Here is a 111,196-nt window from a genome sequence, read left to right on the forward strand (position 1 = left end):
GCCCGTGCGCGCGGCCGAGAACACCGAACTGTATCAGCTGATTGACGTCGAGGCGGACCGCCTGTCGTTCCGCGCCTTTACGGCGACGGGCGGGCTGTACGACGCCTTCACGCTGGAGCGGCAGGCGGACGGCACGAAACGGCTGGTCGAGACCCAGGACAGCCTGCTGGCTCTGCGTCGTTGCGACGGCGCGGCGGGGCCGGACGACCGCCCCTGCACGGCGGAAATCAAGGACTGAGGACGGGCGCGAGGCCTGTCCGCTGTCGCGTTCTTCTTGCCGTAGGGGAGGGATTCGCCTACCCCTCGCGGCTTGATTCAACGGATGACGGACGATCCCGGATGAGCCTCGCGCTTCTCTTTCCCGGTCAGGGCAGCCAGTCGGTCGGCATGGGCGTCGCCCTGTCGGACGCCTTCGCCAGCGCGCGCGAGGTCTTCGCCGAGGTGGACGACGCCCTGAACCAGAAGCTGTTCGAGCTGATGCGCGAAGGGCCGGAAGATCAACTGACCCTGACCGAGAACGCCCAGCCGGCCCTGATGGCCGTGTCGGTCGCCACGGCGCGGGTGCTGAAGGTCGAGTTCGGCGTCGACGTGGCGCGCGCCGCCTTCGTCGCCGGTCACTCCCTGGGCGAGTATTCGGCCCTGGCTGCGGCGGGCGCGATCAGCCTGTCGGACACCGCCCGCTTGCTGAAGCTGCGCGGTCAGGCCATGCAGCGCGCCGTGCCGGTGGGCAAGGGCGCGATGGCCTCGCTGATCGGCCCCAAGACCGATCTGGCGCTGGCTGAAGAGGCGGCCAAGGCCGGTTCGGCGGCGGGCGTCTGCGTCGTCGCCAACGACAACAACAAGGGCAACGTCGTCATCTCCGGCGACAAGGCCGCCGTGGATCTGGCCATCGAAAAGGCCAAGGAACTGGGCGCGCGCGCCATTCCGCTGAACGTTTCAGCGCCCTTCCACTGCCCGCTGATGCAGCCTGCCGCCGACGAGATGGCCGCCGCTTTGGCTGATGCGAAAATCATCGCCCCGGCCGTGCCGGTGGTCGCCAACGTCACCGCCCGCCCGGAAACCGACGCCGAGGTCATCCGCCGCCTGCTGGTCGAGCAGGTCACGGGCCGCGTGCGCTGGCGCGAGAGCATGGAGTGGATGGCGAGCGAAGGCGGCGTGACCCGCTTCGTCGAGGTCGGCTCGGGCAAGGTGCTGACCGGCATGGCCAAGCGCATCGCCCCCGACGCCGAGGCCCTGGCGCTGAACACGGCCGAGGAGCTGGAAGCGTTCGCGAAAAGCCTTTGATCCTTCTCCCCTTGCGGGAGAAGGTGGCTGGCGCAATCAGACGGATGAGGGGTCGCTGCGACCTCTCAAGATTGAAGACACGGCAGGGGTCGGCACGACCCCTCATCCGGCCCTGACGGGCCACCTTCTCCCGCAAGGGGAGAAGGAAGAGGAGAGACAGAGATGTTCAACCTTACCGGCAAGACCGCCCTCGTGACCGGCGCCACCGGCGGCATCGGCGGGGCCATCGCCCGCGCCCTGCACGCGCAAGGGGCCACTGTCGTCCTGTCCGGCACGCGCGAAGCCGTGCTGGCCGATCTGGCCAAGGAACTGGGCGAGCGGGCCCACTTCGCCACGGCGAACCTTTCGGATCCGGAGTCGGTCGACAATCTGGTGAACGCGGCCGAGACGGCGGCGGGCGCGCCGCTGGACATCCTGGTCGCCAATGCGGGCATCACCAAGGACGGCCTGCTGATGCGGATGAAGGATGAGGACTTCCAGTCGGTCATCCAGATCAACCTCGAGAGCTATTTCCGCCTGACCCGCGCGGCGGTGAAGGGGATGATGAAGCGCCGTTCGGGCCGCATCATCGGCATCACCTCGGTGGTCGGCGTCACCGGCAACCCCGGCCAGACCAACTATTCCGCCTCCAAGGCCGGGATGATCGGCTTCTCCAAGTCGCTGGCCCAGGAAGTCGGTTCGCGCGGGATCACGGTCAACTGCATCGCGCCGGGCTTCATCGCCTCGCCGATGACCGACGTGCTGAACGATCAGCAGCGCGAGGCCATCCTGTCGAAGATTCCGGCCGGACGTCTGGGCGCCGGCGACGAAATCGCCTCGGCCGCCGTCTATCTGTCGTCGGATGAAGCGGCCTACGTCACCGGCCAGACGCTGCACGTCAATGGCGGCATGGCGATGATCTGAACCCGTTGCGCGGCGCCATCACGACGCGCAACAGACTATTTCCACGCCGTCACCCTGTGCTAAAGGGCACGGACGTCTTTCGGGGGTGAGTCTCATTGAGGCTTGATCCCGACAGGCAGCCGTGACACGGCGAAACAACCCAAGACCCGCCTTCACGGCGATTTCAAACAGGCAGAGAGACACTCATGTCCGACACCCTCGAACGCGTCCGCAAGATCGTGATCGACCACCTGGACGCCGATCCGGACAAGGTCACCGAGAAGGCTTCCTTCATCGACGACCTGGGCGCCGACTCGCTCGACAACGTCGAACTGGTCATGGCCTTCGAAGAAGAATTCGACGTCGAAATCCCGGATGACGCCGCAGAGCACATCCAGACCGTCGGCGACGCGGTGAAGTTCATCGACGAGAAGCTGGCCGCCTGATCCGGCTGCGATTCGTCGCACTTACCAGCTGATGGCCGCCGTGACGGACCCCTAGCGGGACCGTCCGGCGGCCATTAGTGTTTCTGGCTACGATTCTGACCAAGAAGGAGCGCGAACCATGCGCCGCGTCGTCATCACGGGCCTTGGCCTGGTCACGCCTCTGGGCACGGGCGTCGAGCATGTCTGGAAGGGCATTCTGGACGGTCGCTCGGGCATCCGTCCGATCACCGCCTTCGACACCGAAGGCTACGGCTGCACCATCGCGGGCGAAGTCCCTAGCGTCGACGGACGCGGCGGCGGCGAGGCCGGTCAGCCGGGCGTCTTCGATCCCGATCAGGTGATGTCGGCCAAGGACCGCAAGCGCGTCGACGACTTCATCCTGTACGCCATCGCGGCGGCGGACGAGGCGCTGGCCGACGCCAACTGGAAGCCGGAATCGGAAGAGGATAAGGAAGCCACCGGCGTCATGGTCGGCTCCGGCATCGGCGGTCTGGGCCCCATCGCCGACACGGCCATCGTGCTGAAGGAACAGGGCGTTCGTCGCGTCAGCCCCTTCTTCATTCCCTCGGCCCTGATCAACCTGGCCTCGGGCCAGATCTCGATCCGCCACGGCCTGAAGGGCCCGAACCACTCGGTCGTCACCGCCTGCGCCACCGGCGCCCACGCCATCGGCGATGCGGCCCGGATGATCGCCCTGGGCGACGCCGACGTCATGGTGGCGGGCGGCGCCGAAAGCTCGGTCGTGCCGATCGGCATCGCGGGCTTCCTGGCCTGCAAGGCGCTGTGCACCGCCTATAACGACACGCCGGAGAAGGCCTCGCGCCCCTATGACCGCGGCCATGCGGGCTTCGTCATGGGCGAGGGCGCCGGGATCATGGTTCTGGAAGAATACGAACACGCCAAGGCGCGCGGGGCCAAGATCTACGCCGAGGTCGTCGGTTACGGCATGAGCGGCGACGCCTATCACATCACCGCCCCGTCGGAAGACGGCGACGGCGGCCTGCGGGCCATGAAGGCGGCGCTGAAGCGCGCCGGGATGCAGCCGTCGGACCTCGACTACGTCAACACCCACGGCACCTCGACCATGGCCGACTGGATCGAGCTGAAGGCGGTCGAGCGTCTGGTCGGCGACCACGCCAAGGATCTGGCCGTGTCGTCCACCAAGTCGATGACGGGTCACCTGCTGGGCGCCGCCGGGGCGATCGAGAGCATCTTCTCGGTCCTGGCCATCCGCGATCAGATGGCGCCGCCGACCATCAACCTGGACGACCCGGAGATGGAGACGCCGATCGACCTGATCCCCCACAAGGGTAAGGCCAAGAAGATCGACGTGGCGATGTCCAACAGCTTCGGCTTCGGCGGCACCAATGCGGCCGTGATCTTCAAGAAGGTCGACTGACTTGGCCAAGGCTCCGCCCCCCCGCACCCCCAAGGTTCGCATTCCCAAGTCGCGCGTTCCGAAAAAGGGCGGCGGGGGCGGAGGCTCTCGTTTCGGCCTCGACGTCGGCCTGATCACCGCCGCCGGGACGCTGGGCCTGTTTCTGGTCGCCGCGCTAGTGGCGTTCTGGGCCATCTACTGGGGACCGGGGCCGAAGGCGGCGGAAGGGGAGACGACCATCGTCACCCTGCCGTCCGGGGCGGGCGTTCCGGCCATCGCGGCCAATCTGAAATCGGCGGGCGTGATCCGCTCGACCGACCTGTTCCGAGCCGCGATCAGCCTGACGGGCGCCGACCGCAAGATCCGCGCGGGCGAATATGAGGTGCCGTCGGGCGCCTCTCTGGCGACGGTGGTGGGCCTGCTGGTCGACGGCAAGGCGGTGCGCCACTACGTGACCCTGCCCGAGGGCTGGTCCAGCGCCCAGGCGGTCGACATCCTGATGAAGCAGCCGGTCCTGACCGGCGAGGTCGAGGTTCCGCCCGAGGGCAGCCTCTGGCCGGAAACCTATGAGGTCACGCGCGGCGAGACCCGCGCCGCCGTCGTCGCCCGGATGCAGCGCGCCGCCAAGACCAAGCTGGAGACCCTGTGGGCCGCCCGCTCGCCTTCCACGGTCGTCACGACGCCGGCAGAGGCCGTCATCCTGGCCTCCATCGTCGAGAAGGAGACGGGCATCGCCTCCGAACGGCCCGAGGTGGCGGCTGTCTTCACCAACCGCCTGCGCCTGGGGATGCGGCTGGAGAGCGACCCGACCATCGTCTACGGCGTGACCAAGGGGCGGCCGCTGGGGCGCGGCATCCTGTTGTCCGAGCTGCGCAATCCGACGCCGTGGAACACCTATCTGATCGACGGCCTGCCGCCGACGCCCATCGCCAATCCGGGCGAGGAGGCGATCAAGGCCGTGCTGAACCCGCCGCGCTCGGAATACGTCTTCTTCGTCGCCGACGGCACGGGCGGCCACGTCTTCGCCCGCACCTATCAGGAGCACCTGCTGAACGTGGCCCGCTGGCGCGAGATCGAGCGCCGCAAGGCGGGGCTGGTGGCGGGTGAGAGCGCGCCGGAAACCTCGCCGGCGCCCATGACGGATGAAGCCTCCGGCCCGGCGATCGCCATTCCGCCGGGCGCCAAGGTCATTCGCGTGCCGACGGAGGCCGGACGATGAGCCAGATTTCAGGCCAAATTTCGGGCATGACCGGCTTCGGCCGGGCGGACGGCGGGCTGGACGGCTGGACCTGGACGGTCGAGGCGCGCTCGGTCAACGGGCGCTCGCTGGAGACGCGCTATCGCGGTCCGCATGGCTTCGACAACCTTGAGCGGCTGGCCAAGGCGGCGGCTCAGGCGCGGCTGAACCGGGGGCAGGTGACGCTGGGCCTGCAGACCAAGCGCGCCGAGGGGAGCGAGCCCGCGCCGCGCGTCAATGAGGCGGTGCTGGCGACCTATCTGCGGCTGGCGAACCAGTTGGCGGAGGAGGGGGCGACCCCGCCTTCGGCCGACGGCCTGCTGGCCCTGCGCGGCGTCATCGAGGTCGCGGAAGAGGACGAGGACGCCGAGGCCCGTGCGGCTCTGGAATTGGCCATGGCCGCCACGGTTGAACAGGCGCTGGACGCGCTGAAGGCGTCGCGTCAGCGCGAGGGCGAGCAGCTGACGCCGGTGATCCACGACTTCGTCGGGACCATCGAGGCTCTGGTCGCTCGCGCTGAGCTTGAGGTGTCGGCTCAGGTCGAGGCCATCCGCGAACGCTTTACTCGTCGTATCAGCGAACTGGCGCCCGATGCGCCCGGTCTGGACGAGCGCGTCTTCCTCGAGGCCGCGGCGCTGGCGACCAAGGCCGATGTACGCGAGGAGCTGGATCGGCTGACGGCCCACGTCGCCTCGGCCCGTGCACTGTTGCAGCAACCCCCCGCCGGTCGAAAACTCGACTTCCTGATGCAGGAATTCATGCGCGAGGCGAACACCCTCTGCTCGAAATCCGCTACGACCGCGCTCACCGGAATCGGCCTGGAGTTGAAGGCCGTCGTCGAGCAGCTTCGAGAACAAGTTCAGAATGTCGAATAACCGCACCCCCCGCCGTGGCGTCCTGCTGATCGTGGCCAGTCCGTCGGGGGCCGGAAAGACCTCGCTGTGCCGCCGTCTGATGGCCGACCACAAGGGGCTGGAGCTGTCGGTCTCCATGACCACCCGCGACATCCGTCCGGGCGAGGTGGACGGGCGCGACTACAACTTCGTCAGCAAGGAGCAATTTCAGCGCCTGATCGACGCCGACGCCTTCCTGGAATGGGCCGACGTGCACGGGAATCGCTACGGCAGTCCGGCGGCGCCGGTCGAGCGGGCGCTGGCGGAAGGCCGCGACGTCCTGTTCGACATCGACTGGCAGGGCGCCCGCGACGTGGCCGCCAAATGCCCCGGCGACGCCGTGCGGGTCTTCATCCTGCCGCCCAGCCTTGAGGAGCTTCGCCGCCGTCTGGTGACGCGCTCGCAAGACGCCGAGGACGTGATCGAGCGCCGCGTCGCCAACGCCAAGGGCGAGATCGAGCACTGCGACGACTTCGACTATGTGCTGGTCAACGAGGACTTCGACCGATCCTACGCCGAACTGGCCCACATCTATCACGCCGAGCGCAGCCGCCGTCACCGCAACCTGTGGGTTGATGGCTACAAGCAGGCCCTGCTGAAGGAAGTGGTCTGACGCCCATGAACGACGCCGAGCACCGCCGCTGGCTGGCTCAGGCCGTCGACCTGGCGCTGGAGAACGTCAGGGCGGGCGGTCGGCCGTTTGGGGCGGTGCTGGTCAAGGATGGCGTCCTGATCGCCAGCGGCGTCAACCGGATGCTGGCGACCAACGATCCCAGCTCCCACGCCGAGATGGAGGCCCTGCGTCAGGCTGGGCCGGCGCTGGGCGGCGTCGATCTGTCGGGCGCGATCCTCTACGCCCGCGGCCACCCGTGTCCCATGTGCCTGGCGGCGGCGGTGATGACGCGGGTCAGCGCCGTCTACTACGCCTTCAGCAATGCGGACGCCGAGCCCTACGGTTTCTCCAGCGCGGCGACCTATCAGGCGCTGGGCGTGACGCTGGACCCGCCGCCGCTGCCGCTGACGCAACTGGACGCGCCCGGTCGGACGGCGGCTGATCTCTACGGCGACTAGCGGAAGGTCACGCGCACGCCCGGCTTGACCTTGGACGCCAACTGTTCGGCGTCCCAGTTGGTCAGGCGCACGCAGCCGCTGGAGAAGGTCTTGCCGACCTTGGACGGGTCCGGCGTGCCGTGGATGCCGTAGGTGTCGCGCGACAGGTCGATCCACACCGAGCCGACCGGATTGTTCGGTCCCGGCGGCACGATGACCTTGCGGTCGCCCCGGTCATAGCTGACGCGGTCCGGGTCGTAGGTGTAGTTCGGCTCGGGCGCGACGCCGACGACGGTCAGATCGCCCGAAGGCGCCGGGCGCGTCGAACTGCCGATGGTGGCCGGATAGAAGGCCAGAAGCCTGTCCGCCGCGTCATAGACCCGCACCGACCGCTCGGCCTTGTCGACGACGATATGGGCCACGTCGCCCGTCAGCTCGGTCTGGGCCACGGCGGCAACGACGATGGTCTGGCCCGCCTTGCCGAAGTCAACGCCGGGGTTGAGCGCCTGCAGCAGGCCCTCGGTCATGTGGAACTTCTCGGCCAGCATCTCCAGCGGCGTGGCGTAGCCGACGGTCTGGAGCTTGGCCATGTCGGTCAGATCGGCCGGAACCTGGCCGATGAAGGGACCGGCCAGGTCGGCGTCGGCGATCGTATAGTCGGTCAGGACGCGGCCGTCGTCGCCGGCGGTCAGGCGACGGAACACCTCTGCGTCCAGCACCCCGTCCTGAGGCAGTCCGGCGGACTTTTCGAAGGCGGCGATCGCCTGGCGCGTGTTGTCGCCGCCCAAGCCGTCGATCACGCCCGGCGAGAAGTTGGCGCGGTCCAGCAGGATCTGGGCGCGCGCCGTCGCCGCGTCGGGCCGTGCGGGTTGACCCTCGACGGGGGCGGCGACGCTCTCGAACACGGCGGCCTCGACCGCCTCGCGGGTCAGGGGCGAGGCTGCGGTTTCGGCGACCGAGGGCTGTTCGGGCCTCGGGGTCTCAGCAGGCGATCCGCAGGCCGCGAGCATGGCCAGGGTGAAGGGCAGGACTGAGACGGCGAGACGCGATTTCGACATGAAAGCTCCGAAGGATCCGGGGCTTGTCGAACGCTCTTAGGCTGTCCGCTGTTCCTGCATTTCCTCGGTGCGGGCGGCGAAGAAGGTCTTCATGCGGGCCAGGGCGTCCTCGATCTCGGGCGTCGAGACGGCGAAGCTGAAGCGGATGAAGCGGTGGCCGTTCACGGGGTCGAAGTCGACGCCCGGCGCCGTGGCCACGCCCGTCTCGCGCACCAGCTTCTCGCAGAAGGCCATGCTGTCGTTCGTCAGGTGGCCGATGTCGGCATAGATGTAGAAGGCGCCGTCCGGCGGGGCGATCGAGCGCAGGCCCATGGCGGGCAGGGCTTCCAGCATCCGCTCGCGGTTGGCGCGATAGACGTCGATGTTGGCTTCCAGCTCTTCTTCGCAATCCATGGCGGCCAGGCCGGCGAACTGGCTGAGCGTCGGCGGCGTCAGGAACATGTTGCCCATGCGCGCGCGGGCCTGCTGGACCTCTTCTTCTGGCAGGATCAGCCAGCCCAGACGCCAGCCCGCCATGCTCCAGTATTTGGAGAAGCTGTTGACGATCATGGCCTTGTCGTCGAACTGCAGCATGCAGGGCGTGTCATGGCCGTAGGTGATGCCGTGATAGATCTCGTCCGAGATGATGCTGATGTTGCGCTCGCGGCAGACCTCGACGATGGCCTTCAGCTCGTCCTCGGCGATGACGGTGCCAGTCGGATTGGCGGGGCTGGCGATGATGACGCCCTGCGGCGCCGGGTCCAGTTCGCGCAGCGCCTTGGCCGTCAGCTGGAAGCGCACGTCGGGGCCGCAGTCGATCTCCTGCGGGACGATGTGCAGGGCCTTCATCGTGTTGCGATAGGCGACATAGCCGGGGCGAGCGATAGCCACGCGGTCGCCGGGAGCAAAGCGCATGTTCAGCGCCACCACCAGGGCGGGAGAGGCGCCGGCGGTCATGATGACGCGCTCGGGATCGATGACGACGCCGTAGCGGTCCTTGTACAGCTTGGCCACGCGGGCGCGCAGGTTGGGGCTTTCCCAATAGCCGCCGGCTTCGGCGTCGACCACGCGGTGGGCCTCGGCGATGGCGCGGCTGGGGGCTCCGGTCGAGGGCTGGCCGAACTCCATATGGATGACCGACTGGCCCTGCGCCTTCATCTCATGGGCGATGCGGCTGATGGCGATGGCGCGGAAGGGTTCGATTTCTACTGTCATGTCAAAGCGTCGGCCAATCTGAGGAAGCCCGCCACGTCGATGGTTTCGGCGCGGGCGTCGGGTTCGATTCCAGCGGCTTCGCACAGGGCGGCGCCGCCAAGTTGTTTCAGGCTGGAGCGCAGCATCTTGCGACGCTGGCCGAAGGCGGCCGCCGTGACCCGTTCCAGCCGCTTCAGGCGGTCGGGGGCGGGGCGCTCGGCCAAGGGTATCAGATGCACCACGGCCGAGGCCACCTTGGGCGGCGGGGTGAAGGCGGCGGCGGGCAGATGCATGACGATGCGCGCTTCGGCCACGGCCTGACTGATGACGGCCAGACGGCCATAGGCGTCCTCGCCGGGTTGGGCCACCACGCGCTCGGCGACTTCTTTCTGGAACATCAGGGTTAGGGCGCAAGGGCTCCACGGACCCGTCAGCCATTTGATCAGCAGCGGCGTGCCGACGTTGTAGGGCAGGTTGGAGACGAGGTGCGCGGGGCCCTCGACGAGTTCGGCTTCCTTCACCTTCAGGGCGTCGGCCTCGACGATGGTCAGGCGACCAGAGCCGTCGTCCAGTTCGGACAGCAGGGGGATGAAGCGCGGATCTTTTTCGACCAGCACCACCTTGCCGGCGTCGCTTTCCAGCAGGGCGCGCGTCAGGCCGCCGGGGCCGGGGCCTACCTCGATGACGGCGCGGCCGTCGAACGGCCCGGCGTAGCGGACGATCTTCCGCGTGACGTTCAGGTCCAGCAGAAAGTGCTGGCCGAAGCTCTTCTTGGCCGACAGGCCGTGGGCGTCGAGCGTTTCACGCAGGGAGGGCAGATGATCGGTCACGAGGCCTGTTAGCGCGCCGCGCGGGCGGACGCCATCTCAGAAGCCAGGCGGACGGCGGCGATGAAGCTGTCGGCGCGGGCGACGCCCTTGCCGGCGATGTCGAAACCGGTGCCGTGGTCGGGCGAGGTGCGGACGATGGGCAGGCCGAGGGTGGCGTTGACCCCGCCCCAGAAGTCCAGCGTCTTCACCGGGATCAGAGCCTGGTCGTGATAGAGGCAGACGACAGCGTCGTAGCGCGCCCGTGCTTCCTCGTGGAACAGGGTGTCGGCGGGCAGGGGATCGGTGATGTTCAGTCCCTCGGCGCGCAGGGCCTCGGCGGCGGGACGCAGCACCGTCACCTCCTGCAGGCCGATGGCGCCGCCTTCGCCCGCGTGGGGGTTCAGGGCGGCCAGGGCCAGGCGCGGGGCGCTGATGCCGAAGTCGCGCTTCATCGATTCGTGGACGACGCGGGCGACGCGGGCGACGCGCTCGCCCGTCACCAGTTCGGGCAGCTGGTCGATCGGCACATGGATGGTGACGAGGCAGGCCCGCAGGTTCTGGGCCGTCAGCATCATCACCGGGCCGCGTGTGCCGCTGAAGGGGACGTCGGCGGTCAGTTCGGCGATGAACTCAGTGTGGCCGGGAAAGCGGAAGCCTGAGGCGTACATGGGCGCCTTGGCGATCGGCGCCGTCACCAGGCCGCAGCCTTCGCCCGACAGCACCAGATCGACGCCGCGCTCGATCCAGTCGGCGACGGCGACGGCGTTGGCGGGCTCAGGCTGACCCGCCGTTACGGGGGCGGGCGCCGGATGGTGCAGGACGGGGATGGCGCGGCCGAAGACGCCGGCGGCGTCCGCGGGGCTGAGGACGGCCTCGACCGGCTGGCCCTGCGCCTTCAGAACAGCGGCGTCGCCGACCACGACGAAGGGCGCGACCGGCGCCAGGGGGCCGGGCGCGGAGCTCAGCACCGACCAGGCGCGCGCGATGATCTCCGGCCCCACCCCGGCGGGGTCGCCCATCGTGACGATGAGCGGCCGGATCACCGTCATTGCTTGATTTCGATCAGGGCGTCGGCCCGCAGGTCGCGCAGATAGCGGCGGCCCAGCATGGCGTAGTTCTGGTTCTGCAGGCGGGCTTCGACCTGTTGCGCCGAGGGGGCGTCGGGACCGCCCAGGCGGCGATCGCAGACGGCCAGCAGGTGCACGCCCAGCGGGGTGCGGACCGCCGTGCTGACTGAGCCGACCTCGGCCGAGCGGGCGACCTGCTGGAACTGCGGCAACAGGTCCGCGACGTCGCTCTCGCCCAGATCGGCGCCCAGCAAGCCCGGTTCCGAACGCGCGCGGGTCAGGATGTTGTCGCAGGTCAGCTGGCCGCGCAGGGCCTCAAGGCGCTGGGTCGCGGCGGCAACCTGGGCCTCATCGGCGTTTTCCGGCAGCTCGACCATGACCTGCTTCATCTTGACCATGCTGGTCGAGGCGCCCGAGCGCTTGTCGCGCATGTAGAGGATGTAGACGCCGCCATCGACGGGGATGGGGTTCGACAGCTGGCCGGGCTCCAGCGTGTCCATGACGGACTGCAGGGCGGGCTGGACTGTGCCTTGGACCACCCAGCCGGCGTCGCCGCCGCGGGCGGCCGAGGGGGCGGCCGAGAACTGGCGCGCCACGGCCATGAAGGGCGCGCCCTGGATCATCTGCTGCACCAGTTGGCGCGCGCCGTTCATGGCCTCCTGCATGCCGCCGACGCGGGCGGCCTCCAGGTAGATTTCACCGATCAGATACTGAGGCTTGGTCGCCGATTCGGTCATCTGGCGCATGGTCTGCTCGACCTGGCTCTTGCCGACGCGGGCGCGGTCGCGGAAACGGCCGCCGACCAGTTCGCGCCAGCCGATCTCGGTGCGCATCTGCTCGCGGAAGGCGGGGATGCTGATCCCGCCCTGTTCCAGGAAGTTGATGTAGCTGGCTGGCGTCGTGCCCGCCTGACGGGCCATGTCGGCGATTTCCTGATCGATTTCGGCGTCGCCGATCTTGAGCTGTTCGAACTTGGCCAGTTCGGCGGCCTGAAGGTGCTGGTCGATCAGGTCGTTCAGCGCCTGCTGCTGGATGGCGCCGATGTTTTCTTCGGTCGGCTGGACCTGGGTCATGGCCATCAGAACCAGCATCCGCTGACGCAGGTCGAAGCCGGTGATGATGCGGTCGTTGACCGTCGCGATGATGCCGTCGGACAGGCGGAACTGCGGCGCAGGGGCCGTGCGCTGGGGCGCTTCCTCGGCGGCGGGGTTCAGCGCGCCGGCGGCCGGAGTTTGAGGCGCGGCCTGCGCAGGAGCGGGAGACGCCGGAGTCTGAGCCGAGGAAGGCTCCACGGCCGCCACGACCATAAGGGCGGCCAGGGCGGCTCCCGTAGAGTAACGCATCAAACCCATCGTCAGTCCTGATTCCCTAAAGCGGTCCCGAGCCGGTCGGCGGCGATCGCCACGCCGCAGCGCCGGGGCGCAAGCTCCCCTACGCCGCAATGCGCGCCCTGCCTACCGCATATCATTGCGATCATAGCCTGAAGCCCCAAAAGTGGCGAGGTTAAGACGGATGTAAACGCCTTCCGCCGGGCCGGTCGGCCGGACGCGCGTGTTATCGCGCCGCCAGCCCAGCTCAATGCGGAAGCAGTCGTCGTCGTACAGCAGGCCGACCTCCGACCGGGTGACGATGTCGCGTTGCATGTCGGCGATCCCCGTCACCGCCACGCCCCAGTTGCCGTAGATGAACTGGTGACCGGAGAGCTGGACGAACTCGTAGTTGCGGTTTTCGGGGCCGTCCAAGGGGTTCGAGCTGTCCACGATGTAGCTTACGCTGGCCAGGTTTCGGCGTCCCCAGCGGCCGTCGACGGTCGCTTCGGCCCGACGAACTTGGCCATTGCCGTCGATGGTGGCGTGGAACCAGCCGCGCATGCGATCCGAGGGATTGAATGACCCCTGAACCACCCAGTCCGACGTCCGGCTGGCCAGACCCGAGGGGTCATAAAGGCGCGTCGGATCGTCCGGGATCGGCGTCAGGTATTCGTCCTGGTCGTCTGCGCGCATGCTGCGGCCGATGAACAGGCTGGCCGAGCGCACCTCGTCCCAGTGCAAGGTCGCGCGCGCGCCCGCCGTGAAGCGCAAGCCGCCCTCCAGCAGGTCGTAGCCGGGGAATCGATCCATGCGGAACAGGGACAGGTGGTCCAGCTCCGTGATCTGGCTGTCCTCGTTCGGAATGCGTCGATCCAGGTCCGCCTTGTTGGAGATCGACAACTGGGCCATCGGCTCAAGGATCAGATCGGACGAGGCGCTGAGGCGGCGGTACAGGGGATAGCTGACGTCGACCCCGGCGCTGGCGCGCGCGCGCGCGTAGGTCTCGTTTTCGACGCCCATGGCGGGCGGCAGGTCGGCCACCGAATAGACGTCGGCGCGCAGGTCGACGAACGGCTCCCAGCGCACGCCGATGGGCGAGATCATCGCGCGGCGCCATTCTGCCTGGCCGGTGACGCGGCGGCTGTCGACGCCGGGCAGGCCGTCGGTCGGGCCGCCGGGAATCAGTTCGGGCGCCAGGGTGGGGAAGCCGACATAGGCGTCGCGGGTCAGGGCGACGGCGGAGCCGCGCAGACGCAGGCGGCCGCCGAAGACGGGGCCTTCCGGCTCCCATCGCGCCTCGATCAGGGGCGCCACCAGCGGCAGGGTGTTGTCGTCCTCGAAGACGTTCAGGGCCGGGGTGACGGGGTCGAACTGCGCCACCCGCAGGCTTTGCATGGTGAAGGCGGCGACCGACAGATAGGAGCGCTGGGTCTGACGCTCGGCGTAGATCTGGCTGATCAGACGGCGGCTGTCGCCGTAATACAGGCCGTTGTCCTGATAGGCGTCGCGCACGTCATAGCGGTCGAACAGCGTCTTGTCCGAGACGCGCTCGGCCGTGAAGCCCCAGCGCCACGGGCCGTCAGGGTCGAAGGCGCCGTGTGCCAGCAGATAGCTGCGCGCAGTCTTGTCGCCGAAGCGGACGTTGCTCTCCGCGTCGCCGTCGCCGTCCAGGTCGAAGTCGCCGAAGCTGCGGCCGTAGGTGGCGCCGCCGCGCGCCACGATCATGCCGTCCGTGAATCGCTTGCGCCATTGCAGGTTCAGCAGAGGCTCGACCCTGGTGTTGAACTGCGGGCTGATCAGAACGTCCTCGGACGGCGAGATGACGTGCAGATAGGGAAGTTCGAGCGAGACGCCCCGTCCGGCCTGATAGTCGCCCCAGGGGACCAGAAAACCCGACGCCCGATCTACGCTGGGGTCGGGGTGCGAGAAGGCGGGCAGGTAGAAAATCGGCACGCCGCCCAGGCGGAACACCACGTCGCGATACAGGATCGCGCGCAGCTCTTCGTTCTGCACCGCCTTGGAGGCCTGGATGGAGACGCTGGGCGTCTTGGCCGCGCCGTCCACGGTGCAGATGGGGCAGGGGGTGAAGATGACGTTGTTCAGCTCACTGACCGTTTCGGAACGGCGCACGGCGGTGGCGGCCATCAGGCTGGAGCCGTTCGACAGGCGCGTGGCCAGGTCGACGGCCACGCCCGTCTTGAAATCAGAATCCAGTTCGATGCGTTCGGCGTGAACGACCGAGCCGTCCGGCGCCGTCAGTTCAGCGTCGCCCGAGGCCGTGGCGACCTGGCTTTGCAGGTCATAGGTGACGTCCTTGGCGCGCAGGCTGTGGTCCTGGAAACGCGCCATGACCCGATCCTCGGCCGACCCCTGGGCCGAGACGACGTCGCCTTCGCGTTGGGCGGAATCGGCGTCCATGTAGACGGCGTCAGGCGTCAGACCGTCTGCGCCCGGCGTCTGAGCGGCCGTTTGCGGCGCCGCCTGAACGGCGGGGGCCGGAGCCGGCGCCTGGGCCTGGGCGGCGTAGGCCAGTCCTGGCGCAGACAGGGGCGCGCCTATGACCAACGCCGCGCCGGTCAACAGCCGAAGGCGCAGGGCTCCCATGCGGGGGAGACGGCGATGGGTCATGCGGTGTCCACTCATTACCGGCCGGGCGGAAACCGCTCGATTAGCCGTCTTCGGTATAGAACAGCAAGGTAAAGGCGGCGAGAGCAGTCAATATAGGCGGCAGCCAGGCGGCGATGATCGGCGGCACGACCTCGGCCGAACCCATGGCTGAGGAGAACTGATTGAGGAAGAAGAAGGCGAAGCCCAGCACTACGGCCGCCACCGTCATCCGCGCCAGATCGCCCAGGCGCATCAGCCGCAGCGAGAAGGCCGCCGCCAGAATGGACATGGCGCCGAAGATCAGCGGCGTGGCCAGAAGCTGTTGCAGCCGCAGCTGGTAAGCGGTCGAGGCGAAGCCGGCGTCCTCGATCCTGCGAATCTGATTGGGCAGGGACCAGAAGGGCGTCGACTGCGGCCTGGCGAAGCGCTGGAAGGCCTCTTCGTCGGCCAGGTTGGACGGCAGGTCCAAGGTGGCGTAGCGCACCGCCCGCTGCCCCGTCTGCGCGCCCGAGGCGTCGGTCAGGCGCCAGCGCCCGGCGTTGAGGGTCGCCGTGGCGGCGTCCACCCGCTCGGTGAAGACGCGACGGCCGCTTGAAGTCGTGGTGTAGATGAAGAAGGTCGCGTCTAGCAGTCGCCCGCTGGCCTGCTCCTGGCGGCCTCCGCGAATGATCATCTGACGGTTGGCGTCGCCTTCGCGCAGCCAGACCGCCTGGCCCGATTCGCTGCCGGGAACCGAGCCGGAGATGCGCGCGCGCTCGCGCTGCCAGACGGCGTCGCCCGCCGCCGCCATCGGGCCCAGCACCGTGACCGTCAGCACGCCCAGCGCCACCGCCGCGCCTGCCGCCGGCAGGACGAAGCGCCAGGCCGAAACGCCCGCCGCCCGCATGGCGATCAGCTCGCTGCGCCGGTTCAGGCTGACGAAGGCGCCCAGCGTGCCGAACAGGAAGACGAAGGGCAGAAGTTGCACGATCACCGACGGCGACTTGACCATGACCAGGCTCAGGATGCGCCCGCCCGACAGTTCGCCGGATGAGTTCAGCCCGCGCGAGACCTCGACGAAGTCGATCAGCATGACCAGGGCGGCGATGACGGCCAGCGCCACGCCCAGCGACTTCATCTGCTGGATCAGCACATAGCGTTCGATGCGGCCAAGACGGAGCCTCATGCGAACCTCGCCTTCAGGCGTTCCAGCGGCGCCCAGGTGCGGCGACGGCGCGGCTTCAGCGCGCGGAACAGGATGCGCAAGGCCAGGAAGGTGGCGGCCAGCGGCACGACGTATTGCAGGATGTTGAGCGCGCCGTTCCAGGCGCTGCCGGCCACCAGGCCGTAGCCGATGACGCGCAGGATCAGGAAGGCGCCCGCGGCCCTGGCGATGCGTCCGGCGTAGCCGCTGCGGCTGAAGGCGCCGCCCAGGATGGCCGCCAGGGCAAAGGCCATGGCTGCCAGGGCGTAGAGAGGCGAAGCCAAGCGCGAATGGCCCTCGGCCGCCAGCTCGCCGCGCGTTCCGGCGGTCTCCAGCAGGGCGGGTGTCGGGTCGAACAGGTCCGTCAGCCACAGGTCCGACGGCTTGAAGCGGATGCGCTCGGAGGTCTTGGCGTAGGGCGACAGGTCGAACACCTGCTGGTCGAACGAGAGCTGGTTCAGCACCTCGCGCGAGGAATAGCGCTGCATCGAGCCGTTCTGCATGGTCAGCACCGGCAGGCCGTCGACGCGGCCGAAACGGGCCGTCTCGGCGTCCCAGGTCGTGACCGTCTTGCCGTTGTCCAGGTAGACGAAGAGGTTCTTCATCAGGCCGTTCTGCTCGATCTGCTGGACGTAGACGGTCAGGCCGTCCGGACCCTGGACGAAGCGGCCTTCCTCGACCAGCAGGGCGGCCAGGTCGGTGCGGATGGCGAACGCCTGGCGGCGACCCTCGCGCTGGGCCCAGGGCTGGACGAAGACGTTCACCAGCAGGGAGATGACCGTGACGATCAGGGCGATCTGCAGGGCGGGCCGGATCAGGGCCCAGCGGCTGACGCCGGCGGCGTAGGCGGCGGTCAGCTCCTGCTCGCGCTGCAGCCGCGTCAGGGCGATCAGGGCGCCCACGAACAGGCCGATGGGCAGGATGACGGCGATCAGTTGCGGCAGGGCCAGCAAGGTCAATTTGACCATGACCCAGACGCTCTGGCCGCGCTCGACGATGACCTCCAATTGATCAAGGCTCTGACTCAGCAGGCCTATCCCGGCCAGCGCCGCGACCGCCGCCACGATGGGCAGGCCGATCTGGCGGAAAAGGTACCTCTGAATCAGGGTCATGCGGCGGGTAAGGTCGTATAATCGGCTGCGAGCGTGTTGCAGCCCAGGGCGATGCGAGCCATGTAATACACATCCGGCCGCCCCGACGAAACCGTCGCCGCGACCATGGCAAATTCAAGCGTGACCGGGGCATGATTTCTCGGTTTGGAGTCAGTTTATGAAAATCGAATTCGTCGCTTCGTCGGGTGCAGCCGAAATTCTCGCCTTGCTGGTTCATGAAGGGCGGGCGCTGGCTGGGACCGGACCGGCGCTGGATCAGGCCGCCTCGGGCGCCCTGGTTAAGGCGATGAAGAACAGCCGCTTCAACGGCGCCGCCAGCAGCAGCCTGAACGTCGCGGCTCCGGCCGGGATCGACGCGAACGCCGTCCTGCTGGTCGGCGCGGGCGCGGCGGACAAGCTGGACGATCTGGCGGTCGAAACCGCGGCTGCGGCCGCTTATCAGGCGACCAAGCTGTCGGGCGCCGAAGTCCTGACTATCGACGTGTCGCACCTGTCGCCGGAACTGGCCGCCCGCGCCGGATTCGCCGTGCGGCTGGCCGCCTATCGCTTCGCCAAATACCTGACCAAGCAGAAGGCCGATAAGATCCCGTCGGTGACGACCGTGCGCGTCGTGACCTCGGACGTGAAGGCCGCAGAGGCCGCCTTCCAGCCGTTGTCGGCTGTGGCCGACGCCGTGCTGTTCGCGCGCGACCTGGTGTCGGAGCCCGCCAACATCCTGTACCCGGCCGAGTTCGCGCGCCGCGTGAAGGAGCTGGAGGCCCTGGGCGCCAAGGTCGAGATCCTGGGCGAAGCCGAGATGCAGAAGCTGGGCATGGGCTCGCTGCTCGGCGTCGGGCAGGGCTCGGTGCGTGAAAGCCAACTGGCCGTCATCCAGTGGAACGGCGGCAAGGAAGGCGAGGCCCCCATCGCTTTCGTCGGCAAGGGCGTCTGCTTCGACACCGGCGGCATCAGCCTGAAGCCCGCCGACGGCATGGAGGAGATGAAGTGGGACATGGGCGGCGCCGCCGCCGTGGCCGGCCTCATGCACGCCCTGGTCGGCCGCAAGGCCAAGGTGAACGTCGTCGGCGTTCTGGGCCTGGTCGAGAATATGCCGGACGGGAACGCCCAGCGTCCGGGCGACGTCGTCACCTCCATGTCGGGCCAGACCATCGAGGTGCTGAACACCGACGCCGAAGGCCGCCTCGTGCTGGCCGACGCGCTCTGGTACACGCAGGACCGCTTCAAGCCGAAGTTCATGATCGACCTGGCCACCCTGACGGGCGCCATCATCATCTCGCTGGGCCTGGAATACGCGGGCGTCTTCACCAACAGCGACGAACTGGCCGCCAACATCGCCGACGCCGGTCCGAAGGTGGGCGAGAAGTCCTGGCGCATGCCTATCCCGGCGGAATACGACCGCCACATCGACAGCCCGATCGCCGATGTGAAGAACATGGGCAATGGCCGCGCCGGCGGCTCGATCACCGCCGCCCTGTTCCTGCAACGCTTCACCAACGGCACGCCGTGGGCGCACATCGACATCGCCTCGACCGCCTGGGTGAAGGACTCCAAGAACCCGACCGTGCCGGACGGCGCCGTGGGCTATGGCGTGCGTCTGCTCGACCGCATGGTCGCCGACCACTACGAAGGCTGACCTCAGTTCAGGAAGGTAGGGCCGGGTGTCTGACGCCAAGCCGGAAATCTGGTTCTACCACCTGGAGCGGTCGACGCTGGATCAGGTGCTGCCGACCCTGCTGGAGCGCACGCTTCAGCGGGGATGGCGCGCTCTGATCCGGGGCGCGACCTCGCACCGGCTCGACGACATCGACGAGCTGTTGTGGACCTATCGCGACGACAGTTTCCTGCCGCACGGACGGGCTGACGGCGGACACGCTGCGCGCCAGCCTGTGCTCCTGTCCGAATCGGGCGAGAATCTGAATGGCGCTCAGGCGCTGTTCATCGTCGATGATTCAGAGCTTGGGGCCACGCAGGAGTTCGCACGTTGCTTCATCATTTTCGACGGTCGGGACGAGCAGGCGCTGAACCATGCGCGCGGGCGCTGGCGGACGCTGAAGGCGGACGGCGCCGACCTGGCCTACTGGAAACAATCGGACGAGGGCCGCTGGGAAAAAGCGGCCTGATCCTGGGCGTCGGCCTGGTCGCCCTGTCGGCGTGCGCCTCGCCGCCGCCTGCGCGACACGCCGGCCAGCCGACGGCGCCGGTGCGGACGCCGGTCTCTTCCACTGAACGGCCCTATCTGTCCGAACCGGGCGTCCGCAGCATCGACGGCGACATGTGCAAGGCCGGCGAGCTTCAGTGGCTGGTCGGGAAACCGCGCAGCCAGATTCCCGTTCCGGTGGATGTGGTGAACCGTCGCGTCGCCTGCACGACCTGTCCCGTAACCGAAGACTATTCGCCTTACCGCTTGAATATTTTCTATAATCAGCAGACGGGCCTGGTCGAACAGGTTCGCTGCGGCTGATCGAAAAGGACGCCGCCATGAAGACGATTCTGACTCTGAGCGCCGCTGCGGGCTTCCTCGCCCTGGCCGCCTGCGCCCCGACCCAGGGCGGCGGCGCGACGCCTGCGCCCGGCGGCGAGGCGACCCCCGTCGCCTGCAAGGCCAGCGACTATCAGGAGTATGTGGGCCGCAATCGCTCGACCATTCCGACCGCGCCGCAAGGCCGCATCTTCCGCGTCCTGTGCAGCAGCTGCGCGGCGACCATGGACTATCGCGAGAACCGCGTGACCTTCACCTACGACGACAAGACCAACCTAGTGACGCGCGTCAGCTGCGGCTGAGTTCAAACAATATCCGCTCACCCCGGTGGAGGCCGGGTGAGCGGGGGGCTTATCGCTCCAGGCCGTAGAGGGCGTCGGCGACGTCCTCTACCTTCTGGCGCACCACGGTCTCCGCGTCGCGCAGGCCGCGGTTGTAGAACAGGCGGCCGATGTCGCGGCCGATGAACTCCACCAGCATCTCGGCGGGCAACTGGCCGACCTCCACCTCCATCTCGTCGCGCAGGTAGGCGCGCAGACGGGCGGACGCCTCCTGCATCTCGTCCTTGGTCAGCAGGGGCGGCGTCTTGCTCATCAGGACACCTCGGCCAGGGCTTCTTCGGCGGCGATCCAGTCGACTTCGGCCTGATCCAGGTCGGTCTGGGCCTTGGCGCGGGCGCGGGTCAGGCCTTCCAGCTTCTTCGGATCATTGACGGCGGCGTTGGCCAGATCGTCGTCCAGACGCGCCAGGTCGGCGGTCAGCTGGGCCATCTTCTCTTCCGCCTTCTTCACCGCATGGCGGAGCGTGGACGGAGACGGCCCCTTCTTCTTTTCGGCCTTGGGCGTGGGCGTGGGCGCGGGAGCGGGAGCCTCGGCCACAGCTTCCTCATGCTTGACCTGGCTGGGCTTCATCCCCGCCTGCTTGGCGCGGTCCAGGACGAACTTCTGATAGTCGTCCATGTCGCCGTCGAACGGCTTCACCGACCCGTCGGCGGCCAGCCACAGGCGGTCGGCCACCAGCTCCATCAGCGAACGGTCGTGGGTGATCAGGATGACCGCGCCCGTATATTCGTTCAGCGCGTCCAGCAGGGCGCGGCGGCTGTCGATGTCTAGGTGGTTGGTCGGTTCGTCCAGGATCAGGATGTGCGGCGCATCCATCGCCACCAGGTTCAGCAGCAGGCGCGCTCGTTCGCCGCCCGACAGGGACGCCACGGTGGTCTCCTGCTTCTCGAAGGGCAGGCCGAACTGGGCCAGGCGGCTGCGGCGGCTGCTCTCCGAGGCGTCCGGCATGGCGCGGCGGATGATCTCCAGCGGCGTGTCGGTCGGGTCCATCGCTTCGATCTGGTGCTGGTGGAACCAGCCCACGCGCATCTTGCCGTCACGGTGGAACTCGCCCGTCTCGACGGTCAGGGCCTTGGCGATCAGCTTGGCGAAGGTCGACTTGCCCGCCCCGTTGACGCCCAGCAGGCCGATCCGGTCGTCCAGATCCATCCGCAGGTTCAGGTTCTTCAGGATCGGCTTGCCCGGCTCATAGCCGACGTTGGCCTTCTCCAGCCGGATCAGCGGCGGGGGCAGGGGGCGCTCCGGCGAGGGCAGGCTGAAGGGGGCGACGCGCTCTTCGGGCGGCAGTTCGATGCGCTGCATCTTCTCCAGCCGCTTGACGCGCGACTGGGCCTGCGTCGCCTTGGACGCCTTGGCCTTGAAGCGGTCGATGAACTTCTGCAGGTGAGCGCGTTCGGCGTCCTGCTTGGCCTGGGTCGACGCCATCAGGCGCAGCTTCTCGGCGCGCGTCTTTTCGAAGGTGTCGTAGTTGCCGGTGTAGAGGTCCAGCTTGCGGTTCGACAGCTGCAGGATGTGGGTGCAGACGCCGTTCAGCAGCTCGCGGTCGTGGCTGATGATCAGGGCCGTGTGCGGATAGCGTTTCAGCCGCTGCTCCAGCCACAGGGCGCCTTCCAGATCGAGGTAGTTGGTCGGTTCGTCCAGCAGCAGCATGTCCGGCTCGGCGAACAGAGCGGCGGCCAGGGCCACGCGCATCCGCCAGCCGCCCGAGAACTCGGCCATCGGGCGTAGGATGTCGTCATGGCTGAAGCCCAGGCCGGCCAGGATTTCGGACGCGCGGGCGGGGGCGCTGTCGGCGTCGATCTCGATCAGGCGGCCCCAGATCTCGCCCATTTCCTCGGGCTCGGCGGTTTCCAGCCGGGTCAGCAGGTCGTGACGCTCGACGTCGGCTTCCAGGATGGTGTCCAGCACGCTGACGGGCGTCGCGGGGTGTTCCTGATCGACCGAGCCAATGCGCGCGGTCTTGGGCAGGGAGATTTCGTCGCCATTGGCGGCCAGTTCGCCCAGGATCAGCTTGAACAGGGTCGACTTGCCGATGCCGTTGCGGCCGACCAGGCCGACCTTGGACCCCGGCGGCAGGCTGACGGAGGCGTCGTCCAGGAACTCGCGGCCCCAGGCGTTGTAGGTCAGGTTTTTGATCTGCAGCATGGGAACCGGAAAGAAAAAGGCTTACGCGCGGGGATATTGGAAAGATGTGCGGCGCTCGCTATAAGCCGCCGACCCTCAAACTCCCAAACAAGAAGTCACTCCCATGACCGAACGTACGTTCTCGATCATCAAGCCGGACGCCACCCGCCGTAACCTGACGGGCGCCATCAACGCCGTGATCGAAGGCGCCGGCCTGCGCATCGTCGGCCAACGCCGCGTCAAGCTGACCGAAGCCCAAGCCAAGAAGTTCTACGAAGTGCACGCCGAGCGTCCCTTCTACGGCGAACTGGTCTCGCAGATGATCGCCGAGCCGGTCGTCGTCCAGGTGCTGGAAGGCGACAACGCCGTCGCCAAATACCGCGAAGTCATGGGCGCCACCAACCCGAACGACGCCGCTGAAGGCACCATCCGCAAGCTGTTCGCCCTGTCGATCGGCGAGAACTCGGTCCACGGTTCGGACTCGCTGGAGAACGCCGGCATCGAGATCGCCCAGTTCTTCACGGACGCCGACATCGTCGGCTAAGGGCCTTTCCTGAGGGGCCGCGATCGTCGACCCTTCGGGATATCCCGACCGGACGCGGCCTGTTTTTCTGAGCCGCGGTCAAAAGGCTTCTCCTTTTCGACCCGACGCGGCCTGATCGTTTGCGGCCAAGCTGTGTGACAATTCGGCCCGCCCTCGGAACCGGGGGCGGGCCGTTTCGTTCTCATGGTCACGCTGTCTCTCGAAGAAGAACAAGGATGACCGCCATGAAGACGATGCTGAAACTCGCCCCAGTGATCGGCCTGACGGCTCTGCTGGCCGCTTGCGGCACGACCACGGAACAACGCGCCGCCACGGGCGCCCTGGGCGGCGCGGTCGCCGGTCAGGCGATCGGCGGCAACACCGGCGCGACGGTCGCCGGCGGCGTCATCGGCGCCGTTGCAGGCGCCGCCACCACGCCGAAGAAGCCGCACGAATAAGCCTTTCGCCGCAAGGGGGAAACAAAAAGGGCGTCGGCCGCGAAGCCGACGCCCTTTCCTTTTGTCCGTCGCCGGACGCGCCGCTTACCAGATGCGGGCGCGCTTTTCGGGGGCGATGTATTCCGCCTGATCCGGGGTGACGCCGAAGGCGGCGTACCAGGCGTCGATGTTGCGCGGCGTGGTGGCGGCGCGCGCCATGCCCGGCGAGTGCGGGTCGGTGGTCAACTGCTCTTTCAGAGCCTCTTCGCGCGACTTCTCGCGCCACACCTGGGCCCAGCCCAGGAAGACGCGCTGTTCGCCGGTCAGACCGTCGATCACCGGGGCCGGCTGGCCGTTCAGGCTGCGCTTATAGGCGTCCAGCGCCATCAGCAGGCCGCCCAGGTCGGCGATGTTCTCGCCCATGGTCAGGTCGCCGTTGATGTGCGTGCCCGGCACCGGCTCCTCGGCGGCGTAGATGGCGCCCAGCGTCTTGGCGCGCTCCTCGAAGCGGGCGGCGTCTTCGGGCGTCCACCAGTCGCGCAGCACGCCGTTGGCGTCGGTCTTGCGGCCCTGATCGTCGAAGCCGTGGGTGATCTCGTGGCCGATCACGGCGCCGATGCCGCCGTAGTTGACCGCCGGATCGGCGTTCGGATCGAAGAAGGGCGCCTGCAGGATGGCGGCCGGGAAGACGATCTCGTTGCGCGGCGGGTTGTAATAGGCGTTCACCGTCTGGGGCGTCATGCCCCATTCCAGCGGATCGACCGGCTGGCCGATCTTGCTGCGGTTCCAGGCCCAGTCGAAGGCGGAGGCGCGCTCGACGTTGCCGTAGAGGTCGCCCGCCGTCAGCTCCAGCCCGTCATAGCTGCGCCATTTCTCGGGATAGCCGATCTTCACGCCGAACTTGGACATCTTCAGCAGGGCCTGCTCGCGCGTGGCCTCGCTCATCCAGTCCAGGGCCTTCAGACGCTCGGTCATGGCGGCGCTGAGGTTGGCGACCAGAGTCTCCATCTGCGTCTTGGACGAAGCCGGGAAGTGCAGGCGGACGTATTCCTGACCCAGAACCTCGCCCAGCTGGCCGTCGACCAGGGCGACGCCGCGGTTCCAGCGCGGACGGTTCTCGGGCTGGCCGCGCAGGGTCTTGCCGCGGAACTCGAAGCGCGAGTCGACGAAGGCGTCGGACAGATAGGGGCTGGCCTGATCGACGGTCTGGAAGGCCTGCCAGGCCTTCAGCGTCTCGATCGGGGTGTCGGCGAACACCTGGGCGATGCCGGGGATGGCGGTGTTCTCCATCAGCACCAGGGTCGGCACGCTTTCGACCTTGGAGGCCTGCAGGAAGGCGGCCCAGTCGAAGCCCGGCGCGAAGGTCGACAGTTGCGCGGCCGGGGTCGGGTTGTAAATCTTGTCGATCTGGCGGCGCTCGACCGTGGTCCAGTGCTTCTCGGCCACCTTGGTCTCGAAGGCCAGGATGTCGGCGGCGGTCTGGGCCGGGTTGCTCCAGCCGGCGGCGGTCAGGGCGCGCGTGACATACCCGACATAGGCTTCGCGCTGCGTGGCGAAGTCAGGCTTCAGATAATAGTCGCGGTCCGGCAGGCCCAGGCCGCCCTGGCCCAGATAGGCCGAGTTGACGTTGGGGTCTTGCAAGTCCTCGAACACGGCCACCCCGAACAGGGAGCCGCCGAAGCCTTCGTGGCTGGCGCCCATCAGGCGAGCCATGTCGCTGTGGTTCGCGACGGCGCGGATGGCGGCCAGGTCGGCGGCCATGGGCTGGGCGCCCAGCTGGTTCACGCGGGCCTCGTCCATGAAGCTGGCGTACAGGGCGCCGACCTTGCGGGCGTTGTCGTTGACCGGGTTGGCGGCGCTGGCCTCGATGATGGCGCGAAGCTGGGCCTGCGAGTTCTCATACAGGACGTCGAACGGGCCGAAGCGGGCCTTGTCGGCCGGAATTTCGGTGTCGCGCAGATAGACGCCGTTGGCGTAGGCGTTGAAGTCGTCGCCCGGCTTCACCGTCAGGTCGCGGCCGTCCAGGTCGAAGCCCCAGGGCTTGATCTCGGGCGTGGTCGAAGCGGTCGCCGAGGCGTGGGCGTGTTGGGCGAAGGTCGGCTGAGCCGAGAAGGCGAGGGCGAGCGCCATGGCGGCGGCGCTCATCAGGCGGGTTTTCATCATCGGGTCTTTCCCAGTGGTGCAGACGTGCGCGATTACGCCATCAGGGCGGCGCATTCGTGCTTGCGAGCAACCTGCGCTCGCCTGCGACCGGCTGTCGCATTAAAAATCGTTAAGTATTACGAGCGGCGGACGAAATCGGCGAGCGCCTGGGGATAAAGGCCGTGCTCCGCCGCCTTGACCCGTTCGGCCAGAATGTCGGGCGTGTCGCCCGGCAGGATCGGCACGCGCACCTGGCCCAGGATCGGGCCTTCATCGACGCCCTCGGTGACGATGTGGACGGTGCAGCCCGCCTCAAGGTCTCCGGCCTCTATGGCGCGGGCGTGGGTGTTCAGGCCGGGATAGAGCGGCAATAGCGACGGGTGGATGTTCAGCATCCGGTCCGCCCACTTGCCGACCAGCCACGGGGTCAGCAGGCGCATGTATCCGGCCAGGGCCACGACCTGGACGCCGCGCTCGACCAGCAGGGCGTCGAGGGCGCGCTCGTGCGCCTCGCGGTCCTTGCCGAAGGGCTTGTGCTCGACCGTCAACGCCTCGACGCCTGCCGCCTCGGCCTTGGTCAGGCCGCCCGCGCCCGCGATGTTGGAGACGACGACCACGACTTCATACGGCGCGTCCGCCGCCTGACCCACTGCGATCAGGCTGGCCATGTTCGAGCCGGTTCCCGAGATCAGGACGGCGACGCGGGTTTTGGCGACGGACATGGGCGGCTCACGCGTTGAAAAAGGCGCGACTGCCATGCGGCCCCGACGGCGACTTAGCAAGAGGGACTTCAAGGCGAAAGGGAGGGCGCAGCGCCGCCGAACGAATATCGACCAACTGATGCAAACTCCGTTGCTTCTTCGGAAACGGCGGCGCTAGCGTCGATCCGCCGGAGAGTCCGGCATCCTAGGGGGGAGTATCCTATATGCGTCGTCTGTTGACCGCCGCCTGCGCTGCGGCCCTGTTGGCCGCGCCGACCGTTTCCATGGCTCAGGAAGCCGCGTCCAGCGGCGGTTCGGGTCCGATCCGCTCGGCGGCCGAACGTCTGCGCAACGCCAACGCCGAACAGATCGAGAAGAACTGGGCCCGCGCCAGCGCCGACGAACAGACGGTGACGACCAGCCACTCGATCACCGCCCACGGCCGCGCCATGCGCTACAAGGCCACGGCCGGCACCCTGACGGTCCGCAACGACGCGGGAATGCCGACGGCCAGCCTCTTCTATGTGGCCTATACGCTGGACGGCCAGCCGGTCGGCCGTCGCCCGATCACCTATATGTTCAACGGCGGGCCGGGTTCGCCGACGGTGTGGCTGCACATGGGCGCCTTCGGCCCGATGCGGGTCCAGACCGACGCTCCGGTGGTCGAGCGTCCGGGGCCGTTCAACCTGGCGCCCAACGACATGACCCTGCTGGACAAGACCGACCTGGTCTTCATCGACATGGTCGGCGCCGGCTATTCGCGCCCGCTGGGCGAGACGCCGGGTTCGGCCTTCTGGGGCGTGGATCAGGACGCGGACACCTTCGCCCGCGCCATCATGCGCTACACGACCAAGTTCGACCGCTGGTCCAGCCCGAAATACGTTCTGGGCGAAAGCTACGGCACCTTGCGCGCGGGCGCCTTGGTGCATCAGTTGGAAAGCCGCGGCATGTCGCTGAACGGCGTGGTGCTGCTGTCGTCGATCATGAACTACGGCGTGCGCCAGCCGGGCTATCCGCAGAACTTCGTCACCCTGCTGCCGACCTATGCGGCGACGGCCTGGTATCACAACAAGATCCCGAACAAGCCCAGCCTGGAAGAACACGTCCAGCGCGCCCGCGAATTCGCCATCGGCCCGTACTCGGCCGCCCTGTCGAAGGGGCATCTGATCTCGGACGCCGAGCGCGCCCAGATCGCCCAGCAGATGAGCGCCCTGATCGGCATTTCGCCCGAGGTTCTGGATCAGGCCAATCTGCGCCTTGAGCTGAGCCCGTTCCGCAAGGAGCTGCTGCGCGACCGTCGCCAGACGGTCGGCCGCCTGGACACCCGCTACCTGGGCATCGACGCCAATGCGGTCGGCGGCTCGCCCGAGGAAGACCCCTCCAGCAGCGCCATCACCGGCGCCTATTTCAGCATCTTCCGCGACTATGTGGCCACGACGCTGAACTATCGCACCGACATGGACTATCGTCAGTCGGCGCGCGGCCTGCCGGGCTTTGACTGGGACTGGAGCCACCGCCCGCCGGTCGGCGGCCCGCAGACCACGCCGAACACGGCGGTCGACCTGGCCACGACCATCCGCCGCAATCCGCACCTGAAGGTGCTGGCGCTGAACGGCTATTACGACGCCGCCACGCCCTTCTTCAGCACGGAGTACGACCTGGCCCAGATGATGCTGGAGCCGCACCTGCGCGGGAACCTGGAGTTCACCTACTATGAAGGCGGCCACATGATGTACACGGCCCGCCCGGCGCTGGAGCAGCTCTACACCGACATGGCCAAGTTCTACGACGAGACGCAGAACGGCGGCCTGCGCTAAGGATACCTCTCTCCGCTCATCCCGGCGGACGCCGGGATCCAGTCCTTTGGCCTTAGGCTCGGCGCCTGAGGTTCTCACTGGGCCCCGGCGTCCGCCGGGGTGAGCGGTAGAGAAATGCGGGCGCAGAAAAAAGGCCCCAGTCGCTGACCGGGGCCTTAGTCTTATCCGAAGCGGCGACCCCTTACGCCGCCTGAAGCTGTCCGCAGACGAACGCCGTCTCGCCCGCGTTCAGCAGGGCAGCCAGCACCGGCTCGACGTTCTCCGGCGCGACGATCAGGATGAAGCCCACGCCGCAGTTGAAGGTGCGGCGCATTTCGTGATCCGAAACGCCGCCCGTCTCGCCCAACCACTGGAAGACGGCGGGCATCGGCCAGGCGTCCCAGTCGAAGCTGGCTTCCAGGCCCTCGGCGATGCAGCGCGGCGGGTTCTCGATCAGGCCGCCGCCCGTGATATGGGCCGCGCCCTTGATCAGGTCCGCCTTCATCAGCGGCAGGACCGGCTTCACATAGATGCGGGTCGGCTCCATCAGGGCCTGGGCCAGGGTCTGGTCCTTGGCGAAGGGGGCGTCGTCGCCCCAGGCCAGGCCGGACTTCTCGACCACCTTGCGGATCAGCGAATAGCCGTTCGAGTGCGGACCCGAGGAGGCCAGGCCGATGATGACGTCGCCCGGCTTCTGCTGATCCAGATAGGGCAGCACCTTGCCGCGCTCGACCGCGCCGACCGAGAAGCCTGCCAGGTCGTAGTCGCCGCCCGAATACATGCCCGGCATTTCGGCCGTCTCGCCGCCGACCAGGGCGCTGCCCGACTGGCGGCAGCCCTCGGCGATGCCGGCGACGACGCGGCGCGCGGCGTCCACGTCCAGCTTGCCCGTGGCGTAGTAGTCCAGGAACATCAGCGGCTCGGCGCCCTGGGCCAGCAGGTCGTTGACGCACATGGCGACCAGATCGACGCCCACGCCGTCGTGACGGCCGGTCTCGATAGCGATCTTCAGCTTGGTGCCGACGCCGTCCGTGGTGGTGACGATCAGCGGGTCTTCAAAACCGGCGGCCTTGAGGTCGAACAGGGCGCCGAAACCGCCCAGCGAGGCCTCTGCGCCGGGGCGGCGCGTGGATTTGGCCAGGGGCTTGATCGCGTCGACCAGCTGTTCTCCGGCGTCGATGTCCACGCCTGCATCGGCGTAGGTCAGACCGTTTTTCAGGGCCTCGGGGGTGTCGCTCATCGGTCACGGCTCGAAATCGGGGGCGAAAATTTGTCGCGGCGCTCTTGCCACGACGGCGTCGCGCGGGGCTATAGCATCGGAATGACGCCAATCACCACCAATGACGCGCTGATCGCCTTCTGCGAGCGTTTGGCCAAGGCCCCGTACATCACCGTTGATACGGAATTTATGCGGGAAACGACCTACTGGCCCAAGCTGTGCCTGATTCAGGCGGCGGCTTCGCCGACGGACGCCGCCATCATCGATCCGATGGCGGAGGGGCTGGATCTGGAGCCTTTCCTCGACATCCTGCGGGACGAATCGATTCTGAAGGTCTTCCACGCGGCCCGGCAGGACGTGGAGATTTTCAACAAGCTGGGCGCCATGCCGCGCCCGCTGTTCGACACCCAGGTCGCCGCCATGGCCGCCGGTTTCGGCGATCAGGTCAGCTATGAGGCTCTGGTCCGTCAGATGCTGCGTCAGGAGCTGGACAAGGGCAGCCGCTTCACCGACTGGGCGCGTCGCCCGCTGTCGGACGCGCAGCTGACTTATGCCCTGGGCGACGTGACGCACCTGTCGGCCCTTTATCCCAAGCTGCGCGACCGGCTGCAGAAGGAGGGCCGTCTGGACTGGGTCATGTCGGAAATGGGCGCGGTCACGGACCCGGCCCTCTACGACACCTCGCCCGAGAACGCCTGGAAGCGGCTGAAGCCCAAGAAGTTCAACGCCAAATATCTGGCCGCCTTCGTCGCTGTCGCCGTCTGGCGCGAGCGCGCGGCCCAGGAGCGCGATCAACCGCGCGGCCGCATCCTGAAGGACGAGGCCATCGACGAGATCGCCGTCCAGGCGCCGACCGACCCCGACGCCTTCAACCGCCTGCGTTCGGTGCCCAAGGGCTTCGGCGGCTCGCGCCTGGGGCTGGAGCTGGCGGCCGAGCTGAAGCGCGTCCTGGCCGACCCGGAAGCCCATGCGCCCAAGCTGGAGCGCCCGGCCAACAACCAGCCCGCGCCGCCCTCGGTGGTGGAACTGCTGAAGGTGCTGCTGAAGGCCAAGAGCGACAACGCGGGCGTGGCGGCCAAGCTGATCGCCACCGTGTCGGACCTGGAGAAGATCGCGCTGAACGACAACGCCGACGTCGAGGCCATGAAGGGCTGGCGCCGTCAGCTGTTCGGCGAGGACGCGCTGAAGCTCAAGAAGGGCGAGATCGCCCTGGTGCTGAACGGCGCCCGCGTCGAAGTGGTCGAGATCGAGGGCTGATCAACCCTCTCCCATCGGGAGAGGGTTTTTAGATTTTCAACGCCAGATCCATCGCTTCGGCCAGGGCCTTGGCCCGGCGTTTGGTCTGTTCGCCCAGCAGCATGTCGGCGTAGCCCGTGGCGGCCGTCACCCGCAGGGCGCCTTTCTCGACCGTGGCCGTGGCGTTGGCCAGAAGCTGCGGCGAACGGCCCGACAGGTCGCAGGCCAGCCGCATGGCCAGCCCCAGGGCGCGGGCGCGCTTCTGGCCTTTTTCCGACAGCAGGCGGTTGACGGTGTCCGGCGCGGGCGTGCGCGCCTCGCCGCCATAGCGGGCGTTCATCGCCACCGCCATGAAGGCGCGCTCGGCGTGGGTCTGGCCGGGAATGGGCGACCACAGCACCTGATCGAACACCAGGTTGGTGCGGTGGTCCGGGTGCAGCCGCGCGCCCAGATCGGCCAGGCGGCAGACCGAAGACGTCAGCAGGGCGTCGCGTTCCTCGCCGAACACCTCGGGCAGGGCCGAGGCGACCGATTGCAGCCAGCCGTCCAGCGCGCGGGGCAGGGCGGGGTCCACGCCCTGGCGCCCGCCCCAGGCGGAACACCCCGCCAGCAGGGGATCGACCGCCCGCATGGCCGGCTCCATGCCGTGATACAGCAGCCCCTCACGCACGCCCCAGGCCGAGAAGTTGACGGAGGTCAGCGCCAGCCGTTCGATCAGTCCCTCCAGCACCAGGGCGGCATAGGGCAGGGTCTCGGCGCGGCGCTTGGAAAGGCCGGGCAGCTTTTCAAGCGAGGCGCGGGACTGACGCGCGACCAGTCGGGCCATGTCGCGGGCGTCGGCGGCGCTCATGGCGTATTGGTGGACGATGCGGATCGGGTGATCGGCCATGGCCATGTGCATCTGGGCCAGGCTGCGCCAGGCGCCGCCGACGGCGTAGAGCGTCGGGGTCGCGTAATCGTCTTCGATCGGCTCCAGCCGCTTGGCGATGCGGCCGCGCAGGCGATCGGCGTCGAAGCCCTTGGCGTCCAGCAGGGCGAAGGGCCCCAGCGGCAGGGTCACGCCCTTGCCGCGCGGACCGTCGCCGATCCGCGTCAGCTCCAGACTGGCGCCGCCCATGTCGGCGGCCACGCCGCGCGCGCCGGGATCGCCCGCCAGCACGCCCAGCGCTGAATATTTCGCCTCTTCCTCGCCGCTCAGGACGCGGATGCGCAGCCCCGTCTCGGCGGCCACGCGCTCGCAGAACAGGGGGCCGTCCTCGGCCTCGCGCACGGCGGCGGTGGCGGCGACCAGCACCTGGTCCGGCTGGACGCCCTCGATCACGGCGGCGAAGCGGCGCAGCGCCGTCATGGCCATGACCACGCCCGGTTCAGACAGGCGTCGGGTCGCGGCCAGATCGCGGCCCAGACCCGCCAGAACCTTTTCGTTGAACATGGTCCAGACGGCGCGGCCTTCCAGCCGATACAGCACCAGGCGCACCGAGTTGGAGCCGATGTCGATGACGGCGATCTGTTTGGACTCGTATTCGCGCTCGGGGCTCATCAGCGGCGCTTCCGCGGCTTGAGGCCCGGATAGGACAGGGCGCCGGGCAGGGTCTTCACCTTGCGGCCGCGTCCCGACAGGCTGGGGTTGGTCATGAAGTATTTGTGCGCCGAGAAGGGCCGCTCCGACCCGCTGGGGGTCACCCGGCGATAGGAGCCGTCGGGCTCCAGCACCCAGCTCTGGGCGTCGTCCTTCAGATTGGCGACCATGATCTGGTCCAGCACCTGATCGTGGACGGTGGCGTTCAGGATCGGCGTCATCAACTCGACCCGGCGGTCCAGGTTGCGCGGCATCCAGTCGGCCGAGGAGATGTAGAGCCGCGCCCGGTTGCTGGGCAGGTCGTGCCCGTTGGCGAAGGCGACGATGCGGCTGTGCTCCAGGAATCGGCCGACGATCGACTTAACCCGGATATTCTCCGACAGGCCCGGCACGCCGGGACGCAGGCAGCAGATGCCCCGGATGACCAGTTCGATGCGTACGCCCTGCTGGCTGGCGCGATACAGGGCGTCGATGATCTCCGGGTCGACCAGGGCGTTCATCTTGGCCCAGATGGCGGCGGGCTTGCCCTTGGCGGCGGCGGCCATCTCCTTGCCGATCATCTCGATCAGGCTGGACTTCATGTTCAGCGGCGAGACGACCAGGGCTTCCAGTTCATCCGGCGTCGCGTAGCCGGTGATGTAGTTGAACACCCGCGTCGCATCGCGACCCAGCGCCGGGTCGCAGGTGAACAGGCTCAGGTCCGTGTAGATCTTGGCCGTGACCGGGTGATAGTTGCCGGTGCCGAAGTGGCAGTAGGTGCGAAGGCTGTCGCCCTCGCGTCGGACGACGACGCTCATCTTGGCGTGCGTCTTGTACTCGACGAAGCCGAAGACGACGTGGACGCCCGCCCGCTCCATCTGGCGCGCCCAGCGCAGGTTGGCTTCTTCGTCGAAGCGGGCCTTCAGTTCGACCAGGGCGGTGACGTTCTTGCCGTTCTCGGCCGCCTCGATCAGGGCGGCGACGATAGGGCTGTCCTTGGACGTGCGATAGAGCGTCTGCTTGATGGCGATGACGTTGGGATCGCGCGCGGCCTGACGCAGGAACTGGACCACCACATCGAAGCTCTCAAACGGGTGGTGGATCAGCATGTCCTTCTCGCGCACGGCCGCGAAGATGTCGCCGCCGTTGTCGCGCACCCGCTCGGGGTAGCGCGGCTCATAGCCCTTGAACTTCAGGTCGGGGTGGCCGCCGGGGATCAGTTCGGACAGTTGCGCCAGGCCCAGCATGCCGTCGACCAGCACCACGTCCTGCGGCTGGGCGTGAAGCTGGCCGATGATGAAGTCGCGCAGGTCGTCGGGCATGTCCGCCTGGATCTTGATGCGGACGACCGAGCCCATTCGGCGCTGCTTCAGCGCCTCTTCGAACTCCATCACTAGGTCTTCGGCCTCTTCCTCGATCTCGATGTCGGAATCGCGGATCAGGCGGAACAGGCCCTTTTCCAGGATCTCGCAGCCCGGGAACATGTGGTCGATGAACAGCAGCAGCAGGTTTTCCAGCGAGACGTAGCGCGTGCGTCCCGGCGTCGAGCGCCCGTCTGTCGCCAGCGCCCAGAAACGCCGCACCTGGGTCGGCACCGGCACCAGGGCGTAAAGGACGCGGTTGTCGCTGTTGCGCTGCAGCTTTAGCGCCAGCGAGAAGCCCAGGTTCGGCAGGAAGGGGAAGGGATGCGCCGGGTCGATCGCCATCGGCGTCAGCACGGCGAACAGCTGATTCAGGAACTCCGGCTCCAGCCGTTCGCGCTCTGTCTTGGTGATGCGGGCGCGTTCGACGATCTCAATGCCGGCAGCGGCCATCTCCTTGCGCAGGACGCGCCACTGACGCTGCTGTTCGGCCATCAGGCCGCCCGCCGCCGCATTGACCTGTTCGAGCTGCTGGGCCGGCGTCAGGCCGTCAGGCGAGACGACGCGCACCCGCTCACGCACCTGACCCTTCAGACCGGCGACGCGGGTCATGAAGAACTCGTCCAGGTTGTTGGCCGAGATGGACAGGAAGCGCACCCGCTCCAGCAGGGGGTGACCCTCGTTCGCGGCCTCTTCCAGCACCCGGCCGTTGAAGGCCAGCCAAGACAGCTCGCGGTTGATGAACCGCTTGGGCGAGGCCATCAACGCCTCGGACAGCTCCAGCTGCGGGGCGCGCGAGGAAGGGACTTCCTCGCCGGTGGTGTCGACGGCGATAGGCGCGAGATCAGTCATGATTCCGTTGTCGCTCGCGCCTGTGACGGCTGCAACCGTGATGTTCTGAGACAGGCTCATTGACGCAGGGACAGTACAGCCGAACCTTGTTAGGCAAGGAGCATGAGAACGCCTGTCCGTTTCGGAGCATGTCCATCTTGCCGTCGGCGCTTACCGCTGAGCCGCGCCCTATCGCAATTTCGTCCGAGACCCTTTGATTGCCGAGGTTGCGGGGCTCGCATTATCCGGTCGTCGAGCATGAGTTGGCTGGGCGTCAGTCTGTTTGTGGCGCTGTTCGTCGCCCGGATGGTCGTAGACCGAAGCAGTGCAGCTTTCGGCTTTTTGGTTTTGGGTGCGGCGGCGCTGTTGGTGTTGATACCAATCCTCTTCACCCCAGTGGCTTTAGCTGCAGAAGAGGTTGCGCCTCAAGATTCTGCGATATCACCGCCATCCAGCACCTGACGGGCCAGCACGCGCGTCACCGGGCGGTGCAGGGCGTCCAGGCGGTCGACCACGGCCTCGGCGGCGTCGGCCGAGCGGTCGATGCGGCGGACCAGATAGTCGATCAGTTCATCGGCCGGGGTGATGTTCCGGCTGACGAAGGCGCGGCGCAGCATGGCGGCGAAGACCACGTCGTCGGGCGCCTCTATCCCCACGGTGCGGATGGCGTTCAGGCGCGAACGCAGGTCGGGCAGGTCCGTGGCCCAGGCGCCTGGCGGATCGCGCGACACCAGCAGCAGGGCGCCGCCGCCCGACTGGGTCAGGTTGATCAGGTGGAACAGGCTCTCGTCGTCCGCGTCCTGGGCCCGGTCCAGCAGGACGGGGCGGCCCTCAAGCTCCAGCGGATCGACCAGGGCGGCCTCGGCGCCGTGCAGGGCGATGGCGCCGGTGCGCTCGACCCAGGCGGCGGCCAAGTGGCTCTTGCCGCAACCTGCCGGGCCGAACAGGGCCAGGATGGCGCCGGGCGTTTCCGGCCAGGCGGCCAGGGCGGCCACGCCCGCCGCGTTCGCTTCCGAGATCGCCAGGTCGGAGGCGCGTTGCGGCGTCTCCTGCTGCAGCGGCAGGCGCAGTTGACGGATTTCGGCGGCCGAGGCGTTCATGATGACCGGACCCTAGCCGGGCCGGGACGCGGGCGTCTCTGTTGATAGGGCGGGATCACGGGGACAACCTGCGCGCCGCTGTGGATGGCGCATCCTGTTCGATTCAGGCGTCAGCCTTGACTTTCGGGGGCGATGATGGGCCTTTCCCCGCTCCTAATTCACGCTGTTCGACAGCCGTTTTCAGACGAAATCCGATCATGCACGCCTATCGCACCCACACCTGCGGCGCCCTCCGTTCGACGGATGCCGGCGCGAACGTTCGTCTGTCGGGCTGGATTCACCGCAAGCGCGACCACGGCGGCCTGCTGTTCATCGACCTGCGCGACCACTACGGCCTGACTCAGCTGGTCCTGCACCCCGAAACGCCGGGCTTCGAGGTGGTCGAGCGCCTGCGCGCCGAGAGCGTGATCAAGGTCGACGGCGAAGTCGTCCTGCGCGAAGGCTCGACCGTCAACACCAACCTGCCGACCGGCGAGGTCGAGGTGCGCGTCCTGTCGGTGGAAGTGCTGTCGGAAGCCGCCGAACTGCCGATGCCGGTCTTCGGCGAGCAGGAATATCCGGAAGAGATTCGCCTGAGCAACCGCTTCCTCGACCTGCGTCGCGAGCGTCTGCACAAGAACATCGTCCTGCGTTCGCGCGTGATCCAGTCGATCCGCACGCGCATGGTGGCGCAGGGCTTCCTCGAGTATCAGACGCCGATCCTGACGGCCTCGTCGCCGGAAGGCGCGCGCGATTTCCTGGTGCCGAGCCGGATGCACCCGGGCAAGTTCTACGCCCTGCCGCAGGCCCCGCAGCAGTTCAAGCAGCTGCTGATGGTCTCGGGCTTCGACCGCTATTTCCAGATCGCGCCCTGCTTCCGCGATGAAGACCTGCGCGCCGACCGTTCGCTGGAGTTCTACCAGCTCGACGTGGAAATGAGCTTCGTGACCCAGGAAGACGTCTTCCAGGCGATCGAGCCGCTGATGCACGGCCTGTTCACCGAGTTCGGCGAAGGCAAGCCGGTGTCGCCGATCGACGGCGTCCACACCTTCACCAACGACTTCGGTCAGACGATGGAGCACAAGGGCTTCGAGCGCCTGACGTTCGAACAGTCGATGAAGTGGTACGGTTCGGACAAGCCGGACCTGCGTAACCCGATCAAGATGCAGGACGTGTCTGACCACTTCCGCGAGGGCGGTTTCGGCCTGTTCGCCAAGATTCTGGGCGCCGACGAGAAGAACGCCGTCTGGGCCATCCCGGCGCCGACCGGCGGCAGCCGCGCCTTCTGCGACCGCATGAACTCCTGGGCGCAGGGCGAGGGTCAGCCGGGCCTGGGCTACATCTTCTGGTCGGACGATCAGCAGTCGTGGGGCGGCCCCATCGCCAAGAACCTGGGTCAGGAGCCGACGCAGGCCCTGATGACCTCGCTGGGTCTGGGCAAGGGCGACGCCGCCTTCTTCACCGCCGGTCTGCCGTCGGTTTTCGCCAAGTTCGCCGGTCTGGCCCGCACCCGCGTCGGCACGGAGCTGAAGCTGGTCGACGAGGACCAGTTCAAGTTCTGCTGGATCGTCGACTTCCCCATGTTCGAATGGTCGGAAGAAGAGAAGAAGGTCGACTTCAGCCACAACCCCTTCTCGATGCCGCAGGGCGGCATGGAGGCGCTGGAGACGCAGGATCCGCTGACCATCCGCGCCTATCAGTACGACATCGTCTGCAACGGCTATGAGCTGTGCTCGGGCGCGATCCGGAACCACAAGGCCGAGATCATGCTGAAGGCCTTCGACATCGCCGGCTATGACGCCTCGGTGGTCGAAGAGCAGTTCGGCGGCATGCTGAACGCCTTCCGCTACGGCGCGCCGCCGCACGGCGGTCTGGCGCCGGGCATCGACCGCATCGTCATGCTGCTGGCGGGCGAACAGGCTATCCGCGAGGTCATCGCCTTCCCGCTGAACCAGCAGGGACAGGATTTGCTGATGAGCGCCCCGGCCGAGGTCGAGGAGCGTCAGCTGAAGGAGCTGTCGATCCGCACCCAGCTGCCGATCAAGGTCTGATCGGAGCCATAGGGCTGAATTGGAAAAGGGAGGGGGCGACCCCTCCTTTTTTGCGTCCGGTCCTCAGTTGCCCGAGGTGATGACCAAGTTGCGCTGGCGCGGCGGAATCGGGGGGACGGGCGGCGTCGGCGGTGCGGGCGGGGTACGGATGACGCGGACGCCGCCGCGGCAGTTGCGGGCCGTTAGGCCGCCCGGCAGGCGGGTCGAGGCGTCGCCGCAGGCCTCTTCGACCTGATCGGCCGTCAGGCCGCGTGCCCGGGAGAGGTCCAGTCCGCGAATGTCGGTGCGGCGCAGGGAGGCGTCGCGGAAGTCGGTGCGATTGAAGCTGCCGCCGGACAGGCGCGCGTTGTCCAGGTCCGCGTTGCGGAAGGAGGCGTTGTCGAAATTGCCGCCTGACAGGTTGGAGGCCTTGACGTCGGCGCTTGTGAAGTCTGCGCCGCTGGCGTTCACATTGGCCAGGGTGGCGCCGAAGATCTCGGCTTCGTTCAGGCGGGCGCGGACCAGGACGGCGCTGTTCATATTGACGCCCTGAAGCTCGGCGCCGGTCAGATTGGCGCCGGTTAGGTTGGCCCGGATCAGGACCGCGCCGGTGGCCTCTGCGCCCATCAGCTGGGCGCCGCTCATATTGGCGTTGGTGAAGGTGGAGCCGACCATTTCGATGCCGCGCATGTCGGCCCGACTGAAGTCGGCGCCGACGAAGTTCGAGCCGACCAGTTCGGCGCCGCGCAGATTGGCCCCGACCAGGGTGGCGTAGGCGAAGTTGGCGCCGGTCAGCGTCGCGCCGGACAGGTCGCGGCCCGACAACTCGCAACGGGTGCAGCTTCCCCCCAGGGAGACCATGCGCGCGACGTCGCGGTCCTGGGGCCAAGTCGTGTCCACGGCGCCGGCCAGGGCTGGGGCGGCCGTCGTCAGTCCCATAAGGGCTGAGGCGGCGAGGGCCAGGCGGCGCAGGGGTGAAATGGAGCGTTTCATCACCCCTCCTGAATGCGCCTTAGTGCGTAAATACCCTACTTAAATCGTGGTAACGAAGGCGACGTTCAACAGGCGGGAATGCGCAGGCCTGAAGGCAAAACCGTGTTCTGATCGCCGCAGGCCTGATTGAGCTGCGACTGGGTCAGGCCGCGCGCGCGCGACATCTCGGCGCCCGACAGATTGGTCCCGTGCAGCTTGGCTCCGGTGAAGGTCGCGCCTTCCAGATAGGTTCCGACGAAGCTGGCGTTGGTCAGGTCCGCCCCGGTGAAGTTCGAGCTGGACAGCACCGCGCCGTATGCCTCGACGTCGCGCAGGTCCGAGCGGCTGAAGTTGGTGCGGTTCATCACCGACAGGCTGATGTCCGCCTGACGGATGCGCGCGCCGGACAGGTTCAGGCCCGTGCGCTCCAGGCCCGAGAAGTCGCCCTGGAACAGGTTGCAGCCGGGGCAGGAGGCGCCGCGACGCACCTGGCTGATCTGAGAGGCGTTCTGCGCCGAGGCGGGCAGGGCCGTCAGCGTCAGGCCGACGGCGGCGAGAAGGGCGATGGCGGGACGGATCATGCGGATGGCTCCAGGCTTTGCGCCTGTTGCAGCAAGAAGCGGGCCGCCGTTTCGGGACAGTGCGTCCCGTTTCAACCTTGAACTTGGGGAGTCGCGCCGCAGGCGCCGCATACGGGCGTCCCGTTCCGGTCCGTCAGCATCAAGTCGCCGCACTCGGGACAGGGGCCGGCCTGCACGGGCGGCGTGGTGCGCGGCGACGGCTCCTTCCGGCCGAAGGGGGCGACGATCAGATTGTCAGGCGCCGCGCCTCGGGCGAAGCCCTTGGAGATGAAGCGGGCGGCGGGCACGGGCTGGGGCGCGTCGGTCGGGGCGCCGTCCATGCCGTCCAGATTGGCGGCCTCGGGCGTGACCTGCGCCAGTTCGCGACGGTCCAGATAAGAGACGCCCAGTTCGCGGAACACATAGTCGAGGATGGAGGTCGCCGAGCGGATGGAGTCATTGCCTGTGACCCGCCCCGACGGCTCGAACCGGGTGAAGACGAAGGCGTCCACGAACTCATCCAGCGGCACGCCGTATTGCAGGCCGATGGAGATGGCGATGGCGAAGTTGTTCATCATCGAGCGGAAGGCGGCGCCTTCCTTGTGCATGTCGATGAAGATCTCGCCCAGTTCGCCGTCTTCGTATTCGCCGGTATGGATATAGACCTTGTGGCCGCCGACCGAGGCCTTCTGGATATAGCCCTTGCGGCGATCGGGCAGGCGGCGGCGGGTGCGGTCGCGCTCGACCACCTTCTCGACCACGCGCTCGACGGTCTGGGGCGCGGCTTGCGGCGGGGCCTCGGCGCGGCGGGGGGCCTCCACCTCGGGCAGGGTCAGGCGGAAGCTGAGCGGGGCTTCTGCGCGACGCAAGGCCACGGCGCGGCGATCGTCACGCGCGCCGTCGGCGATGGCGCGGCCGATCTGCATGGCGTCGGCGCGCCAGTCCAACAGGCGGGGGCGAGCGTCGGGCGCGTCGCTGAACGGCTCGATCGTCTGGCGCAGCGCCGCCTCCAGATCGGCGCCCGACGTCGCCAATAGGGCCGTCAGCGACGGCGGCGCCTGATCCCAGTCCGACAGGTCCGGTCGACCGAAGACATAGGCGGTCGCGGCTTCGATCTCTTCGGCCGTGAAGCCCAGGCGGGGCAGCAGGGCGCCCTCGTCCGGCGTCAGCCCCAGTACGTCGCCGATGAAGCCTGCGTCCAGCACCGGCGGAGCGAAGGCGGGGCCGAAGTCTTCGACCAGGGCCAGGGCGCGCTCGATGGCCTCCAGCTCCAGATCGGTGAAGCCCAGTTCTCGCAGGCGTCCGTGGCTTACGCCCGGCGCCTCGGCCAGGGTGCGGCGGCCGAACAGATGGCGCTCCGCCGCCTCGACGTCGCCGCCCGCCGCGACGATGGCGGCGGCCAGGGCGGGCCTCAGTCGCCGGGCGATTTCGTCGTCGGCGGTCTGGAACACATCCGTCGCGCTGAACGGCGACAGGCCCAGCCGCAGGCCCAGCTCAGCCTCGTCGACGAACAGGCTGATCACGGCGTTGCGTCGTCCGTTCTGCTCCAGTGGGGCGGCGTCGCGTCCTTGCGCGTGAAGCGCGGCGATGACGTCATCTTTGGCGGTCGCCCATTCAGGGCAGGGCGCCAGTCGGGCCGCCAGATCGCAGGAGGTCTGGGACGCCATCTCAGCGACGCGGCGTCCGAGAGCGGCCGTCTGCGCGGCAGGGTCGGTTCCGTCCTGGCCGACCGCCCAATCCGCCAGACCGCCGAGGCCCAGGGCGATGGGCCGCGCAGCCTGCGCCTCGGCCTGGCTCGTCTGGTCCAGTTCGATGTCCAGCGCCGTGGTCCATAGGGCGACCAGGGCGTCCAGGGATGCGTCGAAGTCCGCTCCGGCCAGCGCCGCCAGGGCGGGCAGGTTCAGGATCGCTCGCGCGCCCGTCTGGGCGGCGGCCATGGCCTCGGCGTCGGAGGGCGAAAAGACGACCACGACCGGGCCTTCCTGCACGGCCTCGGCCACGGCGGCGGTTCGGGGATCGCCCGACGCGGTGGTGTCGCGCGCCGCCAGAACGGGCAGGGCGGCGGGATGTTCGGCGGCCTCGATCGTGAGATCGGCGGGCTCGCCCTGAATGGCGCGCAGGATGTCGGCGTCGGCGGCGCCGCAGCGGCGCGCCGCCACGGCCGCGCGGGCCAGGGCCGGGTTGGCGGCGGGATCGGCGCAGGCTTCGCGCGGGCCTTCGCAACGGGAGACGGCGTCGGCGACCTCGCCCAGCGCCTTGGCCAGGGCTTCGGTCGCGCGCGAGGACAGGCGACGCCCGCGCCAGGCGGCGGCCTGGGCCGACAGGGCCTGCGTCGCATCCGGTTCGGACAGGTCGATCAGCGGCAGGAAGCCGTTCATCGTCGGCAAGGCGGGGGCGGCGAGGCCCAGCAGCACGGACGCTGCGAGTTCAGCAGCGAATCGCTCGGCCTCGGCCGTCGTAGCCAGGGCGCCGCTTTCACTCCCCTCGGACGCCAGTCGCGCGGCCCAACCGTGGATGGCGTCGTCGAGGGCATGGGGGGGCGACGGCGCCTGGCTTTCAGCCCAGTCCAGCCAGGCTTCGACGGGGACATCGGTCCACCCGGCGGGCGCTGTGACCGGCGTCAGGGCGCGACCGCGCTCGATCTCGCGGGGCTCGAAAGCGAGCGTCGCGGCGAGAGGAGCAAAGTGAGCCTTGAAGCGCATTCCACGTCTCCACGCATGTCGTCTGAACCAGCTTACCGACAGATCTGATGGGCGTTCAACGTATGTTGTGGTTCGTGCGGGGGTTGCCCACAAGATGTTGAGGCGTTTCGCGTGCGCTCCATGCTGGACGTAGGGCGTCGCGGTTTCTATGATCGGTCTGCGCCGCCGGACCTTCCCTGGGCGGTGGATTCGAGTGAGTTCGACGACGTGCTGAGCAAGATCTTCACCTGGTGGAACGGCGCCACGATCGGCACCCTGTTCACCGTCGGCAAACGCGGCCAACTGGTCGGCACGGACGAGTTCGGCAACCGCTATTACGAATCCCGCGACGGCGTCAGCTATGACGGCCGCAAGCGCCGCTGGGTCATCTATGACGGCTACGCCGAGGCGACCAAGGTGCCGCCGGAATGGCAGGGCTGGCTGCGCTACACCTATGACGAGACCCCGGCCGAGCGCCCGCTGCCGCGCCAGGCGTGGGAAAAGGATCACCTGCCGAATCTGACGGGCACGCCCATGGCGCGCCGTCCGCAAGGCTCGCTGGCCGCTTTGGGCCAACGCCCGGCCGCCACCGGCGACTATCAGGCCTGGAGCCCGGAATGACCCTTCGCCATGTCCTGCTGGCCGGGGTGGTCGTCGCGGGACTGGCGATCTCGGGCGTCGGCGTGGCCAGCGCCCTGATGGACCTGCCGCAGGACGCGACGCCGGCTCCGGCCGATCCGATCGGCGACCTGCTGCGCGACACCGGCCGAACGCCGCTGCAGCCCGTCCAGCCGCAGACTCCGCCCGCCAACGGCGGCCAGTCCCCGGCGACGAATCCGGCGGCGCCGACCGCGCCCGCGCAACCGGGCGTCCCGACCGTCGCGGTCCAGGGACAGGAAGTCGCCGTTCAGGAAGAAGTCCCGGAAGACCTGACCGCCGAAGAGGAAGAGGCCGCGCCCGCGCCCGCCGCTCCGACCACGCCGCCGGGCGTGCGTCAGCGCCGTCGCATCGCCGTCATCCAGGCGGTCGACAAGACCACGGCCGAGACCATGCGGTTCGAGGTCGAGGTCGGCGGTCGCCCTGTGCGCTTCGGCAAGACCCTGCTGTTTAAGGCCCGCGCCTGCGAGGTCTCCGCTTCGGATGAAATGACCGAGGACGCCATCGCCTATATGGAGGTCGGGGTTCAGCCGCGCGGCCTGGCGGCGCCGACCGAGGCGCGTCAGGTGTTCAAGGGCTGGATGTTCGCCTCGTCGCCCAGCGTCAGCGGGCTGCAGCATCCGGTCTATGACGCTTGGGTGGTCGGCTGTAAGGCGTAAGCCACGGCTTCGGCGCCGCTCATCGGCGCCATGAGGGCGGCGTCGTCCGGCGTCGCCTGCAAGGCCCAGGGCAGCATCCGCAGATAGGCTTCCTGCGGCGTCTCCACGGCGCCGAACTGGCTGAGGTGGTCGGTCAGGAACTGCGCGTCCAGCAGGCGCCAGCCGCCCTTTCTGAGCCGTGCGACCAGATGGACCAGGGCGACCTTGGAGGCGTCCGTCGCGCGGCTGAACATGCTCTCGCCGAAAAAGGCGCCGCCCAGCGTCACGCCGTAAAGGCCGCCGACCAGCGTCTCGTCTCGCCAGCACTCGATGCTGTGGGCGAAGCCGCGCTGATGCAGTTCGATGTAGAGACGACGGATCGGGGCGTTGATCCAGGTGTCCTCGCGTCCCGGCGCGGGCGCGGCGCAGGCGTCCAGCACGGCGGCGAAGGCCGTGTTCACCCGCACCTGAAACGGCTCGCCTCGCACGGTGCGGCGCAGGCGTGACGGAATGTGGAAGCGATCCAGCGGTATGACGCCCCGCTGGTCCGGCTCGACCAGGAAGACGCGCGGATCATCGTGCGCCTCGGCCATGGGGAAGACCCCCCGCGCGTAGCAGGCGAGCAGCGCTTCCGGTCCGAAGACGTCGGAAGGGCCGCTCGCGCTGAAGCCCGGCTCGTCCAAGAGAGGCGCCTTAGGCCTTGGCCTTTTGCGCCGCCGCCCATTTCTCCAGCCAGTGGATGTCGTAGTCGCCCGACAGGATGTCCGGCTCCTGCAACAGCTTCTGGAACAGGGGGATGGTGGTGTCGACGCCGCTGATGACCGTCTCGCCCAACGAACGCTTCAGACGGGCCAGCGCCTCTTCGCGATCGCGGCCGTGGACGATCAGCTTGCCGATCAGGCTGTCGTAATAGGGCGGGATCGAATAGCCGGCGTAGATGGCGCTATCCAGACGCACGCCCAGGCCGCCGGGTGCATGGAACTCGGTGATCGTGCCCGGCGACGGGGTGAAGGTCTCCGAGTTCTCGGCGTTGATCCGCACCTCGATGGCGTGGCCCTTGAACTCGATGTCCTCCTGGGTGAACGACAGAGGCAGGCCCGCGGCGATACGGATCTGTTCGCGCACCAGATCGACGCCCGTGATCATCTCCGTGACCGGGTGCTCGACCTGCAGGCGGGTGTTCATCTCGATGAAGAAGAACTCGCCATCCTCCCACAGGAACTCGATGGTCCCGGCGCCCAGGTAGCCGATGGCGGCGATGGCCTTGTTGACCGTCTCGCCGATCTTGGCGCGACCCTCGGCCGACAGGGCGGGCGAGGGGGCCTCTTCCAGCACCTTCTGGTGGCGGCGTTGCAGCGAGCAGTCGCGTTCGCCCAGGTGGACGACGTTGCCGTGGCTGTCGGCGATGACCTGGATCTCGATGTGGCGCGGCTTCTGGAGGTAGCGCTCCATGTAGACGGCGCCGTTGCCGAATGCGGCAAGGGCCTCGGACTGGGCGGTCTGCACGGCCTCGACCAGGTCGTCGGCCGTCATCGCCACCTTCATGCCGCGCCCGCCGCCGCCGGCGGCCGCCTTGACGATCAGGGGGAAGCCGATGGTCTTGGACGCCTCGATGGCCTGTTCGACCGTCTCGACTTCGCCGTCAGAGCCGGGAACGACGGGGATGCCTGCGTCCTTGACGGTCTGCTTGGCGGTGATCTTGTCGCCCATGACCCGGATATGCTCGGGCTTGGGGCCGATGAAGGCCAGGCCGTGGGCCTCGACGATCTCGGCGAAGCGGGCGTTCTCCGACAGGAAGCCGTAGCCGGGGTGGATCGCCTGGGCGCCGGTGATTTCCGCCGCCGCGATGATCGAGGGGATGTTCAGATAGGACTTGGCCGCCGGCGCGGGGCCGATGCAGACGCTCTCGTCGGCCAGGCGCACCCACATGGCGCCGCGGTCGGCTTCGGAATGCACGGCGACGGTGGAGATGCCCATCTCCTTGCACGCGCGGTGGATGCGAAGCGCGATCTCGCCGCGGTTGGCGATCAAAACCTTGGTGAACATGGGGCTCAGGCTTCCAGCACGACCAGGGCTTCGCCGAACTCGACCGGCTGGGCGTCGCCCACCAGGATTTCAGCCACCACGCCGTCGCGCGGCGACTGGATCGGGTTCATGGTCTTCATGGCTTCGACGATGACCAGGGTCTGACCCTTCTTCACCTTGTCGCCGACCTTGATGAAGGGATCGGCGCCCGGCGCGGGCTGCAGATAGGCGGTGCCGACCATCGGCGACTTCACCTCTTCGCCGGCGCGGGCGACGATGGTGGCCGGGTCCGACGGCATGGAGAGCGGCGCGGCGGCGGCCGGCGCGGCGTGGGCGATCGGAGCCGGGGCGGCGGCGTACTGGATCGGGGCGGCGGCGACGGTGACTTCGCGCTTCACTTTGATCTTCAGATCGCCGCGCTCGACTTCGATCTCGGTCAGATCGGTGTCGTTCAGGATGTCGGCCAGGCTGCGGACCAGGTCGGCGTCGATGTTCTTGTTCTTGTCGTCGGACATGGGGGTCTCTTCTACTTGATCTTCAGACGGCGCGCGGCGGTCAGCCCTTGGCCCCGGCGCGGCGCGCCAGGTCCAGAGCGGCCCGGACGGCCAATTCATAGCTGCGGGGGCCGAAGCCGGCGATCACGCCGGTCGCGGCCAGGGACACATAGGAGTGATGCCGAAACGCCTCGCGCGCGGCGGGGTTCGACAGGTGGCACTCGACCACGGGGATGCTCAGCGTCTTCAGCGCGTCCAGCAGGGCCACCGAGGTGTGGGTGAAGGCGGCCGGATTGATGACCAGGGCGTCGGCCTCAAGGCGGGCCTCCTGGATCCAGTCGACCAGCTGGCCTTCATGATTCGACTGACGGAACACCACGCGGGCGCCCTCGGCCGCCGCCTCGCACATAGCCTGAACGTCGGCCAGCGTCTCGCGGCCATAGATATCCGGCTCCCGAACCCCCAGCAGGTTCAGGTTCGGCCCGTTCAGGACATACAGGGTGAGAGTTTCGGGCATTCGCTCGCAAAACAGGCGCGCCGCCGCGCGGAATCGAGCGCGCGTTGTAGCCTAGGTGGCGCGCGGCGCAAAGCGGGCGGGCAAAAAGGGTGACGTAGGGGGAGGTTGGGGCCGCTGGCTGGGGACAACTGCGGGAGATGACCCGCGCGGGGCTCGTGCAGGAACCCGTGAAGAGAGGTTGACGGCGAGATTAATTACAACATATTGCGCAATATATTTCATTATGGGGTCTGGAAGTGATTTATCGAGTTTTCCTCTCGTTGCTGAGCGTCGCTGTCCTGGCGCCGGTTTCGGTTGATGCGCAGACCCTGGATCATAAGGCGCAGCGCGAAGTCGTGGCTCGCCTCGAGACGGCGTTGCAGCAGAACTATGTTTTCCCTGACCGAATTCCGGTCATATCCGCTGAGCTGGACAGGCGGATTCAATCGGAGCCGATGGAAGCCGATCGCTTCGCCGCGAGCCTTGCTCAAGGTCTAGTCAAGGCGAGCGAGGATCTGCACTTTTCGGTGGCCTTCGATCCCGACGAGGTCGCGGCTGACCGTCGAGCCAAGGCGAGCGGCGAGACGACGACACAGGCCCAACGCGACAGAGAACGTGCAGCGAATTTCGGGTTTCGCGAGGCGCGGCGGCTGGACGGCGATCTGGCCTATGTGCGGTTCGATTTCTTCGCCGACCCGCAATATGCTCAGGAGACGGCGTCGGCGGCCATGCGTTTCGCCGACGGGGCCAAGGGGCTGATCTTCGACCTGCGTTATAACAACGGCGGCGTCCTGGAGATGGCGCAGTTCCTGATGAGCTACCTCTATCCGGCGGGCAAGGACCAGGAATTCTTCGACTACAACTACAATGACAAGGGGGCGCAGGTGGTGCGGAGCCAGTGGAGTCTGCCCGCCGTGCCCGGCTGGCGGTCGGGGGGTATCCCCGTGGTGGTTCTGACCGGTTCGACGTCCTTCTCTGCGGCCGAATGGATGGCGTTTTCGCTGCAGCGCCTGGGCCGGGCGACTGTCATCGGCGAACAGACCTCTGGGGGCGCGCATCCGGTCACCCGTGTGCCGATTGATGATCGCTTCATGCTGCAGGTTCCGTTCGGCCTGATCCGGGATCCGGTCGACGGTAAGGATTTCGAGGGCGTCGGCGTGACCCCTGACCTGGCGGTTCCGGCTCCGGAGGCCCTGTTGGCGGCGCAGAAGTTCCTGCTGCAGAGCCGGGCTGATGCTGGCGATGCAGAGGCCAAATGGGCCTTGGTTCCGATTGAAACTGCGCTAACCGGCCAAGCTGCAAGCGCGGCTGAGATGGATGCCGCAGTCGGAGCCTATGAGGGTCGAACCCTGGCGCGCACCGCCAACGGTCTGGCCTATCATTGGCGGGATCGCTTCGTTTTGGCTCTTGAGCCGATCGGGAAAGATCTGTTTGCGGTCCAGGGAACGGATGACTACCGCTTCCGTCTGGTGCACGAGAATGGCCGTGTGAGCGGTTTGGAGCGAGTGTGGAAGTCCGGCAAGCGGGAAACCTATCGTCGCCTGGACTGAGGAAGCGTTGGACGAATGATCGAGTTGGATCGCACCTTTCTGGGCCGGCTGAGCGAACAGCTCAGCGAACTGATCGAGCAGCAGTCGGCCGAGGTGTTCAAGCGCGCGGGCATTGTCATCCCGGTGAAGTCCTCGTCCTTGCTGGGCGCCATTGCGACGCTCGGCCCGGTCTCTGTCGCCGATCTGGTGCGGGCGCTGGACCGTTCGCACCAGCTCATTCAGCAGAAGATACCCAAGCTTCTGGCCCTGGATCTGGTCAGCCGCCGTCCCGATCCCAACGACCTGCGCATCAACTTGATCGAGATCACTGACAGGGGGCGCGAACAATTGGCCTTGCTGGACCGGCTGACGCCCGAGTTTGAACGCGCCTATGCCGAAATGGAGCAGGAGGCCGGCCCGGTGTTCGACACAGTAGCGCGCGCGATCCGCTCGCTTAAGGCCCGCTCCTTGAACGATCGCATAATCGTCTGAAAGGCGTTCTGCGCTGATTGATGCTCGTCGTGCGCAAACGCGCTATAGCTCCGGCGTCAGCGGCGGGCCCGAAAGAAGGGCGCGCTTGCGATCGGTGCTTATGCTGCTCGGAAAGATGTGATGCGTATCGAAGTCAACGGCGAGGCGCGGGACACCGCCGCCACGACCATTCTGGGACTGGTTCAGGAACTGTCGCTGGATCCGAAGAAGGTGGCGGTCGAGCGCAATCTGGAGATCGTGCCGCGCTCGCTGCACGGCGAGACGGCGCTGGCCGAGGGCGACAAGATCGAACTGGTGCAGTTCGTCGGCGGGGGCTGAGCAGTAGAAGCGTGGGGCCGATCAAATCCCGCAACGCCGCTTCCCCCCGGCGGCGGGCGGCGCTAGGTCAGGGGCATGACTGACACCGCCCCCCGCACCGACAGCTGGACCGTCGCCGGCCGCACCTTCAACTCGCGCCTGATCGTGGGCACCGGCAAGTATCGCGACTACGCCCAGAACGCGGCGGCGGCCGAGGCTTCGGGCTCCGAGATGGTCACCGTGGCCGTGCGCCGGGTGAACCTGACCGATCCGAACCAGCCGGTGCTGACGGACTTCATCGACCCGAAGAAATACACCTATCTGCCCAATACGGCGGGCTGCTTCACCGGCGAAGACGCCGTGCGGACCCTGCGTCTGGCGCGCGAGGCGGGCGGCTGGACCCTGGTCAAGCTGGAGGTTCTGGCGGACCCCAAGACCCTGTTCCCCGACATGGAGGAGACCCTGCGGTCGCTGAAGCTGCTGACCGCCGAGGGCTTTGAGGTCATGGTCTATTGCACCGACGACCCCGTCTATGCGCGCAAGCTGGAGGACGCGGGCGCCGTGGCCATCATGCCGCTGGGCGCGCCGATCGGTTCGGGGCTGGGGGTGCAGAACCCGATCAACATTCGCCTGATCGTCGAGCAGTCCAAGGTGCCGGTGCTGGTCGACGCGGGCGTGGGCACGGCCTCGGACGCCGCCATCGCCATGGAACTGGGCTGCGACGGCGTGCTGATGAACACCGCCATCGCCGAGGCGCGCGATCCCCTGCTGATGGCCAGCGCCATGAAGCACGCGGTCATCGCCGGGCGTGAATCCTACCTGGCGGGGCGGATGAAGAAGCGGTTCTACGCCGACCCGTCCTCGCCGCTGGCGGGGCTGATCTGAGAAGGCTTGGGGGCTGACCGGAAGGTCAGCCCTTTTTCTTGGCCGCTTCGATCAGGGCGCCGACCTCGCGCGGGTCGATGCCGGGGCTGGCGACGCCGTTGATGAAGAAGGTCGGCGTGCCCTGTAGGCCGAGCGCAGCGGCGGCGGCATGAATGTCGGTGACGTGGCGCGTCATTTCGGGGGCTGAGATGGCGGCGTTCGCCCTGGCCATGTCGACGCCGTTGTCGGCCAGGATGCGGTCGATGGAGGCGCGGTCCAACGCCCGTTCCGCCATCAGGGCGTCATAGACGGCTAGATACTTGCCTTGTTGATGCGCGGCCAGGGCGGCGCGGGCGGCGTATTGCGAGGAGACGTCCTCGCCCCGGTCCAGAATCGGCCAGTCCTTGAAGACGAAGCGCACGTCGGGATGGGCGGCCATCAGGGCGCGATACTCCGGCGCCACGGCCTTGCAGCCGGGGCAGCGGAAGTCGAAGAATTCGATCACCGTCACCTTGGCGTTGGCCGGGCCGAAGGCCGGATCGCGCGCATCGGCGGCCAGCAGGGCCGGATTGGCGGCCGCGGCGGCGTTGATGGTCTGAACGCGCGATTGGGATTCCATCGTCTCGCGCGCGGCCAGGACTTCGTCCAGCACCTGAGGGTTGCTGATCAGATAGTCGCGCACCTTGCCGCCGAAACCGCCGCTCAGATAGGGCGCGGCCGACAGCGCCAGGGCGACCGCCGACATGGCCACGGCGGCGCCGCCCAAAACGGTTCCCGACAGGGCGAAGCGGCCCTTGGCGGCGGCGGGCGGCGTCACGGCGGGCTGGTCGGTTTCAGGGCCGGGTTCGCGGGCGTCGTCGGTCATCAAGGTCTCGTCAGGCGCAAAAAGAGGGAAGGCGGAGTCGGCGTCAGGCGCCGGGCGGAATGACGCCGGAGCGGCTGCGCTGTTCATTGCGGCGCTCGGCGTCGGTGATGTCTTTTTCGGTCGCGCCCGAGGCCAGGACGATGTCGGTGGCCCGGCGCCATTCGATGGAGCTGCGGTCCAGCATGTCGCGGGCGCGCATGGCGAACTGGGCGGCCTGATCCGGGCGACGCAGGGCGAACCAGTATTCGGCCGACGCCAGGCGGGCCTCGCCCTCCTTGCCCTGACTGGCGTAGGCCTGGGACAGCAGGCGCCAGCCCATGGTGTTCTCCGGCTCTAGGGCCAGGGCGCGCTTCAACTGGTTCTCGGCTTCGGTCAGTTTGGAGGCGTCGCTGGTCTCGATCAGGGCGTGAGCCAGGTTGATGCGCAGCAGGGGGGCGTCCGGCTTCAGCTCAACCGATTTCTCATGCGCGCCCAGGGCCTCGGCCGGACGGCCTTCCTCGAACAGGATCTGGCCCTTCAGCTCCCAGAAATAAGGGTTCTCGGGCTGTTCGGCCAACAGGACGTCGACCGCGTCCAGCGCCTTCTGCGTCTGGCCGTCGCGATACCAGGCGATGGCGCGGGCGTAGCGGGCGGGCAGGGTGACGTCGCTGGACGGATAGTCGCGCAAGGTGGCGTTGGGCGCGTCCATGAAGGCGCGGATCTTGGCCACGACCAGGGCGTGCTGGGCCATGCGCGCGTCGCTGTCGCGCTTGTCGTAGTGGGAGGCGGCCTCGACCGGGCGGCGCAGGGCTTCGATCCGCTGCGAGGACAGAGGGTGGCTGCGGAAATAGGGATAGCGACGCTGATCCGAGAAGATTTCCTGGGCGCGGAAGTTCTCAAAGAACTCGACCATGCCGCGTCCGGATTCCCCGGCGCGTTCCAGGGCGCGGGCGCCGGTGATGTCGGCCTCGCCCTCCTGGCTCTGCATGTAACGCAGGGCGCCGAGCGTGCCGAAATACTGGCTGGAGGCCAGCAGGGCCGCGCCCGCGTCCGGCGCGCCGGCGATCGCGGCCAGGGCGCCCAGCGCCATGGTCATGATCATCGGCTGCATCCCGGCGTTCTGGGCGCCGTCGCGCAGGGTGTGGCGGTTCTTGATGTGGCCCGCCTCGTGGGCGATCACGCCCAGGAGCTGATTGGGGCTCTTGGTCCGCAGGATCAGGCCGGTGTTCAACCCCATGATCCGCCCGCGCGTGGCGAAGGCGTTCAGGTCGTTGTCGTTGACCAGCAGGATCTCGACCTCGTTCGGGTCCAGCCCCATGGCGTCGAGCACGGGCTCGGACCACTCATGGATGATGCCCTCGATCTCGGTGTCCCGGATCAGGCTCTGCGCCTGGGCCGCGGCGGCCGAGGCCAGCACCGCGAGGGCGCCGACGCCGGCGGCCAGATAGCGCCGAAAGCGGGTTGCGGCGGGGGGCGTCCTGGTCATGACGATCTCCAGAGCGATAGTCTTCCCCGCAGCTTCCAGCTTAATCGTGTCCGATCAACGGCGCCACCAACCGCGCTTGGGCTTGGCGGGGGGCGCGCCGATCTGGTTCGGATCGTCGGCGATGATGGCCGCGATGTCGACCTCGGCCGTCGGCGCCGGGGCTGGCTCGGCCAGGACGACAGCCTCTTCGACCACGCTCTCGGCGACGGCCGGGATCTCGCCCAGAGCCTCTTCGAGGGCTTCTTCGATCGCCTGTTCGACGCGGGCGGCCACGGCGGGCGGCACGTCCAGTTCGGCGGGGACGGGCTGGTCGGCTTCGACCGGCGCGGCCTCAACCTCAGCCTCAACCGGGGCGGCTGCCGTCGCTTCTTCCACGGCGGCGGCGCTGACCTTGCGGCGCACGCGGCGGCGCTTGGGCGCTTCGGCCTGTTCGACGGCCGGAGCGGCCTCGGCGGCGGGCTCCTCGGTCGCTTCGCCTTCGATCACCACGGCGATCGGCGTGTCGGGCGAGCCGACGGGCGGCAGGCCTTCATTGGCGGCGCGGTCTTCGACCTTGGTTTCGTGGGTCAGTTCGCCCTGACCGCGACCCCGGCCGCGGCCGCGACGACGGCGCGAGCGGCCGTTGCGGCCTTCTTCCGAAGCGGAGACCTGGTCCAGGCTGACGTCCTGAGCCGTATCCTCGCCGGCGGCCTCGGACCTGCGCTCGTCCTTGCGTTCGGGACGAGGGGAGACCGGGTTGATCGGGTCGAACCAGACGTAAGGATCCTGCAGCGACGGCGTGCGGCCGCGCACCCAGGCGTAGACGTCGCGTTCGCCTTCCTCACGCATCCGGCGACCGCCGCGACGGCCCCGGCGGCGGCGGCCGCCCCGGCTGTCGTCGTCATCGTCGGAAGCGGCGGCTTCGGTTTCTTCGTCACGGCGACCGCCGCGACGGCGACGGCGGCGTCCGCCGCGGCTGTCGTCGTCCTGTTCGGAGCGGGCGCGGGCCTCGTCGTCGTCGTCGTCCTCGCGGTCGAGATCGGCCTCGTCTTCGTCGTCGCCGAAGTCGTCTTCGTCCTCGGCGTCTTCGTCCTCGTCGTCATAGGCGCTGTCGTCGAAGCCGTCGTCCAGGTCGGCCAGGTCGATGTGGCTTTCGGGAGCGACAAAGTCCTCGTTCGTTTCGGTGCGCTCGATCGAGTGCTCGCCCTGGGCCAGGCTGTCGTCGATCTGGATGATGACGTTCAGGCCGCGCTCTTCCAGCAGGAACTGCAGATAGGCGCGCTTGTGGTTCAGGATATACAGCGCCACGGCGGTCGAGACGCGCAGGTTCACCGAACCCGCGCCGTTCTTGCCGGCCTCGATGTCGACGGCGCGCAGGGTGGTCAGGGCCGCCGATTCGGCCGAACGGACCCGCCCGGCGCCCTGGCAGCATTCGCAGACCTCGGTCGCGCCTTCGATCACGCCCAGGCGGCGACGCTGACGGCTGATCTCCATCAGGCCGAAGCCCGAGATGCGGCCCATCTGGATGCGGGCGCGGTCCTTGGCCAGGGCGTCCTTGAGGGCCTTCTCAACCGCGCGGTTGTTCTTGCCCTCGTCCATGTCGATGAAGTCGATGACGATCAGACCGGCCAGGTCGCGCAGGCGCAGCTGGCGGGCGGCCTCGACGGCGGCTTCCAGGTTGGTCTTGGTCGCCGTGGCCTCGACGTTGCGCTCCTTGGTGGCGCGGCCGGAGTTCACGTCGATGGCGACCAGGGCTTCGGTCTGGTTGATGACCAGATAGCCGCCCGACTTCAGCGGCACGACCGGCTGGTGAATCTGGGTCAGCACCTCTTCGATGCCGTTCGCCGCGAACAGCGGGCGCGAGCCCTGGTAGAGGTGGATCTTCTTGGCCTGCGACGGCATCAGCACGCGCATGAAGTCGCGGGCCTGCTTGAAGCCCTCGACGCCCTCGACCTGAATGCCGTCGAAGTCTTTGTCGTACATGTCGCGCACGGCGCGGCGGACCAGGTTCTCTTCCTCGTGGATCATCGCCGGCGCGTTGGAGCGCAGGGTCAGTTCGCGAATCGTCTCCCACAGGCGCAGCAGATATTCATAGTCGCGCTTGATCTCGGCCCGCGTGCGCTTGGCGCCCGCCGTGCGGATGATCAGGCCCATGCCCTGCGGCACCTTCAGCGCGGCGGCGGCGGACTTCAGCCGGCGACGGTCCGAGGTGTTGGTGATCTTGCGCGAGATGCCGCCGCCCTTGCCGGTGTTCGGCATCAGCACGCAGTAGCGGCCGGCCAGCGACAGCCAGGTGGTCAGGGCCGCGCCCTTGGCGCCGCGCTCGTCCTTGACGACCTGCACCAGCAGGATCTGGCGGCGCTTGATGACGTCCTGGATCTTGTAGCGACGCATCAGGCGACGCTTCAGGCGTTCCTCGTCGGCCAGCTTGCCGTCGGAATCGGCGTCGTCGGATTCACGGCCCAGGTCGTCTTCGTCCGCGTCGTCGTGCGCTTCGGCCATGATGGCTTCGCGGTCGGCGACGGGGATCTGATAGTAATCCGGGTGGATTTCGTTGAAGGCCAGGAAGCCGTGGCGGTTTCCGCCGTACTCGACGAAGGCCGCCTGCAGGCTGGGCTCTACGCGGGTGACCTTGGCGAGATAGATGTTCCCGCGAAGCTGACGGCGGGCGCGGGATTCGAAATCGAATTCCTCAACCTGGCGGCCGTCCACGATCGCGACGCGGGTTTCTTCCGCGTGCGCCGCGTCTATCAACATGGTTTTTGACATTGAAGGTCTCTCTCAGGCGCGCCAGGCCGTGCGCCGCGAACGCAGTCGCGGGAATAGGGGCGGCTCGCCGAATGGAAATGGGGGCCAGGGCGCGCGTCATCCCCTCGCTAAAAGCGAGAGCGGCATGGTCTTGCCGTTCGGGAGCGCAGGCGGGTCGGCCCATAAGGTTGTCGGTCCTGGGCCCGGACGCGCCGATCAAGGCCGCATCCCGAACCCGTATCTTCGGATCGACGGCCAGGCCGCGCGATCCTCGGAATTGGTGAAAAGTTCAACGCCGCGAGGAGGGCGCGCCTGATCCCGACACAGTGCCGGGCGGCGCGATCGTTCGCATGCGGAACCGATAATAGGCAGATGTTGCGGAAAATAAAAGAACCGCGCGCCGGTAAGAGGTCTTAACGAAATCCTTAAACCCTGGGCTCATCCTGGCTTCTAAACTGCAGGGCGATTTCCCTCTGATGTTGGGTCGGTGGCGTGACAATCTGAGCCGTTGGGGCGTGCGCGAATGGTCGATGACCGGCCTTGCGTTCGTCGTCATCTGCCTTGTCGCGTTCACGGCGACGCGCGGTCTGGCCTTAGGTCCGGACGGCGAAATCGTGCGTCTGCGTTTCGGCGGCGACGCCCAGCGGACCCGCGTGGTGCTGGATCTGGGCCGCTCGACGCGCGGTCAGGTGATCGAGGACGGTTCGGCCGGGCGGGTCATCCTGTCCCTGGCGGGCGTCAATCCTGCGCGCGGTCTGGAAGGCAGCGGCTCGGGCCTGGTGCGCGGCTATGAGGTCAGCGCGGCCTCGGGCGCATCGCGCGTGCGGCTGGACCTGGCGCGCGGCGCCGAGATCGAGCGCCGCTTCCTGCTGCCGCCCGGCGATGGGGTGGACCACTATCGCTATGTCATCGACCTGAAGGCCACGGGCGCCGCCGCTGCGGTTCCGGTCGCCGCGCCGCGCCGAGAACAGGCTCGCGCCGAAAAGCCCCTGATTGTCATCGACGCCGGCCACGGCGGCCGCGATCCCGGCGCCCAGGGCCAGCATGTTCAGGAAAAGGCCGTCACCCTGGCCGCCGCCCGCGAACTCAAGACGGCGCTGGAGCGCACCGGCCGCTATCGCGTGCGCCTGACCCGCGACGGCGACGTCTATGTGGTGCACGGCCGCCGGGTGCAGATCGCGCGTGACGCGGGCGCCGACCTGTTCATCTCCCTGCACGCCGACGCCGGTTCGGACCCGGCTTTGCGCGGCGCTAGCGTCTATACCCTGTCGGAACAGGGCGCCGGTCGCGCCGTGCGCGAGTTCACCAAGGGCGATGACTGGCAGCGCGACCTGCGCCTGCCGGGGCGCGACCCCTCGGTTGACCGCATCCTGCTGGACATGACCCAGCGCGCCACACAGAACCGCTCGGCCCAGTTCGCGCGGGTGCTGCTGACCCACCTGGAAGGCGCGGACCATCCGCTGCTGCGCCGCAGTCACCGCGATGCGGGTCTGGCCGTGCTGCTGGCGCCGGACGTTCCCGCCATCCTGCTGGAGATGGGCTTCATCACTAATCCGGAGGATGAGCGCGTCCTGAGCGATGAACGCGCCCGTCGCCGCCTGATGCGCTCGGTCGCCGAGGGCATCGACCGCTATTTCCGCGAGCCGGCCGCCCCGGTGATGGTCGCCGGGGACATCGCCGGCGGCTGAGGTTTCAAGTTTCCAGGGCCGCCTTCGCGCGCTTGAAGATGTCCTCGAACATTCCCGCCGTCAGCCGCCCCGTGTTCGTGTTCAGTCGCGAGCAGTGATAGCTGTTGATCAGCGTATAGGGGCCGACCTGGCCCTCGACGCCATGCCCGGCGGGAATGGCTGAGCCGGGATAGCCCAGCGTCCGCAGGATGCTGCGCCGGGACACGTCGCCCAGGGTCACGATCACCTTCAGCCGGGGCAGGGCGGCCAGCCGATCCACCAGGAAGGGGCGGCAGGTGTTCTCTTCCGTCGCCGTCGGCTTGTTCTGCGGCGGGGCGCAGCGCACGGCGTTGGTGATCATACAGTCGACCAGCGTCAGGTCGTCATGGCCATCAGGATCGTAAGATCCCTTCGCGAACCCCGTCTTCTTCAACGTGTCGTACAGCAGCCAGCCCGCGTGGTCCCCGGTGAAGGGGCGGCCCGTGCGGTTGGCGCCGGTGCGGCCCGGCGCCAGGCCTGCGATCAGCAGGCGCGCGTTCGGATCGCCGAACGAGGGCGCAGGACCGTTCCACCAGTCCGGGTTCTGACGCGCGTTCTCGGCGCGATAGGCGACTAGGCGCGGGCACAGGGGGCAGTCGCGCGCCGGTTCCGGGGTCAACGCTGCGCTCACGCGCGATCGCTCCGGTCCAGGGTGCGGGCTACGCCCTGATTCATCGCGGCCTTGGGCTTGCCGACCTGGTTCATGATGTCGGCCAGATCGACGAAGGCGTCGGCCTGACGACGCAGGTCGTCGGCGATCTGGGGCGGCTGGCTCTTGACGGTCGAGACGACGGTGACGCGCACGCCCTTGGCCTGCAGGGCCTGCACCACGCGGCGGAAGTCGCCGTCGCCCGAGAACAGCACCGCCTGATCCAGGCGCGGCGCCAGCTCCAGCATGTCGACGGCGATCTCCATGTCCATATTGCCCTTGGTGCGGCTGTGGCCCTGGGCGTCGGTGAAGCGCTTGACCGGCTTGGTCACGACGGTGAAGCCGTTGTAGTCGAGCCAGTCGACCAGCGGCCGCACGGGCGAGAATTCTTCGCCCTCGACGATGGCCGTGTAATAATAGGCGCGGATCAACCGGCCTTCGCCGACGAACCAGGTGGACAGCTTCTTGAAGTCGAGATCGCAGTTCAGGGCGCGTGCGGCCGAATAGAGGTTGGCGCCGTCGATGAACAGGGCGATGCGGTCATCGGGATGGTCGGTCATGAACGAAAATGAGTCCGTCGATATGGTCGAGAAAATGAACGCCCCGACCGACGCCGCAGGAGAATCCTGGGGCGAGACCGATCTGGACGCGGCAGTCATCGTCGCACTGGGCTGCAATGACAAGGGCGATTGGTCGTCCTGTGTCGAGGCGCTGGAGGCGGCGCTGGCCCGGTTCCGCGCCGAGGGGGTGGATGTGCTGGCCCGTTCGTCCTGGTGGTCGTCCCAGGCCTGGCCTGATCCGAGCGACCCGCCCTTCCTGAACGGGGTGGCCGTGGTCAGCACCGCCCAGGACGCCTCAACCCTGATGCGGACCCTGGGGCGGGTCGAGGATCTGTTCGGCCGGGTGCGGACGGCGCGCAATGCGCCGCGCACGCTGGATCTGGATCTGATCGCCTATGGGCGGCTCAGCGGCGATCTGAACGGGCTGATTCTGCCGCATCCGCGCGCGGCCGACCGGCTGTTCGTCATGGGGCCGCTGGCTGAGGTGGCGCCGGAGTGGACGCATCCGGTTTGCGGCCGTCGTGCGTGCGATCTGGCGGCGGCGGCCACGATCGGCGAGGATGCTCGACCCCTGCCGAGGGGTTGACGCCGGGCGGTCTGTCGGGCGAGGGGAGGCGCAACTGACGCCGATCCGCCCCAATGCCGCCTTCGCGGCGTTGCACAATCGGCTTTCAACCTTTATTTTGTGCGGTTCTCCCTGCCGCCAGAGGAAATTCATGGCCCGCGTCACTGTCGAAGACTGCATCGAAAAGGTGCCGAACCGCTTTGGTCTGGTTCTGCTGGCCGGTCACCGCGCCCGCAACATCGCCAACGGCGCGCCGCTGACGCTGGACCGCGACAACGACAAGAACCCGGTCGTCGCCCTGCGCGAACTAGCCGAGGACACCGTCACCCCGGACGAACTGCGCGAGAACATCATCACCACCCTGCAACGGGTCGATGAGCGGACCGAGGCCGAGGATGAAGCCGAAGTCGTGGCCCTGCTGGCCGAGCCGCAGCACATGAACATGGCCGAAGCCGAACTGATCCGCGCGCTGCAGAGCGACCGCGACGGGGGCCAGGAGGAACGCTACTGACGGCAGAGCCTGTCACCGGCGTCACCTCCTCAACGGCGCGGCCCCTGGCGGACTCGCCGATGGACCAACCCGCGAATCTGCAAGACAAGTCGGCGTCGTCCCCTGCCGGGGCGGCGCCGAAGTCGTCTGAAGGCCCTGCATTGTCTGATACCAAGCGCGCACCGATCATGCGCCAGTTCGAACTGATCGAGGCGGTCAAGGCCTATGATCCGACTGCCGACGAGGCGCTGCTGAACCGCGCCTATGTCTATGCGATGAAGATGCACGGCTCGCAGCTGCGGGCCTCGGGCGATCCCTATTTCGCCCATCCGATCCAGGTCGCGGGCATCCTGACCGACTATCGGCTGGACACGGCGACCATCGTCACGGCCCTGCTGCACGATGTGGTCGAGGACACCTCGGCCACGCGCGAGGACATCGCCGAGATGTTCGGCGAAGAGGTCGCCGTCCTGGTCGAGGGCGTGACCAAGCTGTCGCGGCTGGAGCTTCAGGCCGAGCACACGCGTCAAGCCGAGAACCTGCGCAAGTTCATTCTGGCCATTTCGCGCGACGTGCGGGTGCTGCTGGTCAAGCTGGCGGACCGCCTGCACAACATGCGCACCCTTCACTTCGTGAAGCCGGAGAAGCGCGAGCGCATCAGCCGCGAGACGCTGGAAGTCTACGCCCCCCTGGGCCGTTCGATCGGCATCCACTCCATCGCCGCCGAGCTGGAGGAGCTGGCGTTCGAGCATCTGAACGCCACGGCGCGCGTCGCCATCAAGCGCCGCCTGGAGGCGCTGAAGCTGGAGAACGGCAGCGCCATCGAGGCCGTCTCGCCCGAGATCGAGCGGGTGCTGTCCGAGGCGGGCCTGACCGCGCGGGTCAAGGGCCGTGAGAAGACGCCCTATTCCATCTGGCGCAAGCTGCAGCGCAAGACGGTCGGCTTTTCGTCCCTGTCGGACATCTACGGCTTCCGCGTCATCGTGGAGAGCGAGGACGACTGTTATCGCGCCCTGGGCGTCATCCATCGCGCCTGGCCGATGGTGCCGGAGCGGTTCAAGGATTTCATCTCGACGCCGAAGTCGAACAACTACCGCTCGCTGCACACCACGGTCGTCGGGCCGGGCGGCCTGCGCATCGAGATGCAGATTCGCACCGAGATCATGGACCGTGTGGCCGAGGACGGGGTGGCGGCGCACTGGGCCTATAAGAACCAGTCCTACGGCTTCGACCGTGAGGCGATGGAGGCGGATGGCGGCCGCGATCCCCTGCTGAACCTGCGCCATCTGGTTCAGGTGATCGAACACGGGGAGGGGGGCGAGGACTGGGTCGAGCACGCCAAGCTCGAAATGTATCTGGATCAGGTCTTCGTCTTCACGCCCAAGGGGACGCTGATCACCCTGCCGCGCGGCGGGATGCCGCTGGACTTTGCCTACGCTGTCCACACCGAGGTCGGGGACACCGCCGTCGGGGTCAAGATCAACGGCGAGCTGAAGCCCATGCGCACCGCGCTACAGAACGGCGACGTGGTTGAGATCATCCGCGGGACCAAGCGCGAGGTGCCGACCGACTGGCGCAGCCTGACGGTCACGGGCCGCGCCCGCTCGGCCATCCGCCGCCATATCCGCACCTCGGAGCGCGAAGAGTTCGTGCGCCTGGGCAAGACGACGCTGGAGCAGACGCTGGAGCGGGCGGGCAAGTCGCTGGCCGACGTCAAGCTGACGGAGGTGCTGAAGACCTTCGCCATGCCGTCGGAAGAGGACATGTTCGACGCCATCGGCCGGGGCCGTCTGACGGCCACGCGCGTGGCCGAGACCCTGTTCCCGGCGCTGAAGGGCCAGTTGAAGGCCGGGCCGGAGCGCAAGCGCATCGGCGAGGAATCGCCGCGCCTGTTCGTGCGCGGCGGCGGTCTGACGCCGGGCGTCAGCATCCATTTCGGCCAGTGTTGTTCGCCGGTGCCGGGCGACCGCATCGTCGGCATTCTTGAGCCGGACAAGGGCCTGACCGTCCACACCATCGACTGTCAGACCCTGGCCGATTTCGCCGATGACGACTCCGTCTGGCAGGATCTGCAATGGACGCCGCAGGCCGAGCGCAGCGCCGTCGGCGCGGTGAAGCTGCACGCCACCCTGACCAATGCGCGCGGCGTGCTGGGGCAGGTGGCCTCCATCATCGGCGAGGCGGGCGGAAACATCCTGAATCTGTCGATGGCGCACCGGCAGCACGACTTCTACGACGTCGACATCGACGTGGAGGTCGAGGACGCCCGCCACGCCACCATGATCATTGCGGCGCTGAGGGCAAATCCCTACGTCGATACGGTTGATCGCGCGCGGGGCTGAGCCGACGCTGACGCCATCAGTTTTCTCAAAGGTCGAAATGTCCCCCGAACAACAGAAGCTCGCCAACGAGGCCCAGATGGCCTCGCCCTCCTATCGTCTGGCCGCCCTGGATCAGGACTTTCTGCTGGGCGAGTCGATGCGCGGCGTGCGCTTCCTGATGGAGTATGAAAAGGCCGAGCAGGCGCTGAAGGCCTGGGGCGTGCGCTCGACCATCGTGGTCTTCGGCAGCGCCCGCGTCGGCGTGAACGGCGACGGCCGCCACGCCTATTGGTACGAGCAGGCGCGTCAGTTCGGCCGCATCGCCTCCGAACGCGGCGGCGCCTTCCGCGGCGAGCCGGGCGAGGTGCGCGACAACGTCATCGCCACGGGCGGCGGGCCGGGCATCATGCAGGCCGCCAACCAGGGCGCGCACGAGGCCGGGGCGCCGTCCATCGGTTTCAACGTCACCCTGCCGCACGAGCAGTTCCCGAACCCCTGGTCGACGCCGGAGCTGACGTTCCAGTTCCACTACTTCGCCATGCGCAAGATGCACCTGGCCATGCGGGCCAACGCCTTGGTGGTCTTCCCCGGCGGTTTCGGCACTCTGGACGAATTGTTCGAGATCCTGACCCTGCGCCAGACGGACAAGGCCCCGCCCATCCCCATCGTCCTGTTCGACGAGGCCTATTGGCGTTCGGTCATCAACTTCGACACCCTGATCGAGCACGGCATGGTCAAGGCGTCGGACATGAAGCTGTTCGCCTTCGCCGATGACGCCGAGACGGTGTGGGCTAAGCTGCTGGAAGGCGGCCTGAAGCCCAACTGCGACATCAAATAGGGCGCGGGTTGAGGGCGGCCGCTGCAGGGTCTAAGGACGGCCTTCATGAACACTGAAGACGTCCTCAACGAATTCCGCGACGCCGGCGCCCTGCGCGAAGGCCATTTCGTCCTCTCGTCCGGCCTGCACAGCCCGGTCTTCCTGCAGAAGAACCTGGTCTTCATGGACGGCGCCCGCTGCGAGCGCCTGTGCAAGGCGTTGGCGGAAAAGATCGTCGCGACGGTCGGGCCTGTCGATGCGGCGATCTCGCCCGCCGTCGGCGGCATCATCCCCGGCTATGAGACGGCCAAGCACCTGAACGTCCGCTCTATGTACGTCGAGCGCGAGGGCGGCGAGTTCAAACTGCGTCGCGGCTTCTCGGTCGAGCCGGGCGAGAAGATCGTCATGGTCGAAGACATCGTCACCACGGGTCTGTCGTCGCGCGAATGCATCGCCGCGATCCAGAAGGCGGGCGGCGAAGTCGTCGCCGCCGCCTGCATCGTCGACCGTTCGGGCGGAAAGGTCGATGTGGGCGTGCCCCTGATCGCCCTGGCCTCAATGGAGGTGCCCGCCTATCCGGCCGACGCCCTGCCGCCGGAACTGGCCGCCCTGCCGGTCGAGGATCCGGGCAGCCGTCGCCTGCGAAGTAGAGAAGAGAGAACGGGATGAAGCGTCAGCGGGTTCGTCTGGGCGTCAATATCGACCACGTCGCCACGGTCCGTAACGCGCGCGGCGGCGCTCATCCCGATCCGGCTCGCGCGGCCGAGGCGGCGCTGGCGGCGGGGGCTGACGGCATCACCGCCCACCTGCGCGAAGATCGCCGTCACATCACCGACGCCGACATCGACGTGCTGACGGCTCTGTGCCGCCGCGCGGACAAGCCGCTGAACTTCGAGATGGCGGTGACGGAGGAGATGCTGGCCATCGCCCTGCGCCACCGGCCGCACGCCGCCTGCCTGGTGCCCGAGCGGCGCGAGGAAGTGACGACCGAGGGCGGTCTGGCCGTCGCCGGTCATGAGGCCCGCATCGCCCCGGTGGTGAAGGCCCTGTCGGATGCCGGTATCCGCGTCAGCCTGTTCATCGAACCGTCCGAGGACCAGGTCGAGGCCGCCGCCGCGGTCGGCGCCCAGGTGGTCGAGTTTCACACCGGCCGCTATTGCCACCTGACCGACCCGGCTCAGCGCGCGGTCGAGTTCGACCGTCTGGCCGCCGCCGCCGCCCAGGCCGACATTCTGGGGCTGGAGGTTCATGCGGGCCACGGTCTCGACTACGCCACGGCAGGCGATGTGCTGGCCATTCGCGAGATCGTCGAGCTGAACATCGGCCACTTCCTGATCGGCGAGGCGGTCTTCGTCGGCCTAGACGCCGCCATCCGCCGGATGCGCGCGGCGATGGACGAGGCGTCATCGTGATTATCGGCGTCGGCGCCGACCTGTCGGACATCCGTCGCATCCAGGCGTCGCTGGACCGCTTCGGCGACCGTTTCAAGCAACGCGTCTTCACCGAGCTTGAGCGCACCCGTTCGGACCGCAAGGCCGACCCGGCGTGGAGCTACGCCAAGCGGTTCGCCGCCAAGGAAGCCTGCGCCAAGGCCCTGGGCACCGGCATGCGGTCTGACGTCTACTGGCGCGACATGGGGGTGGTGAATCTGCCGTCCGGCCAGCCGACCCTGGCCCTGACCGGCCACGCGGCCGAGCATCTGGCTCGCCTGACCCCGCCGGGACATGAGGCGCGCATCCACCTGACCCTCAGCGACGAACACCCCTACGCCCTGGCCTTCGTGGTGATCGAAGCCCTGCCCAAGGCCTGACGCCGCGGCGAAGGTTGCGGTTCCTTCATCATCCAGAGTCTTGCTCGCGACGGGTTCAGCGACTACGCCTCGACCTTCAAACCCCGCGTTCGGCGGGGGATTCGAGCAGACGATGAGCGACGACCCCAAGGCGAACGGCGGAGCAGCCGACCCAGCCCTCGATCCGGCTGACCAACGGCCGATCTGGAGCGACGACGGCGACGCCCCCTTCGACATGGGGGACGACCCCGAAGCCCTCGACAGCGAGACCCCGATCTATGCGCCCCGGCGCGCCAGGAAGGCCAAGCGAGTGAAGAAAGAAAAGTCCGCGAGCAACGAAACGGTCGAGATCATCAAGACCGTCGTTTTCGCCCTGCTGATCGCGCTGGTGCTGCGGGTGCTGCTGTTCCAGCCCTTCACCATCCCGTCGGCCTCGATGGAGCCGAACCTGTATGAAGGCGACTACATCGTCGTGTCGAAGTGGTCGTACGGCTATTCCAAGCACTCGATCCCGTTCAGCCCGCCGGTGTTCAACGGCCGCATCCTGGGCAAGGCGCCGGAGCGCGGCGACATCGCAGTGTTCAAGCTGCCGCGCGACAACAAGACGGACTATATCAAGCGCGTGATCGGCCTGCCGGGCGACAAGGTGCAGATGATCGCCAACAAGCTCTACATCAACGGCGCGCCGGTTCAGGACGTGGTGGTCAGCCGCGCCCAGATGGCCGACATGTTCGGCCCGCGCGCCGTGACCCAGCTGCGCGAGACCCTGCCGGGCGGCCGCACCTTCATGACGCAGGACTTCGGCCCCGGCGGCGATCTGGACGACACCCCGCTGTATGAGGTTCCGGCCGGTCACTACTTCATGATGGGCGACAACCGCGACAATTCGATCGACAGCCGCGTCGAGATGTCGGCCGGCGTGGGCATGGTCCCGGCTGAGAATCTGGTCGGCAAGGCCGAGATCATCATGTTCTCGTGGACGCCGGGCGCCTCGCTGTTCAACCCGGTCAGCTGGTTCGCCAATGTGCGCTTCAGCCGGTTCTTCAAGATCCTCGACTGATGGCCGGCGGACGCACGAATGTGCGCGCCGAGGCCGTGGCGGCCCTGCGCCAGCGCCTGGGGCATGACTTTGAGGACGCCTCCCTGCTGGAGCGCGCCCTGACGCACTCCAGCGTGGGCGAAGGGGCGGGCCCGCAGGTTCCCGCCGACAATGAGCGGCTGGAGTTCCTAGGCGACCGGGTGTTGGGCCTGCTGGTCGCGGATCGACTCGTGCGCGACTATCCGTCAGCGGACGAGGGGCAGCTGTCCGCCCGTCTGCACGCCCTGGTGGACAAGAGCGCCTGCGCCCGCGTGGGCGAACGGCTGGGCGTGGGCGACGCGCTTCGCCTGTCGCCCGGCGAGACCAAGACGGGCGGCCGCAGAAAGGCCGGAGTCATCGCTGATGCTGTGGAAGCGATCCTGGCGGCCGTCTATCGCGATGGCGGCCTGATGGCCGCTCAGGCCGTGTTCGAGCGCGCCTGGGCCGAAGAATTGGCCGCGCCTCCGAGTGCGGCGGTGACTAACCCCAAGTCCGCCCTGCAGGAATGGGCGCAAGGCCAGGGCCGACCGCTGCCGACCTATGAAGTGGTCCAGCGTACCGGCTCGGATCACGCGCCGACCTTCACGGTCGAGGCGACGGTGACGGGCTATGAACCAGCCCGCGCCCAGGGACGTTCGCGACAGGAGGCGGAAAAGGCCGCCGCCATCGCCCTATTGAAACGAGAAGACGTAATTTGACCGAGACCACCGAAACCACCGAGATCACCGGCCAGCGTGCGGGCTTCGCCGCCATCATCGGCGCGCCCAATGCGGGCAAATCGACGCTGGTGAACCGGTTGACCGGCTCCAAGGTCTCCATCGTCACCCAGAAGGTCCAGACCACGCGCTTCCCCGTGCGCGGCATCGCCATCAAGGGCGACGCCCAGATCGTGCTGGTGGACACGCCCGGCATCTTCACGCCGCGCCGCCGTCTGGATCGCGCCATGGTCGCCTCGGCCTGGGGCGGGGCGCAGGACGCGGACGTGGTCGTCCACCTCATCGACGCCCAGTCGCACATCGACGCTGAAGGTCGCGAGGGCACCGCCGCCGACCGCCGCTCGGCCGAGGACACCGAGACCATCATCGCCAATCTGAAGGCGACCGACACCAAGGTCATCCTGGCGCTGAACAAGATCGACGGCATGCGCCGCGACACCCTGTTGGCCCTGTCGCAGCGCCTGTTCGAGACGGGCGTCTATTCCGAGGTCTTCATGATCTCGGCGCTCAGCGGCGACGGCGTGGACGATCTGAAGACGCGCCTAGCCCTGGCCATGCCCGAGGGGCCGTGGCTCTACCCCGAGGACCAGTCGGCGGACGTGCCGCTGCGCGTCCTGGCCGCTGAGATCACGCGCGAGAAGGTCTATCTGCGCGTGCACGAGGAGCTGCCCTATTCGGCGGCGGTCGAGACGACGTCGTTCGAGGACAAGGCGGACGGTTCGGCCCGCATCGAACAGACCATCTATGTCGAGCGCGAAAGCCAGCGCCCGATCGTTCTGGGCAAGGGCGGCCAGACCCTGAAATGGATCGGCCAGAAGGCGCGTGAAGAGCTGATCGAGATCCTGGATCGGCCCGTTCACCTGTTTTTGACCGTCAAAGTCGATCCCAAATGGCAAGACTCAAAGGCATTGTACGCCCAGTTCGGCCTGGAGTTTGACGTCTAGTCTCGTGTTCATCGTTCCCAAGACCGCGGGCGGAAGGCCCTGGTTCCTCGGTTCCCTCGTCGCCGCCGGCCTGATCTCGGCCGGGGCGGGCGCGTGGTTCGTGAAGGCTGTCGCGCCGGAAACCCAGGCGGCCGCCGTCTATCGGACAGACCTGCCCAAGCGTCCGCCGGTCGAGGTGGTCGAGGCCCTGCCGCAGTTGAAGGAACGTCTGGACCAGCTGGCGGCCAGCAAGCAGTTCACCGGCGCCGTCCTGGTGGCCAGGGGCGATCAGGTTCTGTTCCGCCAGGTCTACGGCAAGGCGAACTATGAGCAGGATACGCCCTTCGCTCTGGACACTCGTTTCCGCCTGGCCTCGGTGTCTAAGCAGTTCACCGCCGTGGCCGTTCTGAAGCTTCAGGACGAGGGCAAGCTGTCGGTCGACGATCCCGTCTGCAAATGGATCGAGCCGTGTCCCGACGCCTGGCGGCCGCTGCGTATCCATCACCTGCTGTCGCACACCTCGGGCATTCCGGACGTGATGGCGCAAGCCGAGTGGGGCCGTATCCGCGTCACCCACCGCACGTCGCAGGAACTGACCGAGACTTCGGCCCGCTATGGCCTGCAGTTCGAGCCGGGGACGAAGGTCCGCTACAACAACGCCGCCTTCAACCTGGCGGCCGAGATCGTGTCAAAGGCCAGCGGCCAGCCGTTCGAGACTTATATGGAGCAGGCGATCCTCAAGCCCCTGGGGATGAAGGACACCGGCTCGGACGTGAATGACGACGCCCAGGGGCTGGCCATGGGCTACGGCCTGTTTCCGGCCGGCTTGACGCCGCAGCCCATCGCCAACGTCAGCGTCGTGGCAGGCGCCGGGGCGCTGTATTCGACGCTGGACGATATGCTGGCCTGGAACCGGTCTCTGCATCAGGGCCACGTCCTGAGCGACAAGGCCTATGCTGACCTGATCGCCGACCATGCGCCGGACGACATGCCGGAGCGACGCGGGCCGCATCGGGCCTATGGGTACGGCATTTACGTCAGCGCCCTGGGCGAGCGGACCTCATCGCCGTTCAGCGATCGCCAAATCTACCACACCGGCAGCTGGGCGGGTTTCCGCAACCTGGTGTCCTATCAGCCCGATCAGGACGTGACGGTGGTGGTGCTGTCGAACAACTATCACCTGCGCGACCTGGTGCTGCTCATCAACCAGCAGGCCATGGCCGAGGCTCTCGGCCGCCCGTTCCCCGCCGCGCTCAGCCGCTGAGGCTTAGACGCAGGAAGCTCATCAGGCGCGGGTCGTCGCAGTGAGTTACGTTGATCCGCATGAAGCGGCTGGCCGTCTGTGAGGGACTGAATACGTCGCCGGGCGCCAGGACGATGTCCTCTTTCAGCGCGGCGCAAGCCAATTCGGCGGAATCGATCTCGCCTGGCAGTCGGCACCAAAGATTGAAGCCGCCGCGCGGCTCGATCCAGGGTTCGACGCCGATGGATCTCAGGCGGGCGATCACCTCGCGGCGCTTGCGCGCCAGGCGTCGATGAACCTCGTCCAGATGCTTGCGATAGCCGCCCCCGGCCAGGACGTGGGCGATGGCTTCGGCCGCCACGGGACTGGCGCCGACAAAACCCGTCGCCACCTGAAGATCGGCCAAGTCCGAAATCCGGTCGACGCGCGCCGCGATGTAGCCGCAGCGCAGGGAGGCCGACAGCGTCTTGGAGAAGCTGCCGATGCGGATGACCCGGTTCAGCCCGTCCAGCGCCGCCAGACGGGTGGTGGGCTCGGGCTCCAGATCGGCGAAAAGATCGTCCTCGATGATGGTGAGGTCATGCGCGGCGGCCAGATTCAGCAGGCGGTGCGCCGTCTGGGGCGCGATGCCGGCGCCGGTCGGGTTCTGAAGCCCGGCGTTGGTCAAATAGAGCCGGGGCGACGCCTGTTTCAGTACGGCCTCGAACCGTTCGACGTCAGGGCCCGTGGGCGTGTAGGGGACGCCGACGACCTGGACCTGATGCGCGCGCAGCAGGGCGCGAAAGTTGAAGTAGCAGGGATCGTCCACCACCACCGTATCGCCGGGCCGCAGCAGATAGCGGCACGTCAGATCGACGGCATGGGTGCCGGAGGCGGTCAGCAGCACCTGATCCTGGCCGAGTTGCAGCCCCTCGGTCGCCAGACGACCCAGCAGGATGCGGCGCAGCGCCCTCGAGCCGAGCACGCCGCCATAGTCGGTCAGGAGGGCGTCGTCCGCCCGCGCGACGGCGCGCAGGGCCTTGCGCAGCGCCTCGCTCGGCATCCAGTCCGCAGGCAGCCAGCCGCAGCCGGGCTTGAGGGTCTCCGGCGGCGCCTCCAGCGACTGGCGCGACACCCAGAAGGGGTCGACGGCGCGGTCGTGCAGGCTGGGATCGACTGCAAAACTGAGCGGGGGCAGGGCGGCGCCCGAGACATAGAAGCCTGATCCCGGCCGGGCGCGGATCAACCCCTCGGCCGCCAGCCGGTCATAGGCCTCGACGACGGTCGAAGGCGAAACCGCCATGGTCTCGGCGAAACGCCGGATCGACGGCAGGCGGTCGCCGGGGGCCAGGCTGCGCCCGGCGATACGCGCGCGAATGGCCTCCATGACCTTTGTGGTGCGTGTGCTGCGTGACAACCGTGTCGGCTCCATAACCCATACAGTTTGGCAGAAGCGTATCGATCTGTGGCTGCCTTCGCCAGCGCCGGGAGTCCAATCAGGCGGCGAAGAGGGAGACGGAATGGACACGGCGAAACAGAAGCGCATCGACGGCCTGATCTGCGGGCTTCTGGGGGTCGTGATCTTCAGCGGTTCGCTGCCCGCGACGCGGGTGGCGGTAGCCGACCTGTCGCCGCTGTTCCTGACGGGCGCGCGGGCCGTCATCGCGGCGGCGCTGGCGGGGCTGGTGCTGTTGGCCACGCGGCAGGCGCGGCCGGATCGACGCGATCTGATGTCGCTGGCGGTGATCGCGGTCGGGGTGGTGGTCGGTTTTCCCCTGCTGTCGGCTCTGGCGCTGCAGCACATGACCTCGGCCCGGTCGATCGTCTTCATCGGCCTGTTGCCGCTGTCCACGGCCATCTTCGGCGTCATGAGAGGCGGGGAGCGGCCGCGCCCGCTGTTCTGGCTGTTCTCGGGTCTGGGCAGCGCCACAGTGATCGGCTTCGCCTTCAGCAGCCACGGCGACGGATCATGGACCAGCGACCTGCTGATGCTGGCCTCCATCATCATCTGCGGCCTGGGCTATGCCGAGGGCGGCATACTGGCGCGGCGTTTGGGCGGCTGGCAGGTCATCTGCTGGGCGCTGGTGCTGTCGGCGCCGATCATGCTGGTGGTGGCGGCGTTGGACCTGCCCGCCGACTGGAGCGCGATCGGCGTCCCGGCGTGGACCGGACTGGCCTATGTCTCGGTCTTCTCGATGCTGATCGGTTTCATCTTCTGGTATCGCGGCCTGGCGATGGGCGGCATCGCCAGCGTGGGGCAGCTTCAACTGCTCCAGCCCTTCTTCGCCCTGGCGCTGGCGGGTCTGGTGCTGCACGAGGCCGTGCCGTGGACCATGGTCGCGGCGGCCGCCCTGACCGTGGCCAGCGTCGCCGTGGCCCGCCGCTATGCCTGAGCCGGGCGGGTCAGGCCTTCATCGACCCCGTTTCGATGAAGCGTTGGTGCCACGACAGCGCCTCGGTTAGCAGGTGGGGCGATTGCAGGCCGTAGGAGCCTTTCAGCGCGCGGGCGTAGTAATCCTTCAGCGCGTCGCGATAGTCGGGGTGGGCGCAGTTGGCGATGATGACCTGGGCGCGCTGCTTGGGCGACAGGCCGCGCAGGTCGGCCAGGCCCTGTTCGGTGACGATGACCTGAACGTCCTGGGTGATGTGGTCGACGTGGCTGGCCATGGGGACGATGGCCGAGATCTTGCCGCCCTTGGCCGTCGACGGGGTGACGAAGCAGGAGATATAGGCGTTGCGCGCAAAGTCGCCCGAGCCGCCGATGCCGTTCTGGATGCGCGAGCCCATGACGTGGGTCGAGTTGACGTTGCCGTAGATGTCGGCCTCGATCAGGCCGTTCATGGCGATGCAACCGAGGCGGCGGATGATCTCCGGGTGGTTCGAGATTTCCTGCGGGCGCAGGATGATCTTGCCGCGGAACTGCTCCATGCGGCTGTTCAGGTCGGCGGCGGCCTCAGGGCTGAGCGAGAAGGCGGTGGCCGAGGCGACGGTCAGCTTGCCAGAGTCCAGGAGGTCCAGCATCCCGTCCTGCAGCACCTCCGTATAGGCGGTCAGGTTCTCGAACGGGCTGTCAGCCAGACCGGCCAGCACGGCGTTGGCGACATTGCCCACGCCCGATTGCAGCGGCAGCAGATGGGCGGGCAGGCGGCCCAGCTTCACTTCGTGCTGCAGGAACTCGATCAGATGCCCGGCGATGGCCGTGGCGTTGCCGTCCGGCGCGGCGAAGGGCAGGTTGCGGTCGGGGCTGTCCGTCTCGACGATGGCGGCGATCTTGGACGGATCGACGCGGAAGACCGTCTCGCCGATCAGGTCGGTCGGCTTGGTCAGCGGAATCGGCACGCGCGCAGGCGGCAGGGCGGTGCCGTAATAGATGTCGTGCATCCCCTCCAGCGCCGCATTCTGCCAGCTGTTGACCTCAAGGATGATCCGGTCGGCGCGGTCCAGCCATGTCTTGTTGTTGCCGATGGACGACGAGGGGATCAGCGCCCCGTCCTCACGGATGCCCGAGACCTCGACCACTGCCGTCTCCAGCGGTCCGAGGAAGCCCTGCCAGGCCACCGGCGCCACCTGCGACAGATGCATGTCCAGATATTCCATCTCGCCCTTGTTGATCTTCTCGCGGGCGATGGGGTCGGAGTTGTAGGGCAGGCGGAACTCGATGCCGTCCGCCTTGGCCAGGGCGCCGTCCAGTTCCGGCCCGGTGGAGGCGCCGGTCCAGACCTTCAGCTTGAACGGATTGCCAGCTGCGTGCTCGGCCTCGATCCGCTCGGCCAGGGCCATGGGCACGACCTTGGGATAGCCCGAGCCGGTGAAGCCGCTCATGCCCACGGTCGAGTTGGCCGGGATCAGGGCGGCGGCGTCCTGTGCGGACATGATCTTCGATTTGAGGGCGGCGTTACGGACGCGGGACATCGCAAACCTGACGACTGGAGCCGGGGAGGGCTCATGGAACGACGCGGACATAGGCGCCGCATCACCCTGATTCCAATACGGCTTTGGTCGTAACAGTTCGTGATCACAATGGCGTTAGCCGCCGGGTTTCCAGTCCGCCGTAGGGTTGGTGTTGACCATCCAGGGGATGCCGAACCGGTCGGTGAAGCTGCCGAAACCGGGAGACCAGAAGGTTTCGGCGAAGGGCATCGACACCTTGCCGCCTTCGGACAGGGCGTCGAAGACCTGCCGCGCCTTGGTGAGCTCGTCGGTGTGATACGACACGTCGAAGCCGTTCTTGGGCTTGTCGATGTTCGGCGCGAACTCGGGCGGCATGTCGGCCCCCATGATCGCCTGATCCCCGACCTCCAGCCAGCCGTGCATCAGCCAGTCCTTGTATTTGGGATCGACCGGCATGTCGGGCGGGCCGTCGCCGTACGGAAAGGCGGCCGTGACCTTGCCCCCCAGCACGCGGGCGTAGAACTCCAGCGCTTCGCGGCACTGACCCTGAAAGCTGAGGCTGGTGACGATCTTCATGGGATCCTCCTTTGGATGGAGGCGAAACGCGCCAGGCGGACGAACGGCTCCAAGCCCTTCTCCCCTTGCGGGAGAAGGTGGCCCGGCAGGGCCGGATGAGGGGTCTCCCCGCGCCTGGAGCTTGATGAGTTTTTTGTCGTTGCATGACCCCTCATCCGTCAGGCTTCGCCTGCCACCTTCTCCCGCAAGGGGAGAAGGACAACGCTTTCGTCTGCGCGGGAACAGGACTAGAACAAAGCCATGATCACCGCCGCCCTGATGATGCTTCAACTGTCCGCCGCGCCCGCAGAGACCGCACCGGTCGAGCGCACGCTGGACGCCATGCACGCCGCCGCCTCGGTCGCAGACGGGGAAGCCTATTTCGCGACCTTCACGCCGGACGCCCGCTTCATCGGCACGGATGCGGCCGAGCGCTGGACCCTGCCGGAGTTCCGCGCCTACGCCACGCCCTACTTCTCGCAAGGCAAGGGCTGGACCTATCGCCCGACAGCGCGGACCGTGACCATCGCCCCGATCGACTGCCGCTGCGTCGCCTGGTTCGACGAGGTGCTGGACAACGACGCCTATGGGACCACGCGCGGTTCGGGCGTGCTGCGTCTGACCGACGAGGGCTGGAAGATCGAACAATACGTCCTCAGCTTCGCCGTACCGAACGACAAGGCGCGCGCCGTCGTCGACGCCATCAAGGCCGACTGATGGAGGTTCAGGACGACGCCTTCGTGCTGTCGGCGCGGGCGCATGGCGATACGGGGGCGGTGGTCGATCTGCTGACCGAGCGGCACGGTCGCCGCGCCGCCTATGTCGCGGGCGGGGCGTCGCGGAGGATGCGGCCCTTTCTTCAGCCCGGCGCGCGGGTCGTGGCCGATCTGCGGTCGCGGACGTCGGATCAGTTGGGCTCGGCGCGGCTGGAGCCTGTGGGCGAAGGCCCGGCCGCCCTGTTCGACGACCCGTTGGCCCTGACCGGCCTCAGCGCCGCCGCGGCGGTCGCTCAGGGCGCCCTGCCGGAGCGGGAGCCGCATCCCGGCGCCTTCTACGCCTTCGAGGCGCTGATGGGCGCGTTCGCCGTGCCCGAGGTCTGGCCCGCCATCTTCGTGCGGTTCGAGGCTGGGTTGCTGGAGGATTTGGGCTTCGGTCTCGACCTGTCGCGGTGCGCCTCAACGGGGTCGATGGACGACCTGGTCTGGGTCAGCCCCCGCACCGGCCGCGCCGTCAGCCGCGAGGCGGGCGCGCCCTATGCCGACAAGCTGCTGGCCCTGCCGCCCTTCATGCTGGGCGCGCAGGCGGGGCTGGGCGAGGGCGACGTGAAGGCGGGGCTGGAACTGACGGGACACTTCCTGGAGCAGTTCGTCTTCCACGCCCTGAACCGGCCCCTGCCGCCCGCGCGGGTCTGGATGATCGACAAACTGGGCGAAGCGGGGCGGCTGTAACTGCCTCACGCCCGCTCATCCCGGCGATGGGCTAGAGGCGGGACAGCCCCGCAATCGCCTCGCGTGTTTCCCTTTCCAACACCGCGACCAGTTCAGCGGCAGGCAGGGCGCGGCCCAACGGCGCAGCTTGCCCGGCCCATTGCGGAGCATAGCCGTTGTCGCCCTTGGCCTTGGCCGCCGCGTTCAGCGCCTTGCCGAGGTCGTAGGCATACGGATAGGCGGCGATCTTCGTCTCATCGGCGCGGCGCATGAAGGCGTTCTCCACCCCGCGCGCCGGGCGGCCGGAGATGGCGGCGCTGACCCGCGTGCGCCCGGCCTCAACACCAGACAGAACTGCCCGATAGGCCGCATCCGCCGCCGACTCCGGGCAGGCGGCGAAGGCTGTGCCCATCTGCGCCCCGGCCGCGCCCAGCGCCAGCGCCGCCGCGATTCCGGCGCCGTCCATGATCCCGCCCGCCGCGATGACCGGAACCGGCAGGTCGCGCGCCAGCAGGCGCGTCAGCGGCAGGGTGGCGAAGCGCGGATCATCGGCCGGGTCGAAGACGCCGCGATGGCCGCCCGCCTCGACCCCCTGGGCGATCACCATGTCGAACCCGGCGGCGACGGCGGCGCGGCCTTCCTCGGGCGTGGTGGCGCTGGCGATCAGGACGCAGCCCGCCGCCTTCAGCGCCGCGATCTGATCGGCGCGCGGCAGGCCGAAATGGACGCTCACCACGGCGGGCCTTTCCTCGACCAGCACGGCCAGTTTGGCGTCGTCGGTCAGGAAGCTCTGATAGATGTCGTTGAGGCGTTCGGGCGGCGCGGCGTCGAACTCGCTGAAGATCGGGCGCAGGCTGTCGATCCATGCCGCATCGCGCGCCGGATCAGCCGCAACCGGCGCATGGCAGAACAGATTGACGTTGAACGGCCGGTCGGTCAGCGCCTTCACCGCGCGGATAGCCTTGCGGCTCGCCTCGGCGTCGATGGCCCCCAGCGCAATGGAGCCCAGCGCCCCCGTGTTCGACACGGCGGCGGCCAGTTCGGCGGTCGAGGTTCCGGCCATCGGCGCCTGAATCAGGGGGAAGGACAGGCCGAAGCGGCCGGTCAGGGCGGTCTTCATCGAAGCTCCTTCACGCGTTTCTGCACAGATAGGCGCTGACAATCCCGGCGTCAGGCCCCGGCTGCGCTAGACTTTCCTCGTCCGATCATTGATTCGAAGCCGTATGACCATCCACACCCCGACGCCCGAAGGCGGCCGCATCGTTGAAGAACCGATGGGCGATGCGCTGTCGCGCCGCTATCTGGCCTACGCTCTGTCGACCATCACCAACCGGGCGCTACCCGACGTGCGTGACGGCTTCAAGCCCGTGCACCGGCGCATCATGTACGCCATGCATCAGATGCGGCTGAACCCGCAGGCGGCCGCACGCAAATGCGCCAAGGTCGTCGGCGAGGTCATGGGCGGCTATCACCCGCACGGCGACGCCTCGATTTATGAGGCGCTGGTCCGTCTGGCCCAGGATTTCGCCCAGCGTTACCCGCTGGTCGACGGCCAGGGGAACTTCGGCAACATCGACGGCGATAGCGCGGCGGCCATGCGCTACACCGAGTGCAAGCTGACGCCCGCCGCTGTCCTGTTGCTGGACGGCATCGATCAGGACGCGGTCGACTTCCGCCCCACCTATGACGATCAGGACGAAGAGCCGGTGGTCCTGCCGGCGGGCTTCCCCAATCTTCTGGCCAACGGCTCGTCGGGCATCGCCGTGGGCATGGCGACCTCGATCCCGCCGCACAACGTGGGCGAACTGATCGACGCCTGCCACCTGCTGCTGGAGCGGCCGGGCGCCACGACAGAGGACCTGGTCAAGATCGTGCCGGGGCCGGACTTCCCCACCGGCGGCGTCTCGGTCGAGGGCCATGCGTCCATGCTGGACGCCTATGAGACGGGCCGAGGCGGGGTGCGCCTGCGCGCCGCCTGGGACACCGAGGATCTGGGCCGGGGCGTCTGGCGCATCGTCATCACCGAGATTCCCTATCAGGTGCAGAAGTCCAAGCTGATCGAACAGCTGGCCGACCTGATCGAGAACAAGAAGGCGCCGCTGCTGGCCGACGTGCGCGATGAGTCGGCCGAGGACATCCGCCTGATCCTGGAGCCCAAGTCCCGGACGGTAGAACCTGAAGTCCTTATGGAAAGCCTGTTCAAGCTTTCCGATCTGGAGACGCGCTTCCCCATCAACATGAACGTGCTGGACGCCACCGGCACGCCGCGCGTCATGGGGCTGAAGGACTGCCTGCGGGCCTTCCTGGATCACCGCCGCGTGGTGCTGAACCGCCGCAGCCAGTGGCGCATCGCCCGCGTCGAAAAGCGCCTGCACCTGTTGGAAGGCCTGCGCATCGTCTTCCTGAATCTGGACGAGGTCATCCGCATCGTCCGCGAGGAAGAACAGCCCAAGGCGGCGCTGATCGCGACCTTCGGACTGAGCGAGCTTCAGGCCGACTTCATTCTCGACACCCGTCTGCGTCAGCTGGCCCGTCTCGAAGAGATGACGATCGAGAAGGAATTCAATGAGCTGTCGGAAGAACTTGCGGCGTTGCAGGCGCTGACGTCCTCCGAGGCCAAGCAGTGGAAGGCCATCGGCAAGGAACTGGAGGCCGTGCGCAAGGCCTTGGTCTCGCCGCGCCGGACCGTGATCGGCGACGCGGTCGACGCCTCGGCCTTCGTGGCGCCGGAAGCCTTCATTCCGCGCGAAGCGATCACCGTCATCCTGTCGGACCGCGGCTGGATCCGCGCCGCCAAGGGCAAGGTCGACGACCCTTCCGAACTGAAGTTCAAGGAAGGCGACAAGCTGGGCTTCCTGGCGCCCGCCTATACGACGGACAAGCTGCTGATCGGGGCGTCGGACGGGCGCATCTTCACCATCGGCGCCGACAAGCTGGCCTCCGGGCGCGGCCACGGCGAACCGTTACGGCTGATGATCGACCTGGACGAGAAGGCCGAGATCATCAACGTCGTGGCGCATGAACCCGATGCGAAGCTGCTGATCGCGTCAAAGGCTGGCTATGGCTTCGTCGCGCCCGAGAACGACCTTCTGGCCCAGAAGCGCGGCGGCAAGCAGGTGTTGAACGGCGAGATGCTGGCCATGTTGCGCATCCCCAGTCAGCCGCAGGCCGACCACGTCGCCGTCATCGGCGAGAACATCAAGACGCTGATCTTCCCCCTGGCCGAGTTGCCCGAAATGGGCCGGGGCAAGGGCGTGAAGCTGCAGAACTACAAGCAGGGCGGCCTGGCCGACGTGACGGTGTTCAACGCCGAACAGGGGCCGGAATGGGCCGACGGCGGCGGTCGTCGCCGCAACTGGCCCGATTGGAAGGACTGGCTGGGCAAGCGCGCCGGGGCCGGTCGCCAAGGCCCGCGCGGTCTACGCAAGTTCCGCTAGGACCGCCTTTCTCCCAGGGGGAGAAGGGTGACGGCGAATTCATTGGGTGTGAAGACGGGGCTCCCCCATATTCACGCCTGATCTTTCGGAGGAGGCTCAATGATCACCTGGATCATCATCGGCGTCATCGTCGTCATTCTGCTGTTCGTCGTGGTCGGCGCGTACAACAGGCTGGTGAAGCTGGATCAGGCGGCGAATCAGTCGTTCGCGGACATCGACGTGCAGCTGAAACAGCGCCAGGACTTGATTCCCAATCTGGTCGAGACGGTGAAGGGCTACGCCACGCATGAGCGCGGCACCCTGGACGCCGTGACCCAGGCGCGCGCCGCCGCTGCGGGCGCTCGCACCATCGACGAGAAGGTGCAGGCCGAGAATATGCTGACCGCGACCCTGGGCCGCCTGTTCGCCGTGTCCGAGGCCTATCCGGACCTGAAGGCCAACGCCAACTTCCAGCAGCTGCAGATGGACCTGTCGGACATCGAGAACAAGCTGGCGGCCGCGCGCCGCTTCTTCAACAACGCGGTCAGCGAGTTCAACGCCGTGCGCCGCCAGTTCCCGACCGTCCTGTTCGCCGGGATGTTCGGCTTCGGCGCGGACAAGCCCTTCTTCGACGTGGGCGAGGGCGAACGCGCCGCCCTGAACGCCGCCCCGCCGACGGTGAAGTTCTAAGCCCCAATGGCGGTTTTCGGTCAGGCCGTCGGCCTCAAGACCCACATCTGGCGGAACAATACCCGGTCGGCGATCCTGATGGCCGGGTTCCCGGTGCTGCTGGTCGGCATATTGTTCGGCGTCCAGGTGCTGATGATGGGCTTCGGCCTGCTGCCCAACTCGGGCGGCGACCTGGGGCAGGATCTGGCGCTGGCGGCGTCCATGCTGGGCTGGACCGTGCCCTTCGCCGCCATTGCGGCGGCGATCTGGTTCGTCATCGCCTATTTCGGCAATCAGATGATGATCGACGTCATGACCGGGGCTCGAAAGGTCGAGCGCCGGGTCGAGCCGGACCTCTATAATCTGCTGGAGAACCTGGCGATCTCGCGCGGGATGAAGACGCCCGCCTTGCGCATCATCGAAAGCCCGTCGTTGAACGCCTATGCGTCCGGCCTGCATGAGGGGAGCTACAGCGTCACCGTCACGCGCGGCCTGATGCAGACCCTGAACCGCGACGAGATGGAGTGCGTCCTGGCGCACGAACTGACCCACGTCATCAATAAGGACGTGCGGACCATGGTGATCGCCTCGATCTTCGCGGGGATCATCAGCTTGGTGGCCGAACTGGTGTTCCGCAGCCTGTTCTACATGCGCGGCGGGCGAGGGCGGAACAACAAGAACGCCATGCCCTTGATCCTGATCGGCCTGGCCATCGGCGTGATCGGCTTCGGCCTGGCCGCCGTCATCCGCATGACCCTGTCGCGGACGCGGGAATATGTGGCCGACGCGGGGGCGGTGGAGCTGACCAAGAACCCCGACGCCATGATCTCGGCCCTGCGTAAGGTGTCGGGCCAGTCGAAGCTTGAGGCGCCGGACGAACTGCGCGGCATGTTCCTGGACAATACGGCGGAGAAGACGGGGTTCTCGGGCCTGTTCGCCACCCATCCGCCGATCGAGAAGCGGATTGCGGCGCTGGTGCAGTTCGCCGGCGGCCGAGACGACGGGCCGTGGGGCGGAGCGCCGCAAGCGGCGGGCACGGCGGTCCCGACGACGTAGCTCCTTCTCCCCTTGTGGGAGAAGGATTTAGAGCAGCCGCTCCCAGCCCCAGGGGCGCAATGCCTCCAGAGGGCGGAACTCGGCCTTGTAGTCCATCTTGGGCGAACCCTGGACCCAGTAGCCGAGGTAGACATAGGGCAGCCCGACGGTCTCGGCCTGATGCAGGTGGTCCAGTATGGCGAAGCGGCCCAGGCTGCGGCGCTCCAGGTCCGGGTCGAAGAAGCTGTAGACCATCGACAGGCCGTCATGCAGCAGGTCGGTCAGGCAGACGCCGACCAGACGGCCGGGGCCGTCGTCCTCGCTGGGCAGGCGGTATTCGATCAGATGGGTGCGGACGGCCGTGTCCTCGACCATCGACACATAGTCCAGCCAGCCCATGTCGGTCATGCCGCCGCCGGGATGGCGGGCGGTCAAATAGCGGCGCAGCAGGTCGAACTGCTCCATCGTCGCCTCGGCCTCGACCAGATCGCGCGACAGATCGGCGTTGCGCGCCAGGATGCGGCGGCGCGAGCGCGAGAGTTCGAAATCCGCCACCGGAATCCGCACCGAGACGCAGGCGATGCAGGCCTCGCAGGCCGGACGGTAGGCGATGTTCTGGCTGCGGCGGAACCCGGCCTGGGTCAGGGCGTCGTTGACGTCGGCGCCGTCGCTGAACGGCAGGTTGGCGAAGACCTTGCGCTCGAACTGACCCGGCAGATAAGGGCAGGGCGCGCTAGCGGTCATGAAGAAGCGGAGCTGGCGCGAGAAGAAGTGCTGAGTCACGGCTGTCGCTCCGTAACGGCGTCAGCGCCCGCACAGGGGCCGGATGAATAGACGCGGCTCATGTCCTGATTTGGCGCGCAACCGGCCGTTTTCGCAAGTCTTCTTCGCGTCCTACAGGCTGGTGTCCGTGGGCAGGACCGGCGCTTCGCGCAGCAAGACGATGGCGATGCGGCGGTTTCCGGCCAGCGACGGGTCGTCGGGATACAGCGGGTCGGACCCCGCCTTGCCCGCGACGGAATAGACCCGGTCGCTGCTCACGCCCGCGCTTTGCAACGTCAGGCGCGAGGCGTCGGCGCGCGCCGAGGACAGGGGCCAGTCGCCGGGGCTGCTGGCGCGGCTGGAGCCGGCGACGGCGCTGGTGTGGCCGGTGATGGTGATGCGGTTGGGCAGTTGGTTGATCACCTTGGCCACGGCGCGCAGCAGCAGCTGGGCGCGCGGATTGGGACGCGAGGATCCGTTCTCGAACATCGAGCGGCCTTCCTGGTCGACCAGCTGGATGCGTAGACCCTCGGGCGTCTGGTCGATGATCAGCTGTTTCGACAGTTCGGCCAGTTCCGGCATGGACTGCATCGCCTGGCGCAGGGATTCGGCGGCGCTGGCGAAGTCGGCGGCTTCGCGCCGGGCGATCTCGGCGCGCAGGGCGGCTTCGCTGGCCGAGGCCAGGTTGGAGTTCTGGCCCGCTTCCTGCGGGGCGTCGGGGGCCTCGGGCGCCAGTTGTTCGATCACGGCGTTGGAGCCCGCGCCCTTGGCTCCTTCGGAATCGCCAAGCGACGTGCCGCCCAGGATGCCGCCGGAGCCCGAGGTCGAGGCCGAGACGTTGGCCGGGGCGAAATATTCGGCGATGCCGCGCTTCTGCTCCGGATCGGTCGTGTTGATCAGCCACATCAGCAGGAAGAAGGCCATCATGGCCGTGACGAAGTCGGCGTAGGCCACCTTCCACGCGCCGCCGTGGTGGCCGTGTCCGGCAACCTTCTTCACCTTCTTGATCAGGATCGGGCGATCGTTCAGCGCCATGGGGCGGGTCCGTCTTAACCGTGTTCGTTCGCCCTAAATCCCATGCGGGGCTTAAGAAGCGGTTGCGGTGAGATGCGACGGCGCGCCGCGCCCTTGCCGATGCGGGCTTCACGGCCTAGCTGAGGGCCATGTCCGACGCGTCCGCTTCCCCTGCCGCCGATTTCGACCCTCGCGCCTATCGCCGGGCGCTGGGCGGGTTTGCGACCGGGGTATGCGTGGTCACGGCCCATACGGTCGACGGGCCTCTGGGGATAACGGTGAACAGCTTCACCTCCGTCTCGCTGGATCCGCCGCTGGTGCTGTGGTGCATGGACATCAAGTCCGACCGCCATGACGCCTTCGCCGGGGCGGACCGGTTCGCCGTCCATATGCTGCCGGTCGAGGACCAGGCCATGTCCGACCGCTTCGCCTGGGGTGTTTGCCGCCTGTCGGACGACGAGTTCGCGGTGGACGACCCCGAGCCGCCGCGTCTGCTGAACGCGGTGACGCGCCTGACCTGCCGGACGCACGACCGCATCGTCATGGGCGATCACTTGGTCATCGTCGGCCGGGTCGAGGCGTTCGACACCCGGCCGGGCGATGCGCTGACCTATTTCCGGGGGAAGTACGGCAAGGCCGCCGATCCAACGGCCTGATCCTTCTCCCACAAGGGGAGAAGGGCAAGATCAGCCCATCATCCGCGCGGCTTGCGGCGCGAAGTAGCTGATGACGCCGGACGCCCCCGCGCGCTTGAAGGCGTGCAGGCTTTCCAGGATGGCGCGGTCCGGATCCAGCCAGCCGTTGGCGAAGGCGGCCTGCATCATCGCGTACTCGCCAGACACCTGATAGGCGAAGGTCGGAACCTTGAACGTCTGCGACACCAGCCGGACGATATCCAGATAGGGCAGGCCCGGCTTGACGATCAGGGCGTCGGCGCCTTCCGACAGGTCCATCGCCACCTCGCGCAGGGCCTCTTCGGCGTTGGCGAAATCCATCTGATAGGTCTTCTTGTCGCCGGTCAGCGACTTGGACGAGCCGACCGCGTCGCGATACGGGCCGTAGAAGGCCGAGGCGTATTTGGCCGCATAGCTGATGATCAGCGTGTCGCTCAGGCCGTTGGCCTCCAGCGCCTCGCGGATGGCCTGGACCCGGCCGTCCATCATGTCGGACGGCGCCACGGCGTCGGCGCCCGCGTGGGCGTGGATGAAGGCCTGTTCGGCCAGCCGTTCCAGCGTCGGATCGTTGACGATTCGGCCGTCTTCCAGAACCCCGTCGTGGCCGTGGTCGGTGTAGCAGTCCAGCGCCACATCGGTCATGACGCCGATCTCGGGCGCTGCGTCCTTGATGGCGCGGATGCAGTCGGGGATCAGGCCGTCCGGGTCGGTGGCGGCGGCGCCCACATTGTCCTTCAGCCCGTCGTTCACATTGGGGAACAAGGCGACCATCGGAATGCCCAGATCGCGCGCCTCGACGGCGGCCTTGGCGGCTTCCTTGGGCGACAGGCGGAAGACGCCCGGCATGGAGGCGACCGGCTGGCGGTCCTCGGCGCCGTCATGGACGATCAGCGGCCAGATCAGATCGGCCGGCGTCAGGGTCGTCTCGGCGACCAGACGGCGCACCCACGGCTGCGAACGCAGGCGACGCGGGCGGGCGTAGGGAAAGGCGGCGGGCTGGAAGGGCATGGTCATGCGCGCGGCTTAAAACAAAGCGCGGGGAGAGGCAAAAGACGAACTGTCCACCCGTGCCATCCCTCGGCGGGGACGGGGTGACGCGCGCTCCGCCAGCGTTTAGAAGCGCCCCGAACGCCCCGTCAGAGGGCAGGCTGCAATGCGGGAGCTTTCATGGACTTCGCCCTCACCGACGATCAACGCGCCATTCAGGACGCGGCCCGCGCCTTCGCCGAGGCCGAACTGGCTCCGCACTCGGCCCGCTGGGACGAAGACAAGCATTTCCCGGTCGACGTGCTGAAGGCCGCCGCTGAGATGGGCTTCGCCGGCATCTATACGGGCGAGGAACACGGCGGCATGGGTCTGGGCCGGGTCGAGGCGGCGGTGATCTTTGAGGAGCTGTCGCGCGGGGACGTGGCGACGGCGGCCTTCATCTCGATCCACAACATGGCGACGTGGATGATCGACACCTTCGGTTCGGACGAACTGCGGGCGCGCTTCGTGCCGTCGCTGGTCGGGATGGAGAAGATCGCCAGCTACTGCCTGACCGAGCCGGGCTCGGGCTCGGACGCGGCGGCGCTGCGGACGACGGCGGTGCGTGACGGCGACCATTATGTGCTGAACGGCGCCAAGGCCTTTATTTCCGGCGCCGGGACGTCGGACATCTATGTCGTCATGGTCCGCACGGGCGGCGAGGGGCCCAAGGGCATCTCGACCATCGTGGTCGAGGCGGGCACGCCTGGCCTGTCCTTCGGGGCCAATGAGAAGAAGATGGGCTGGAACGCCCAGCCGACCGCCGTGGTCAGCTTCGACGACTGCCGGGTGCCGGTCGCCAATCTGGTGGGCGAGGAGGGCGCGGGCTTCAAATACGCCATGGCCGGTCTGGACGGCGGGCGCCTGAACATCGCCGCCTGCTCGCTGGGCGGGGCGCGTCTGGCGCTGGAGACGGCCCAGGAATACGTCGCCGGCCGCAAGCAGTTCGGCCAGGCCATCGGCCAGTTCCAGAACACCCAGTTCGAGCTGGCGGACATGGCGACGGACCTTGAGGCCGCCCGCCTGATGGTGCTGCGCGGCGCCTGGACCATCGATACCGGCCACCCGGAAAAGACCAAATGGTGCGCCATGGCCAAGCGCCTGACGACCGACGCCTGTTTCCAGATCGCCGATCAGGCGCTGCAACTGCACGGCGGCTACGGCTATCTGAAGGACTACCCGCTGGAGCGGATCGTGCGCGACCTGCGCGTTCATCGGATCCTGGAAGGCACGAACGAGATCATGCGCGTGATCGTGGCGCGCGAGCTGGCGCGGGGATGACGGCCGAGCCCGTCGAGGCGTTCGCAGAGCCCGCCATGGCGGTGGCTCCGACCAATGCAGCGGCGGCTGGCCGCGATCGCGAGGCGCTATGGGCCGTCTGGCGGCGTTTAACGACGGAGTTCCGCTTCGTGCGTCTGGTCCGCCATCTCGTCGGCTCCCGGTCGGGCTGGGGCCTGTATGAGGTAGATGTCGTCTCGACGCTGAAGGCCACGCCGATGGGCGTCAGCGCGGGAGCGATACTGGCTGATCTGGATGCGTCCCAGCTGACGGCTCTGGCGGGGATCGCTCGGATCAATGCGGCGCGGAATGACGCCCTGTGGAAGATGGCGGCGCTGTTCTATGTCTCGGGTCCGGTGACGGCGATCTTGGCTGGTTTCCAGGTCGCGCCAGAGTTCACGCGCATGATCATGGTCGGGGGCGGGTTCGGCTTTGCCTTGATCATCGTCGGCGTGTCGGCCAGCCTGCTTGGCTATTATACGATCAACTGGCGGGCGGGGCAGGTGGCGGCCCTGATCGAGCTGGAGTTGATCGAACGTGGACAGGCCCTCGCCGTCCCGGATCATTCAACCGCTGAATAGTCGCTCGTCGCGGCGCTCCGCCCTGGAGGAAGTCTTGTCTGAATCTGAAGTCATCACCCGCATCGAAAATGGTGTCGGCCGCATCACCCTGAACCGGCCCAAGGCGATCCACGCCCTGAACCGGGCCATGTGCGAGTCGATGATCGAGGCCCTGCTGGCCTGGCGCGGGGACGACGCGGTTCGGTCGGTGTTGATCGACCATGCGGGCGAGCGCGGCTTCTGCGCGGGCGGCGACATCCGCATGATCGCCGAGAGCGGGGCAGGGGATGCGTCCGAGGCCAAGGCCTTCTTCAAGGCCGAGTATCAGCTGAACCATCTGATGTTCGTCTATCCCAAGCCGATCACGGCGGTGGTCGACGGCATCGTCATGGGCGGCGGCGTGGGCATCAGCGAGCCCGCCGACGTCCGTATCGCCACCGAGCGCACCACCTACGCCATGCCGGAGACGGGCATCGGCCTGTTCCCCGATGTGGGCGGCGGCTGGTTCCTGCCGCGCCTGCCGGGGCAGACGGGCGTCTGGCTCGCCCTGACCGGCGCGCGGCTGAAGGCGGCGGATACGGTGGCGCTGGGCATTCATACCCATTTCGTCGCGTCCGAGGCTGTTGAGAGCCTGAAGACTGAACTGCTGGCCGCGTCCGCCGATCCGAAGGCGGTCGCCGATCGCGCCGCCGGGGACGCCGGACCGTCGCCGCTGGCGCCGCACCGTGAGGCCATCGACCGCCTGTTCGCCTTCGATACGGTGGAAGAGATCGTCGCCGCCCTTCAAGCCGACGGTTCGGAGTGGGCGCAGAAGCAGCTCGACATCCTGAAGACCAAGTCGCCGCAGTCGCTGAAGGTGTCGTTGCGCCAGATCCGCACCGGGGCGACGCTGACCGACTTCGCCGACAACATGGCGATGGAATACGCCCTGGGCGGGCGCGTGGTTCAGACGCATGACTTCCAGGAAGGCGTACGCGCCGTCATCATCGACAAGGACAACGCCCCTCAGTGGTCGCCTGCCGAGCTTTCTTCGGTTTCGGGCGCCCAGATCGAGGCCCTGTTCGCACCCTTGCCCGCCGATGAGGCATGGAAACCGCTGACCGGCTGATTTCGCGCAAGCTTCATTGTTCCGGACGGGGGAAAAGCCTATCTTGCCGGCATGAGTAAGCGCTGGACCCCCGAATCCTGGAGAAACAAGCCCGTCCTGCACATGCCGACGGACTATCCGGACGCCGCCGAATTGGCGCGCGTCGAAGACGAGCTGCGCGCGATGCCGCCCCTCGTCTTTGCGGGCGAGGCGCGCAAGCTTACCGATCACCTTGCCCAGGTCGAGGCGGGCAACGCCTTCCTGCTGCAAGGCGGCGACTGCGCCGAGAGCTTCAAGGAGTTCTCGACCGACAACATCCGCGACACCTTCCGCTTGATCCTGCAGATGGCGGTGGTGCTGACCTTCGCCGGCCGCAAGCCGGTGGTGAAGGTCGGCCGTATCGCCGGTCAGTTCGCCAAGCCGCGCTCGTCCCCGGTCGAGGAGATCGGCGGGGTCGAACTGCCGTCCTATCGCGGCGACATCATCAACGGCATGGGCTTCACGCCGGAAGAGCGCACGCCCGATCCGCAGCGCCTGATCCGCGCCTATAACCAGTCGGCCTCGACGCTGAACCTGCTGCGCGCCTTCGCGGGCGGGGGGTACGCCGACCTGTACAACATCCACCGCTGGACGCTGGGCTTCGCCGACGACGGCGCGGGCGCGGCCTATCGCGAGCTGGCCGACAAGATCACCGAGGCCCTGGCCTTCATGGAGGCGGTCGGCGTCACGCCCGAGACCCATCCCGACCTGTCGCGCGTCGAGGTCTTCACCAGCCACGAAGCCCTGCTGCTGAACGTCGAGAGCGCCCTGACCCGTCTGGACGGCTCGACCGGCGAATGGTTCGACACCTCGGCTCACATGCTGTGGATCGGCGAGCGCACGCGCCAGCTGGACGGCGCCCACATCGAGTTCATGCGCGGCATCTCCAACCCCATCGGGGTCAAGTGCGGGCCGACCATGACGGCGGACGACCTGCTGCCGCTGATCGACGCCCTGAACCCGAACAATATTCCGGGCCGCCTGACGCTGATCGGCCGCTTCGGCCACGACAAGGTGGGCGACCGCCTGCCGGGTCTGATGCGGGCGGTAAAAGCGGCGGGCAAGCGCGTCATCTGGTCGATCGACCCGATGCACGGCAATACGCTGAAAGCCGGCAACGGCTACAAGACCCGGCCCTTCGACCGCGTCATGGGCGAGGTCCGCACCTTCATCGACGTGGCGGAGGCCGAGGGCGTCCACCCGGGCGGCGTCCACCTGGAGATGACCGGCCAGAACGTCACCGAATGCATCGGCGGCGCCCAGGCGGTCACGGAAGACGACCTGTCGAGCCGTTACCACACCCACTGCGACCCGCGCCTCAACGCGGATCAGGCGCTGGAGCTGGCCTTCCTGGTCGCCGAGCGCCTCAAGGCCGGGCGGCATGCCCGGTCCGAGGCCGCATGACGGCAGAAGACGAAACGCCCGGCCGCGTCGCCTATCAGGGCGCGCCGGGCGCCTTCAGCCATGAAGCCTGCCTGGACCTGCGCCCGTGGGACGAGGCCGTCGGCTTCGAGACCTTTCAAGGCGCCATTGACGCTGTCCTGAGCGGCGACTGCCATTGCGCTCTGATCCCGGTCGAGAACTCGACCGTGGGCGTAGTCGAGCCTGCCGCCACCCTGGTGCGGCAGGCGGGACTGGTCGCGGTCAGCGACGCCTGGCGGCCGATCCGTCTGGCCCTGCTGGGCGTGCCCGAAGCGCGCCTGTCGGACGTGAAGACGGCCGAGAGCCATCCTGTCGCCCTGCAGCAGTGCTCCAAGGCCCTGAACGAGATGAAGATCGCGGCGGTCGAGGCGTTCGACACCGGGGGCGCCGCCGCCGCCGTGGCCGAGGCGGACGACGTGACCCGCGCCGCCGTGGCGCCGGCCCGCGCGGCCGAGGTCTATGGGTTGGTGGTTCTGCGCAACGATTTGCAGGATTTCAGCGACAACCGGACCCGTTTTGTCCTGTTCACGGCCCCTCAGGCTTGACCGCGCATAAAGTTTGCGGCTTTAAGGTTCGGTCGGATCGACCCTGATCCAGAAACCGGACCGGATTCATGTCCTCGCTGCGCGCACAAATGACCCTTGAAACCACCTCGCGCGCGGTGGCCGGCTTTTATTTTGGCTACGGCTATTACGGCTTTCGATACGCCGGCTGAGGCGTCGGGCTTCTAACCAACCCTGACTGTCTCACTGGCGACCGCTTCTCCCCAAGCGGCCATACTGCGCGTCCCTGCCTGATCTCTATCGGCGGACGCGGCTTCCCTATCGAAAATCCTATGCCGAAAGCCATCTCCCATGTCGCAATCCGCCATCCAGCAAGTCTGGCCCGCTGAAACCGTTGAATTGAGCGCCGAACAGAAGGCGCTGGCCGCCCTGCGCGCCGAAATCGACAGCCTGGACGATCAGATCCTCGAACTGTTCGAGCGCCGCCTGGCCGTCGCCGCCCAGGTGGGCAAGGCCAAGGACGCCCCCACCGGCCCCCACACCAAGCTGCGCCCCGACCGCGAACAGGCCGTCCAGGCGCGCCTGCTGAAGCAGTGCGACTCTGAGAACCGCGAGGCGGTCGAGCATCTGTGGCGCGAGATCGTCGGCTGGGGCCTTGCGCGCCAGGGGCGTCTGCAGGTCCAGGTCTGGGCCCCCATCGACCCGGCCAAGGCCGTGGACGGCGCCCGTCTGCGCTTCGGCGCCGCCGCCGACATCAAGCTGGTCCTCGACCCGCAGGCGGCCCTGGCCCACGCGGCCGAGGGCAAGGGCGTGGCCGTCCTGTCGATCAGCGGCGACGATCCCTGGTGGATCGGTCTGCGCCGCGAATGGTCGATGCTCAGCGTGTTCGACGGCTACGGCGGCGAAACGCCGACGTCTCTGGCTGTGGGCAAGATCGATCCGCCGGCCCTGCCGAAGGGCCGCCGCGTCGTGGTTACGGCGGGCGGCGATGCGGGCGACGGCTCGGGCGCGCGGCGCTGGGGCCTGAACACCCACCACGGTTGGACCCTGGCCCTGACCGACGCCGACGTGGCGCCGGGCGATGTCGAGGGCGGTGTCGGCGCTATCGGCTGACAGGTTCGGCTGAGGAACAGGGTGAATCGACGTTAAGCCTGTTCCTCAACTCTGTCTCAAAATCCGTCGTTCAATGTCGGGGCATGAACGCTTCCGTCCTCCTGCGTCTTGCGCCGATCTGCGTCCTTGCCGGGCTGCTGGTCGGCTGCGGCGTGGCGGAAAGCGACCCCAGCCGGTTCGAGAGCGCGGCCGAACGGATCGCGGCCATTCCCTTGTCCGCCGAGGATGCGGGCGGGGCGCCGGTCGCTGCGCCGGATCGTCCGCGCGAGCGGGCCGCGCCGCTGAAGGTCGAGCTGATGACGCCGCATGAGCTGTGGGATGCGCGCGAGGGCCTGAGCGCCAGGGTCCGCCTGGCCTCGGCGCCTGCATCGGCGCCGACGGCCTATCCTGATCCCGAGGCTCCGCCGCAGACCGTGTCGGCGCCCAAGCCCGCTGTGGTCGCTGCGCATCATGTGCAACTGGGCGCCTATTCCAGCGAGGACGGCGCCCGCGCGGCCTGGACGCGACTGAACGGCGGGCCGGGCGGGGCGGTGTTGTCCGGGCTTCAGCCCGTCTATGAGGCGGTCAAGGTCGGCGGGCGTCGCCTGGTGCGGTTGAAGGTCGCCGCCTCCGCCGGACAGGCTCAGGCCCTGTGCCGCGACCTGGCGGCTTCGGACCCGTGGTGCGCCCGATCCGGCGCCGCTGCGGCCTGATCGTCCACAGGCTCAGCTTAAGGTTTCGTTGACGATTGGCCCTCGGAGGCTGATCTTGCGGCTCATGGGCGGGCGGCGGACGAAGATGAGTCGCGCCTGCTGATCACAGTGGGATTTCACATGGCGCAGCCTCAGGTCATCGTCATCGGCAATGAAAAGGGCGGGGCGGGCAAGTCCACCCTGGCCATTCACATCGTCACCGGCCTTCTGCACGCCGGACGCAAGGTCGCCATTATCGATCTGGACCTGCGCCAGCGGTCGATGGAGCGGTTCTTCGCCAACCGCGCCGCCTGGACCAAGGCCAACGGCCATGACTTGCCCCAGCCGATCGTGCCGGACATGGGCGATGGCAAGGCTCTTCATAAGGCCGATGAGACGGAGCAGTTGGCCCGTTTCGAGGCCGCCTACGCCGAGGCGAAAGGCGTCGCCGACGTCATCGTCATCGACACCCCGGGCGGTGACACGGCCCTGTCGCGCGCCGCGCACGGCCGCGCCGATCAGATCGTCACGCCGATGAACGACAGCTTCGTCGACTTCGACCTGCTGGGCGAGGTCGACCCTGTGACCTTGGATCTGGTCAAGCCGTCCATCTATTCCGAAAGCGTCTGGGAGGCGCGCAAGCATCGCGCCATCACCGAGGGCCGTCAGGTGACGATCGACTGGATCGTCGTCACCAACCGTCTGGCCGTCGCCGAGGCGCGCAACCGTCGTCGTCTGGCCTCGCGCATGGCCAAGCTGGCCAAACGGGTCGGTTTCCGCGTCGGGCCGGGCCTGCGCGACCGGGTCATCTATCGCGAACTCTTCCCCTTCGGCCTGACGGTGGCGGACCTGTCGAACGACATCCGCCCGGTGTCGGTGTCCCTGGCCCACGTCGCCGCGCGTCAGGAGATGCGCAACCTGATGCAGGCCCTGGGTCTGGACGACGCCATCGCCGCCATGGACGCGGCGGCCTGATCGCTTCATGGGCCTGATCTGGTTGGGTCTGGCCGCCGTGGCCCTGTGGGCCATGGTGCGTCTGGGCCGCCAGACCGAACGCGCCCGGCGCGGCCACTGGCGCATCTCAGCCACCATATTAAGCGCCGCCCTGCTGGCCGGGGCGGTGTTCGCCGCCGCGCGCGGGGCCTGGCTGATCGCGGGCGGCATGGCGTCTGCGGGCGTCTGGCTGGCCGTGCAGTCGCGCATCCGGCCCGTGGCGGGCAAGGCGGCTCCACCCGCCGAACCCATGAGCAAGGCCGAGGCGCGCTCTATTCTGGGCGTTCCGGCTGATGCGGACGCCCAGGCGATCCACGCCGCATGGCGCAGGCTGATGGCGCGCGCCCACCCGGATCAGGGCGGCACAGAGGGCCTAGCCGCCCGAGTCAACGCCGCGCGGGATCGGCTGCTGAAGAACTAGAAACGTCGCGCCCGTTTTCTCCCTCCCCGTCCCGGGGAGGGTGGCTGAGCCTGAAAGGCGAAGCCGGGTGGGGGCGGCAATGCTGTTCAAGCGCGCGTTCTGTATCACCGAGTCCTCCCCACCCGGTCTCCGCTTCGCTGCGACCACCCTCCCCGGGATGGGGAGGGAGAGGCGCGGCGCGTGGCCCTGCGCTAGGTATTTTAATACCGTATTTAAAATATTGAATAAAATCAGGTACCTACATTAGAATCCCTGCCGCAACTGACATTGACCTTCGGCGCGCGACCCTCTATCACCCCGGCCTCCGCCCGATCCATCTGGTTCGGGCCGCGTTTTTCGTCTTCCAGGACCCTCATCATGCTGAAGAGCACCACGGCTTCGCTGAAGCCGGCCGAGGTCGAGAAGAAGTGGATCCACATCGACGCCGAAGGCGTCGTCGTGGGCCGCCTCGCGACCTTCATCGCCAACCGCCTGCGCGGCAAGCACCTGCCGACCTACACCCCGCACGTTGACTGCGGCGACTACGTCGTCGTCACCAACGTCGACAAGGTGGTGTTCACCGGCAAGAAGACCACGGACAAGGTCTACTATCGCCACACCGGCCACCCGGGCGGCATCAAGGAAACCACCCCGGAGAAGGTTCTGGGCGGTCGTTTCCCCGAGCGCGTCCTCGAGAAGGCCGTTGAGCGCATGCTGCCCAAGGAGTCGCCGCTGGCTCGCAAGCAGATGACCCACCTGCGCCTGTTCGCCGGCGCGGCGCACGAACACGAAGCCCAACAGCCCACGACCATCGACTTCAAGTCGATGTCGTCCAAGAACACCCGGAGCGCCTGAGCATGACCGACGTGACTCAAGACACCGCCGCCGGCTTTGACGCCCTGAAGGGCCTGGGCACCGCCGCCGCCGAGGAAATCGTCCGCGAGCCGAAGATCGACGCCCTGGGCCGTTCGTACTCGACCGGCAAGCGCAAGAACGCCATCGCTCGCGTGTGGGTGAAGCGCGGCACCGGCAAGATCACCGTCAACGGCAAGGACGTGGCGGCTTACTTCGCTCGTCCGGTGCTGCAGATGATGGTCGCCCAGCCGCTGACCGTCTCGGACCGCGCCACGCAATACGACGTGATCTGCACCGTTGAAGGTTCGGGCCTGTCGGGCCAGGCCGGCGCTATCCGCCACGGCCTGTCGCACGCCCTGACCCACTACGAGCCGGAACTGCGCAAGGTTCTGAAGCCGCACGGCTTCCTGACCCGCGACAGCCGCGTCGTCGAGCGTAAGAAGTACGGCCGCGCCAAGGCTCGCCGCAGCTTCCAGTTCTCGAAGCGCTAATCGCCGAACCCGGCGATGGGTTTACGAAGGGGCGCTTCGAGGCAACTCGAAGCGCCTTTTCTTTTGTCCTTCTCCCCTTGTGGGAGAAGGTGGCGGCCGAAGGCCGACGGATGAGGGGTTTCGCTTCGCCGAGATCTCTCGCCTGAAGATCGCCAGAATGTCGCGTCAGTGCGACCCCTCATCCGACCCGCTGCGCGGGCCACCTTCTCCCACAAGGGGAGAAGGGCAGGAGATGCGAATGACCCACACTATCTTCATCGACGGCGAGGCCGGGACCACGGGGCTGGAAATTCGCGAGCGTCTGGAGGCGCGCGGCGATCTGGAGCTGATGCTGCTGGGCGACCGGCGCCGCGATGTCGAGGCGCGGCGCGAGGCGCTGAACAGCGCCGATGCGGTCATCCTGTGCCTGCCCGACGAGGCGGCCATCGAGGCGGTGTCGATGATCGAGACTCCGTCGGTGCGGGTCATCGACGCCTCGACCGCCTATCGCGTGGCGGACGGCTGGACCTATGGCTTCGCCGAGATGGATGCGGGTCAGCGCGCGGCCATCGCCGCCTCGACGCGGGTGTCGAACCCCGGCTGCTATCCCACCGGCTTCATCGGCCTGATGCGGCCGCTGGTGAAGGCGGGGCTGGTGCCGGCCGACTGGCCCGTCACCATCAATGCGGTGTCCGGCTATTCCGGCGGCGGCAAGGCCATGATCGCCGAGTTCGAGGCCGAGGGGGCGTCGACCGCCTTCCGCGCCTATGGTCTGACGCTGAAGCACAAGCATGTGCCGGAAATGACGAAGCACGCGGGACTGTCGCGCCCGGTGTTGTTCTCGCCCGCCGTGGGGAACTATCGCCAGGGAATGCTGGTCGAGGTTCCGCTGCACCTGTCGGCCCTGCCGGAAACGCCCTCGGTCGAGCGGCTGCACGGCGCCCTGGTCGAGGCCTATGAGGGCCAGCATTTCGTCGAGGTGGCCGAGATTGACGAGACCGAGGCCATGACCGGAATCGAGACCGAGGGCCTGAACGGCACCAACCGTATGCGCCTGCACGTCTTCGGTGATCGCGGAGGAGAGCAGGCGCGTCTGGTCGCCCTGCTGGACAACCTGGGCAAGGGCGCCTCGGGCGCGGCGGTCCAGAACCTCAACATCATGCTGGGCCTGGATGAGGCGACCGGCCTCAAGTGAAGCCGGTCCGGGCGCGCGATCAGCGCGCCCGCGCCGCCTTGATCGCTGACTCTACTGTTCCGCCCAAGAAGATGGCGGCGATGATGATCAGCAGGCCGTAGTCGTGGCCGGGAAAAACCACCGGCACGCCCGCCGCCAGGATGATCAGCGCCGGAAACAGGCTGGCCCAGACGGCGGTCGAGGCGGCCTCTGGGTGGATCATCGGCGAGCGTTGAGAGCCCATTCGCTTGGCCATCATGCTGTTAAGCGGCACGAAGGCGGCCGGCACAAGCACTGCGATCACCAGGTACTTCACCAACTGTCCCGGCGCGCCGAATAGGGTCGCGGTGGCGATCAGCAGGACCAGGGGAAAGGCCGTGGTGATCGCCAGCAGCAGGTTGGGCTCGATACGCTTCAAGACTTCACTTTCACATAGGCGCCGGGCGCCGGTTCGATGGGTTTCAGCGGCCCGGCCTTGGGATCGCGCGCGGCGATCTTCTCGCCGGACTTTGCGCCCAGCCAATCGGCCCAGTGCGACCACCAGCTGCCCGGATGCTGTTCCGCTTTCGCTTGCCATTCCTGGAGCGTTTCGGGAAGGGCGGCGTTGACCCAGTGCTGATATTTCTGGGCGGAGGGCGGGTTGATGACCCCGGCGATGTGGCCCGATCCGGCCAGCGTATAGGTCACGGGCCCGCCGAACAGCCGCGCCGAGCGATAGACCGAATTCATCGGCGCGATGTGGTCCTCGCGGCTGGCCTGGAAATAGAGCGGGATGCGGACCTTGGACAGGTCGATGCGCTCGCCGTCGATCTCCAGCTCGCCCTTGGCCAGGGCGTTCTGGCCGTACATCAGGCGCAGGTATTGCAGGTGCAGCCGCTTGGGCATCCGCGTCTGGTCGGCGTTCCACGCCAACAGGTCGAAGGCGGGCGGCGCCTTGCCCATCAGATAGTTGGACACGAAGAAGGACCAGATCAGGTCGTTGGCTCGCAGGGCGTTGAAGGTGTCGGCCATCGCCGTGCCGGGCAGGACGCCGCCCGCCTCGTCCATCAGCCGCTCGATCTCGGCCAGCCAGTGCTCGTCGGTGAACAGCAGCAGGTCGCCCGCCTCGGCGAAGTCGTGCTGGGCGGCGAAGAAGGTGGCGGAGGCGACGCGGTCGTCGCCCTTGGCCGCCATGTGCGCCAGGCTGGCGCCCAGCATGGTGCCGCCGATGCAGTAGCCGACGGTGTTCACATGCGTCTGGCCGGTCTGCTCCAACGTCTTTTCGACCGCGCGATAGACGCCCTTCTTCATGTAATCGTCGAGGCCGAACTCCGCCTTGTCGCGGTCCGGATTGACCCATGAGCAGACGAAGACGGTGAAGCCCTGCGCGCTCAGCCAGCGGATCAGGGAGTTCGCCGGCTGCAGGTCCATGATGTAGAATTTGTTGATCCACGGCGGGAAGATCAGCAGCGGGACGGCATGCTGCTGCTCCGTCGCGGCGTCATACTGGATCAGCTCGAACAACTCGTCGCGCCAGACCACCTGACCCGGCGCCGTGGCGACGTTCTCGCCCAGAACGAAGCGGCCATAGTCGGCCTGGCTGATCTTCAGCGACCCGGCGCCGCGCTCCAGATCGGCGGCGAAGTTCTGCATCCCGCGCACCAGGGATTCGCCGCTGGTCTCGGCCAGGGCCTTCAGCGCCACGGGGTTCGACGCCAGGAAGTTGGCGGGCGAGAAGGCGTCGGTCAGCAGGCGGGTGAAGAACTCCGCCCGACGCTTCACGCGCGGATCGACGTCCTCGACGCTGGAGACCAGACTGTTCATCCAGTCCGAGGTGGCCAGATAGGACTGGCGCATCATGTCGAACATGGGGTTCTCGGACCAGGCCGGATCGCGGAACCGCTTGTCGGACGGGGCGACGCTGTCGACTGTCTCGCCCATCGCCCGGCGGGTCGTGGTCGACCACAGCTCCATGTAGCGGCCGAACAGGTCGGCCTGCGCCTGAAACAGCTTTTCGGGGCGGGCGGCCAGGCTGGTCATGACGGAAGACATGGCCGGGGCCACGTTGAACGGATCCGGCGACAGGGCGGCGGGGCGGTCGGCCTGCGACAGGGCCGCCTCGGCCACCGCCGTCTGGGCCATCATCGCCGCCTTGGCCAGGTTCAGCGACAGGGTCTCGAGCTGCTGGCGCTGTTCGGCGCTGAAGGCCATGAAGTCGGGCGCGGCGTTCGGCGTTTGGGGCGGCGGGGCAGAGGCCTCGGCGGCGGTTTTTTCAGGCGCGGCGGCCTTCATTTCTTCCACAGGGGCGGGCTTCTTGGCGGCGCGCGGCTTGGCCGAGGTGGGACGTCCGGACTTGCGCGGCGCGGCGGGCGCATCCGGCGTGGCGGACGGGGTCTTGGTCGGGCGCTTGGCCATGGGCGCGGAACCTCCGATGGGGGCGCGCGACGCGCACGCCTTCCTCCCGGCGCGATGATGGCATATGTCGTTGCAGGAAATGAACGTGCTGATGCTGAAAAAGACAGGTCTGGCGGCAATGCTGGGCGGAGCCGCGCTGCTGAGCGGCTGCGTCAGCGCCTTCGCGCCTCAAACCGACCCGACCTCGCCCCTGGCGCCGCGCGTGCAGAAACTGGTGGACGAGAACCGCCAGTATCCGCGCTGGGCGGACTTTCCGCGCTCCAGCCAGCCCTTGCCTGGGCCGGAACAGATCGCCGGCCGCGTCGCCACCCTGCAGGGGCGCAGCGCCGCTCTGGGCGCCGAGGTCGCGCGCATCGAGTGGACGTTGAACGAAGACCCGGCCGTCTTCGCCGAATCGATCAACCGCCGCATCGACGCCAGCCAGATGTCGCCTGAAACGGCGCGCACGGCGGAAGAGGTCGAGGCCTACGCCGAGGCGTTGCGTCAGCGCGCCAAGGCGCCGCCTCCCATCGACCGGCCGCGTCCGCAATAGTCGTGGCGGCGGCCCAAGGTCGCCGTTTGGCTTTCGTCGCCCGTCTGGGCGAATCCGGCGATCCTGCCGCTCCGGCCGCGTTTCGCCGACCTGAGTGCGAGGAGCCGTCATGGCCCATGTCCCGTCTGAACCCTTTTGCCGTCTCGGCGGCGCGCTCTGATGGCTGACGGCGCCGTCTCGCCCGCCTTCCTCGACGTGTCCCGATCCCTGTCGGGCCGAGCCTGGCGGCTGCGCCCGGCCGAGGCGGGCGTGACGCGGGCGCATATCCAGGCGCTGGGTCTGGACGAGCCGCTGGCGCGGGCGCTGGCGTCGCGCGGGGTGGCGGCGGAACAGGGCGCCGACTTCCTGAAACCCACGCTCAAGGCGCTGTTCCCCAATCCGTCCAGCTTCATGGACATGGACGCCGCCGCCGCCGCCATCGTCGACGCGCTTCAGGCGCAGGCCAGCATCCACGTCTTCGCCGACTACGACGTGGACGGGGCGTCCAGCGCGGCCCTGCTGGTGCGCTGGTTCCGCACCCTGGGCGCGGACCTGCCCATCTATGTCCCCGACCGCCTGACCGAGGGCTACGGCCCCAGCGCGCGGGCCTTCGATACGCTGAAGGCGCGCGGCGCCGATCTGGTCATCACCGTCGACTGCGGCGCGGCGGCCAATGAGGCGGTGGCCCATGCGGCGGCCATCGGCCTGAAGGTCGTGGTCATCGACCACCACATGATGCGCGAAGAGCCGCCCGCCTGCCTCGCCGTGGTCAATCCGAACCGGCCGGGATGCGGTTCGGGGCAGGGCAATCTGGCGGCGGCGGGGGTGGTCTTCGTCCTGCTGGCCGCCCTGAACCGCGAGGCCCGCGGGCGCGGCCTGTTCGAGGGCAAGGCCGAGCCGGACATTCGCCAGTGGCTGGATCTGGCCGCCATGGGCGCCATCTGCGACGTGACGGGCCTGACCGGCTTCAACCGCGCCCTGACCAGTCTGGGGCTGGGGGTCATGTCGCACTGGCGCAATCCGGGCCTGCGCGCCCTGCTGGCGGCGGCGGGCGCCGAGCCGGGACCGGCCAAGACCAACCACGCGGGCTTCATCCTCGGCCCGCGGATCAATGCGGGCGGCCGCATCGGCAAGTCGGACCTTGGCGCGCGCCTGCTGTCCACCGACGATCCCGATGAGGCGCGGATGCTGGCCCAGGAACTGGACGCCCTAAATGTCGCCCGGCGCGAGGTCGAGGCCGAGGTCACGGAGCAGGCCGTCCGTCGCGTCGAGGCGACCGGCGCCCACGCCGGCGACAGCGCCGCAGTGGTCGTCAGCGGCGAGGACTGGCATCCCGGCGTGGTCGGCATCGTCGCCGGACGCCTGCGCGAACGCTGGAGAAAGCCCGTCATCGTCATCGGCGTCGACGCCGTCAACGGCGTCGGCAAGGGTTCGGGCCGTTCGCAGCCCGGCATGAATCTGGGCCGGGCCGTGCAGGCGGCGTGGAATGAAGGCCTGTTGATCGCGGGCGGCGGACACGCCATGGCGGCGGGGTTGACGGTGGCGGCGGATCGCGTCGACGAACTGCGCGCCTTCCTCAACGAGCGCCTGTCGACCGAGCGCGTCGAGGCCGTGGCCCAGGATTGGGTCGAGGTCGACGCCCTGATCGACCCGCGCGCCGCCACCCGCGATCTGTTCGAGGCGTTCGAGCAACTGGCCCCCTACGGCCCCGCCAACCCGGAGCCCCTGTTCGCGCTGGAAGGGGTTCAGGCGCGCGAGCCGGTCGCCATGAACGGCGGCCATGTGCGGTGCCGCCTGGTGGGCCCTGACGGCGCCTCGGTGCGGGCCATCGCCTGGCGCTGCGCCGACCTGCCGACGGGCAAGGCGCTGCTGGCGGGGCAGGGGGGATTGAACGTGGTCGGGCGGCTTCGGGCGGATGACTGGAGCGGCCGTCGCGGCGTGCAGTTCGAGATCGAGGACGTCGCCGACCCGCGCATGGCTTGAGCACAGTCAGCCTTGGCCGTGAAACGACGCAGGTCTTTGAAAAAGTCGCACAAATCCGCTTCGCCGCGCTTGCCATAAGCGGAATCGGCGGCTATCTACACGGTCCTCCGCGCAGCGGTCCCTTCGTCTATCGGTTAGGACGTCAGGTTTTCAACCTGAAAAGAGGGGTTCGATTCCCCTAGGGACTGCCACGCGGAGTTATCTTTCCCCCCGACAATCGAAGACGTTTCCAGCGGTGATTTCGCGCGCTTGGATGCTGCCGTCTGGATGCTGCCGTCTGGATGCTGATCGGCGCCGTGATCGGGCGCTGAAACGGCGTCTCTGTCGTTTTTTTGAAAAAGCGCGCGACGCCCTCTTGCATCGCCGAAAAGGGACGGCTATCAGGCCGCTCCTCCGCGCAGCGGTCCCTTCGTCTATCGGTTAGGACGTCAGGTTTTCAACCTGAAAAGAGGGGTTCGATTCCCCTAGGGACTGCCACGCGGAGCGAATAACTCCTTCTCCCGTCATTGTTATCTCTTTCACCGAGCCCCTTCGCGCGGCCTTTTCGCGTGCGCGACATTTGCTTGTCGACAATATGGCGCAAAAAGGGCAACTTGTCTGTCCGAGTTGAAAGAACCGTGTTAGTGTAGCTGACCCGCATTGTCGCGGGCGGGGGTTCAAGGTGGCGAGTATTGACGTGATGGAGCCGATTGAGACCGTAAAGGTCGTCGGAAGGGTCAAGTGGTTCGACGCCGGCAAGGGGTACGGCTTCATCGTGCCGGACCAGCCGGATTTGACCGAGGAACGCGACGTGCTGCTGCACGTCACCAGCCTGCGCGACGCAGGCCATGAGATGGCGGGCGAGGGCGCGGCTATCGTCTGCGAATGCGCCAAGCGGGCCAAGGGCTGGCAGGTGATCAATATCGTGGAGTTGGAAGCCAGCGCCGCGCCGGCTCGGCGGGAGCTGACGCGCAGTTCGGCCCACGCCCGACCCGAAGGCCTGCCTGACGGGCCGCTGGAAGCCGCCGTCGTCAAATGGTTCAATCGCACCAAGGGCTATGGATTCGTCGTGCGCGACGGTCAGGCGGGCGATATCTTCGTCCACGTCGAGACGCTGCGCCGCTGCGGGCTGGACGACCTGTTGCCGGGCGATCCGGTGAACGTGCGTTTCGCGGAAGGCCCCAAGGGGCTGGTCGTGGCCGATATCAGACCGGGCGGGTGAGTCTCGTCCGCTAGGGGGACGAAGACATGAACCACAGCCGGCGTCTCATGCTGATCCTGGCGCTTTCGGCCGCAACTGCGACGACGGCCTGCGCGAAGAAGGGGCCGCTGGATGAGAACGGCCGCCCGCTGGAGCCGCTGGCGATCGTCACGGCCTCTGGCGAGCACAAGTTCATGGTGGAGATCGCCGACGACGATGAGGCGCGGCAGCGAGGCCTGATGTTCCGTCCGCCGCTTCCTGACGACCGGGGGATGCTGTTCCAGTTCCCCGCGGCGGGCGAGCAGAGCTTCTGGATGCGCAACACGCCCAGCTCGCTGGACATCATCTACATCGATCCGCGCGGGCGAATCGTTTCGATCGCCAAACACGCCACGCCCAACTCCGATGCTCCGATTCCCTCGAACGGCGCGGCCAATGGCGTGCTCGAACTGCGGGCCGGCCGCACGGATGAGATCGGCGCCAAGCCCGGCGACCAGGTTAAACACCCCTTCTTTCGTCCCTGAGCCACAATAGGACGCCTCATCCGTTGCGGAGGCCGCCTGCTCGTGCCATGAGAGCGCTCCGTCGGTCCGGGGTGTAGCGCAGCCTGGTAGCGCATCTGGTTTGGGACCAGAGGGTCGGAGGTTCGAATCCTCTCGCCCCGACCACGGTTTAAGCTCGTTTGGGCTAGATGAGTTTTACACTCGTCCATAAGGCGGAAGCGCCGCCGTTCGATCGGTTTCGTTGATCAGCGCTCGCTCTTGGTTCCTAAAAACAGACTCTGCGAACGTCCGCAAAGGGTGGAAAGCGGACATTGGACTTGCGTCAAGCGCCGATAGTCCAGCGTATCGTTACTAGGAGGCCAGGGCCCGCGCCTCGGCGCGCGCGTCGCGACGGGCCACGTCACCGCCCATTTCGAATCCCATAGAAAATACCTGCCAGCTAAACAGCGCTATCAACACCAGCAAAGACGCAGTCTGCAAACCGCGGTAGAGGGCGGCTCCCATGGGCCGCGCTTCGATGATCGACCGGCTCTTGCTCAAGAATAGATATCCGAGGATAGACGCTATCATCAGAGTGGATGGCAAAATGTTCACACTTGGCTCCATGCCGGCACTGTAACTCTACACGGGCTGCGTGTGTTCGCCAGTCACGGGCGGCTAAAAACGGGCGGTAAAAAACAACGCCAGAAAGAATGCCCCAAACGTCAGCAATGGGTCGTGAAGCGAAGTTCGCTTAAGGGTGGTTAGTCGACGTTGCCTGTGGCCTCGCATAGTCGCTCGTCCGACAGACGCATCCGCAAAGCTCCGCGTGAGCCGATAAACATGTGGGCGTTCCAAGTGACCACTACCTCATAGTCAGAGGCCCCGTTTAGAATGAGTGCTTCAGGGCTTGTGGCAGCCGGACACTGGAAACGGGCAACAACTCGTTTATTATTCTCGTCAGTCGCCGTGCCTGATATTAGTTCGTCCGACAAAAGCCTAATCTGCGTGCCGGGTTTAACTAGCTCAATCGAGGCGCGACTGAAGAAATCGCTACCTTGGAGCATGTCGAACAAGCGGTCGGAAACGTCGAGCGTTATCGTCACGTTTCCGCTTGAATGAGAAACACTTTCCACACGAGCGGCGACAGGTTCGCTCACACATCCAGCGGTCAATAGGATTGCTGTGATGACAGTCGCGCGTTTGATCATTTCGTTGGATAGTATCGATCCGAAGCCGATTTCCGCAATGGGTCGTGAAGCGAAGTTCGATTAAGGGTGGTTAGCGGACATCATCAGCGTCAGGATGCTGCCATGGTTTTTGAAGTAACATTCGAGCCGGAGCTGCCCGATCACGGTACGGTCGCTCCCCCTAAAAAAGTCAGTTGGGCGTTTGCGTACGGTGTAGCCGACGGCCAGCCCGACCATGATTTACGCTATATGATATGCGATAAGGTCGTCTCATACTGCCCCGCTAGTCTTGCACAAATCCTCACGGACCTGCTTGGAGAGTTGGAAGCTCTTGAAAGCGGGAGATCGCACAATGTCTCCATGAGCGGCTACACTGTTCTGCTAGCTGAATTCGCGGGTGATAAAGTGATTTTCCGTGATCCTGGGCCAGACGGAGACGCAATGGGGAAGATGCCTGTCGCCGATGTCCGTGCCGCATTGCGGAACGCTAGCGCGAGACTATGGGCGTATTTGAAGGCATTGAGCGCCACGACCGCTTAGGGTGGATAGCAGACATTGTGCTGTGCGCTGCAATGCGCCCTCAAACAGCGATCTTCACAGCAAGTTCCAGTGTGGGGCTACGGCTGTAGCCGCCTCCAACCACCACGGATTTTTCACTAGATCAAAAGCTTAGGTGGACGTCCCAGATCTGGGCGTCATCGCCATGAGAACGTTTGGGGATCGAACGGGCCGCTCCGGGAGTGAAGTCCTGGAATAGTTCCGGAGGAAGTTCGGGCGACGTTCTTCTTCGTCTACGAAAGAGGGAGCGAAATGCCTATCTTCTCTGCTTTTTGGAAAAGCTATCCTTGGAAGAACGAGCTAAGGCTCCAGTCGTTTCGCGGCGCTCACGCGGCGCCACCCGCCGTCGCCAGATGCAGTTCCGGGCGGCTGAAGGATTGGCGGCCTGTAGTCCGCCGCAGTCGTGCTTGCACTTCGGCGGCACGTCAAATGGCGCCGGAAGCGCTGATGGCGGACACGTAAAAGAATCTGGCCGCATCTGATGATGCGGCCAGAAAGTGCTGGTTAGCTAGAGGTCCAATTCGCGCTTGCGCGCGAGGAGCGCCTGGAACGCCAGATCATCTGCGAGGGTTTGCAGAGCCCAGAATTCTTCCAGCCACTCCGCTTCGCCCTCCCAGTCGCTTTCGATCAGAAGCCGAACATTCGCCAGTGCGCCTTCGTGGTCGCCAGCGAGCGCTCGTGCTCCGGCCGCATGAAAACGGCTCCAGTTGATCTGCTCGCTGGCCCGCTCGAAATGCACGGCCAGATCGCGACAGTGATCGGGGGTTAGGTCGCCGACATTCTCGGCAGGCAGCCTGCAGCTATAGGCGACATGCCGATCCAGTTCGGAAAGGCCGATTGATCCGCCAATCGCAATGGAGCCCTTGTTGGACGCATGGCTGTGCCACTCGACGCCATGAAGACCGCGCCGAACGCATTCGGCGATCGTCATTGAGGCGACCATGCGTCCAAGCCCCTGTCGCCGGAAGTCAGATTCCGTGCCGACGCCCACTTCGCACCGCTGCCCGCTGACGCTGTCCGTCAGGCTGTGGCTGACAATCCGCCCATTGTGCAGAGCGCAGTACCCGACAGCGAGGTTGAAGAACGCCTCTGGAGAGGTCCACCCTTCAACGCAGTCCTCCAGCGCTTCAATGTTGCCGGGATTCCGGTCGAACAGCGCACGATCGATAGGCAGGATCTCAAATCCTGAGTCGAGCTGGCGCGGCGCCGGCAACGCAACGCCTGCCATATACCCCATGCGAACACGGGGGTGAGGTATTGCGAACGCATTGTTCCACGCCTTGGGAAGGCGTGAACTCCAACGGGGTTCTGTAAAGAGATAGGCCCAGTCAGGGATTATCTCTCGGAGGCCGTCGAAAGTTTCGGCCCCGGCGTGAGGGTTTCCGCCCAGATAGTAGGCGTCGCCGTTGGCTACGACCGCCACCTGAGGATTGGCTGGGTTGTCTACCCAGACCTCGCCGTCAATCGTACCGTCCAGGGCGGACGCGACAGCGACATGGATCGAAGAGAGTTCAGCTAAAGTAGTCTGAGCGACCGAATAGGCCTCTTGCTCGATTTTTTGCATTGATTAAGCGATCCTATGGATGCGGCGCTTTGCGCCTGCACCATCGATGGTGACAAGTGGAACAGATCGTCTGTTCCGCAGGCAGCCGGCATACGCCCGCCGGCGCTCGGCATGGTGTTGGCTGCCATCTTGGTACCCCGCGTATCAATAAAAATGCTGCGATTATTTCGCAGGTTCTGTCCCTGTAATCTGTGTCCCAACGCCACGCAAGTAGAGCGGCTTAGAGCAGGGCTAAAGGCCGGCAAGCGAAGTTCGCTTGAGGGTGGATTGCCGACCTTCGGTTTTGGGGCCACCTTGCTGACATGAGCGACTTGCCAAAAGTGAAGCTATCGCGCTTGCGCGAGATCGGTTGGTCGCTCTGGGATCCCATCGGCCTGCGGGAACTCAGCGATGGCGAGTGGCAAGACGGAGGAGGATGCGCCGACGAATACGACGGCTATCTCCTCCAAGTCGTGGGTCGATTGAGGCGCGGCGAGTCTCTTGCGGACGTGTCCGCTTATCTTGAGGATACCGAGGTCGGGCACATTGGGCTGACGCGGAATTCAACGACCAGTTCTCGTGCGAAGGCTACGGTCGAAGCGATTTCCAACTATCTATCCAGCCTTCCGCCGGGCGCGTTGAAGGTCCACTGAGGGTCGAAAGCGGAATTCCGGTGCGCTTACCATTGTGGACATATCGCCCCGACCACGGTTTAGCCTCCTTCAAGCGGAGGCGTCGTATCGTATGGATTTGAGACCGTCAGCGTGCGACTGCTCAAGAGCGCTTCATAAATCCAGCAGTCGAAACAGCGTCAATGGCGTCGAGCCAGTTGGCCCGCATGGCTGGATCGGCGCTCTCTCCGGTTCCGCCTCGACGCTTGTTTGAAGGGGAAGCGATCCAGCGACCGTCAGGTCGAGGCGTAGCCGCCGTTGATGGCATAGGAGAAGCCGATCGGCAGGGCGGCGCGGAACTGGGTGAAGAAGGCGGCCAGTTCGCCCAGTGTCGAGCGCGGCACGAAGATGATGTCGCCGCGTCGCATCGGCATGATCTCGGCGCGAGGGGCGCTCAGGTCGATCACCTTCATCATGCGGACGTCGCCGGGGCCGCGTCGAATCAGGGCGCAGCGCGAGGATCTGGCGGACGGCAGCACGCCGCCGGCCATGATGACGGCTTGATAGGCGTCGATGTCGCCGGGCATGTCGAACATGCCGGGATTGCGCACCTCGCCGTCGACCCAGACCTTCATCGGGCCGGCCTGGCGCAGCGTCACCTCGACCTCGGGCCGCAGCAGGTGGGGGGCGTAGCCGTAGGAGATGTCGGCCTCCAGCTCGGACAGGCTGCGATCCGCCGCCATGACGTGTCCGAGCAGAGGGAGGGAGACCCGGCCGTCGGGCGCGATCTTCAACTGGCGCGTCAGTTCCGACGCGGTCGGCAAGGCTACCTCGATATCGTCGCCGGGATAGAGCCGGTATTCAGGCTCCACCTCGGTCCAGTCGGCGAAGGGCAGGTTGGGCGGGAAGTCGTCGACCACGGTAGGACGCGGTCGGGCGCCGCCCGCAGGGGCGCCGCCGGCGCATCCGGCCAGTCCGGCGGCCAGCGCCATGAGGATGAGGCGGCGATCAAGATCCATGGTCGGGGACGGTCCAGGCGGAGAATTTTCGTCTTCGGCAAAGCTGACGGCTTATAGGTAACGCGTGGTTAACGCGTGGCCCTCAGTGTGGCGCACAATAGTCATTGACCGAGAAAATCGATCTTCATGCGTTCCTCCCTCGCAGCAGCTCGTCCCCGTTACGGCGTCGTCGACGTCGTGGCCCTGCTGTTCCGCGAGTTGGTGCTGATGATCGTGATCTTTCTGGTGATCGCCGCCATCGGCGCGGCCGTCGTCATGACCATGAAGAAGACCTACACGGCGGGCGCCAGCCTGTTTGTCGGCGTGGGTCAGGAATACGTCTATCAGCCGCGCGTGGGCATGGGCGAACGCGCCATGCCGCCCTCGGCCAGCGAGGTGGCTCAGTCCGAGGCCGCCATCCTGAACAGCCTTGAGGTCAAGCGCCGCGTGGTGCGAGCCCTGGGCGTCGAGAGCTTCCAGGGCGGCGTGCCTTCGACCGAAAGCCCGGCGCGTCAGGAAGCCGCCGCCATCCGCTCGGTGGCCTCTGGCCTGGGCGTAGAGGTCACGCCGCTCAGCCCCGTCGTGGGTCTGAGCTACAAGAGCGGCGATCCGGCTCTGTCGGCGCGCGTGCTGAACACGGTGATCGACCAGTATCTGACCTATCGCCGCGAGGTCTTCCAGGACCGCGCGACCTCGGCCATCCGCACCCAGCGTCAGACCTTCGAGCAGGAGTTGGCCGACGCCGATCGCGCCTATGAGGAGTTCCTGCGCACCAACGCCATCGGCGACTTCACCACGGCCAAGTCCACGGTCGCCAACAGCTATCAGTCCGTCTTCACCGAGCGGATGGGCGTCCAGGCCCAGTTGCAGCAGGCCTCGCAGCGGCTGGCGACCCTGGTGGCGCAACTGGCGCGCACCCCGGCCGAGGTGGCCCTGTATCAAGATCTGAACGTCTCGGCTCAAGACCTGATCCTGCAACTGCGCACCGAGCGTGAGAGCCTGCTGGCTCGCTACCAGCCCGACGCCCAGCCGGTGCGCGAGATCGATTCCAAGATCGCCCAGCTTCAGGCCTATGTCGGCTCGGGCACGGCCGTCGGCGCCAAGGAAGTCCGCACGGGGCCGAACCCCGTCTGGGTCGAGCTGGAGACCACCCGCATCAACGCCCAGGCCGAGCGGGACGCCCTGGGCGCCCGCCTGGCGGTGCTGGATCGCCAACTGGGCGATCTGCGCGCGCGTCAGGCGCGTCTGACCGAGCTGGAGTCGCGCAACTCGACGCTGGCCGGCAACCGTGAAGTGCTGACGGCCTCGATCCGTGAGTTCCAGCAGCGCGAGACGCAGAGCCGCGCCGACAACGAACTGGTCAAGGCGGGCGCCGACAACGTCACTGTCATCGAACGCGCCCAACCGCCGTCGAAGGGCAAGAGCCTGCGCTTCCCGCTTATGATCGCCGTCCTGGCCTTCGCCGGGTTCACGGCCCTGTGCGTTGGCTTGCTGCGGGTCTTCCTGCAGCGCGGCTTCGTCATGCCGGCGACCCTCAGCCGCACGCTTCAGGCTCCGGTCCTGGCCGTGGCCCCCGCCAAGAGCGCCTGAGCCTTGCGCGTGCTAGGCTGGGTCAAAGGGCGCACGTAACGATTCGCATGGTCGATCTGACGACGGAAATGGCGGGACTGTGGGCGGCGCTGGGACCAGCGCCGGCGCATCGCGGCCGCGTGATCCTGTTCGCCGCCGCCCAGACGGGCGAGGGCGTTTCGACCGTGGCGCGCGAGTTCGCCCGCATGGCCGCCGTGCGGGGCCGTCGCCCGGCGTGGCTGGTCGACGGCGATCTGACGCAGCAGGCGCAGATGGAGCAGGTGGCGGCGCAGCCGGACCGCTTCGGGCGGCTGGGGCCGGCGGTTCAGGCCTCTTCGGACGGATCGGCCTTCTATGCGGTGACGCCGCCGATGCGGGATCGCGAAGGACGGCCTGTGGCGCCGGGGCGGCTGATGACGGCCAAGACCTGCTTGGGCGGCCGCCTTTACGTCACGCGGTTCCACAACGAAATCCTGCGGGCCGGTCAACGCGCTGAGGCGATCAACGACGCCCGCTACTGGACCCGCTTGCGCGCACACGCCGACACCGTGGTCATCGACGCCCCTGCGGCGGATCGCAGCGACATGATCCTGACCCTGGCGCCGCTGGCCGACGCCACCGTCCTGGTGGTCGCGGCCGAGACGACCGACGCGGCCGGGCCCGTCGCCCTGCGTGACGAGATCGACGCCCAGGGCGGCCGCATCGCCGGGGTTGTGATGAATCGGGCCAGGTGGAAGCCGCCCGCCTTGCTCAAGCGGTTCATCGGCTAAGCCGAACTAGCCCTGCTCGGCCGCGCGTTTCAGTCGGTCCAACTCGCGTTGGCCGTAGAACTGCGGCTCGAAGCCCTTCATCCAGAGGATCTTGCCCAGTCCCCGCGCCGTACGGTCGGCCATGTCGGCGCGCCTGGCGTGACGGATCAGGCTGAGCGCCAACGTCGCCGCGCCCCAGACCGCCGTCTGCGCGGCGCCCACCGCCATCCAGCGCGCGACGCCGGGCCAGTTCTTCGCCTCTGCGGCGGTCTGGCTGGGCCCCTGGCCATAGGCGAAGGCGCGCGTCAGGGCGTAACGCAGGGTGGCGCGATGGGGTGGGGCGAACTCATCCACCCAGGCGTCGGAGGCCCAGGCGAAACGTCCTCCGCGCGCCTGCAGGGCGGCGAACAGGACGTCGTCCTCGCCGCCGATCTGATCCGACCCGACATGGAAAGGCTGGTCGCCGGGCAGGGCCGTGGCCCGAACCAGCAGGGAGTTGCCGCAACCGTGGGCGTGATCCAGCACGCCGTCCCGGTCCGGTCCGTGACGGCCGAAGAAACGCTCCAGATAGGGCGTGGTCCAGCCTGTGCCCTCGGGCACGCGTCCGCGGATGGGGCCGAAGACGGCGTCGGCGCCGGTCGCCGCTTGGGCGCTCAACAGGGCGGCCAGCCAGTCGGTCGAGGCGGTCTCGTCATCATCGAGGAAGGCGATCAGGGGCGCTGAGGTGGCGGCCAGTCCCGTGTTGCGCGCGGTGGCGACGCCGGGGCGCGGCGCATGGGTCCATATGAGCGGGACGGGCGATTCAGGCCGCAGGGCCTCGACCGTTTCGCGCGAACTGGCCTCGGGGTCGTTGTCGACGACGACGATCTCGCGCAGGCGCATCGTCACGCCTTCCTGAACGAAGACCGAGCGCAAGGCGCGCGTCAGGCTGTCCAGACGGCGCATGGTGGGGATGACGACGGCGACGTCGGGCGCGCTCATATCGCCTCCGCATAGAGGGCCGCGCGGTACAGGCGCAGGGCGAAGGCCCGCAGGCCGGTCGGCAGGACAGGCGCGCGGGCGGCGCCCTTGATCAGGGGGCGCAGCGCCTTCAGTCCCGGCACGGCCTTCAACGCCTTGGCGACGCGATAGCTGGGGTAGGCCGACACGAAGTCGGGGTGGCGCGCTGCGACGCGGGCGAAGTTCGGCGCCGACTGTTCGTATTTGGCGGCCAGGGCCTCGACCGTGTCCAGACCCATGTGGGTGGCGGGATTGTCCAGATGGACGACCTCGAACCTGCGCGAGACGCGCATGGCCCACTCGACGTCTTCCCAGCCCCAGCCGCTGAAACCGGAGTCGAAGGTCTCCGTATCGAAGACGTCGCGGCGGACCAGCAGGTTTGAGGTGAAGACGTATTTCTCGGGCTGTTCGGCGCGCTGGGCCGCGGGGATGCAGTCGGACCGCGCCGCCATGTGGCGATGGACGGCGAAGCGCGCGTCCTGCGGCGCCTGCAACAGGGAGAAGCCGCCGAAGGCCACCGCCGGGCGCGCGTCGCGGGCCAGATCGACCCACGTCTTCAGGAAGCCCGGATGGTCGGGCCTCATGTCGCTGTCCAGGAACAGGAAGGTCTGACCGCGCGCGGCCTGGGCCAGGCGGTTGCGGCCTTCCGAACGGCCCTGATTGGCGTCGAGCGAGATCAGGCGCACGGGCAGGGCCATGCCGTCGATCAGGGCGCTCAGACGCGCGGTCAGCGCGGCGTCCTTGGTGCCGTCGTCGAGCACGATCAGTTCGGCCTGTCCGGCCAGACCGGGCGCCTCGGCGTCCAGACGCTGCAACAGGTCGGTCGGATCGTCGCGCAGGAAGGGAATCAGCACCGACAGGATCGGTCGCGCCTCGGCCCACGCTGAGCTGTCGTGATGAATCGCGAGACTCATGCTGTCTGCCTCCGTGCGCGCAGGAAGGCTTTCAGCCGCACGCTCAGGTCGCGCACCCCGGCCGCGTTTAGGGCGTATGCGACGACGCCGTAGACGATCATGCCGACGCCTGCGTCCAGCATCAGCTCAAGGAAGCCTCCGATCGGCGGCAGCATCATCACGACGCCCGCCATGACGGCGGCGGCCAGACCGCATCGCGCCAGGGCGTTCCACGGCACGGGCAGAGGCAGGATGCGTCGCCCGATGGTCATGGAGGCCGCCAGACCGAGCGCAAAGCTGATCGCCGTCGCCCACGCCGCCCCCATGACGCCGAAGCGCGGGATTAGCAGGACGTTCAGGATGATGTTGCTGCCCGCCGGAATGCTCATGGCCAGCAGCAGCCAGCCGGTGCGACGGCCCAGGGTGAAGGCCTGTCCGAAATAATAGGTCGTCATCCCCGACAGGAAGGCGCCCAGCGCCACCCACGGCGTGACCGAGGCGGCGACCGTGCGCAGGTCTTCGCCGATCATGAACTCGGCCAGCGGCCGCGCCACCAGCGCCACGCCCACGGCGGCGGGCAGGCCGATCAGCACCAGCGTCGAGGCCTGCTCCCGCGCGGCTACTTGAAGATCCTCGCGCCCGCCGCGCTCCAGCGCCATGACCAGAGCAGGCGCCCCGGCCGCGCCCAGCCAGACGAACATGACGTCCAGCGTCCGGTTGGCGATGCTGTAGGCCGCGTGATAGGCGCCGACCGCCGCCTCATTCATGAACAGGGCCAGCAGGAAGCGGTCGGTCGAGGCTAGCACTACCGTCAGCCCCAGACCGACGGCGATCGGATAGCCGTAGACGGCGTAGGCCTTCAGCCGCTGGCGATCCAGCCGTCCGCGCTTCGCCTCGCGCAGTTCGGCGGGCAGGACGAAGGGCAGGGCGGCCAGCGGCGCCAGCAGCATCCCCGCCAGCGGCGCCTCGGCTCCCATCCCCAGCAGGGCCAGGCCGACGCCGAAGGCCAGCCCTGCGACCGCGCTCCAGATGTCGATGGCCGCGGCGGGGCCGACCTCGCCCGCGGCGCGGAACCGCTCCTGCGCCAGCTTCAGGAAGCAGCGCACGGGAATCCCCGCCAGCGCCACCGCCAGCGGCAGGCGGAAGCTGTCCGGCATGGGCCACAGCCAAACCAGCAGCCCGGCTACAGGCACGAAGACGGCGGTGATCAGGAAGGCGGCGCGATACAGGCTGGCGAAATGCCCGGCCATCTGCGTTTCGTCGGACTGGGCCGCCCAGAAGCGGGCCATGGAGGCTTCCAGCCAACTGAACGTCGCCACATGGGCCAGCGTCAGCACCGAATAGGCCAGCGCATAGCGCCCGAAATCCTCGGGCGACAGCAGGCGCGTGAAGATGATGATGGTCAGAAACCCGACCACGCCCTGCACGATATTGGCCGGCAGGTAGCCGAACACCCCCCTCCAGAACATCAGCGCACGGCCATCCTGTCGCCCAGAAGCACGGGAACGGTCACCGCGATGATCCACAGGTCCAGCCAGAAGGACTGACGCTCAATGTATTCGATATCCAGCTGAACCCGGTCGCGCACTTCATCCGCCGTATGCAGCGGCCCGCGCGAACCCTTGATGGCGGCCCAGCCGGTCATGCCGGGCTTGATGCGGTGGCGGTGGGCGTACTCGGCGACCAGACGCGCCGACTCGGCGTCGCCGGTCTTCATGCCGATGGCGTGCGGGCGCGGCCCGACCAGCGACATCTCGCCGCGCAGAACGTTCACCAGCTGCGGCAGTTCGTCCAGGCTGGTGGCGCGCAGGATCTTGCCCAGGCGCGTCACCCGGTCGTCGTCGGCGGTCACCTGACGGCTGGCGGTGGCGTCGGAGGCTTCTTGACGCATGGTGCGGAACTTCCACACCACGATCTCTTCCTGATTGAAGCCGTGGCGGCGCTGGCGGAACAGGGCCGGCCCCTTGCTGTCCATCCGCACGGCCAGGCCGATCAGGAACAGCACAGGGCTGAGCACGACCAGGGCCAGCGCGGACAGGATGATGTCGAGAATGCGCTTGTTGAAGGCGCGGCGCTCGCCGTCCACCGCGCCGCCCAGCAGGGGCAGGGACGCCGAGGCCAGCTTTTCCAGCGCCTCGTTCCGCTGAGCCGCGCCCTTGGGGTCGACCAGCAGGGTCAGGGGAATGGGCAGAACCTCAAGGCGATGGGTCAGGGCGCGGACGCGCGCCTCGGCCTTGGGGTCGATGGCCAGGATGACGCGGTCGATATAGGGCGTCAGCCGATGCTCCAGCAGGGCGTCCGTCCCGCCCAGAACCGGCACCCCGGCCAGGGCGTCGGGCGTGCGGGCCAGCCGATCGTCGAACACGCCAAGGATATTCAGGTCGCGCCGGTCCAGCGCCTCGCGGATCAGGGATTCGGCATGGCGGGTGGCGCCGACCACGACGACGTTGGGCGTCAGATCGCCCCGGCTGCGCCATTGGGCCACTAGCATCCGCCAGATCGTGTGCAGGCCGGTCAGCAGCACTGCGGAGGCGATCGCCCACCAGCCGTATTCCGCCAGCGGAGTTTCGTTATTGGGCAAGGCCAGACCCAGCAGGCAGGCGACCGCGCCGCCCACGCCCGCCACGGCGGCGACCCCGGCCAGATGACGCGCGGGCGCCCGGCTATTGTCAAAACGATACAGGCCCAGCGACCGCATCAGGCCCAGGGTCATCAGCGCGCCGATCAGAATGGGCGCGGCTTCGAGCAGGGTGACGTGCGACAGACCGCCGACGTTCATGCGGCCGATCGCCACAAGGCAGAGGAAGCTCGACGCGACGATGTCGACGCCGCGGAAGTAGAAGACGCGCCGCCGCGCGGCCGCGCGCTGCCGGGTGTTCAGCCAGACGTCCGGCCGCAAGGGGCCGCGTCGAGCCCGACCCGCACGCCCCGCCGGGGCGCGCGATTCGACCAGCGCTGCGCGATTCGCGCGTGCGCCTTCTGTCGCAGAGCCCAGAGTGTCAGCAGGAGTGATGGCCAAGTCTTTTTCCCGATATCGAGCAAAATGGGGTGCGAACCCCGTGTCACATGCCACTCTTATGCCGGGTTAACACAAAGGGCGTCAGTTCCGCATTGCGAAGCGTCGCGCGACTCGCTATCCACGCGGCCTGCCGGAGACGTGGCCGAGTGGCTGAAGGCAACGGTTTGCTAAATCGTCGTACCCTGTAAGGGGTACCGAGGGTTCGAATCCCTCCGTCTCCGCCAGATTTCTTTCCGAAAATCAGAAGTCAGCGCCGGCCCTCCTCAGGGGCGGCGGCCTTGGCGTCGCTGGGGCGGCGCACGGCGACGCCGTGCTGTCGCAGGATGCGCCGGGCGACCTCGGGGGCGCCGATCATGGGCAGGGGTTGGCCGAAGTGCTCGCGCCACAACTGGTCCAGGCGAACTTCCTCCGGGGTGAGCAGACGGGTCATTGGCGAGTCCTTGTTACGCAAGCGCGCAACTTCTAGGCCATCTCGACGGGGCTGAACGCAAACTCATGTAAGCTGGACCACAGGTGATGGAACCGGCGCCGTAGGGGCT

At 67.5% G+C, this 111,196-nt stretch carries 107 protein-coding genes and 4 tRNA genes (1 of these 111 cut by a window edge); 66 read left to right on the top strand and 45 right to left on the bottom strand.

Features of this window, described 5'->3' with window-relative positions; all coding sequences use genetic code 11:
- From ACU5AP_RS05785 to ACU5AP_RS05825, 9 genes are all read left to right on the top strand, one after another.
- Window positions 1-238, top strand: the 3' portion of a protein-coding gene (locus ACU5AP_RS05785) for a fibronectin type III domain-containing protein (protein WP_446680929.1). Its footprint begins 1,193 nt before the window's first position; the window shows 238 of its 1,431 coding nt (coding positions 1,194-1,431); its start codon lies beyond the left edge, outside the window; it ends in the stop codon at window positions 236-238.
- Between the two features lie 101 nt (window positions 239-339).
- Window positions 340-1,284, top strand: a complete 945-nt coding sequence (gene fabD / locus ACU5AP_RS05790) for an ACP S-malonyltransferase (protein WP_128720259.1) — start codon at window positions 340-342, stop codon at window positions 1,282-1,284.
- 162 nt (window positions 1,285-1,446) lie between these two features.
- Complete coding sequence (gene fabG / locus ACU5AP_RS05795; RefSeq protein WP_046654273.1) at window positions 1,447-2,187, top strand: 3-oxoacyl-[acyl-carrier-protein] reductase; 741 nt, start codon at window positions 1,447-1,449, stop codon at window positions 2,185-2,187.
- A gap of 185 nt (window positions 2,188-2,372) precedes the next feature.
- Complete coding sequence (locus ACU5AP_RS05800) at window positions 2,373-2,612, top strand: acyl carrier protein (RefSeq protein ID WP_003165440.1); 240 nt, start codon at window positions 2,373-2,375, stop codon at window positions 2,610-2,612.
- 118 nt (window positions 2,613-2,730) lie between these two features.
- The gene (gene fabF, locus ACU5AP_RS05805; RefSeq protein ID WP_128720258.1) at window positions 2,731-4,011 is read left to right on the top strand and encodes a beta-ketoacyl-ACP synthase II; all 1,281 of its coding nucleotides are present in this window, start codon (window positions 2,731-2,733) and stop codon (window positions 4,009-4,011) included.
- 1 nt (window position 4,012) lies between these two features.
- Complete coding sequence (mltG, locus tag ACU5AP_RS05810; RefSeq protein WP_446680930.1) at window positions 4,013-5,209, top strand: endolytic transglycosylase MltG; 1,197 nt, start codon at window positions 4,013-4,015, stop codon at window positions 5,207-5,209.
- Window positions 5,206-6,102, top strand: coding sequence for a YicC/YloC family endoribonuclease (locus tag ACU5AP_RS05815; RefSeq protein WP_446680931.1), 897 nt, complete (start codon window positions 5,206-5,208; stop codon window positions 6,100-6,102). The genes mltG and ACU5AP_RS05815 overlap by 4 nt, the downstream gene beginning before the upstream one ends.
- The gene (gmk, locus tag ACU5AP_RS05820) at window positions 6,092-6,733 is read left to right on the top strand and encodes a guanylate kinase (protein ID WP_269297876.1); all 642 of its coding nucleotides are present in this window, start codon (window positions 6,092-6,094) and stop codon (window positions 6,731-6,733) included. The genes ACU5AP_RS05815 and gmk overlap by 11 nt, the downstream gene beginning before the upstream one ends.
- Before the next feature lie 5 nt (window positions 6,734-6,738).
- Window positions 6,739-7,191 carry a nucleoside deaminase gene (locus tag ACU5AP_RS05825; protein WP_446680932.1) on the top strand — a complete coding sequence of 151 codons (453 nt, stop codon included), beginning with the start codon at window positions 6,739-6,741 and terminating at the stop codon, window positions 7,189-7,191.
- Here ACU5AP_RS05825 and ACU5AP_RS05830 read toward each other — a convergent pair.
- The 8 genes from ACU5AP_RS05830 to ACU5AP_RS05865 form a co-directional block, all read right to left on the bottom strand.
- Window positions 7,188-8,228, bottom strand: a complete 1,041-nt coding sequence (locus ACU5AP_RS05830; protein WP_446680933.1) for a L,D-transpeptidase family protein — start codon at window positions 8,226-8,228, stop codon at window positions 7,188-7,190. The genes ACU5AP_RS05825 and ACU5AP_RS05830 overlap by 4 nt on opposite strands.
- Window positions 8,229-8,264: 36 nt before the next feature.
- On the bottom strand, window positions 8,265-9,422 hold the full coding sequence (locus ACU5AP_RS05835; RefSeq protein WP_128720253.1) for a pyridoxal phosphate-dependent aminotransferase: 1,158 nt from the start codon (window positions 9,420-9,422) through the stop codon (window positions 8,265-8,267).
- Window positions 9,419-10,231 carry a 16S rRNA (adenine(1518)-N(6)/adenine(1519)-N(6))-dimethyltransferase RsmA gene (gene rsmA / locus ACU5AP_RS05840; protein WP_446680934.1) on the bottom strand — a complete coding sequence of 271 codons (813 nt, stop codon included), beginning with the start codon at window positions 10,229-10,231 and terminating at the stop codon, window positions 9,419-9,421. The genes ACU5AP_RS05835 and rsmA overlap by 4 nt, the downstream gene beginning before the upstream one ends.
- An 8-nt stretch (window positions 10,232-10,239) precedes the next feature.
- Window positions 10,240-11,259 carry a 4-hydroxythreonine-4-phosphate dehydrogenase PdxA gene (gene pdxA / locus ACU5AP_RS05845; protein WP_128720251.1) on the bottom strand — a complete coding sequence of 340 codons (1,020 nt, stop codon included), beginning with the start codon at window positions 11,257-11,259 and terminating at the stop codon, window positions 10,240-10,242.
- Window positions 11,256-12,620 (bottom strand): peptidylprolyl isomerase, encoded by a 1,365-nt coding sequence (locus ACU5AP_RS05850; RefSeq protein ID WP_223850868.1) that lies wholly within the window; start codon window positions 12,618-12,620, stop codon window positions 11,256-11,258. Before ACU5AP_RS05850 ends, pdxA begins: the two co-directional genes overlap by 4 nt.
- A gap of 111 nt (window positions 12,621-12,731) precedes the next feature.
- Window positions 12,732-15,215: an LPS-assembly protein LptD gene (locus tag ACU5AP_RS05855; RefSeq protein ID WP_233126681.1), complete on the bottom strand. Its 2,484-nt coding sequence runs from the start codon at window positions 15,213-15,215 to the stop codon at window positions 12,732-12,734.
- Window positions 15,216-15,255: 40 nt separating this feature from the next.
- The gene (gene lptG, locus ACU5AP_RS05860; protein WP_446680935.1) at window positions 15,256-16,359 is read right to left on the bottom strand and encodes an LPS export ABC transporter permease LptG; all 1,104 of its coding nucleotides are present in this window, start codon (window positions 16,357-16,359) and stop codon (window positions 15,256-15,258) included.
- Window positions 16,356-17,489 (bottom strand): LptF/LptG family permease, encoded by a 1,134-nt coding sequence (locus ACU5AP_RS05865; protein ID WP_138141165.1) that lies wholly within the window; start codon window positions 17,487-17,489, stop codon window positions 16,356-16,358. The genes lptG and ACU5AP_RS05865 overlap by 4 nt, the downstream gene beginning before the upstream one ends.
- A 157-nt stretch (window positions 17,490-17,646) precedes the next feature.
- Here ACU5AP_RS05865 and ACU5AP_RS05870 point away from each other — a divergent pair, with 157 nt between their 5' ends.
- The 4 genes from ACU5AP_RS05870 (at window position 17,647) to ACU5AP_RS05885 (ending at window position 20,270) form a co-directional block, all read left to right on the top strand.
- The gene (locus tag ACU5AP_RS05870) at window positions 17,647-19,122 is read left to right on the top strand and encodes a leucyl aminopeptidase (protein WP_046654253.1); all 1,476 of its coding nucleotides are present in this window, start codon (window positions 17,647-17,649) and stop codon (window positions 19,120-19,122) included.
- A 25-nt stretch (window positions 19,123-19,147) separates the two neighbouring features.
- Window positions 19,148-19,609: a DNA polymerase III subunit chi gene (locus ACU5AP_RS05875; RefSeq protein WP_003165424.1), complete on the top strand. Its 462-nt coding sequence runs from the start codon at window positions 19,148-19,150 to the stop codon at window positions 19,607-19,609.
- Window positions 19,610-19,689: 80 nt separating this feature from the next.
- Complete coding sequence (locus tag ACU5AP_RS05880; protein ID WP_232464015.1) at window positions 19,690-19,950, top strand: hypothetical protein; 261 nt, start codon at window positions 19,690-19,692, stop codon at window positions 19,948-19,950.
- Window positions 19,951-19,967: 17 nt separating this feature from the next.
- Window positions 19,968-20,270 (top strand): hemolysin, encoded by a 303-nt coding sequence (locus ACU5AP_RS05885; RefSeq protein ID WP_046654251.1) that lies wholly within the window; start codon window positions 19,968-19,970, stop codon window positions 20,268-20,270.
- 49 nt (window positions 20,271-20,319) lie between these two features.
- Here ACU5AP_RS05885 and ACU5AP_RS05890 read toward each other — a convergent pair whose 3' ends face one another.
- Together ACU5AP_RS05890 and ACU5AP_RS05895 are read right to left on the bottom strand one after the other, a co-directional pair.
- Complete coding sequence (locus ACU5AP_RS05890; protein WP_003165418.1) at window positions 20,320-20,562, bottom strand: DUF2164 family protein; 243 nt, start codon at window positions 20,560-20,562, stop codon at window positions 20,320-20,322.
- Window positions 20,562-22,454 carry an ABC-F family ATP-binding cassette domain-containing protein gene (locus ACU5AP_RS05895; RefSeq protein WP_128720250.1) on the bottom strand — a complete coding sequence of 631 codons (1,893 nt, stop codon included), beginning with the start codon at window positions 22,452-22,454 and terminating at the stop codon, window positions 20,562-20,564. Before ACU5AP_RS05895 ends, ACU5AP_RS05890 begins: the two co-directional genes overlap by 1 nt.
- Before the next feature lie 103 nt (window positions 22,455-22,557).
- Between ACU5AP_RS05895 and ndk the strand changes: the two genes are divergently transcribed.
- On the top strand, window positions 22,558-22,977 hold the full coding sequence (gene ndk / locus ACU5AP_RS05900) for a nucleoside-diphosphate kinase (RefSeq protein WP_003165416.1): 420 nt from the start codon (window positions 22,558-22,560) through the stop codon (window positions 22,975-22,977).
- Window positions 22,978-23,192: 215 nt separating this feature from the next.
- Window positions 23,193-23,414 carry a hypothetical protein gene (locus tag ACU5AP_RS05905; RefSeq protein ID WP_369822373.1) on the top strand — a complete coding sequence of 74 codons (222 nt, stop codon included), beginning with the start codon at window positions 23,193-23,195 and terminating at the stop codon, window positions 23,412-23,414.
- A gap of 84 nt (window positions 23,415-23,498) precedes the next feature.
- On the opposite strand, the gene ACU5AP_RS05910 is transcribed toward ACU5AP_RS05905, so the two are convergent.
- Both ACU5AP_RS05910 and purN read right to left on the bottom strand, forming a co-directional pair.
- Complete coding sequence (locus ACU5AP_RS05910) at window positions 23,499-25,556, bottom strand: M13 family metallopeptidase (RefSeq protein WP_446680936.1); 2,058 nt, start codon at window positions 25,554-25,556, stop codon at window positions 23,499-23,501.
- 116 nt (window positions 25,557-25,672) lie between these two features.
- Window positions 25,673-26,257 (bottom strand): phosphoribosylglycinamide formyltransferase, encoded by a 585-nt coding sequence (purN, locus tag ACU5AP_RS05915; protein ID WP_446680937.1) that lies wholly within the window; start codon window positions 26,255-26,257, stop codon window positions 25,673-25,675.
- Between the two features lie 203 nt (window positions 26,258-26,460).
- Between purN and ACU5AP_RS05920 the strand changes: the two genes are divergently transcribed.
- Window positions 26,461-28,053, top strand: coding sequence for a S10 family peptidase (locus tag ACU5AP_RS05920; RefSeq protein ID WP_446680938.1), 1,593 nt, complete (start codon window positions 26,461-26,463; stop codon window positions 28,051-28,053).
- Window positions 28,054-28,234: 181 nt separating this feature from the next.
- On the opposite strand, the gene purM is transcribed toward ACU5AP_RS05920, so the two are convergent.
- Entirely contained in the window at window positions 28,235-29,272 is a 1,038-nt protein-coding gene (purM, locus tag ACU5AP_RS05925; RefSeq protein WP_046654244.1) for a phosphoribosylformylglycinamidine cyclo-ligase, read from the bottom strand.
- A gap of 81 nt (window positions 29,273-29,353) precedes the next feature.
- On the opposite strand from purM, the gene rnd reads away from it, so the two are divergent.
- Window positions 29,354-30,508, top strand: a complete 1,155-nt coding sequence (gene rnd, locus ACU5AP_RS05930; RefSeq protein WP_046654243.1) for a ribonuclease D — start codon at window positions 29,354-29,356, stop codon at window positions 30,506-30,508.
- Window positions 30,509-30,536: 28 nt separating this feature from the next.
- On the opposite strand, the gene ACU5AP_RS05935 is transcribed toward rnd, so the two are convergent.
- The 3 genes from ACU5AP_RS05935 to ACU5AP_RS05945 form a co-directional block, all read right to left on the bottom strand.
- Window positions 30,537-32,027 carry a Ppx/GppA phosphatase family protein gene (locus tag ACU5AP_RS05935; protein ID WP_128720247.1) on the bottom strand — a complete coding sequence of 497 codons (1,491 nt, stop codon included), beginning with the start codon at window positions 32,025-32,027 and terminating at the stop codon, window positions 30,537-30,539.
- On the bottom strand, window positions 32,027-34,258 hold the full coding sequence (locus ACU5AP_RS05940; protein WP_446680939.1) for an RNA degradosome polyphosphate kinase: 2,232 nt from the start codon (window positions 34,256-34,258) through the stop codon (window positions 32,027-32,029). The genes ACU5AP_RS05935 and ACU5AP_RS05940 overlap by 1 nt, the downstream gene beginning before the upstream one ends.
- Before the next feature lie 404 nt (window positions 34,259-34,662).
- Window positions 34,663-35,337: a chromosomal replication initiator DnaA gene (locus tag ACU5AP_RS05945; RefSeq protein ID WP_446680940.1), complete on the bottom strand. Its 675-nt coding sequence runs from the start codon at window positions 35,335-35,337 to the stop codon at window positions 34,663-34,665.
- A 197-nt stretch (window positions 35,338-35,534) separates the two neighbouring features.
- Between ACU5AP_RS05945 and aspS the strand changes: the two genes are divergently transcribed.
- A complete protein-coding gene (aspS, locus tag ACU5AP_RS05950; RefSeq protein ID WP_446680941.1) occupies window positions 35,535-37,367 on the top strand; it encodes an aspartate--tRNA ligase in 1,833 nt (610 codons plus the stop codon).
- Window positions 37,368-37,430: 63 nt separating this feature from the next.
- Here aspS and ACU5AP_RS05955 read toward each other — a convergent pair whose 3' ends face one another.
- The 3 genes from ACU5AP_RS05955 to ACU5AP_RS05965 all read right to left on the bottom strand — a co-directional run bounded on the left by ACU5AP_RS05955 (window position 37,431) and on the right by ACU5AP_RS05965 (window position 41,580).
- Window positions 37,431-38,339, bottom strand: a complete 909-nt coding sequence (locus ACU5AP_RS05955) for a pentapeptide repeat-containing protein (RefSeq protein WP_446680942.1) — start codon at window positions 38,337-38,339, stop codon at window positions 37,431-37,433.
- A gap of 65 nt (window positions 38,340-38,404) precedes the next feature.
- Complete coding sequence (locus tag ACU5AP_RS05960) at window positions 38,405-38,899, bottom strand: pentapeptide repeat-containing protein (protein ID WP_446680943.1); 495 nt, start codon at window positions 38,897-38,899, stop codon at window positions 38,405-38,407.
- Window positions 38,900-38,970: 71 nt separating this feature from the next.
- A complete protein-coding gene (locus ACU5AP_RS05965; RefSeq protein WP_446680944.1) occupies window positions 38,971-41,580 on the bottom strand; it encodes a TSCPD domain-containing protein in 2,610 nt (869 codons plus the stop codon).
- 207 nt (window positions 41,581-41,787) lie between these two features.
- Between ACU5AP_RS05965 and ACU5AP_RS05970 the strand changes: the two genes are divergently transcribed.
- Window positions 41,788-42,180, top strand: coding sequence for an NADH:ubiquinone oxidoreductase subunit NDUFA12 (locus tag ACU5AP_RS05970; RefSeq protein ID WP_076222814.1), 393 nt, complete (start codon window positions 41,788-41,790; stop codon window positions 42,178-42,180).
- A complete protein-coding gene (locus ACU5AP_RS05975; RefSeq protein WP_128720244.1) occupies window positions 42,177-42,875 on the top strand; it encodes a DUF2155 domain-containing protein in 699 nt (232 codons plus the stop codon). Before ACU5AP_RS05970 ends, ACU5AP_RS05975 begins: the two co-directional genes overlap by 4 nt.
- Here ACU5AP_RS05975 and aat read toward each other — a convergent pair.
- The 4 genes from aat to aroQ are packed head-to-tail and all read right to left on the bottom strand — an operon-like array spanning window position 42,842 to window position 45,890.
- A complete protein-coding gene (gene aat, locus ACU5AP_RS05980; RefSeq protein ID WP_088409896.1) occupies window positions 42,842-43,537 on the bottom strand; it encodes a leucyl/phenylalanyl-tRNA--protein transferase in 696 nt (231 codons plus the stop codon). The genes ACU5AP_RS05975 and aat overlap by 34 nt on opposite strands.
- A 10-nt stretch (window positions 43,538-43,547) precedes the next feature.
- Window positions 43,548-44,900: an acetyl-CoA carboxylase biotin carboxylase subunit gene (gene accC, locus ACU5AP_RS05985; protein WP_003165402.1), complete on the bottom strand. Its 1,353-nt coding sequence runs from the start codon at window positions 44,898-44,900 to the stop codon at window positions 43,548-43,550.
- A gap of 5 nt (window positions 44,901-44,905) precedes the next feature.
- Entirely contained in the window at window positions 44,906-45,394 is a 489-nt protein-coding gene (accB, locus tag ACU5AP_RS05990) for an acetyl-CoA carboxylase biotin carboxyl carrier protein (protein ID WP_128720243.1), read from the bottom strand.
- 40 nt (window positions 45,395-45,434) lie between these two features.
- Window positions 45,435-45,890, bottom strand: coding sequence for a type II 3-dehydroquinate dehydratase (aroQ, locus tag ACU5AP_RS05995; protein WP_313039711.1), 456 nt, complete (start codon window positions 45,888-45,890; stop codon window positions 45,435-45,437).
- Window positions 45,891-46,150: 260 nt separating this feature from the next.
- On the opposite strand from aroQ, the gene ACU5AP_RS06000 reads away from it, so the two are divergent.
- From ACU5AP_RS06000 to ACU5AP_RS06015, 4 genes are all read left to right on the top strand, one after another.
- Window positions 46,151-47,419, top strand: coding sequence for a S41 family peptidase (locus tag ACU5AP_RS06000; RefSeq protein ID WP_446680945.1), 1,269 nt, complete (start codon window positions 46,151-46,153; stop codon window positions 47,417-47,419).
- 15 nt (window positions 47,420-47,434) lie between these two features.
- Window positions 47,435-47,890 carry a MarR family transcriptional regulator gene (locus ACU5AP_RS06005; protein ID WP_088409893.1) on the top strand — a complete coding sequence of 152 codons (456 nt, stop codon included), beginning with the start codon at window positions 47,435-47,437 and terminating at the stop codon, window positions 47,888-47,890.
- Window positions 47,891-48,010: 120 nt separating this feature from the next.
- Window positions 48,011-48,208: a sulfur carrier protein ThiS gene (gene thiS / locus ACU5AP_RS06010; RefSeq protein WP_003165397.1), complete on the top strand. Its 198-nt coding sequence runs from the start codon at window positions 48,011-48,013 to the stop codon at window positions 48,206-48,208.
- 75 nt (window positions 48,209-48,283) lie between these two features.
- Window positions 48,284-49,072, top strand: coding sequence for a thiazole synthase (locus ACU5AP_RS06015; RefSeq protein WP_446680946.1), 789 nt, complete (start codon window positions 48,284-48,286; stop codon window positions 49,070-49,072).
- 25 nt (window positions 49,073-49,097) lie between these two features.
- Here the strand turns inward: ACU5AP_RS06015 and ACU5AP_RS06020 are convergent, their stop codons facing one another.
- The 3 genes from ACU5AP_RS06020 to ACU5AP_RS06030 are packed head-to-tail and all read right to left on the bottom strand — an operon-like array spanning window position 49,098 to window position 54,129.
- The gene (locus ACU5AP_RS06020) at window positions 49,098-49,916 is read right to left on the bottom strand and encodes a DsbA family protein (protein ID WP_446680947.1); all 819 of its coding nucleotides are present in this window, start codon (window positions 49,914-49,916) and stop codon (window positions 49,098-49,100) included.
- A 43-nt stretch (window positions 49,917-49,959) separates the two neighbouring features.
- Window positions 49,960-51,381 carry a M48 family metalloprotease gene (locus tag ACU5AP_RS06025; protein ID WP_003165394.1) on the bottom strand — a complete coding sequence of 474 codons (1,422 nt, stop codon included), beginning with the start codon at window positions 51,379-51,381 and terminating at the stop codon, window positions 49,960-49,962.
- Between the two features lie 54 nt (window positions 51,382-51,435).
- Window positions 51,436-54,129 carry an Rne/Rng family ribonuclease gene (locus ACU5AP_RS06030; protein WP_128720240.1) on the bottom strand — a complete coding sequence of 898 codons (2,694 nt, stop codon included), beginning with the start codon at window positions 54,127-54,129 and terminating at the stop codon, window positions 51,436-51,438.
- Window positions 54,130-54,638: 509 nt separating this feature from the next.
- Here ACU5AP_RS06030 and ACU5AP_RS06035 point away from each other — a divergent pair.
- Window positions 54,639-55,796, top strand: a complete 1,158-nt coding sequence (locus ACU5AP_RS06035; protein ID WP_446680948.1) for an N-acetylmuramoyl-L-alanine amidase family protein — start codon at window positions 54,639-54,641, stop codon at window positions 55,794-55,796.
- Between the two features lie 4 nt (window positions 55,797-55,800).
- Here the strand turns inward: ACU5AP_RS06035 and ACU5AP_RS06040 are convergent, their stop codons facing one another.
- Both ACU5AP_RS06040 and ACU5AP_RS06045 read right to left on the bottom strand, forming a co-directional pair.
- The gene (locus tag ACU5AP_RS06040; RefSeq protein ID WP_088409890.1) at window positions 55,801-56,445 is read right to left on the bottom strand and encodes a uracil-DNA glycosylase; all 645 of its coding nucleotides are present in this window, start codon (window positions 56,443-56,445) and stop codon (window positions 55,801-55,803) included.
- The gene (locus ACU5AP_RS06045; protein ID WP_088409889.1) at window positions 56,442-57,023 is read right to left on the bottom strand and encodes a LabA-like NYN domain-containing protein; all 582 of its coding nucleotides are present in this window, start codon (window positions 57,021-57,023) and stop codon (window positions 56,442-56,444) included. Before ACU5AP_RS06045 ends, ACU5AP_RS06040 begins: the two co-directional genes overlap by 4 nt.
- 22 nt (window positions 57,024-57,045) lie before the next feature.
- Here ACU5AP_RS06045 and folK point away from each other — a divergent pair, with 22 nt between their 5' ends.
- The 11 genes from folK to ACU5AP_RS06100 all read left to right on the top strand — a co-directional run bounded on the left by folK (window position 57,046) and on the right by ACU5AP_RS06100 (window position 66,986).
- The gene (folK, locus tag ACU5AP_RS06050; RefSeq protein ID WP_046654358.1) at window positions 57,046-57,609 is read left to right on the top strand and encodes a 2-amino-4-hydroxy-6-hydroxymethyldihydropteridine diphosphokinase; all 564 of its coding nucleotides are present in this window, start codon (window positions 57,046-57,048) and stop codon (window positions 57,607-57,609) included.
- Window positions 57,610-57,739: 130 nt separating this feature from the next.
- Window positions 57,740-58,099: a DNA-directed RNA polymerase subunit omega gene (gene rpoZ, locus ACU5AP_RS06055; RefSeq protein ID WP_003165386.1), complete on the top strand. Its 360-nt coding sequence runs from the start codon at window positions 57,740-57,742 to the stop codon at window positions 58,097-58,099.
- A gap of 59 nt (window positions 58,100-58,158) precedes the next feature.
- Complete coding sequence (locus ACU5AP_RS06060; protein ID WP_446680949.1) at window positions 58,159-60,420, top strand: RelA/SpoT family protein; 2,262 nt, start codon at window positions 58,159-58,161, stop codon at window positions 60,418-60,420.
- Between the two features lie 37 nt (window positions 60,421-60,457).
- A complete protein-coding gene (locus tag ACU5AP_RS06065; protein ID WP_046654356.1) occupies window positions 60,458-61,237 on the top strand; it encodes an LOG family protein in 780 nt (259 codons plus the stop codon).
- 45 nt (window positions 61,238-61,282) lie between these two features.
- Window positions 61,283-61,885 carry an orotate phosphoribosyltransferase gene (gene pyrE / locus ACU5AP_RS06070; RefSeq protein WP_446680950.1) on the top strand — a complete coding sequence of 201 codons (603 nt, stop codon included), beginning with the start codon at window positions 61,283-61,285 and terminating at the stop codon, window positions 61,883-61,885.
- Window positions 61,882-62,628 (top strand): pyridoxine 5'-phosphate synthase, encoded by a 747-nt coding sequence (locus ACU5AP_RS06075; RefSeq protein WP_003165382.1) that lies wholly within the window; start codon window positions 61,882-61,884, stop codon window positions 62,626-62,628. Before pyrE ends, ACU5AP_RS06075 begins: the two co-directional genes overlap by 4 nt.
- Window positions 62,625-63,026 (top strand): holo-ACP synthase, encoded by a 402-nt coding sequence (acpS, locus tag ACU5AP_RS06080; RefSeq protein WP_003165381.1) that lies wholly within the window; start codon window positions 62,625-62,627, stop codon window positions 63,024-63,026. The genes ACU5AP_RS06075 and acpS overlap by 4 nt, the downstream gene beginning before the upstream one ends.
- A 112-nt stretch (window positions 63,027-63,138) precedes the next feature.
- Window positions 63,139-64,065: a signal peptidase I gene (gene lepB / locus ACU5AP_RS06085; protein ID WP_046654218.1), complete on the top strand. Its 927-nt coding sequence runs from the start codon at window positions 63,139-63,141 to the stop codon at window positions 64,063-64,065.
- Complete coding sequence (rnc, locus tag ACU5AP_RS06090) at window positions 64,065-64,781, top strand: ribonuclease III (RefSeq protein WP_128720238.1); 717 nt, start codon at window positions 64,065-64,067, stop codon at window positions 64,779-64,781. The genes lepB and rnc overlap by 1 nt, the downstream gene beginning before the upstream one ends.
- On the top strand, window positions 64,778-65,743 hold the full coding sequence (gene era, locus ACU5AP_RS06095; protein ID WP_003165376.1) for a GTPase Era: 966 nt from the start codon (window positions 64,778-64,780) through the stop codon (window positions 65,741-65,743). Before rnc ends, era begins: the two co-directional genes overlap by 4 nt.
- 4 nt (window positions 65,744-65,747) lie before the next feature.
- Window positions 65,748-66,986 (top strand): serine hydrolase domain-containing protein, encoded by a 1,239-nt coding sequence (locus ACU5AP_RS06100; protein ID WP_003165374.1) that lies wholly within the window; start codon window positions 65,748-65,750, stop codon window positions 66,984-66,986.
- Here ACU5AP_RS06100 and ACU5AP_RS06105 read toward each other — a convergent pair.
- Window positions 66,976-68,331, bottom strand: a complete 1,356-nt coding sequence (locus ACU5AP_RS06105) for an aminotransferase-like domain-containing protein (protein ID WP_446680951.1) — start codon at window positions 68,329-68,331, stop codon at window positions 66,976-66,978. The two genes, ACU5AP_RS06100 and ACU5AP_RS06105, sit on opposite strands and share 11 nt — an antisense overlap.
- A gap of 133 nt (window positions 68,332-68,464) precedes the next feature.
- Here ACU5AP_RS06105 and ACU5AP_RS06110 point away from each other — a divergent pair, with 133 nt between their 5' ends.
- On the top strand, window positions 68,465-69,337 hold the full coding sequence (locus ACU5AP_RS06110) for a DMT family transporter (RefSeq protein ID WP_446680952.1): 873 nt from the start codon (window positions 68,465-68,467) through the stop codon (window positions 69,335-69,337).
- Between the two features lie 10 nt (window positions 69,338-69,347).
- Here ACU5AP_RS06110 and ACU5AP_RS06115 read toward each other — a convergent pair whose 3' ends face one another.
- Window positions 69,348-70,856, bottom strand: a complete 1,509-nt coding sequence (locus ACU5AP_RS06115; protein WP_446680953.1) for an acetyl-CoA hydrolase/transferase family protein — start codon at window positions 70,854-70,856, stop codon at window positions 69,348-69,350.
- Between the two features lie 114 nt (window positions 70,857-70,970).
- Window positions 70,971-71,411 (bottom strand): VOC family protein, encoded by a 441-nt coding sequence (locus tag ACU5AP_RS06120; protein ID WP_446680954.1) that lies wholly within the window; start codon window positions 71,409-71,411, stop codon window positions 70,971-70,973.
- Between the two features lie 240 nt (window positions 71,412-71,651).
- Between ACU5AP_RS06120 and ACU5AP_RS06125 the strand changes: the two genes are divergently transcribed.
- Together ACU5AP_RS06125 and recO are read left to right on the top strand one after the other, a co-directional pair.
- On the top strand, window positions 71,652-72,107 hold the full coding sequence (locus tag ACU5AP_RS06125) for a nuclear transport factor 2 family protein (protein WP_446680955.1): 456 nt from the start codon (window positions 71,652-71,654) through the stop codon (window positions 72,105-72,107).
- Window positions 72,107-72,838: a DNA repair protein RecO gene (gene recO / locus ACU5AP_RS06130; protein ID WP_088491459.1), complete on the top strand. Its 732-nt coding sequence runs from the start codon at window positions 72,107-72,109 to the stop codon at window positions 72,836-72,838. The genes ACU5AP_RS06125 and recO overlap by 1 nt, the downstream gene beginning before the upstream one ends.
- Before the next feature lie 31 nt (window positions 72,839-72,869).
- On the opposite strand, the gene ACU5AP_RS06135 is transcribed toward recO, so the two are convergent.
- Complete coding sequence (locus tag ACU5AP_RS06135) at window positions 72,870-73,937, bottom strand: NAD(P)H-dependent flavin oxidoreductase (RefSeq protein ID WP_128720233.1); 1,068 nt, start codon at window positions 73,935-73,937, stop codon at window positions 72,870-72,872.
- Window positions 73,938-74,040: 103 nt separating this feature from the next.
- Here ACU5AP_RS06135 and parC point away from each other — a divergent pair, with 103 nt between their 5' ends.
- The 3 genes from parC (at window position 74,041) to ACU5AP_RS06150 (ending at window position 77,958) form a co-directional block, all read left to right on the top strand.
- Window positions 74,041-76,254, top strand: coding sequence for a DNA topoisomerase IV subunit A (gene parC, locus ACU5AP_RS06140; protein ID WP_446680956.1), 2,214 nt, complete (start codon window positions 74,041-74,043; stop codon window positions 76,252-76,254).
- 99 nt (window positions 76,255-76,353) lie between these two features.
- Window positions 76,354-76,923 carry a LemA family protein gene (locus ACU5AP_RS06145; protein ID WP_446680957.1) on the top strand — a complete coding sequence of 190 codons (570 nt, stop codon included), beginning with the start codon at window positions 76,354-76,356 and terminating at the stop codon, window positions 76,921-76,923.
- A gap of 6 nt (window positions 76,924-76,929) precedes the next feature.
- On the top strand, window positions 76,930-77,958 hold the full coding sequence (locus tag ACU5AP_RS06150) for a M48 family metallopeptidase (RefSeq protein WP_446680958.1): 1,029 nt from the start codon (window positions 76,930-76,932) through the stop codon (window positions 77,956-77,958).
- 27 nt (window positions 77,959-77,985) lie between these two features.
- Here the strand turns inward: ACU5AP_RS06150 and ACU5AP_RS06155 are convergent, their stop codons facing one another.
- Window positions 77,986-78,720, bottom strand: a complete 735-nt coding sequence (locus ACU5AP_RS06155; RefSeq protein WP_446680959.1) for an arginyltransferase — start codon at window positions 78,718-78,720, stop codon at window positions 77,986-77,988.
- A gap of 111 nt (window positions 78,721-78,831) precedes the next feature.
- A complete protein-coding gene (locus tag ACU5AP_RS06160) occupies window positions 78,832-79,734 on the bottom strand; it encodes a flagellar motor protein MotB (protein ID WP_003165359.1) in 903 nt (300 codons plus the stop codon).
- Window positions 79,735-79,862: 128 nt separating this feature from the next.
- On the opposite strand from ACU5AP_RS06160, the gene ACU5AP_RS06165 reads away from it, so the two are divergent.
- Entirely contained in the window at window positions 79,863-80,369 is a 507-nt protein-coding gene (locus ACU5AP_RS06165) for a flavin reductase family protein (RefSeq protein ID WP_315026054.1), read from the top strand.
- A 30-nt stretch (window positions 80,370-80,399) separates the two neighbouring features.
- Here ACU5AP_RS06165 and hemB read toward each other — a convergent pair whose 3' ends face one another.
- On the bottom strand, window positions 80,400-81,401 hold the full coding sequence (hemB, locus tag ACU5AP_RS06170; RefSeq protein WP_312294263.1) for a porphobilinogen synthase: 1,002 nt from the start codon (window positions 81,399-81,401) through the stop codon (window positions 80,400-80,402).
- 153 nt (window positions 81,402-81,554) lie between these two features.
- On the opposite strand from hemB, the gene ACU5AP_RS06175 reads away from it, so the two are divergent.
- From ACU5AP_RS06175 to argC, 12 genes are all read left to right on the top strand, one after another.
- On the top strand, window positions 81,555-82,694 hold the full coding sequence (locus ACU5AP_RS06175) for an isobutyryl-CoA dehydrogenase (RefSeq protein ID WP_446680960.1): 1,140 nt from the start codon (window positions 81,555-81,557) through the stop codon (window positions 82,692-82,694).
- Window positions 82,691-83,272 carry a hypothetical protein gene (locus tag ACU5AP_RS06180; RefSeq protein WP_003165355.1) on the top strand — a complete coding sequence of 194 codons (582 nt, stop codon included), beginning with the start codon at window positions 82,691-82,693 and terminating at the stop codon, window positions 83,270-83,272. Before ACU5AP_RS06175 ends, ACU5AP_RS06180 begins: the two co-directional genes overlap by 4 nt.
- Window positions 83,273-83,306: 34 nt before the next feature.
- Window positions 83,307-84,359 carry an enoyl-CoA hydratase/isomerase family protein gene (locus ACU5AP_RS06185; protein ID WP_446680961.1) on the top strand — a complete coding sequence of 351 codons (1,053 nt, stop codon included), beginning with the start codon at window positions 83,307-83,309 and terminating at the stop codon, window positions 84,357-84,359.
- Between the two features lie 51 nt (window positions 84,360-84,410).
- Window positions 84,411-85,781, top strand: coding sequence for a class II 3-deoxy-7-phosphoheptulonate synthase (locus tag ACU5AP_RS06190; RefSeq protein WP_446680962.1), 1,371 nt, complete (start codon window positions 84,411-84,413; stop codon window positions 85,779-85,781).
- Window positions 85,778-86,344: a prephenate dehydratase domain-containing protein gene (locus tag ACU5AP_RS06195; RefSeq protein WP_046654189.1), complete on the top strand. Its 567-nt coding sequence runs from the start codon at window positions 85,778-85,780 to the stop codon at window positions 86,342-86,344. The genes ACU5AP_RS06190 and ACU5AP_RS06195 overlap by 4 nt, the downstream gene beginning before the upstream one ends.
- Before the next feature lie 309 nt (window positions 86,345-86,653).
- Window positions 86,654-87,415 carry a chorismate mutase gene (locus ACU5AP_RS06200; RefSeq protein WP_446680963.1) on the top strand — a complete coding sequence of 254 codons (762 nt, stop codon included), beginning with the start codon at window positions 86,654-86,656 and terminating at the stop codon, window positions 87,413-87,415.
- Window positions 87,416-87,498: 83 nt separating this feature from the next.
- Window positions 87,499-88,107, top strand: a complete 609-nt coding sequence (locus tag ACU5AP_RS06205; RefSeq protein ID WP_446680964.1) for an SPOR domain-containing protein — start codon at window positions 87,499-87,501, stop codon at window positions 88,105-88,107.
- A 120-nt stretch (window positions 88,108-88,227) separates the two neighbouring features.
- Complete coding sequence (locus ACU5AP_RS06210) at window positions 88,228-89,061, top strand: division plane positioning ATPase MipZ (RefSeq protein ID WP_046654184.1); 834 nt, start codon at window positions 88,228-88,230, stop codon at window positions 89,059-89,061.
- Between the two features lie 7 nt (window positions 89,062-89,068).
- On the top strand, window positions 89,069-89,500 hold the full coding sequence (locus tag ACU5AP_RS06215) for a molecular chaperone DnaJ (RefSeq protein ID WP_446680965.1): 432 nt from the start codon (window positions 89,069-89,071) through the stop codon (window positions 89,498-89,500).
- Between the two features lie 360 nt (window positions 89,501-89,860).
- Window positions 89,861-90,334, top strand: coding sequence for a 50S ribosomal protein L13 (gene rplM, locus ACU5AP_RS06220; protein WP_172575532.1), 474 nt, complete (start codon window positions 89,861-89,863; stop codon window positions 90,332-90,334).
- A 2-nt stretch (window positions 90,335-90,336) separates the two neighbouring features.
- Window positions 90,337-90,825 (top strand): 30S ribosomal protein S9, encoded by a 489-nt coding sequence (gene rpsI / locus ACU5AP_RS06225; protein WP_003165345.1) that lies wholly within the window; start codon window positions 90,337-90,339, stop codon window positions 90,823-90,825.
- A gap of 238 nt (window positions 90,826-91,063) precedes the next feature.
- Complete coding sequence (gene argC, locus ACU5AP_RS06230) at window positions 91,064-91,999, top strand: N-acetyl-gamma-glutamyl-phosphate reductase (RefSeq protein WP_128720216.1); 936 nt, start codon at window positions 91,064-91,066, stop codon at window positions 91,997-91,999.
- 19 nt (window positions 92,000-92,018) lie between these two features.
- Here the strand turns inward: argC and ACU5AP_RS06235 are convergent, their stop codons facing one another.
- A complete protein-coding gene (locus ACU5AP_RS06235; protein WP_446680966.1) occupies window positions 92,019-92,396 on the bottom strand; it encodes a hypothetical protein in 378 nt (125 codons plus the stop codon).
- Complete coding sequence (gene phaC, locus ACU5AP_RS06240) at window positions 92,393-94,372, bottom strand: class I poly(R)-hydroxyalkanoic acid synthase (RefSeq protein ID WP_446680967.1); 1,980 nt, start codon at window positions 94,370-94,372, stop codon at window positions 92,393-92,395. The genes ACU5AP_RS06235 and phaC overlap by 4 nt, the downstream gene beginning before the upstream one ends.
- A gap of 64 nt (window positions 94,373-94,436) precedes the next feature.
- Between phaC and ACU5AP_RS06245 the strand changes: the two genes are divergently transcribed.
- From ACU5AP_RS06245 to ACU5AP_RS06275, 7 genes are all read left to right on the top strand, one after another.
- The gene (locus ACU5AP_RS06245) at window positions 94,437-94,904 is read left to right on the top strand and encodes a hypothetical protein (RefSeq protein ID WP_446680968.1); all 468 of its coding nucleotides are present in this window, start codon (window positions 94,437-94,439) and stop codon (window positions 94,902-94,904) included.
- A gap of 159 nt (window positions 94,905-95,063) precedes the next feature.
- Window positions 95,064-96,866 (top strand): single-stranded-DNA-specific exonuclease RecJ, encoded by a 1,803-nt coding sequence (gene recJ / locus ACU5AP_RS06250; protein ID WP_128720212.1) that lies wholly within the window; start codon window positions 95,064-95,066, stop codon window positions 96,864-96,866.
- A 116-nt stretch (window positions 96,867-96,982) separates the two neighbouring features.
- A tRNA-Glu gene (locus tag ACU5AP_RS06255) sits at window positions 96,983-97,057 on the top strand.
- Window positions 97,058-97,268: 211 nt separating this feature from the next.
- Window positions 97,269-97,343, top strand: a tRNA-Glu gene (locus ACU5AP_RS06260).
- 202 nt (window positions 97,344-97,545) lie between these two features.
- A complete protein-coding gene (locus tag ACU5AP_RS06265; RefSeq protein ID WP_003165339.1) occupies window positions 97,546-98,067 on the top strand; it encodes a cold-shock protein in 522 nt (173 codons plus the stop codon).
- A gap of 26 nt (window positions 98,068-98,093) precedes the next feature.
- Window positions 98,094-98,570, top strand: a complete 477-nt coding sequence (locus ACU5AP_RS06270; RefSeq protein WP_223850866.1) for a DUF192 domain-containing protein — start codon at window positions 98,094-98,096, stop codon at window positions 98,568-98,570.
- A gap of 67 nt (window positions 98,571-98,637) precedes the next feature.
- Window positions 98,638-98,714 (top strand) — tRNA-Pro (locus ACU5AP_RS06275).
- A 186-nt stretch (window positions 98,715-98,900) separates the two neighbouring features.
- Here ACU5AP_RS06275 and ACU5AP_RS06280 read toward each other — a convergent pair.
- Complete coding sequence (locus ACU5AP_RS06280; RefSeq protein ID WP_157677986.1) at window positions 98,901-99,089, bottom strand: hypothetical protein; 189 nt, start codon at window positions 99,087-99,089, stop codon at window positions 98,901-98,903.
- Window positions 99,090-100,784: 1,695 nt separating this feature from the next.
- Window positions 100,785-101,840 carry a GNAT family N-acetyltransferase gene (locus tag ACU5AP_RS06285; RefSeq protein ID WP_446680969.1) on the bottom strand — a complete coding sequence of 352 codons (1,056 nt, stop codon included), beginning with the start codon at window positions 101,838-101,840 and terminating at the stop codon, window positions 100,785-100,787.
- 302 nt (window positions 101,841-102,142) lie between these two features.
- On the opposite strand from ACU5AP_RS06285, the gene ACU5AP_RS06290 reads away from it, so the two are divergent.
- The gene (locus ACU5AP_RS06290; protein ID WP_446680970.1) at window positions 102,143-102,472 is read left to right on the top strand and encodes a hypothetical protein; all 330 of its coding nucleotides are present in this window, start codon (window positions 102,143-102,145) and stop codon (window positions 102,470-102,472) included.
- Window positions 102,473-102,726: 254 nt separating this feature from the next.
- Here the strand turns inward: ACU5AP_RS06290 and ACU5AP_RS06295 are convergent, their stop codons facing one another.
- Entirely contained in the window at window positions 102,727-103,449 is a 723-nt protein-coding gene (locus tag ACU5AP_RS06295) for a polysaccharide biosynthesis/export family protein (RefSeq protein ID WP_128720211.1), read from the bottom strand.
- 126 nt (window positions 103,450-103,575) lie between these two features.
- Between ACU5AP_RS06295 and ACU5AP_RS06300 the strand changes: the two genes are divergently transcribed.
- Both ACU5AP_RS06300 and ACU5AP_RS06305 read left to right on the top strand, forming a co-directional pair.
- On the top strand, window positions 103,576-105,018 hold the full coding sequence (locus ACU5AP_RS06300; RefSeq protein WP_128720210.1) for a GumC family protein: 1,443 nt from the start codon (window positions 103,576-103,578) through the stop codon (window positions 105,016-105,018).
- A gap of 47 nt (window positions 105,019-105,065) precedes the next feature.
- Window positions 105,066-105,767, top strand: coding sequence for a hfsB (locus ACU5AP_RS06305; protein ID WP_128720209.1), 702 nt, complete (start codon window positions 105,066-105,068; stop codon window positions 105,765-105,767).
- A gap of 6 nt (window positions 105,768-105,773) precedes the next feature.
- Here the strand turns inward: ACU5AP_RS06305 and ACU5AP_RS06310 are convergent, their stop codons facing one another.
- Genes ACU5AP_RS06310 through ACU5AP_RS06325 form a run of 4 tightly spaced genes read right to left on the bottom strand, consistent with a single transcriptional unit; the run spans window position 105,774 to window position 110,537 of the window.
- On the bottom strand, window positions 105,774-106,727 hold the full coding sequence (locus tag ACU5AP_RS06310) for a glycosyltransferase family 2 protein (protein WP_128720208.1): 954 nt from the start codon (window positions 106,725-106,727) through the stop codon (window positions 105,774-105,776).
- Window positions 106,724-107,659, bottom strand: coding sequence for a glycosyltransferase family 2 protein (locus tag ACU5AP_RS06315; RefSeq protein ID WP_128720207.1), 936 nt, complete (start codon window positions 107,657-107,659; stop codon window positions 106,724-106,726). Before ACU5AP_RS06315 ends, ACU5AP_RS06310 begins: the two co-directional genes overlap by 4 nt.
- Window positions 107,656-109,107, bottom strand: coding sequence for a lipopolysaccharide biosynthesis protein (locus ACU5AP_RS06320; protein ID WP_128720206.1), 1,452 nt, complete (start codon window positions 109,105-109,107; stop codon window positions 107,656-107,658). The genes ACU5AP_RS06315 and ACU5AP_RS06320 overlap by 4 nt, the downstream gene beginning before the upstream one ends.
- Window positions 109,107-110,537, bottom strand: coding sequence for an exopolysaccharide biosynthesis polyprenyl glycosylphosphotransferase (locus ACU5AP_RS06325; protein ID WP_223850865.1), 1,431 nt, complete (start codon window positions 110,535-110,537; stop codon window positions 109,107-109,109). The genes ACU5AP_RS06320 and ACU5AP_RS06325 overlap by 1 nt, the downstream gene beginning before the upstream one ends.
- A gap of 252 nt (window positions 110,538-110,789) precedes the next feature.
- Between ACU5AP_RS06325 and ACU5AP_RS06330 the strand changes: the two genes are divergently transcribed.
- A tRNA-Ser gene (locus tag ACU5AP_RS06330) sits at window positions 110,790-110,881 on the top strand.
- A 23-nt stretch (window positions 110,882-110,904) separates the two neighbouring features.
- Here the strand turns inward: ACU5AP_RS06330 and ACU5AP_RS06335 are convergent.
- Window positions 110,905-111,087, bottom strand: a complete 183-nt coding sequence (locus ACU5AP_RS06335; protein WP_128720204.1) for a hypothetical protein — start codon at window positions 111,085-111,087, stop codon at window positions 110,905-110,907.
- Window positions 111,088-111,196: the final 109 nt, after the last annotated feature.

Source organism: Brevundimonas sp. RM1 (assembly GCF_052907225.1).

Bases quoted from the DNA above. Each gene is read 5' to 3' on its own strand.
- ACU5AP_RS06020 (WP_446680947.1), bottom strand. From the start codon at position 49,916: ATGACCGACGACGCCCGCGAACCCGGCCCTGAAACCGACCAGCCCGCC.
- ACU5AP_RS06195 (WP_046654189.1), top strand. From the start codon at position 85,778: ATGACGGCAGAAGACGAAACGCCCGGCCGCGTCGCCTATCAGGGCGCG.
- ACU5AP_RS06270 (WP_223850866.1), top strand. From the start codon at position 98,094: ATGAACCACAGCCGGCGTCTCATGCTGATCCTGGCGCTTTCGGCCGCA.
- ACU5AP_RS05920 (WP_446680938.1), top strand. From the start codon at position 26,461: ATGCGTCGTCTGTTGACCGCCGCCTGCGCTGCGGCCCTGTTGGCCGCG.
- ACU5AP_RS06205 (WP_446680964.1), top strand. From the start codon at position 87,499: ATGAACGCTTCCGTCCTCCTGCGTCTTGCGCCGATCTGCGTCCTTGCC.
- purM (WP_046654244.1), bottom strand. From the start codon at position 29,272: ATGAGCGACACCCCCGAGGCCCTGAAAAACGGTCTGACCTACGCCGAT.
- rnd (WP_046654243.1), top strand. From the start codon at position 29,354: ATGACGCCAATCACCACCAATGACGCGCTGATCGCCTTCTGCGAGCGT.
- ACU5AP_RS06045 (WP_088409889.1), bottom strand. From the start codon at position 57,023: ATGACCGACCATCCCGATGACCGCATCGCCCTGTTCATCGACGGCGCC.
- ACU5AP_RS06180 (WP_003165355.1), top strand. From the start codon at position 82,691: ATGACGGCCGAGCCCGTCGAGGCGTTCGCAGAGCCCGCCATGGCGGTG.
- ACU5AP_RS06165 (WP_315026054.1), top strand. From the start codon at position 79,863: ATGTCCGACGCGTCCGCTTCCCCTGCCGCCGATTTCGACCCTCGCGCC.
- ACU5AP_RS05890 (WP_003165418.1), bottom strand. From the start codon at position 20,562: ATGAGCAAGACGCCGCCCCTGCTGACCAAGGACGAGATGCAGGAGGCG.
- ACU5AP_RS05965 (WP_446680944.1), bottom strand. From the start codon at position 41,580: ATGCGCTTCAAGGCTCACTTTGCTCCTCTCGCCGCGACGCTCGCTTTC.
- ACU5AP_RS05835 (WP_128720253.1), bottom strand. From the start codon at position 9,422: ATGACAGTAGAAATCGAACCCTTCCGCGCCATCGCCATCAGCCGCATC.
- ACU5AP_RS05905 (WP_369822373.1), top strand. From the start codon at position 23,193: ATGACCGCCATGAAGACGATGCTGAAACTCGCCCCAGTGATCGGCCTG.
- ACU5AP_RS06335 (WP_128720204.1), bottom strand. From the start codon at position 111,087: ATGACCCGTCTGCTCACCCCGGAGGAAGTTCGCCTGGACCAGTTGTGG.
- ACU5AP_RS05955 (WP_446680942.1), bottom strand. From the start codon at position 38,339: ATGAAACGCTCCATTTCACCCCTGCGCCGCCTGGCCCTCGCCGCCTCA.
- ACU5AP_RS06015 (WP_446680946.1), top strand. From the start codon at position 48,284: ATGACTGACACCGCCCCCCGCACCGACAGCTGGACCGTCGCCGGCCGC.
- lptG (WP_446680935.1), bottom strand. From the start codon at position 16,359: ATGAGGCTCCGTCTTGGCCGCATCGAACGCTATGTGCTGATCCAGCAG.
- purN (WP_446680937.1), bottom strand. From the start codon at position 26,257: ATGTCCGTCGCCAAAACCCGCGTCGCCGTCCTGATCTCGGGAACCGGC.
- ACU5AP_RS06305 (WP_128720209.1), top strand. From the start codon at position 105,066: ATGGTCGATCTGACGACGGAAATGGCGGGACTGTGGGCGGCGCTGGGA.
- ACU5AP_RS05940 (WP_446680939.1), bottom strand. From the start codon at position 34,258: ATGACTGATCTCGCGCCTATCGCCGTCGACACCACCGGCGAGGAAGTC.
- ACU5AP_RS06315 (WP_128720207.1), bottom strand. From the start codon at position 107,659: ATGAGTCTCGCGATTCATCACGACAGCTCAGCGTGGGCCGAGGCGCGA.
- ACU5AP_RS06025 (WP_003165394.1), bottom strand. From the start codon at position 51,381: ATGACCAGGACGCCCCCCGCCGCAACCCGCTTTCGGCGCTATCTGGCC.
- rnc (WP_128720238.1), top strand. From the start codon at position 64,065: ATGGCCGGCGGACGCACGAATGTGCGCGCCGAGGCCGTGGCGGCCCTG.
- ACU5AP_RS05850 (WP_223850868.1), bottom strand. From the start codon at position 12,620: ATGCGTTACTCTACGGGAGCCGCCCTGGCCGCCCTTATGGTCGTGGCG.
- ACU5AP_RS05895 (WP_128720250.1), bottom strand. From the start codon at position 22,454: ATGCTGCAGATCAAAAACCTGACCTACAACGCCTGGGGCCGCGAGTTC.
- ACU5AP_RS05885 (WP_046654251.1), top strand. From the start codon at position 19,968: ATGAAGACGATTCTGACTCTGAGCGCCGCTGCGGGCTTCCTCGCCCTG.
- gmk (WP_269297876.1), top strand. From the start codon at position 6,092: ATGTCGAATAACCGCACCCCCCGCCGTGGCGTCCTGCTGATCGTGGCC.
- ACU5AP_RS06005 (WP_088409893.1), top strand. From the start codon at position 47,435: ATGATCGAGTTGGATCGCACCTTTCTGGGCCGGCTGAGCGAACAGCTC.
- ACU5AP_RS06200 (WP_446680963.1), top strand. From the start codon at position 86,654: ATGTCGCAATCCGCCATCCAGCAAGTCTGGCCCGCTGAAACCGTTGAA.
- ACU5AP_RS05825 (WP_446680932.1), top strand. From the start codon at position 6,739: ATGAACGACGCCGAGCACCGCCGCTGGCTGGCTCAGGCCGTCGACCTG.
- lepB (WP_046654218.1), top strand. From the start codon at position 63,139: ATGAGCGACGACCCCAAGGCGAACGGCGGAGCAGCCGACCCAGCCCTC.
- aspS (WP_446680941.1), top strand. From the start codon at position 35,535: ATGCACGCCTATCGCACCCACACCTGCGGCGCCCTCCGTTCGACGGAT.
- ACU5AP_RS06210 (WP_046654184.1), top strand. From the start codon at position 88,228: ATGGCGCAGCCTCAGGTCATCGTCATCGGCAATGAAAAGGGCGGGGCG.
- ACU5AP_RS06290 (WP_446680970.1), top strand. From the start codon at position 102,143: ATGAGCGACTTGCCAAAAGTGAAGCTATCGCGCTTGCGCGAGATCGGT.
- ACU5AP_RS05865 (WP_138141165.1), bottom strand. From the start codon at position 17,489: ATGACCCTGATTCAGAGGTACCTTTTCCGCCAGATCGGCCTGCCCATC.
- fabG (WP_046654273.1), top strand. From the start codon at position 1,447: ATGTTCAACCTTACCGGCAAGACCGCCCTCGTGACCGGCGCCACCGGC.
- argC (WP_128720216.1), top strand. From the start codon at position 91,064: ATGACCCACACTATCTTCATCGACGGCGAGGCCGGGACCACGGGGCTG.
- ACU5AP_RS06060 (WP_446680949.1), top strand. From the start codon at position 58,159: ATGGACCAACCCGCGAATCTGCAAGACAAGTCGGCGTCGTCCCCTGCC.
- thiS (WP_003165397.1), top strand. From the start codon at position 48,011: ATGCGTATCGAAGTCAACGGCGAGGCGCGGGACACCGCCGCCACGACC.
- ACU5AP_RS06300 (WP_128720210.1), top strand. From the start codon at position 103,576: ATGCGTTCCTCCCTCGCAGCAGCTCGTCCCCGTTACGGCGTCGTCGAC.
- ACU5AP_RS06110 (WP_446680952.1), top strand. From the start codon at position 68,465: ATGGACACGGCGAAACAGAAGCGCATCGACGGCCTGATCTGCGGGCTT.
- ACU5AP_RS06175 (WP_446680960.1), top strand. From the start codon at position 81,555: ATGGACTTCGCCCTCACCGACGATCAACGCGCCATTCAGGACGCGGCC.
- ACU5AP_RS06135 (WP_128720233.1), bottom strand. From the start codon at position 73,937: ATGAAGACCGCCCTGACCGGCCGCTTCGGCCTGTCCTTCCCCCTGATT.
- ACU5AP_RS05960 (WP_446680943.1), bottom strand. From the start codon at position 38,899: ATGATCCGTCCCGCCATCGCCCTTCTCGCCGCCGTCGGCCTGACGCTG.
- ACU5AP_RS06065 (WP_046654356.1), top strand. From the start codon at position 60,458: ATGTCCCCCGAACAACAGAAGCTCGCCAACGAGGCCCAGATGGCCTCG.
- ACU5AP_RS05800 (WP_003165440.1), top strand. From the start codon at position 2,373: ATGTCCGACACCCTCGAACGCGTCCGCAAGATCGTGATCGACCACCTG.
- ACU5AP_RS06295 (WP_128720211.1), bottom strand. From the start codon at position 103,449: ATGGATCTTGATCGCCGCCTCATCCTCATGGCGCTGGCCGCCGGACTG.
- ACU5AP_RS06120 (WP_446680954.1), bottom strand. From the start codon at position 71,411: ATGAAGATCGTCACCAGCCTCAGCTTTCAGGGTCAGTGCCGCGAAGCG.
- ACU5AP_RS06320 (WP_128720206.1), bottom strand. From the start codon at position 109,107: ATGTTCTGGAGGGGGGTGTTCGGCTACCTGCCGGCCAATATCGTGCAG.
- ACU5AP_RS06105 (WP_446680951.1), bottom strand. From the start codon at position 68,331: ATGGAGGCCATTCGCGCGCGTATCGCCGGGCGCAGCCTGGCCCCCGGC.
- ACU5AP_RS06150 (WP_446680958.1), top strand. From the start codon at position 76,930: ATGGCGGTTTTCGGTCAGGCCGTCGGCCTCAAGACCCACATCTGGCGG.
- ACU5AP_RS06160 (WP_003165359.1), bottom strand. From the start codon at position 79,734: ATGGCGCTGAACGATCGCCCGATCCTGATCAAGAAGGTGAAGAAGGTT.
- hemB (WP_312294263.1), bottom strand. From the start codon at position 81,401: ATGACCATGCCCTTCCAGCCCGCCGCCTTTCCCTACGCCCGCCCGCGT.
- recO (WP_088491459.1), top strand. From the start codon at position 72,107: ATGGAGGTTCAGGACGACGCCTTCGTGCTGTCGGCGCGGGCGCATGGC.
- fabD (WP_128720259.1), top strand. From the start codon at position 340: ATGAGCCTCGCGCTTCTCTTTCCCGGTCAGGGCAGCCAGTCGGTCGGC.
- rpoZ (WP_003165386.1), top strand. From the start codon at position 57,740: ATGGCCCGCGTCACTGTCGAAGACTGCATCGAAAAGGTGCCGAACCGC.
- ACU5AP_RS05855 (WP_233126681.1), bottom strand. From the start codon at position 15,215: ATGACCCATCGCCGTCTCCCCCGCATGGGAGCCCTGCGCCTTCGGCTG.
- ACU5AP_RS06310 (WP_128720208.1), bottom strand. From the start codon at position 106,727: ATGAGCGCGCCCGACGTCGCCGTCGTCATCCCCACCATGCGCCGTCTG.
- ACU5AP_RS06145 (WP_446680957.1), top strand. From the start codon at position 76,354: ATGATCACCTGGATCATCATCGGCGTCATCGTCGTCATTCTGCTGTTC.
- pdxA (WP_128720251.1), bottom strand. From the start codon at position 11,259: ATGACGGTGATCCGGCCGCTCATCGTCACGATGGGCGACCCCGCCGGG.
- ACU5AP_RS05975 (WP_128720244.1), top strand. From the start codon at position 42,177: ATGACCCTTCGCCATGTCCTGCTGGCCGGGGTGGTCGTCGCGGGACTG.
- ACU5AP_RS05945 (WP_446680940.1), bottom strand. From the start codon at position 35,337: ATGAACGCCTCGGCCGCCGAAATCCGTCAACTGCGCCTGCCGCTGCAG.
- ACU5AP_RS06265 (WP_003165339.1), top strand. From the start codon at position 97,546: ATGGAGCCGATTGAGACCGTAAAGGTCGTCGGAAGGGTCAAGTGGTTC.
- ACU5AP_RS06035 (WP_446680948.1), top strand. From the start codon at position 54,639: ATGACCGGCCTTGCGTTCGTCGTCATCTGCCTTGTCGCGTTCACGGCG.
- phaC (WP_446680967.1), bottom strand. From the start codon at position 94,372: ATGGCCAAGCGCCCGACCAAGACCCCGTCCGCCACGCCGGATGCGCCC.
- aroQ (WP_313039711.1), bottom strand. From the start codon at position 45,890: ATGCCCGAAACTCTCACCCTGTATGTCCTGAACGGGCCGAACCTGAAC.
- fabF (WP_128720258.1), top strand. From the start codon at position 2,731: ATGCGCCGCGTCGTCATCACGGGCCTTGGCCTGGTCACGCCTCTGGGC.
- ACU5AP_RS05935 (WP_128720247.1), bottom strand. From the start codon at position 32,027: ATGAGCCCCGAGCGCGAATACGAGTCCAAACAGATCGCCGTCATCGAC.
- parC (WP_446680956.1), top strand. From the start codon at position 74,041: ATGACCATCCACACCCCGACGCCCGAAGGCGGCCGCATCGTTGAAGAA.
- ACU5AP_RS05830 (WP_446680933.1), bottom strand. From the start codon at position 8,228: ATGTCGAAATCGCGTCTCGCCGTCTCAGTCCTGCCCTTCACCCTGGCC.
- ACU5AP_RS06125 (WP_446680955.1), top strand. From the start codon at position 71,652: ATGATCACCGCCGCCCTGATGATGCTTCAACTGTCCGCCGCGCCCGCA.
- ACU5AP_RS06030 (WP_128720240.1), bottom strand. From the start codon at position 54,129: ATGTCAAAAACCATGTTGATAGACGCGGCGCACGCGGAAGAAACCCGC.
- folK (WP_046654358.1), top strand. From the start codon at position 57,046: ATGGTCGAGAAAATGAACGCCCCGACCGACGCCGCAGGAGAATCCTGG.
- accB (WP_128720243.1), bottom strand. From the start codon at position 45,394: ATGTCCGACGACAAGAACAAGAACATCGACGCCGACCTGGTCCGCAGC.
- accC (WP_003165402.1), bottom strand. From the start codon at position 44,900: ATGTTCACCAAGGTTTTGATCGCCAACCGCGGCGAGATCGCGCTTCGC.
- ACU5AP_RS05815 (WP_446680931.1), top strand. From the start codon at position 5,206: ATGAGCCAGATTTCAGGCCAAATTTCGGGCATGACCGGCTTCGGCCGG.
- ndk (WP_003165416.1), top strand. From the start codon at position 22,558: ATGACCGAACGTACGTTCTCGATCATCAAGCCGGACGCCACCCGCCGT.
- recJ (WP_128720212.1), top strand. From the start codon at position 95,064: ATGGCTGACGGCGCCGTCTCGCCCGCCTTCCTCGACGTGTCCCGATCC.
- ACU5AP_RS06285 (WP_446680969.1), bottom strand. From the start codon at position 101,840: ATGCAAAAAATCGAGCAAGAGGCCTATTCGGTCGCTCAGACTACTTTA.
- ACU5AP_RS05870 (WP_046654253.1), top strand. From the start codon at position 17,647: ATGAAAATCGAATTCGTCGCTTCGTCGGGTGCAGCCGAAATTCTCGCC.
- rpsI (WP_003165345.1), top strand. From the start codon at position 90,337: ATGACCGACGTGACTCAAGACACCGCCGCCGGCTTTGACGCCCTGAAG.
- pyrE (WP_446680950.1), top strand. From the start codon at position 61,283: ATGAACACTGAAGACGTCCTCAACGAATTCCGCGACGCCGGCGCCCTG.
- ACU5AP_RS06075 (WP_003165382.1), top strand. From the start codon at position 61,882: ATGAAGCGTCAGCGGGTTCGTCTGGGCGTCAATATCGACCACGTCGCC.
- ACU5AP_RS06115 (WP_446680953.1), bottom strand. From the start codon at position 70,856: ATGTCCCGCGTCCGTAACGCCGCCCTCAAATCGAAGATCATGTCCGCA.
- ACU5AP_RS06190 (WP_446680962.1), top strand. From the start codon at position 84,411: ATGAGTAAGCGCTGGACCCCCGAATCCTGGAGAAACAAGCCCGTCCTG.
- ACU5AP_RS05910 (WP_446680936.1), bottom strand. From the start codon at position 25,556: ATGATGAAAACCCGCCTGATGAGCGCCGCCGCCATGGCGCTCGCCCTC.
- ACU5AP_RS06215 (WP_446680965.1), top strand. From the start codon at position 89,069: ATGGGCCTGATCTGGTTGGGTCTGGCCGCCGTGGCCCTGTGGGCCATG.
- ACU5AP_RS06245 (WP_446680968.1), top strand. From the start codon at position 94,437: ATGTCGTTGCAGGAAATGAACGTGCTGATGCTGAAAAAGACAGGTCTG.